At 62.6% G+C, this 110,875-nt stretch carries 113 protein-coding genes and 1 tRNA gene (2 of these 114 running past the window's edge); 66 read left to right on the forward strand and 48 right to left on the reverse strand.

All coding sequences use genetic code 11. From position 1 onward, the window contains the following. The 11 genes from NKJ32_RS05970 to NKJ32_RS06020 form a co-directional block, all read left to right on the forward strand. Window positions 1–1,327, forward strand: the 3' portion of a protein-coding gene (locus NKJ32_RS05970) for an ATP-binding protein (RefSeq protein WP_352827129.1). The gene continues 101 nt to the left of window position 1, outside the view; 1,327 of the gene's 1,428 nt are visible here — the last part of the coding sequence; its start codon lies off the left edge, out of view; its stop codon occupies window positions 1,325–1,327. Between the two features lie 121 nt (window positions 1,328–1,448). Further along, complete coding sequence (locus NKJ32_RS05975; protein ID WP_352827023.1) at window positions 1,449–1,883, forward strand: RT0821/Lpp0805 family surface protein; 435 nt, start codon at window positions 1,449–1,451, stop codon at window positions 1,881–1,883. A gap of 227 nt (window positions 1,884–2,110) precedes the next feature. Further along, complete coding sequence (ccmI, locus tag NKJ32_RS05980; RefSeq protein ID WP_352827025.1) at window positions 2,111–3,247, forward strand: c-type cytochrome biogenesis protein CcmI; 1,137 nt, start codon at window positions 2,111–2,113, stop codon at window positions 3,245–3,247. A 3-nt stretch (window positions 3,248–3,250) separates the two neighbouring features. Continuing rightward, window positions 3,251–3,694 (forward strand): cytochrome c maturation protein CcmE, encoded by a 444-nt coding sequence (ccmE, locus tag NKJ32_RS05985; RefSeq protein WP_352471012.1) that lies wholly within the window; start codon window positions 3,251–3,253, stop codon window positions 3,692–3,694. A 14-nt stretch (window positions 3,695–3,708) separates the two neighbouring features. Then, window positions 3,709–5,697 carry a heme lyase CcmF/NrfE family subunit gene (locus NKJ32_RS05990; protein ID WP_352827026.1) on the forward strand — a complete coding sequence of 663 codons (1,989 nt, stop codon included), beginning with the start codon at window positions 3,709–3,711 and terminating at the stop codon, window positions 5,695–5,697. Beyond that, window positions 5,694–6,158 carry a cytochrome c-type biogenesis protein gene (locus NKJ32_RS05995; RefSeq protein ID WP_352827027.1) on the forward strand — a complete coding sequence of 155 codons (465 nt, stop codon included), beginning with the start codon at window positions 5,694–5,696 and terminating at the stop codon, window positions 6,156–6,158. The genes NKJ32_RS05990 and NKJ32_RS05995 overlap by 4 nt, the downstream gene beginning before the upstream one ends. Before the next feature lie 116 nt (window positions 6,159–6,274). Then, the gene (locus NKJ32_RS06000; protein ID WP_352827029.1) at window positions 6,275–7,831 is read left to right on the forward strand and encodes a Do family serine endopeptidase; all 1,557 of its coding nucleotides are present in this window, start codon (window positions 6,275–6,277) and stop codon (window positions 7,829–7,831) included. Between the two features lie 399 nt (window positions 7,832–8,230). Next, window positions 8,231–8,905, forward strand: coding sequence for a response regulator transcription factor (locus tag NKJ32_RS06005; protein ID WP_254819962.1), 675 nt, complete (start codon window positions 8,231–8,233; stop codon window positions 8,903–8,905). A gap of 6 nt (window positions 8,906–8,911) precedes the next feature. Further along, window positions 8,912–10,381 carry a sensor histidine kinase gene (locus NKJ32_RS06010; protein WP_352827030.1) on the forward strand — a complete coding sequence of 490 codons (1,470 nt, stop codon included), beginning with the start codon at window positions 8,912–8,914 and terminating at the stop codon, window positions 10,379–10,381. Next, window positions 10,381–13,347, forward strand: coding sequence for a bifunctional [glutamine synthetase] adenylyltransferase/[glutamine synthetase]-adenylyl-L-tyrosine phosphorylase (locus NKJ32_RS06015; protein WP_352827031.1), 2,967 nt, complete (start codon window positions 10,381–10,383; stop codon window positions 13,345–13,347). The genes NKJ32_RS06010 and NKJ32_RS06015 overlap by 1 nt, the downstream gene beginning before the upstream one ends. A gap of 63 nt (window positions 13,348–13,410) precedes the next feature. Continuing rightward, entirely contained in the window at window positions 13,411–13,890 is a 480-nt protein-coding gene (locus NKJ32_RS06020; protein WP_352591942.1) for an EF-hand domain-containing protein, read from the forward strand. 51 nt (window positions 13,891–13,941) lie between these two features. Here the strand turns inward: NKJ32_RS06020 and NKJ32_RS06025 are convergent, their stop codons facing one another. Both NKJ32_RS06025 and pepN read right to left on the reverse strand, forming a co-directional pair. Continuing rightward, window positions 13,942–16,266, reverse strand: a complete 2,325-nt coding sequence (locus NKJ32_RS06025) for a PAS domain-containing sensor histidine kinase (RefSeq protein ID WP_352569857.1) — start codon at window positions 16,264–16,266, stop codon at window positions 13,942–13,944. Between the two features lie 189 nt (window positions 16,267–16,455). After that, a complete protein-coding gene (gene pepN, locus NKJ32_RS06030; RefSeq protein ID WP_352827033.1) occupies window positions 16,456–19,101 on the reverse strand; it encodes an aminopeptidase N in 2,646 nt (881 codons plus the stop codon). 153 nt (window positions 19,102–19,254) lie between these two features. On the opposite strand from pepN, the gene NKJ32_RS06035 reads away from it, so the two are divergent. Further along, window positions 19,255–19,464 (forward strand): hypothetical protein, encoded by a 210-nt coding sequence (locus NKJ32_RS06035; RefSeq protein ID WP_352679885.1) that lies wholly within the window; start codon window positions 19,255–19,257, stop codon window positions 19,462–19,464. After that, window positions 19,461–20,438, forward strand: coding sequence for a DMT family transporter (locus NKJ32_RS06040; RefSeq protein WP_502897762.1), 978 nt, complete (start codon window positions 19,461–19,463; stop codon window positions 20,436–20,438). The genes NKJ32_RS06035 and NKJ32_RS06040 overlap by 4 nt, the downstream gene beginning before the upstream one ends. On the opposite strand, the gene NKJ32_RS06045 is transcribed toward NKJ32_RS06040, so the two are convergent. From NKJ32_RS06045 to NKJ32_RS06055, 3 genes are all read right to left on the reverse strand, one after another. Next, on the reverse strand, window positions 20,439–21,254 hold the full coding sequence (locus NKJ32_RS06045; protein ID WP_352471021.1) for a helix-turn-helix domain-containing protein: 816 nt from the start codon (window positions 21,252–21,254) through the stop codon (window positions 20,439–20,441). 105 nt (window positions 21,255–21,359) lie between these two features. Beyond that, the gene (locus NKJ32_RS06050; RefSeq protein WP_352679810.1) at window positions 21,360–22,241 is read right to left on the reverse strand and encodes a uracil-DNA glycosylase; all 882 of its coding nucleotides are present in this window, start codon (window positions 22,239–22,241) and stop codon (window positions 21,360–21,362) included. Window positions 22,242–22,278: 37 nt separating this feature from the next. Further along, window positions 22,279–22,923 carry a hypothetical protein gene (locus NKJ32_RS06055; protein ID WP_023677808.1) on the reverse strand — a complete coding sequence of 215 codons (645 nt, stop codon included), beginning with the start codon at window positions 22,921–22,923 and terminating at the stop codon, window positions 22,279–22,281. On the opposite strand from NKJ32_RS06055, the gene NKJ32_RS06060 reads away from it, so the two are divergent. From NKJ32_RS06060 to NKJ32_RS06070, 3 genes are all read left to right on the forward strand, one after another. Continuing rightward, window positions 22,874–23,056 (forward strand): hypothetical protein, encoded by a 183-nt coding sequence (locus tag NKJ32_RS06060; RefSeq protein WP_198023574.1) that lies wholly within the window; start codon window positions 22,874–22,876, stop codon window positions 23,054–23,056. The genes NKJ32_RS06055 and NKJ32_RS06060 overlap by 50 nt on opposite strands. A gap of 106 nt (window positions 23,057–23,162) precedes the next feature. Beyond that, window positions 23,163–24,842: an electron transfer flavoprotein-ubiquinone oxidoreductase gene (locus tag NKJ32_RS06065; protein ID WP_352679813.1), complete on the forward strand. Its 1,680-nt coding sequence runs from the start codon at window positions 23,163–23,165 to the stop codon at window positions 24,840–24,842. 111 nt (window positions 24,843–24,953) lie between these two features. Further along, window positions 24,954–25,550 (forward strand): DUF922 domain-containing protein, encoded by a 597-nt coding sequence (locus NKJ32_RS06070; protein WP_352645823.1) that lies wholly within the window; start codon window positions 24,954–24,956, stop codon window positions 25,548–25,550. A 30-nt stretch (window positions 25,551–25,580) separates the two neighbouring features. Here NKJ32_RS06070 and NKJ32_RS06075 read toward each other — a convergent pair whose 3' ends face one another. The 5 genes from NKJ32_RS06075 to NKJ32_RS06095 form a co-directional block, all read right to left on the reverse strand. Continuing rightward, the gene (locus NKJ32_RS06075; RefSeq protein WP_352645825.1) at window positions 25,581–26,618 is read right to left on the reverse strand and encodes an endonuclease/exonuclease/phosphatase family protein; all 1,038 of its coding nucleotides are present in this window, start codon (window positions 26,616–26,618) and stop codon (window positions 25,581–25,583) included. 80 nt (window positions 26,619–26,698) lie between these two features. Next, window positions 26,699–28,201 (reverse strand): AMP nucleosidase, encoded by a 1,503-nt coding sequence (locus tag NKJ32_RS06080; RefSeq protein WP_352540756.1) that lies wholly within the window; start codon window positions 28,199–28,201, stop codon window positions 26,699–26,701. 80 nt (window positions 28,202–28,281) lie between these two features. Next, the gene (locus NKJ32_RS06085; RefSeq protein WP_352454349.1) at window positions 28,282–28,476 is read right to left on the reverse strand and encodes a hypothetical protein; all 195 of its coding nucleotides are present in this window, start codon (window positions 28,474–28,476) and stop codon (window positions 28,282–28,284) included. 42 nt (window positions 28,477–28,518) lie between these two features. Beyond that, window positions 28,519–28,671, reverse strand: coding sequence for a hypothetical protein (locus tag NKJ32_RS06090; protein WP_023718367.1), 153 nt, complete (start codon window positions 28,669–28,671; stop codon window positions 28,519–28,521). Window positions 28,672–28,881: 210 nt separating this feature from the next. Further along, complete coding sequence (locus tag NKJ32_RS06095; protein ID WP_352827035.1) at window positions 28,882–29,226, reverse strand: DUF2147 domain-containing protein; 345 nt, start codon at window positions 29,224–29,226, stop codon at window positions 28,882–28,884. 459 nt (window positions 29,227–29,685) lie between these two features. Here NKJ32_RS06095 and NKJ32_RS06100 point away from each other — a divergent pair, with 459 nt between their 5' ends. Further along, window positions 29,686–29,952 (forward strand): SEL1-like repeat protein, encoded by a 267-nt coding sequence (locus NKJ32_RS06100; RefSeq protein ID WP_352569849.1) that lies wholly within the window; start codon window positions 29,686–29,688, stop codon window positions 29,950–29,952. Between the two features lie 379 nt (window positions 29,953–30,331). After that, a complete protein-coding gene (locus NKJ32_RS06105; protein WP_352569848.1) occupies window positions 30,332–31,453 on the forward strand; it encodes a branched-chain amino acid ABC transporter substrate-binding protein in 1,122 nt (373 codons plus the stop codon). A gap of 98 nt (window positions 31,454–31,551) precedes the next feature. On the opposite strand, the gene NKJ32_RS06110 is transcribed toward NKJ32_RS06105, so the two are convergent. From NKJ32_RS06110 to NKJ32_RS06160, 11 genes are all read right to left on the reverse strand, one after another. Then, window positions 31,552–33,540: an acetyl/propionyl/methylcrotonyl-CoA carboxylase subunit alpha gene (locus NKJ32_RS06110; RefSeq protein ID WP_352827037.1), complete on the reverse strand. Its 1,989-nt coding sequence runs from the start codon at window positions 33,538–33,540 to the stop codon at window positions 31,552–31,554. Between the two features lie 111 nt (window positions 33,541–33,651). Next, on the reverse strand, window positions 33,652–34,026 hold the full coding sequence (locus tag NKJ32_RS06115) for a hypothetical protein (protein ID WP_023677798.1): 375 nt from the start codon (window positions 34,024–34,026) through the stop codon (window positions 33,652–33,654). Between the two features lie 43 nt (window positions 34,027–34,069). Further along, window positions 34,070–34,450, reverse strand: a complete 381-nt coding sequence (locus NKJ32_RS06120) for a hypothetical protein (protein ID WP_352827039.1) — start codon at window positions 34,448–34,450, stop codon at window positions 34,070–34,072. A gap of 29 nt (window positions 34,451–34,479) precedes the next feature. After that, entirely contained in the window at window positions 34,480–34,854 is a 375-nt protein-coding gene (locus tag NKJ32_RS06125) for a hypothetical protein (protein WP_352578451.1), read from the reverse strand. A 115-nt stretch (window positions 34,855–34,969) separates the two neighbouring features. Next, complete coding sequence (locus NKJ32_RS06130) at window positions 34,970–35,500, reverse strand: O-acetyl-ADP-ribose deacetylase (protein ID WP_352540759.1); 531 nt, start codon at window positions 35,498–35,500, stop codon at window positions 34,970–34,972. A gap of 1 nt (window position 35,501) precedes the next feature. Continuing rightward, entirely contained in the window at window positions 35,502–37,109 is a 1,608-nt protein-coding gene (locus tag NKJ32_RS06135; protein WP_352827040.1) for a carboxyl transferase domain-containing protein, read from the reverse strand. Between the two features lie 4 nt (window positions 37,110–37,113). Then, window positions 37,114–37,497, reverse strand: coding sequence for a type II toxin-antitoxin system VapC family toxin (locus NKJ32_RS06140; protein ID WP_352827042.1), 384 nt, complete (start codon window positions 37,495–37,497; stop codon window positions 37,114–37,116). After that, window positions 37,494–37,886, reverse strand: coding sequence for an AbrB/MazE/SpoVT family DNA-binding domain-containing protein (locus NKJ32_RS06145; RefSeq protein WP_352449021.1), 393 nt, complete (start codon window positions 37,884–37,886; stop codon window positions 37,494–37,496). Before NKJ32_RS06145 ends, NKJ32_RS06140 begins: the two co-directional genes overlap by 4 nt. Before the next feature lie 82 nt (window positions 37,887–37,968). Continuing rightward, a complete protein-coding gene (locus NKJ32_RS06150) occupies window positions 37,969–39,132 on the reverse strand; it encodes an isovaleryl-CoA dehydrogenase (protein ID WP_352827044.1) in 1,164 nt (387 codons plus the stop codon). A gap of 47 nt (window positions 39,133–39,179) precedes the next feature. Further along, on the reverse strand, window positions 39,180–39,842 hold the full coding sequence (locus tag NKJ32_RS06155) for a TetR/AcrR family transcriptional regulator (protein ID WP_352827046.1): 663 nt from the start codon (window positions 39,840–39,842) through the stop codon (window positions 39,180–39,182). Between the two features lie 147 nt (window positions 39,843–39,989). Then, window positions 39,990–40,268, reverse strand: coding sequence for an acylphosphatase (locus NKJ32_RS06160; RefSeq protein WP_352827048.1), 279 nt, complete (start codon window positions 40,266–40,268; stop codon window positions 39,990–39,992). 199 nt (window positions 40,269–40,467) lie between these two features. Here NKJ32_RS06160 and NKJ32_RS06165 point away from each other — a divergent pair, with 199 nt between their 5' ends. Then, window positions 40,468–40,968, forward strand: a complete 501-nt coding sequence (locus tag NKJ32_RS06165; RefSeq protein WP_352827050.1) for a MarR family winged helix-turn-helix transcriptional regulator — start codon at window positions 40,468–40,470, stop codon at window positions 40,966–40,968. 32 nt (window positions 40,969–41,000) lie between these two features. Here the strand turns inward: NKJ32_RS06165 and NKJ32_RS06170 are convergent, their stop codons facing one another. After that, window positions 41,001–42,113 (reverse strand): pyridoxal phosphate-dependent aminotransferase, encoded by a 1,113-nt coding sequence (locus NKJ32_RS06170; protein ID WP_352827052.1) that lies wholly within the window; start codon window positions 42,111–42,113, stop codon window positions 41,001–41,003. 119 nt (window positions 42,114–42,232) lie between these two features. Here NKJ32_RS06170 and NKJ32_RS06175 point away from each other — a divergent pair, with 119 nt between their 5' ends. Together NKJ32_RS06175 and NKJ32_RS06180 are read left to right on the forward strand one after the other, a co-directional pair. Further along, the gene (locus NKJ32_RS06175; protein WP_352827054.1) at window positions 42,233–43,885 is read left to right on the forward strand and encodes a tetratricopeptide repeat-containing sulfotransferase family protein; all 1,653 of its coding nucleotides are present in this window, start codon (window positions 42,233–42,235) and stop codon (window positions 43,883–43,885) included. Window positions 43,886–43,948: 63 nt separating this feature from the next. Continuing rightward, window positions 43,949–45,601 (forward strand): tetratricopeptide repeat-containing sulfotransferase family protein, encoded by a 1,653-nt coding sequence (locus tag NKJ32_RS06180; protein WP_352827056.1) that lies wholly within the window; start codon window positions 43,949–43,951, stop codon window positions 45,599–45,601. A gap of 174 nt (window positions 45,602–45,775) precedes the next feature. Here the strand turns inward: NKJ32_RS06180 and NKJ32_RS06185 are convergent, their stop codons facing one another. The 3 genes from NKJ32_RS06185 to NKJ32_RS06195 all read right to left on the reverse strand — a co-directional run bounded on the left by NKJ32_RS06185 (window position 45,776) and on the right by NKJ32_RS06195 (window position 47,461). Further along, a complete protein-coding gene (locus NKJ32_RS06185; RefSeq protein WP_352827058.1) occupies window positions 45,776–46,927 on the reverse strand; it encodes a porin in 1,152 nt (383 codons plus the stop codon). A gap of 97 nt (window positions 46,928–47,024) precedes the next feature. Further along, window positions 47,025–47,276, reverse strand: coding sequence for a GIY-YIG nuclease family protein (locus NKJ32_RS06190; RefSeq protein ID WP_352827060.1), 252 nt, complete (start codon window positions 47,274–47,276; stop codon window positions 47,025–47,027). A gap of 94 nt (window positions 47,277–47,370) precedes the next feature. Beyond that, a tRNA-Ser gene (locus tag NKJ32_RS06195) sits at window positions 47,371–47,461 on the reverse strand. A 449-nt stretch (window positions 47,462–47,910) separates the two neighbouring features. Here NKJ32_RS06195 and NKJ32_RS06200 point away from each other — a divergent pair. Beyond that, window positions 47,911–49,104 carry a porin gene (locus NKJ32_RS06200; RefSeq protein ID WP_352827062.1) on the forward strand — a complete coding sequence of 398 codons (1,194 nt, stop codon included), beginning with the start codon at window positions 47,911–47,913 and terminating at the stop codon, window positions 49,102–49,104. Between the two features lie 238 nt (window positions 49,105–49,342). Continuing rightward, window positions 49,343–50,404 (forward strand): tyrosine-type recombinase/integrase, encoded by a 1,062-nt coding sequence (locus tag NKJ32_RS06205; RefSeq protein WP_502901162.1) that lies wholly within the window; start codon window positions 49,343–49,345, stop codon window positions 50,402–50,404. Window positions 50,405–50,668: 264 nt separating this feature from the next. On the opposite strand, the gene NKJ32_RS06210 is transcribed toward NKJ32_RS06205, so the two are convergent. After that, on the reverse strand, window positions 50,669–51,562 hold the full coding sequence (locus tag NKJ32_RS06210; RefSeq protein WP_352827064.1) for an alpha/beta fold hydrolase: 894 nt from the start codon (window positions 51,560–51,562) through the stop codon (window positions 50,669–50,671). A 231-nt stretch (window positions 51,563–51,793) separates the two neighbouring features. After that, window positions 51,794–53,833 carry a lytic transglycosylase domain-containing protein gene (locus NKJ32_RS06215; RefSeq protein WP_352827133.1) on the reverse strand — a complete coding sequence of 680 codons (2,040 nt, stop codon included), beginning with the start codon at window positions 53,831–53,833 and terminating at the stop codon, window positions 51,794–51,796. 327 nt (window positions 53,834–54,160) lie between these two features. Between NKJ32_RS06215 and dapA the strand changes: the two genes are divergently transcribed. The 4 genes from dapA (at window position 54,161) to NKJ32_RS06235 (ending at window position 57,011) form a co-directional block, all read left to right on the forward strand. Further along, window positions 54,161–55,042: a 4-hydroxy-tetrahydrodipicolinate synthase gene (gene dapA / locus NKJ32_RS06220; RefSeq protein WP_352785824.1), complete on the forward strand. Its 882-nt coding sequence runs from the start codon at window positions 54,161–54,163 to the stop codon at window positions 55,040–55,042. Between the two features lie 25 nt (window positions 55,043–55,067). Beyond that, window positions 55,068–55,547, forward strand: coding sequence for an SsrA-binding protein SmpB (smpB, locus tag NKJ32_RS06225; RefSeq protein ID WP_023768487.1), 480 nt, complete (start codon window positions 55,068–55,070; stop codon window positions 55,545–55,547). Window positions 55,548–55,653: 106 nt separating this feature from the next. After that, on the forward strand, window positions 55,654–56,382 hold the full coding sequence (locus NKJ32_RS06230; RefSeq protein ID WP_352827066.1) for a GH25 family lysozyme: 729 nt from the start codon (window positions 55,654–55,656) through the stop codon (window positions 56,380–56,382). 107 nt (window positions 56,383–56,489) lie between these two features. Further along, window positions 56,490–57,011, forward strand: coding sequence for a hypothetical protein (locus NKJ32_RS06235; RefSeq protein WP_352785828.1), 522 nt, complete (start codon window positions 56,490–56,492; stop codon window positions 57,009–57,011). A 30-nt stretch (window positions 57,012–57,041) separates the two neighbouring features. Here NKJ32_RS06235 and NKJ32_RS06240 read toward each other — a convergent pair whose 3' ends face one another. Further along, complete coding sequence (locus tag NKJ32_RS06240; RefSeq protein ID WP_352824961.1) at window positions 57,042–57,719, reverse strand: uracil-DNA glycosylase; 678 nt, start codon at window positions 57,717–57,719, stop codon at window positions 57,042–57,044. Then, window positions 57,716–58,297 carry a LabA-like NYN domain-containing protein gene (locus tag NKJ32_RS06245; protein ID WP_023677774.1) on the reverse strand — a complete coding sequence of 194 codons (582 nt, stop codon included), beginning with the start codon at window positions 58,295–58,297 and terminating at the stop codon, window positions 57,716–57,718. Before NKJ32_RS06245 ends, NKJ32_RS06240 begins: the two co-directional genes overlap by 4 nt. Before the next feature lie 278 nt (window positions 58,298–58,575). Here NKJ32_RS06245 and rpoZ point away from each other — a divergent pair, with 278 nt between their 5' ends. From rpoZ to era, 9 genes are all read left to right on the forward strand, one after another. Then, the gene (gene rpoZ / locus NKJ32_RS06250) at window positions 58,576–58,977 is read left to right on the forward strand and encodes a DNA-directed RNA polymerase subunit omega (protein WP_023677773.1); all 402 of its coding nucleotides are present in this window, start codon (window positions 58,576–58,578) and stop codon (window positions 58,975–58,977) included. Between the two features lie 111 nt (window positions 58,978–59,088). Further along, complete coding sequence (locus NKJ32_RS06255) at window positions 59,089–61,317, forward strand: RelA/SpoT family protein (protein WP_023677772.1); 2,229 nt, start codon at window positions 59,089–59,091, stop codon at window positions 61,315–61,317. A gap of 88 nt (window positions 61,318–61,405) precedes the next feature. After that, the gene (pyrE, locus tag NKJ32_RS06260) at window positions 61,406–61,984 is read left to right on the forward strand and encodes an orotate phosphoribosyltransferase (protein ID WP_352449004.1); all 579 of its coding nucleotides are present in this window, start codon (window positions 61,406–61,408) and stop codon (window positions 61,982–61,984) included. Between the two features lie 13 nt (window positions 61,985–61,997). Next, window positions 61,998–62,378 (forward strand): VOC family protein, encoded by a 381-nt coding sequence (locus NKJ32_RS06265; RefSeq protein ID WP_352592010.1) that lies wholly within the window; start codon window positions 61,998–62,000, stop codon window positions 62,376–62,378. Window positions 62,379–62,609: 231 nt separating this feature from the next. Then, window positions 62,610–63,191 carry a DUF2062 domain-containing protein gene (locus tag NKJ32_RS06270; protein ID WP_023677769.1) on the forward strand — a complete coding sequence of 194 codons (582 nt, stop codon included), beginning with the start codon at window positions 62,610–62,612 and terminating at the stop codon, window positions 63,189–63,191. Next, window positions 63,188–63,601 (forward strand): holo-ACP synthase, encoded by a 414-nt coding sequence (gene acpS, locus NKJ32_RS06275; protein ID WP_023719885.1) that lies wholly within the window; start codon window positions 63,188–63,190, stop codon window positions 63,599–63,601. The genes NKJ32_RS06270 and acpS overlap by 4 nt, the downstream gene beginning before the upstream one ends. A 77-nt stretch (window positions 63,602–63,678) precedes the next feature. Beyond that, the gene (lepB, locus tag NKJ32_RS06280; protein ID WP_352785837.1) at window positions 63,679–64,428 is read left to right on the forward strand and encodes a signal peptidase I; all 750 of its coding nucleotides are present in this window, start codon (window positions 63,679–63,681) and stop codon (window positions 64,426–64,428) included. 4 nt (window positions 64,429–64,432) lie between these two features. Next, entirely contained in the window at window positions 64,433–65,158 is a 726-nt protein-coding gene (rnc, locus tag NKJ32_RS06285) for a ribonuclease III (RefSeq protein ID WP_352785840.1), read from the forward strand. Continuing rightward, window positions 65,155–66,081 (forward strand): GTPase Era, encoded by a 927-nt coding sequence (era, locus tag NKJ32_RS06290; RefSeq protein WP_352592019.1) that lies wholly within the window; start codon window positions 65,155–65,157, stop codon window positions 66,079–66,081. The genes rnc and era overlap by 4 nt, the downstream gene beginning before the upstream one ends. Here era and NKJ32_RS06295 read toward each other — a convergent pair. Continuing rightward, window positions 66,048–66,800 (reverse strand): CPBP family intramembrane glutamic endopeptidase, encoded by a 753-nt coding sequence (locus NKJ32_RS06295; RefSeq protein WP_352827068.1) that lies wholly within the window; start codon window positions 66,798–66,800, stop codon window positions 66,048–66,050. The genes era and NKJ32_RS06295 overlap by 34 nt on opposite strands. 178 nt (window positions 66,801–66,978) lie before the next feature. On the opposite strand from NKJ32_RS06295, the gene NKJ32_RS06300 reads away from it, so the two are divergent. From NKJ32_RS06300 to NKJ32_RS06345, 10 genes are all read left to right on the forward strand, one after another. Next, entirely contained in the window at window positions 66,979–67,683 is a 705-nt protein-coding gene (locus NKJ32_RS06300) for an antitoxin Xre/MbcA/ParS-like domain-containing protein (RefSeq protein ID WP_352827070.1), read from the forward strand. A 362-nt stretch (window positions 67,684–68,045) separates the two neighbouring features. Continuing rightward, complete coding sequence (locus NKJ32_RS06305; protein WP_352698658.1) at window positions 68,046–69,134, forward strand: porin; 1,089 nt, start codon at window positions 68,046–68,048, stop codon at window positions 69,132–69,134. Window positions 69,135–69,251: 117 nt separating this feature from the next. Beyond that, window positions 69,252–70,049, forward strand: a complete 798-nt coding sequence (gene recO / locus NKJ32_RS06310) for a DNA repair protein RecO (protein ID WP_352827073.1) — start codon at window positions 69,252–69,254, stop codon at window positions 70,047–70,049. Continuing rightward, window positions 70,036–70,311 carry a PaaI family thioesterase gene (locus NKJ32_RS06315; protein WP_023677761.1) on the forward strand — a complete coding sequence of 92 codons (276 nt, stop codon included), beginning with the start codon at window positions 70,036–70,038 and terminating at the stop codon, window positions 70,309–70,311. The genes recO and NKJ32_RS06315 overlap by 14 nt, the downstream gene beginning before the upstream one ends. An 84-nt stretch (window positions 70,312–70,395) precedes the next feature. Beyond that, the gene (locus NKJ32_RS06320; protein WP_352827075.1) at window positions 70,396–73,095 is read left to right on the forward strand and encodes a DUF2339 domain-containing protein; all 2,700 of its coding nucleotides are present in this window, start codon (window positions 70,396–70,398) and stop codon (window positions 73,093–73,095) included. A 612-nt stretch (window positions 73,096–73,707) separates the two neighbouring features. Beyond that, window positions 73,708–74,226, forward strand: coding sequence for a sigma-70 family RNA polymerase sigma factor (locus NKJ32_RS06325; RefSeq protein WP_352622556.1), 519 nt, complete (start codon window positions 73,708–73,710; stop codon window positions 74,224–74,226). After that, window positions 74,223–75,017, forward strand: coding sequence for an anti-sigma factor family protein (locus NKJ32_RS06330; protein ID WP_352569633.1), 795 nt, complete (start codon window positions 74,223–74,225; stop codon window positions 75,015–75,017). The genes NKJ32_RS06325 and NKJ32_RS06330 overlap by 4 nt, the downstream gene beginning before the upstream one ends. Window positions 75,018–75,225: 208 nt before the next feature. Further along, entirely contained in the window at window positions 75,226–76,332 is a 1,107-nt protein-coding gene (locus tag NKJ32_RS06335) for a peptidase C39 family protein (protein ID WP_023677756.1), read from the forward strand. Next, entirely contained in the window at window positions 76,329–77,792 is a 1,464-nt protein-coding gene (locus tag NKJ32_RS06340) for a RimK family ATP-grasp domain-containing protein (RefSeq protein WP_023677755.1), read from the forward strand. Before NKJ32_RS06335 ends, NKJ32_RS06340 begins: the two co-directional genes overlap by 4 nt. A gap of 120 nt (window positions 77,793–77,912) precedes the next feature. Continuing rightward, complete coding sequence (locus NKJ32_RS06345) at window positions 77,913–78,086, forward strand: DUF3303 domain-containing protein (protein WP_245274738.1); 174 nt, start codon at window positions 77,913–77,915, stop codon at window positions 78,084–78,086. A gap of 129 nt (window positions 78,087–78,215) precedes the next feature. On the opposite strand, the gene NKJ32_RS06350 is transcribed toward NKJ32_RS06345, so the two are convergent. From NKJ32_RS06350 to ygfZ, 3 genes are all read right to left on the reverse strand, one after another. Further along, the gene (locus NKJ32_RS06350) at window positions 78,216–80,354 is read right to left on the reverse strand and encodes a putative bifunctional diguanylate cyclase/phosphodiesterase (protein ID WP_023677754.1); all 2,139 of its coding nucleotides are present in this window, start codon (window positions 80,352–80,354) and stop codon (window positions 78,216–78,218) included. Window positions 80,355–80,418: 64 nt separating this feature from the next. Next, window positions 80,419–81,051, reverse strand: coding sequence for an HD domain-containing protein (locus tag NKJ32_RS06355; protein WP_023677753.1), 633 nt, complete (start codon window positions 81,049–81,051; stop codon window positions 80,419–80,421). Next, complete coding sequence (ygfZ, locus tag NKJ32_RS06360; protein WP_352827078.1) at window positions 81,051–81,911, reverse strand: CAF17-like 4Fe-4S cluster assembly/insertion protein YgfZ; 861 nt, start codon at window positions 81,909–81,911, stop codon at window positions 81,051–81,053. The genes NKJ32_RS06355 and ygfZ overlap by 1 nt, the downstream gene beginning before the upstream one ends. An 83-nt stretch (window positions 81,912–81,994) precedes the next feature. On the opposite strand from ygfZ, the gene NKJ32_RS06365 reads away from it, so the two are divergent. After that, the gene (locus NKJ32_RS06365) at window positions 81,995–83,326 is read left to right on the forward strand and encodes a dihydroorotase (RefSeq protein WP_352827080.1); all 1,332 of its coding nucleotides are present in this window, start codon (window positions 81,995–81,997) and stop codon (window positions 83,324–83,326) included. A 34-nt stretch (window positions 83,327–83,360) separates the two neighbouring features. Here NKJ32_RS06365 and NKJ32_RS06370 read toward each other — a convergent pair whose 3' ends face one another. The 4 genes from NKJ32_RS06370 to NKJ32_RS06385 form a co-directional block, all read right to left on the reverse strand. Further along, window positions 83,361–84,164: a hypothetical protein gene (locus NKJ32_RS06370; RefSeq protein ID WP_023677750.1), complete on the reverse strand. Its 804-nt coding sequence runs from the start codon at window positions 84,162–84,164 to the stop codon at window positions 83,361–83,363. 82 nt (window positions 84,165–84,246) lie between these two features. Continuing rightward, window positions 84,247–84,504, reverse strand: coding sequence for a hypothetical protein (locus tag NKJ32_RS06375; RefSeq protein WP_023677749.1), 258 nt, complete (start codon window positions 84,502–84,504; stop codon window positions 84,247–84,249). 374 nt (window positions 84,505–84,878) lie between these two features. Then, entirely contained in the window at window positions 84,879–85,256 is a 378-nt protein-coding gene (locus tag NKJ32_RS06380) for a TIGR02301 family protein (RefSeq protein ID WP_023677748.1), read from the reverse strand. A 48-nt stretch (window positions 85,257–85,304) separates the two neighbouring features. Then, entirely contained in the window at window positions 85,305–85,730 is a 426-nt protein-coding gene (locus tag NKJ32_RS06385; protein ID WP_352448986.1) for an NUDIX hydrolase, read from the reverse strand. A 123-nt stretch (window positions 85,731–85,853) separates the two neighbouring features. On the opposite strand from NKJ32_RS06385, the gene NKJ32_RS06390 reads away from it, so the two are divergent. Beyond that, window positions 85,854–86,615: an SOS response-associated peptidase gene (locus NKJ32_RS06390; protein ID WP_352827082.1), complete on the forward strand. Its 762-nt coding sequence runs from the start codon at window positions 85,854–85,856 to the stop codon at window positions 86,613–86,615. 55 nt (window positions 86,616–86,670) lie between these two features. On the opposite strand, the gene NKJ32_RS06395 is transcribed toward NKJ32_RS06390, so the two are convergent. Next, on the reverse strand, window positions 86,671–86,820 hold the full coding sequence (locus NKJ32_RS06395) for a hypothetical protein (protein WP_023677745.1): 150 nt from the start codon (window positions 86,818–86,820) through the stop codon (window positions 86,671–86,673). A gap of 414 nt (window positions 86,821–87,234) precedes the next feature. On the opposite strand from NKJ32_RS06395, the gene cysS reads away from it, so the two are divergent. From cysS to rarD, 8 genes are all read left to right on the forward strand, one after another. Then, window positions 87,235–88,704, forward strand: coding sequence for a cysteine--tRNA ligase (gene cysS, locus NKJ32_RS06400; protein ID WP_352637875.1), 1,470 nt, complete (start codon window positions 87,235–87,237; stop codon window positions 88,702–88,704). Then, the gene (locus tag NKJ32_RS06405) at window positions 88,701–89,087 is read left to right on the forward strand and encodes a VOC family protein (RefSeq protein WP_352827084.1); all 387 of its coding nucleotides are present in this window, start codon (window positions 88,701–88,703) and stop codon (window positions 89,085–89,087) included. Before cysS ends, NKJ32_RS06405 begins: the two co-directional genes overlap by 4 nt. Window positions 89,088–89,093: 6 nt before the next feature. Beyond that, a complete protein-coding gene (locus NKJ32_RS06410) occupies window positions 89,094–89,585 on the forward strand; it encodes a GFA family protein (protein ID WP_023677742.1) in 492 nt (163 codons plus the stop codon). Further along, a complete protein-coding gene (locus NKJ32_RS06415; RefSeq protein ID WP_352827086.1) occupies window positions 89,582–90,058 on the forward strand; it encodes a GFA family protein in 477 nt (158 codons plus the stop codon). Before NKJ32_RS06410 ends, NKJ32_RS06415 begins: the two co-directional genes overlap by 4 nt. Continuing rightward, window positions 90,055–91,011, forward strand: coding sequence for a prolyl aminopeptidase (pip, locus tag NKJ32_RS06420; protein WP_352827088.1), 957 nt, complete (start codon window positions 90,055–90,057; stop codon window positions 91,009–91,011). Before NKJ32_RS06415 ends, pip begins: the two co-directional genes overlap by 4 nt. Continuing rightward, on the forward strand, window positions 91,008–92,630 hold the full coding sequence (gene cimA / locus NKJ32_RS06425; RefSeq protein WP_352827090.1) for a citramalate synthase: 1,623 nt from the start codon (window positions 91,008–91,010) through the stop codon (window positions 92,628–92,630). The genes pip and cimA overlap by 4 nt, the downstream gene beginning before the upstream one ends. Window positions 92,631–92,633: 3 nt before the next feature. After that, on the forward strand, window positions 92,634–93,173 hold the full coding sequence (locus NKJ32_RS06430; protein WP_352501831.1) for a hypothetical protein: 540 nt from the start codon (window positions 92,634–92,636) through the stop codon (window positions 93,171–93,173). Window positions 93,174–93,323: 150 nt separating this feature from the next. Next, window positions 93,324–94,256, forward strand: coding sequence for an EamA family transporter RarD (rarD, locus tag NKJ32_RS06435; RefSeq protein ID WP_023677738.1), 933 nt, complete (start codon window positions 93,324–93,326; stop codon window positions 94,254–94,256). Between the two features lie 55 nt (window positions 94,257–94,311). Here the strand turns inward: rarD and NKJ32_RS06440 are convergent, their stop codons facing one another. After that, window positions 94,312–94,602, reverse strand: coding sequence for a muconolactone Delta-isomerase family protein (locus tag NKJ32_RS06440; RefSeq protein WP_352569658.1), 291 nt, complete (start codon window positions 94,600–94,602; stop codon window positions 94,312–94,314). Window positions 94,603–94,702: 100 nt separating this feature from the next. On the opposite strand from NKJ32_RS06440, the gene NKJ32_RS06445 reads away from it, so the two are divergent. Beyond that, window positions 94,703–95,608: a LysR family transcriptional regulator gene (locus NKJ32_RS06445; protein ID WP_352827092.1), complete on the forward strand. Its 906-nt coding sequence runs from the start codon at window positions 94,703–94,705 to the stop codon at window positions 95,606–95,608. A gap of 73 nt (window positions 95,609–95,681) precedes the next feature. Here NKJ32_RS06445 and NKJ32_RS06450 read toward each other — a convergent pair whose 3' ends face one another. Beyond that, window positions 95,682–96,293, reverse strand: a complete 612-nt coding sequence (locus NKJ32_RS06450; protein ID WP_352827094.1) for an LOG family protein — start codon at window positions 96,291–96,293, stop codon at window positions 95,682–95,684. A gap of 114 nt (window positions 96,294–96,407) precedes the next feature. Here NKJ32_RS06450 and NKJ32_RS06455 point away from each other — a divergent pair, with 114 nt between their 5' ends. From NKJ32_RS06455 to NKJ32_RS06470, 4 genes are all read left to right on the forward strand, one after another. After that, window positions 96,408–97,913 (forward strand): LysM peptidoglycan-binding domain-containing protein, encoded by a 1,506-nt coding sequence (locus NKJ32_RS06455; protein WP_352827096.1) that lies wholly within the window; start codon window positions 96,408–96,410, stop codon window positions 97,911–97,913. Between the two features lie 60 nt (window positions 97,914–97,973). Next, a complete protein-coding gene (locus NKJ32_RS06460) occupies window positions 97,974–98,348 on the forward strand; it encodes an ArsR/SmtB family transcription factor (RefSeq protein WP_352827098.1) in 375 nt (124 codons plus the stop codon). 20 nt (window positions 98,349–98,368) lie between these two features. Then, complete coding sequence (locus NKJ32_RS06465; RefSeq protein ID WP_023677732.1) at window positions 98,369–100,255, forward strand: ABCB family ABC transporter ATP-binding protein/permease; 1,887 nt, start codon at window positions 98,369–98,371, stop codon at window positions 100,253–100,255. Window positions 100,256–100,343: 88 nt separating this feature from the next. Next, the gene (locus tag NKJ32_RS06470) at window positions 100,344–100,691 is read left to right on the forward strand and encodes an antibiotic biosynthesis monooxygenase (protein ID WP_352827100.1); all 348 of its coding nucleotides are present in this window, start codon (window positions 100,344–100,346) and stop codon (window positions 100,689–100,691) included. Between the two features lie 5 nt (window positions 100,692–100,696). Here NKJ32_RS06470 and NKJ32_RS06475 read toward each other — a convergent pair whose 3' ends face one another. Continuing rightward, complete coding sequence (locus tag NKJ32_RS06475) at window positions 100,697–101,374, reverse strand: SMP-30/gluconolactonase/LRE family protein (RefSeq protein WP_352827135.1); 678 nt, start codon at window positions 101,372–101,374, stop codon at window positions 100,697–100,699. After that, window positions 101,278–101,562 (reverse strand): SMP-30/gluconolactonase/LRE family protein, encoded by a 285-nt coding sequence (locus NKJ32_RS06480; RefSeq protein WP_352827102.1) that lies wholly within the window; start codon window positions 101,560–101,562, stop codon window positions 101,278–101,280. Before NKJ32_RS06480 ends, NKJ32_RS06475 begins: the two co-directional genes overlap by 97 nt. A gap of 263 nt (window positions 101,563–101,825) precedes the next feature. Here NKJ32_RS06480 and NKJ32_RS06485 point away from each other — a divergent pair, with 263 nt between their 5' ends. The 3 genes from NKJ32_RS06485 (at window position 101,826) to NKJ32_RS06495 (ending at window position 103,848) form a co-directional block, all read left to right on the forward strand. Then, window positions 101,826–102,524 (forward strand): phosphatidylserine decarboxylase, encoded by a 699-nt coding sequence (locus NKJ32_RS06485; RefSeq protein WP_352827104.1) that lies wholly within the window; start codon window positions 101,826–101,828, stop codon window positions 102,522–102,524. A 3-nt stretch (window positions 102,525–102,527) separates the two neighbouring features. Then, window positions 102,528–103,343 carry a CDP-alcohol phosphatidyltransferase family protein gene (locus tag NKJ32_RS06490; protein WP_023677728.1) on the forward strand — a complete coding sequence of 272 codons (816 nt, stop codon included), beginning with the start codon at window positions 102,528–102,530 and terminating at the stop codon, window positions 103,341–103,343. 241 nt (window positions 103,344–103,584) lie between these two features. Beyond that, window positions 103,585–103,848 carry a hypothetical protein gene (locus NKJ32_RS06495; RefSeq protein ID WP_352592069.1) on the forward strand — a complete coding sequence of 88 codons (264 nt, stop codon included), beginning with the start codon at window positions 103,585–103,587 and terminating at the stop codon, window positions 103,846–103,848. 121 nt (window positions 103,849–103,969) lie between these two features. Here NKJ32_RS06495 and NKJ32_RS06500 read toward each other — a convergent pair whose 3' ends face one another. Together NKJ32_RS06500 and NKJ32_RS06505 are read right to left on the reverse strand one after the other, a co-directional pair. Beyond that, complete coding sequence (locus NKJ32_RS06500) at window positions 103,970–106,192, reverse strand: AMP-binding protein (protein ID WP_352827106.1); 2,223 nt, start codon at window positions 106,190–106,192, stop codon at window positions 103,970–103,972. 141 nt (window positions 106,193–106,333) lie between these two features. Further along, entirely contained in the window at window positions 106,334–106,741 is a 408-nt protein-coding gene (locus tag NKJ32_RS06505) for a tautomerase family protein (RefSeq protein WP_352827108.1), read from the reverse strand. Between the two features lie 114 nt (window positions 106,742–106,855). Between NKJ32_RS06505 and NKJ32_RS06510 the strand changes: the two genes are divergently transcribed. Then, window positions 106,856–107,749 carry a LysR substrate-binding domain-containing protein gene (locus NKJ32_RS06510; RefSeq protein ID WP_352569670.1) on the forward strand — a complete coding sequence of 298 codons (894 nt, stop codon included), beginning with the start codon at window positions 106,856–106,858 and terminating at the stop codon, window positions 107,747–107,749. A gap of 157 nt (window positions 107,750–107,906) precedes the next feature. On the opposite strand, the gene NKJ32_RS06515 is transcribed toward NKJ32_RS06510, so the two are convergent. Continuing rightward, window positions 107,907–108,815: a DMT family transporter gene (locus tag NKJ32_RS06515; protein ID WP_502897422.1), complete on the reverse strand. Its 909-nt coding sequence runs from the start codon at window positions 108,813–108,815 to the stop codon at window positions 107,907–107,909. Window positions 108,816–109,136: 321 nt separating this feature from the next. Here NKJ32_RS06515 and NKJ32_RS06520 point away from each other — a divergent pair, with 321 nt between their 5' ends. Continuing rightward, window positions 109,137–109,643 carry an OsmC family protein gene (locus NKJ32_RS06520; RefSeq protein ID WP_352448969.1) on the forward strand — a complete coding sequence of 169 codons (507 nt, stop codon included), beginning with the start codon at window positions 109,137–109,139 and terminating at the stop codon, window positions 109,641–109,643. Between the two features lie 152 nt (window positions 109,644–109,795). Here the strand turns inward: NKJ32_RS06520 and NKJ32_RS06525 are convergent, their stop codons facing one another. From NKJ32_RS06525 to NKJ32_RS06535, 3 genes are all read right to left on the reverse strand, one after another. Further along, window positions 109,796–110,017 (reverse strand): hypothetical protein, encoded by a 222-nt coding sequence (locus tag NKJ32_RS06525; protein WP_352795737.1) that lies wholly within the window; start codon window positions 110,015–110,017, stop codon window positions 109,796–109,798. A 129-nt stretch (window positions 110,018–110,146) separates the two neighbouring features. After that, the gene (locus NKJ32_RS06530; protein ID WP_352782778.1) at window positions 110,147–110,776 is read right to left on the reverse strand and encodes a hypothetical protein; all 630 of its coding nucleotides are present in this window, start codon (window positions 110,774–110,776) and stop codon (window positions 110,147–110,149) included. 80 nt (window positions 110,777–110,856) lie between these two features. Beyond that, window positions 110,857–110,875, reverse strand: the 3' portion of a protein-coding gene (locus NKJ32_RS06535; protein WP_352827111.1) for an SDR family NAD(P)-dependent oxidoreductase. Its footprint extends 728 nt past the window's final position; the window shows 19 of its 747 coding nt (coding positions 729–747); its start codon lies beyond the right edge, outside the window — the gene reads right to left on this strand; it ends in the stop codon at window positions 110,857–110,859.

Consider the following 110,875-nt stretch of genomic DNA (forward strand, 5'->3'; position numbering starts at 1 on the left):
CACTCTGGTCGTCATCTTCACCTTGATCACCACGCTCTATCGCCAGGCCAGCGAGCGCGGTTTCGACAGCCTGCTTTCGGCGCATCTGTTCAACCTGATCGGCTCGGTCGGCGTTTCTGAAAGCGGCCAATTGACCGGCGCCCCCGACCTTGGTGATTTGAGGTTCTCGGAACCGAATTCCGGCTGGTACTGGTCGGTCGAGCCTGCCTCGGAAGGCGTGCACGGCGATCTCCATTCGTCGTCGATGACCAAGGCGATCCCGTCGCCAAGCGTTGCCGAGGTGCCCTTCAATGCCAGCTTCCAGCGCAGCTATTCAGCGGACGGCATCGAAGGCGAGCAGTTGGAGGTGTTCGAGAGCGAGTTCGTGCTCGATGCGAAAAACCGCGCCGCGCGCTTCCGCGTCATGGGCAACCAGACCGAGCTCGAGCAGGAAATCGCCACCTTCCAGCGGCGCCTTTTGACCTATCTGTCGCTGTTCGGCGTCGGCATGATCGCCATCAATGCGATTGCCATCCTGCTCGGCCTGCAGCCGCTGCGCCGGGTCAGGAATGCGCTTGCCATGGTGCGCGAAGGAACCGCGCAGCGCCTAGACGGCCGTTTCCCGGCCGAGATCGAGCCGCTCGCCAACGAGACCAATGCGCTGATCGAGAACAACAGGCGTATCGTCGAGCGGTCGCGCACGCAGGTCGGCAACCTGGCTCACTCGCTGAAGACGCCGCTTGCCGTGCTGCTCAACGAGGGACGGGCGCTGGGTGGCGCCAAGGGCCAGCTGATCGCCGAGCAGGCCGCTTCCATGCAAAAGCAAGTGGACCACTATCTGCAACGTGCCCGCGTCGCCGCGCAGCGCGACAGCGTCGTCTACCGTACGCCGGTGGCGCCGCTGGTCCAGCGCATGGTTCGGGTGCTGCAGAAGCTCAACCCGCAGACGGCGCTGTCGCTCTCACTGCCGGCCACCGACATCGTCTTTGCCGGCGAACGCGAGGACCTGGAGGAGCTGCTCGGTAATCTGCTCGACAATGCGACGAAATGGGCGAGGAGCGCGGTCGCCGTTTCGGTCAAGCCAATCTCCAGCAAAGGTGGCGCTGGCACGGAAGGCGCAGCCAACCTGTTCGAGATCAGCATCGAGGATGACGGCCCCGGCATTCCCGACGACAAGGCGCGCGAGGTGTTGCAGCGCGGCCGGCGTCTCGACGAGACAAAACCGGGCAGCGGGCTCGGACTTGCCATTGTCGCCGACCTTGTCAACGAGTATGGAGGCTCTCTGGCGCTGGAACGATCCGTCATGGGTGGATTGAAGGCGATGGTTCGATTGCGGAGCCTTCAGTAATGCTTTTCCAGATTGCTTTTCCAGGTGGCCGGCTGCGGCCAAATTTCCGACAAACATCGACATTATGGCCGCGCCAGCTGCTGACAGCGCGGCGGTCCAGCTCAAGAAAGCCGGTATTGGCATGAAGATTCGCGTCGCGCTCTTTTCCGCCCTGCTCGCCGTCTCCGGCTGCACGACGCTCGGCAAGGGCCCGGCCGTTACGGTGACGCCGGCCGCGACGCCCCCCAGCGGCGCCAAGGTGGCGACGACGATCATCTCCGCCATGGGCGGCGGCCTCGTCGGCGGCTCTATCGGCGCCGGCCTGAGCGAGACCGAGAAGCGCAGCGCGCTCGAGGCGGAATACAAGGCGCTTGAATACACGGCGAGCGGCCAGAAAGTGGCTTGGAAGAGCGACAGTTCGGCCCATCGCGGCGAAGTGGTCGCCGCCCAGCCCTATCGCGTCGGCTCGCAGGACTGCCGGCAATACACCCATACGGTGTTTACCGGCACCGCCGGCGCCACCGCGCGCGGAACCGCCTGCCGCAATGCCGACGGCAGCTGGACGCCGCTGACGTAGCCGGCCGGCCGTCGATCCGCCGATTCCGGTCCGGCACTAAAGCGCGTCGCGTTCGACCGGCCTCGTGCGACGCGCTTTAGGTTCTTTTTTTGATGCATGGTCGTTATCGCAAAACCGCTGCACACTTCACTTTTGCGCGACATGCATTATCGATCGGAGCGGCCCCGCCAAAGCGTCGCAGCACGCTTGTGTTGGCAGGGCAAGGGTCTCGTTCTATTGGAAGAGCCATGCTGTTCTGGGTCATAGCCGCAATCCTGACGCTGGGCGCAAGCCTGGCGGTGCTGCTGCCGTTGGCCGGCGAATCGAAGAACGCGTCCGCTGCCGGCGATCACGACCTTGAAGTCTATCGCGACCAGCTGGCCGAGCTTGACCGCGATATGGCGCGTGGCCTGATCCAGCCAATGGAGGCCGAAGAGGCACGCGCCGAAATCGCCCGCCGCATCCTTCGCCTGAGCAATGCCGGCCACGCCGACGACACGGCGACGCAGCCGTCGCGGTCGACAAGGCTGGTGGCGACGGCGGCCGTGCTGCTGGTTCCGCTGGTCAGCTGGGGCCTCTATGGCCAGCTCGGCTCACCCGACCTGCCGTCGCAGCCGCTCAGCGAACGCCTGGCCAAGAACCCCGCCGACAGCTCGGTCGACGAGCTGATAGCCCGCGCCGAGGCGCACCTGGCGGCCAACCCGTCCGATGGCCGCGGCTGGGACGTGCTGGCGCCGGTCTATCTGCGCATGCAGCGATACGCCGATGCGGTGACCGCCTATCGCAACGCCATCCGCCTCGACGGCGACAGCGCCGCCCGCCAGGCGGGTCTTGGCGAGGCGATCGCCAATGCGGCCGGCGGCATTGTCTCCGCCGAAGCGCAGGCGGCTTTCGAGGCGGCGTTGAAGCTCGATCCGGCCAATCCGAAGGCCTCGTTCTATCTTGCCATGGGCATGGCACAGGAAGGCCGCATAGCTGAAGCCACGGCGGCCTGGCAAAAGATGCTTGCCGCCTTGCCGCAGGGCTCGCCGTGGCGCGGCGCCGTCGAGCAGGCGCTGGCCGAATCCGCCGCGCGCAGCGTCGCTTCGGAGGCGCCCGCGAAAGGGCCGACCGCCGAGGATATCGATGCTGCTTCCTCGATGTCGCCGCAGGACCGGCAAGCCATGATCAGCACCATGGTTGCCGGCCTCGACGAAAAGCTTCGGCAAAATCCGCGCGACGAGGAAGGGTGGATGCAGCTCGTTCGTTCCTATGCCGTGCTGGGCAAGACAGATCAGGCGCGTGACGCGCTCAATCGCGGTATCGCCGTCTTTGGCGCGGACAGTGACCAGGCCAGGAAATTCACCGCCTTTGCCGCCTCGCTCGGCGTGACGGCGACGGAGTAGACGATGACGCGCAAGCAGAAACGACTGTCGGTGATCGCAGCGGGGCTGGGGTTTCTCGGTGTTGCCACGGGGCTGACCTTCTATGCGCTTGGCCAGAAGGCCTCCTATTTCTACATGCCGGCCGATCTGGCCACCGCCAGCCTTCAGCCGGGCCAGCGCATCAGGCTCGGCGGTCTCGTCGAAAAAGGCACGGTCGAGCGTGGCCAAGGCGCCACCGTCGCCTTTTCGGTGACCGACAACCAGAAGGACGTCAAGGTCACCTATACCGGCATTCTTCCCGACCTCTTCCGGGAAGGACAGGGCGTGATCACCGAAGGCTCGTTTGGCCCTGACGGAATCTTTGTCGCCGACAGCGTGCTGGCCAAGCATGACGAGACCTATATGCCCAAGGAAGTGGCCGATGGCCTCAAGGCCAAGGGCGTATGGCAGGAGAGCAAGAGTGACTAGCGGGTGCGGTGACAATGGTTGAAACCGGACATTTCGCCCTGATCCTGGCGTTTGCGCTGGCCCTGGTGCAGACGATGGTGCCGCTGTTCGGTGCGCGCACCGGCAACCACAAGATGATGGCCGTCGGCGCACCGGCCGCGCTGACCGGCTTTGCCTTGACGGCGCTGTCTTTCGCGGCGCTGGCAACCGCCTACGCCGGCTCGGACTTCTCGGTTGAGAGCGTCTGGGAGAACTCGCATTCGCTGCAGCCGCTGATCTACAAGATCACCGGAACCTGGGGCAATCACGAAGGTTCGATGCTGCTCTGGGTGCTGATCCTGACCTTCTTCGGCGCGCTCGTCGCCGTCTTCGGCGGCAATCTTCCGACGACGCTCCGGGCCAATGTGCTTGCCGTGCAGGGAGCGATCGGCGCCACTTTCTTCCTGTTCATCCTGACGACGTCGAACCCGTTCGTCAGGCTCAATCCGGCGCCTATCGAGGGCCGCGATCTCAACCCGATCCTGCAGGACCTCGGCCTCGCCATCCATCCGCCGCTGCTTTATCTCGGCTATGTCGGTTTCTCGATCTGCTTTTCCTTCTCTGTCGCTGCCCTCATCGAGGGCCGCATTGACGCTTCGTGGGCGCGCTGGGTAAGGCCGTGGACATTGGTTGCCTGGATGTTCCTCACCGGCGGCATCGCCATGGGCTCCTACTGGGCCTATTACGAGCTCGGCTGGGGCGGCTTCTGGTTCTGGGATCCGGTCGAGAACGCATCCTTCATGCCGTGGCTGGCGGGCACGGCGCTGCTGCATTCGGCGATCGTCATGGAAAAGCGCTCGGCGCTGAAGATCTGGACGCTGCTTCTGGCGATCCTGACCTTCTCGCTGTCGCTGCTCGGCACCTTCCTGGTGCGCTCCGGCGTGCTGACCTCGGTGCACGCATTCGCCACCGATCCGACGCGCGGCGTGTTCATCCTCTGCATCCTGACGCTGTTCATCGGCGGCTCGCTGGCGCTGTTTGCCTTGCGCGCCTCCCGGCTGACGGCCGGCGGCCTGTTTCACCCGATCTCGCGTGAAGGCGCGCTGGTCCTGAACAATCTGTTCCTGACCACCGCCACCGCCACCGTGCTGGTCGGCACGCTCTACCCGCTCGTCGTCGAAGCCCTGTCTGCCGACAAGATTTCGGTCGGCGCGCCGTTCTTCAACCTGACATTCGGCCCGCTGATGGTGCCGCTGCTGGTCGTCGTGCCGTTCGGGCCGCTGCTCGCCTGGAAGCGCGGTGACATTTTCGCGGTCGCCCAGCGCCTGATGGCGGCTTTCGCGGCGGCGCTGCTCGCCGTGCTGGTGACGGCCCTGTTCATCGATGGCGCTTCGGTGTTGGCGGCACTCGGTGTCGGCCTTGCCTTCTGGCTGATCTGCGGCGCGCTCACCGATCTCGCCGTCAAATCCGGCTTCGGCACCGTCGCGCCCGCCACCATGCTCAGGCGCTTCGCCGGCCTGCCGCGCTCGGTCTTCGGCACAGCGCTTGCGCATCTCGGCCTCGGGCTGACAACGCTCGGCATTGTCGGCACGCTTTGCTTCGGCACCGAAAAAATCCTGACGATGCATGCCGGCGAGACCGTCGAACTGTCCGGCCACAAGCTGCGCTTCGAGGGGCTCTATCCGGCCCAGGGGCCTAACTACAGTGAGGATCGCGGCCGCTTCGCCCTGCTTGGCGCCGACGGCAGCGTCGCAGGCGAGATCACCTCGGCCAAGCGCTCATATCCGGTGCGCCAGATGACCACAACCGAATCCGGCATCAGGACGATCGGCTTCAGCCAGCTCTATCTTTCGCTTGGCGACGAGGGCAGCGATGGCTCTGTGGTCGTTCGTCTGTGGTGGAAGCCGCTGGTGACGCTGATCTGGGGCGGCGGACTGGTGATGATGGCGGGCGCGGCGATGTCGCTGCTCGACCGCCGCCTGCGCGTCGGCGCACCGTCGCGCCGCAAGGCTGCGGCCGGCGTGCCATCGGCGAGCCCGCAATGAAAAGGGTCACGCTGGCCTCGCTGGTCCTGCTGCTGGCGCTGTTGTTCGCCAGCGCCGCGCAGGCAGTCAAGCCCGACGAGGTGCTCGCCGACCCGGCACTCGAGGCGAGGGCGCGCGCTTTGTCGGAAGGCCTGCGCTGCATGGTCTGCCAGAACCAGTCGATCGACGAGTCCGATGCCGACCTCGCCCGCGACCTGCGCATCCTTGTGCGCCGGCGCCTGGTCGCCGGCGATACCGACCGGCAGGTGATGGACTATGTCGTTTCGCGCTACGGCGAATTCGTGCTGCTGAAGCCACGCTTCAATCTGCGCAATGTCTTGCTCTGGGGGACGCCAGTTCTTCTGCTGCTCGTTGGCGGGACATTCATCCTGCTGGCCGCCCGCTCGCGTCGTTCGACGGTGACCGCTGCATTAACTGCCGAGGAACAGACGGCGCTGGACAAGATGCTCCGCCGCGATTGATCGATACATTACGAAAGTTTCATGTACCGGAAATGGCGCCGTAATGTGCGGCTCTCTATTTCCTTTGTCGAGGATGCCAATCAAGGGGCGTCCCTTGAAAAGAGGATACGAGAACCATGAATGTTGCCCCCAATTCATATCTGCGCACCCGCAAACGCCTGCTGGCCGCAGCCGCATCCCTGGCCATTGCCGGCGCGATCGGCTTTGGTGCTGTTGCCACCGGGACAGCCCCGGTTCTGGCCGACGCCGTGCGTGTCGAGGCACCGCAGGTCCCGAGCTTCGCCGATGTGGTCGAGCGCGTTTCGCCGGCGGTCGTCAGCGTGCGCGTCAAGGCCAAGATCCAGCCGACGGCCGATGACGGTTCCGGCCAGATGGACGACGAGGACGGCTTAGGCAATCTTCCCGACAACCCGCAGCTGAAGCGTTTCTTCCGCGAATTCCGCGGCTTTGGCGACCAGGGCGGCGATCAGGGTCCGAACGGAATGCGCCGTTTTGGACACCGTGACCGCAACAACGACCAGCCGCGGCCGGTGGCGCAAGGGTCCGGCTTCTTCATCTCCGATGACGGCTATCTCGTCACCAACAACCATGTCGTCGAGGAGGGCACCGCCTTCACCGTGGTGACCAATGACGGCAAGGAACTCGACGCCAAGCTGATCGGCACCGATCCGCGCACCGATCTTGCCGTGCTCAAGGTCGATGACGGCAGCAAGTTCACCTATGTCGACTTCGCCGATGATTCCAAGATTCGCGTCGGCGACTGGGTGGTGGCTGTCGGCAATCCGTTCGGCCTCGGCGGCACGGTTACCGCAGGCATCGTTTCGGCCCGTGGCCGCGATATCGGCGCCGGCCCCTATGACGACTTCATCCAGATCGACGCCTCGGTGAACCGCGGCAATTCGGGCGGCCCGACCTTCAACCTCAACGGCCAGGTTGTCGGCATCAACACCGCGATCTTCTCGCCCTCGGGCGGCAGCGTCGGCATTGCCTTCGATATTCCCGCTTCGACCGCCAAGCAGGTCGTGCAGGATCTGATGAAGAACGGCACCGTGCAGCGCGGCTGGCTCGGTGTCGAGATCCAGCCGGTCACCCCCGAAATCGCCGAGTCGCTTGGCCTTGGGTCCGGCAAGGGCGCGCTCGTTGCCAGCGCGCAGGACAACGGTCCCGGCAAGAAGGCCGGCATCACCGCCGGTGACGTGATCACCCAGGTGGACGGCAAGGACGTTGCTTCGCCGAAGGAACTCGCCCGCCTGATTGGCGCTTACCCGCCCGGCAAATCTGTCGATGTCACGGTGTGGCGCAACGGCAAGAGCGAGGCGGTTAAGGTCGATCTCGGCAAGCTGCCGTCGAGCGACAAGCAGGCCTCGGCCGACCAGCAGCCTGCCCCCGCGCCGAAGACCGACACGCTCGCCGATCTCGGCCTGACCGTCACCAAGTCTGACAATGGCAAGGGCCTTGTGGTGACCGATGTCGACCCCGACAGCGATGCCGCCGATCGCGGCATCCAGCCCGGCGACGTCATCACCTCCGTCAATTCGGCGGAAGTGAACGGCGCCGGCGACGTCGACAAGGCGATGGCCGACGCGGTGAAGTCCGGCCGCAAGGCGGTGCTGATGCAGATCACCCGCGACGACAGCAACCGCTTCGTCGCACTGCCTGTCGCCAAGGGCTGAGCGCATGACCCCGAACACGTATTCCGTTTTCGGAAAGGCTCATGCGCCGATTCAAGGTGCTAGAGCGTCCTTTGCGCGTCCAAGAGGACGCGCGGCGCTCTAGTGGTCGACTTTTCCGGTGCGGCGGTTTTCAACACCCCCGAGCCGCCGCACGGGAAAGCACGGGGCCTGAATACGTTAGTCAGTCATCGTGTTCCGCCCCAGCGGCAGCGGGCTTCCCATCGCCCGCTGCCGCTCGAACATGCCGCTCAAGGCGTGAAGCGGTTTTAGGCTACGACATGCTAAAACAAAGACTTACCGCGTATCCCTGAATCACTTTGTTCGCGATACGCCATGGAGAAGGCCACGATGCATATGCCGGCCACTCAACCTTCCAGCGAAATCGCGTATAACGGTTCTATGAAGATTCTCGTCATAGAAGACGATCGCGAGGCAGCCGACTACCTGCAGAAGGCGTTCGCCGAGGCCGGCCATACCGCCCATGTCGCCGGCGACGGCGAAACCGGCTTCGCGCTCGCTGATTCCGGCGACTATGACGTCATGGTCGTTGATCGCATGATGCCGCGCCGCGACGGCCTGTCCGTCATTGCCGGGCTCAGGTCCCGGGGCAATACGACGCCCGTGCTGATCCTGTCGGCACTCGGCGAAGTCGACGACCGGGTCACCGGTCTGCGCGCCGGCGGCGACGACTATCTGACCAAGCCCTACGCCTTTTCCGAACTGCTCGCCCGCGTCGAGGTGCTGAACCGCCGCGCCAGCGCCAGGGAAGCCGAAACCGTCTACCGGGTCGGTGATCTCGAACTCGACCGGCTGTCGCACTCGGTGCGCCGCGCCGGGCGCGAGATAACGCTGCAGCCGCGCGAGTTCCGCCTGCTCGAATATCTGATGCGCCATGCCGGCCAGGTGGTGACGCGCACCATGCTGCTCGAGAATGTCTGGGACTACCATTTCGATCCGCAGACCAACGTCATCGACGTTCATATCTCGCGGCTGCGGGGCAAGATCGAGAAGGGCTTCGACAAGCCGATCCTGCACACGGTTCGCGGCGCCGGCTACATGCTGAAAAGCGGCTAGAACCCCATGACTCTTTCCGTGCCGGCCATCATGAAGACGACGGCAGCGCGGCTTTCGGCGCTCTACCTCCTGCTGTTCGCCATCTGCGCGGTGCTGCTCGTGTTCTACATGACCTCGCTGTCGGCGCGCATGCTGACCGGCCAGACCCAGGACACGATCAACGACGAGGTGCTCGGCCTCGCCCGCGCCTATCAGCGCGGCGGCTTGCCGCTGCTGGTCCGTGTCGTCGAGCAGCGCTCCCGCCAGCCCGGCGCCAATCTCTATCTGATCGCCGATGCCAACGGCCAGATCCTGACCGGCAACGTGCAGAGCCTGGAGCCGGGCGTGATCGAGGCCGAGGGCTGGACCACCGTACCGTTCTCCTACCGCCGCTTCGGTGAGGGCGAGCTCGAGCGGCAGCGCAACCCGGTCTCCGACCCGAACGAGCCCGCCCAGAGCGAAGTCCAGGCCGAAGGCGAGAAAGGCCACAACGCCATTGCCCTGGTGCTGCGCCTGCCCAACCAGATGATCATGCTGGTCGGCCGCGACCTCGGCGAGCCGGAGCGCTTCCGCGCCGTCATTCGCCGCGCCTTGATGCTGGCGCTCGGCATGATGGGCGTCGGCGGGCTGCTGATCTGGTTTTTTGTCGGGCGCGCGGCGCTGAAGCGCATCGACAGCGTGTCGGAGGCGAGCCGCCGTATCATGGGCGGTGATCTTTCCGGCCGGCTGCCGGTCACCGGCGCCGGCGACGAGTTCGACCGGCTGTCGGAAAACCTCAATTCCATGCTGGCCAGGATCGCCACGCTGAACGAGGGCCTGAAGCAGGTCTCCGACAACATCGCCCACGACCTGAAAACGCCGCTGACCAGGCTGCGCAATCGCGCCGAGGCGACGCTTTCCGGCAAGCACAACACCAGCGACTACCGGCAGGCGCTGGAAGGAACGATCGCCGAATCCGATCAGCTGATAAAGACCTTCAACGCCATCCTGATGATCTCGCGACTGGAAGCCGGCTATTCCTCGGAAAGCACCACCAGGGTTGATCTGGCCGCTGCCGTGCACGACGTCGTCGAACTCTACGAGCCGGTAGCGGAGGAGGCGGGCGTGACGCTCGAAACTTCGGTGCAAGGTTCCTTCGCCGTCAACGGCAATCGCGAGCTCATTGGCCAGGCGCTGTCCAACATCGTCGACAACGCGATCAAATATTCGACCGACTCGACCTCCAGGCCTACGGTTCGCGTGACGCTGGAGCGTGTCGGTAGCGAGATCAGACTCGCCGTCTCCGACAACGGCCAGGGCATTCCCGACGATGTCGACCGCGCCAGGGTGACCGAGCGTTTCGTGCGGCTGGAAAAGAGCCGCTCGCAACCGGGTTCCGGCCTTGGCTTGAGCCTCGCCAAGGCGATCGTGACGTTCCACAATGGACGGCTTGAGCTTCTGCCCGGCAATCCCGGATTGTCCGTCGTCATGAGTTTTCCCGGGCGGGAGGATCGCTGATGGTAGCGAGGATGGCAGTGCGACGCCTCGAAACGGACTGGCTGTTGAAGCCGGCGATAAAGCTCGTTCCGCTGGATGCAAGCCGCGCCAGGCAGGGATTGTCGGAGATCGCCGACGCCGCGCGGCAAAAAGAACTGCCGCGACTGGCGAAATTCTTGGCAGGCAAGGGGGTCGTCCAGGATTTCCTCGCCGCCGTGTTCGACCTGTCGCCGTTCCTGCGCGATACCGCGCGCCGCCGGCCGCGGAGACTCGATGCGCTTTTCGACGAGACCATCGAGGCGCGGCTATCATCGATCGGCGCCGCGGTCGACAAGGCAGCACGCGTACAGGCCGTCTCCGAAAGCAGCCTGATGATGGAGCTGCGCCAATGCAAGGCGGAGGCGCATTTCCTGATCGCCTTGGCCGATCTCGCCGGCGAAGCCGAGACCTCGCTGACGGTGCGGCGACTGAGCGACCTTGCCGACGCCTGCACGCGTGCGGCTGTCGATTTCCTGCTCCGCGACGCGCATGAGCAAGGCAAGCTCCGATTGCCGGATGCCAAAAATCCGGCGCGACGCTCGGGCTGGATTCTGCTCGGCATGGGCAAGCTCGGCGCGCATGAGCTGAACTTTTCCTCCGACATCGACCTCGTCGTCTTCTTCGACCCCGATGCGCCAGCTGTCGTCGATCCGCTCGATGCAACCGAGCTGTTTTCGCGCCTGACCCGCCGGCTGGTCCGCATTCTCCAGGACCGCACCGAGCATGGTTATGTCTTCCGCACCGATCTCAGGCTTCGTCCCGACCCCGGCTCGACGCCGCTGGCGATCCCGGTCGAGGCGGCGCTGCGCTACTATGAGGCGCGCGGCCAGAACTGGGAGCGCGCCGCCATGATCAAGGCGCGCCCGGTGGCCGGCGATGTTGCCGCCGGCGCCGCGTTCCTGAAGGAGCTGCAGCCCTATATCTGGCGCAAATACATGGACTATGCGGCGATTGCCGACGTCCATTCGATCAAGCGCCAGATCCACGCCCACAAGGGCCATGGCGAGGTCGCGGTCAAGGGCCACAACGTCAAGCTCGGCCGCGGCGGCATCCGCGAGATCGAGTTCTTCGTCCAGACCCAGCAGCTCATCGCCGGCGGCCGCTTTCCCGAACTGCGCGGCCGCGAGACCGTGTCGATGCTCGGCGAGCTCTCCGCCCGCGGCTGGATCACCGCCGACGCGCGCGATGCGCTCACCAGGCAATACTGGTTCCTGCGCCGCGTCGAACATGCCATCCAGATGGTTGCCGATCAGCAGACGCATATCCTGCCGGAGGACGAAGAGGGGCTGGAGCGCGTCGCCCGCATGCTGGGCTTTGCCGATGCGGCAGGCTTTGCCGAAACGTTCCGCGCGGCGCTGCACCAGGTCGAGCGCCACTATGCAGCGCTGTTCGAAACCGCGCCGGAGCTTTCGGCCGGCATCGGCAATCTGGTCTTTACCGGCGACGTCGACGATCCCGATACCTTGCAGACCTTGCAGCGGCTCGGCTTACAGCGGCCGAGCGACATCTGCCGGGTTATCCGCGGCTGGCACTTCGGCCGCTACCGCGTCACCAGGTCGGCGGAAGCGCGCGAGCGGCTGACCGAACTGACGCCGGCGCTGCTGCAAGCCTTCGGCCAGACGCGGCGGGCGGACGAGGCAGTGATCCGCTTCGACGAATTCCTTGCCGGCCTGCCTGCCGGCATCCAGCTGTTTTCGCTGCTGCAGTCGAATCCGGCTTTGCTGAAGCTGATGGCGACTATCATGGGCGCGGCACCGCGGCTGGCCGCCATCATCACGCGCCGGCCGCATGTCTTCGATGGGCTGCTCGATCCGGCGCTGCTGAGCGAACTGCCAAACCGCGCCTATCTGTCGGCGCGCCTTGCCGCCTTCCTCGAAGGCGACAGAGCCTATGAAGACGTGCTCGACCGGCTGCGCATCTTTGCTTCGGAGCAAAAATTCCTGATCGGCGTCAGGCTGCTTGCCGGGTCGATCGACCCGCCGCGCGCCGGCCGCGCTTTTTCCGATCTCGCCGACCTGACCATCGAGGCGGCATTGCAGGCGGTGATGGCGGAATTCGCTTTGCGTCATGGCTATATTGCCGGCGGCCGGGTCGCGCTGCTCGGCATGGGCAAGCTCGGCAGCCGCGAACTGACGGCGGGCTCCGACGTCGACCTCATCCTGCTCTACGATCACGACGCCGATGCGGAGGAGTCCGACGGCGACAAGCCGCTTGCCCCGTCGCATTACTACAGCCGGCTGACACAGCGGCTGATCGCCGCCGTTTCCGCGCCGACCGCCGAGGGCGTGCTCTACGAGCTCGACCTTCGCCTGCGGCCGTCCGGCAACAAGGGGCCGGTGGCCACCCATGTCGACGCCTTCAAGAAGTATCAGCGCCAGGACGCCTGGACATGGGAGCACATGGCGCTGGCGCGCGCCCGCGCGATCGGCGGCGATGCCGAGCTCTGCCGCGAGGTCGAGGGAGAGGTTGCCGCAGTGCTCGCTCTGCCGCGCGATCCAGCCAAGGTGATGGCCGAGGCATCCGAGATGCGCGCCATGGTCGACAAGGAGAAGCCGCCGCGCGATCCCTGGGACATCAAGCTGATCCCGGGCGGCCTCATCGATCTCGAATTCATTGCCCAGGTTGCGCTGATCACCGGAAAGATCGAGGCAGGCCGCAGGGCCACCGGCACGGCTGAGGTCCTGTCGCGCCTGGCGCCGGATTTCGCCAGCGCCCAGGTCAGGCAGGAACTGGTGGATGCCTATTCGCTCTATCTGGCGCTGACCCAGATGATACGGCTTTGCCTCACCGGCGCGTTCGAACGCGACGACGTTCCGCCAGGGCTTTCGGATCTGCTTCTGGCCGTCACCGACCTGCCGGATTTCGGGGTGCTTGAAGCGCATCTCGGGGAGACGTCGCAGAAGGTCAGAAAGGATTTCGACCTTCTGCTTCGTGCGAGACAGCCGTGACGGTAACGGGCCGTAGGGTCGTTTCGGAAAGCATCGGGGGTGACGATGCAACAGGAGAAGACCATGAGAAAGACAACCAGACTTGCGCTCGTTTTCGCAGCCCTGGCCGGCGCCGTCGGCACCGCAGCCTATGCCGACGAGCACTCCGGCGCAGGGCCGCGCGACGGCATGATGATGCGCCTCGACAAGGTCATGAAGGACAATGACGGCACCATCACCTTCGACCAGTTCTCCGACGCCATGAACGCGCGGCTGAAGAAGATGGTCGCTGACAATGGCGGCAAGCTGACCGTGGCACAGCTCGCCGACGCGCTGGAGAAAGCACGCTTCGAGCAGATGGCCAGGCGCATCATCGCCCGTTACGACACCAAGGGCGACGGCACGCTGACCGCCGATGACATCACCAGCCGCCAGAAGAAGGTCTTCGCAGTGCTCGACCGTGACAATGACGGGAAAATCGAGAAGAACGAACTGCCGAAGGGTCCCGGCCGTCACCGCCAATGGGACGGCGAGGGCAATGATGGCGCTGACGGCATGCAGTGAGAATTGACAACCGCTCCGGCGGCGCGAGCCGCCGGAGACTTATTTTGTCATTCAGGCAGCGGCCCTGACCGCCTGCGCGGCTTTCTTGATCGGGATGCGTACCGAGACGATCGTGCCGACGCTTTCGGTCGAGCGGATCTTCAACGCGCCACCCTGAAGCTCGGCCAGCGAGCGCGAGATGGCGAGGCCGAGGCCGGAGCCGGCATGGCTCTTGGAGAACTGGTTTTGCACCTGTTCGAATGGCCGCCCGAGCTTGCTCAGCGCCGCCTTCGGGATGCCGCAGCCATTGTCCTCGATCGTCAGGATCAGCGCGCTGGAAATGCTGCGGGCTCTGACCGAGATGTGGCCGCCTTGCCCGGTGAACTTCACCGCATTGGACAGAAGGTTGATGAGGATCTGCTTGATCGCCCTGCGGTCGGCGAACAGCGTCAGCGAATCGGCGATGCGGGTTTCGACGGTGATCGACTTTTCCGCCGCCTGCAGAGAAACGACGCGAACCGTCTCCCTGATGAGCGGGCAGAGATCGATTTCTTCCTGATCCAGGGCGAACTGGCCGGCCTCGATCTTCGACATGTCGAGGATGTCATTGATCACACCGAGAAGATATTTGCCGCTGCCGTTGATGTCGGTGGCATACTCTTCGTAGCGCGGCGAACCCAGCGGCCCGAACAGCCGCCGTTCCATCAGTTCCGAGAAGCCGATGATCGCGTTGAGCGGGGTGCGCAACTCGTGCGACATGTTGGCCAGGAATTCGGATTTGGCCCGGTTTGCCGCTTCGGCGCGCTCGGTTTCCTTCATGTATTTGCGATTGAGTTCGACGAGCTCACGAGCCCGTTCTTCTTCCGCGCGGCGGGCAAGGCTGAGGTCATGGATTGTCGCCATCAGCCGGCGCTCGCTGTCGACCAGCTTCTCCTGGTGCAGCTTGATCTGGGTGATGTCGGAGCCGACGGAGACGGTACCGCCGTCCCTTGTCCGCAACTCGTTCACCTGCAGCCAGCGGCCGTCGGCAAGCTGGCGCTCGAAGGTCACGCCTCCCTGCGGTCCGTTGGTGTTGGCAAGCCGCCGCTCCGAGGCGAAGGCCAGCATGCGTTCCTCCAGAACGGCGCGCGGAGCGCCCGGCATCACGTCGCGATCCAACAGGCCGTTGTCCTGCTGGTATTTGGAATTGCACATGATCAGGCGCTCGGACGAATCCCACAGCACGAAAGATTCGTTGATGTTTTCGATGGCCGTTCTCAGGCGCAGGTCCGCCGCTTCGGAGCGCAGCGCCAGATGCCGCTGCTCGGTGACGTCGACGGCGATGCCGATCAGCTGGATCTCCGGCGCTTCCGGGTCGATAACGTGTGCTCTTGCGCGCATCCAAATCCATTGCCCGTCGGCATGGCGCATCCGGAACACCTGGTCGATATGGTCGATCTCGCGTGCGACGATCCTGTTGGCGAGTTCGAACAAATCGCCGTCCTCGGGATGAATGATTTCATCGACTTCGCCGAACGACAGCATCGTGTCACAAGGCTCGTAGCCCAGCATGTCGTACATCGAGCGCGACCAGTACATCTTGCCGCGCACCATGTCCCAATCCCACAGGCCGCAGCGGCCGCGCACCAGCGCCATGTCGATGCGCTGGTGGGCTTCGAGATAGATGCGATCGGCGGCCTGGGCGCGCGCCGCCTGGCCGAAATAGGCGTAGAGGATGATGATCAGCACGCCGGCCGTCAGCACGAACAGCGTGACGTTGAGCGAGACCGTCTTGCGCCAGGCGTCAAAAACTGCCTCCTGCGGCACGAACGCGGCCGCGGCACCCCTTCGGCCATTCGCCAGGCTCACTGCCGCGTACCAGTCCTGTCCGCCGATGTTGACCTCCATTACCCCGGCGCGGTCGCCGAACATGAACAGCGGCTGCCCGCCCTGCACGACGCCATCGAGCGATCGCCCCTCCCAGTGCATCGACTGCGGCGATACGGCAATGATCTTGAAGGCGCTATCGGTGATCGCCAGTACGTGGCTTCGGCCCATCGCGCCCTGACGACCGGTGCTCTCCAGCAGGTCCTGGATCGCGCCGGGCGCGGAAACCATGGTCGCGTCGGCGATCGAACTGGCCAGTTGGCCGGCGGCCAGCGCAAGGATCGCCTTGGCGTCGCGCTCGATCTCGTCGCGCTCGTTCATCAGCGACAGAAAGCGCAGTACTGCGATGATCAACAGAAACATGATGATGAGGGCCGGGATCGATCGCCGCAACAGCGGCTCGGCTGCCAGCAGCCGTCGGTAGGCAGGTTCGGCGATGAGCCGCGTATTGCCCGCGAGACCGTCGCTTCGCGCCTCGCGACGCTCAAACGCCGTCCCACCGGGCGCGCCCCACGCGTCCGCCTTCGCCATAAATGGCACTCCCCGATTTTCTGTCCCGCTTGACGATCCGGCAACGCCGCACTTCCGAATCGTCACTAAAGAATCAAAGGTGATTCGCCTTGTCCAGAGGCGCGACGAAAAAAGATTAAAAATCGACTAAAATAATGGGGTTTTCGGGTGGTCTTCCCTTTTTCCCACAAGGGGAGAACGGGAGGTCGCTTACGCCAGGGTGCGCTCGACGATGTCTCGCAAATCGGCCGACAGCTTCTCGGTATTGGCGATCGAAAGCAACGCCTCCCTTGCCTTGGCCTGCCGCACCGGTTCGAGCGAGCGCCACGACCTGAGCGCCGTCGCCAGCCTGGCGGCCACCTGCGGGTTGCGTTTTTCGACCTGCAGCACCGTTTCGACGAAAAGCCGGTAGCCTTGGCCGTCGGCGCGATGGAAGCCGGTCTGGTTGGCGCTGGAAAACGTACCGATGAGTGCCCGTACCCGGTTCGGGTTGGCCATCGAGAACGCCGGGTGGCTGGTCAAGGCGCGCACCGCGTCCACGGTTTGCGGGCCGGGCACGCTGGCCTGGGTCTGGAACCATTTGTCCATGACCAGCGGATCGGTTCCATATTTCGCCTCGAAATCGGCCAGTGCCATGGTCGCCTCAGGTGAGCCATGGTGACGGTGCGCAAGAACGGTCAACGCCGCGGCACGATCCGTCATGTTGGTCGCCGATTGGAAGTGCCCGGCAGCGAGTCCCGCACCTCCCGGCAGCAAGGAGAGATAGTCCAGCAGGACATTGCGCAGAGCCCGCCGCCCGGCACTGGCCGCGTCCGGGCTGAACGGGCCATTGTCGGCGAGCCGATCGTAAAGTTTGGAGAATATCTCGCGGTTGGCCTCGGCGATCGCAACTGCCAGCGCCTCGCGCGCCGCGAAAATGGCGTCGGGGTCGATGTTCTTGCCGATGTCGCGGGCGATATCGGCCTCGCCGGGCAGCGCCAGGGCCAGTGCCCGATAGGCGGGTTCGAGTGCTTCGTCGCCGGCTGTCTTGCCGGCAAGCTCGGTCAGCCGGGCGCTGATCTCGGTTGGCCTGTGGTCCAGGATCTGGCGGAAACCGGCAATCAGCGCATCGGTCAAAAGCGTGTTGAACGACTGCCAGCGCGAGAAGGCGTCACTGTCGTGGCCAGCCAGAAAAAACTGGTCGTCGGGCCGCTGCTCGACCGAAAGTGTCACCGGCGCCGAAAAGCCGCGGTTGAGCGACATGGCCGGACGCTCGACAATCCCGGAAAACCTGACGACATGGCGGCGTTTGCGGATATGGATGACACCGTCCTCGACATTCGCCCCTTCGACGCCGCTATGGGCTATCGCCTCGCCACCGGCGCCAACCAGGCCGAAGGCAAGCGGAATGTGCATCAGCCGCTTTCGGCTTTCCGCCGGTGTTGGCGGCACCGACTGCTCGATTTCGAGCGTGAATTCCCGCGCCGCCGGATTATACGCCGAACTGACGGTCAGGTTCGGCGTACCGGCCTGATGATACCACAGCGAAAACTGCGACAGGTCGCGACCTGAGACGTCTTCGAACACTTTGATGAAGTCTTCGATCGTCGCCGCCTGGCCGTCGTGACGTTCGAAGTAGAGGTCCATGCCGGCGCGGAACGTCTCGGCGCCGAGGATGGTATGGATCATGCGCACGACTTCCGAGCCTTTTTCGTAGACCGTCGCCGTGTAGAAATTGTTGATCTCGCGGTAGCGGCGAGGCCGGACCGGATGCGCCAGCGGCCCTTGGTCCTCGGGAAACTGATGGGCGCGCAGCGTACGCACCTCGGCGATGCGCTTGACGGCGCGCGAGCGCTGATCGGCCGAGAATTCGTGGTCGCGGAAAACCGTCAGCCCTTCCTTCAGGCAAAGCTGGAACCAGTCGCGGCAAGTGATTCTGTTACCTGTCCAATTGTGGAAATACTCATGCGCGATGATGGCTTCGATATTGGCGAAATCGGCGTCGGTCGCAGTTTCCTGGTCGGCAAGAACGTACTTGTCGTTGAAGATGTTGAGGCCCTTGTTCTCCATTGCGCCCATATTGAAGTCGGACACGGCGACGATGTTGAAGACATCGAGGTCGTATTCGCGGCCGAATGCCTCCTCGTCCCATTTCATTGACCGTTTCAAAGCGTCCATGGCGTAGCCGGCGAGCCTCTCCTTGCCCGGTTCGACATAGATTCCGAGCTCGACCTTGCGGCCAGACAGGGTGACGAGACTGTCCGAGATCTTGCCGAGGTCGCCCGCCACCAGCGCAAACAAATAGGACGGCTTGGGGAAGGGGTCGTGCCAGACCGCATAGTGCCAGCCGCCGGCAAGCTCGCCGCCATCGGCCGGGTTGCCGTTGGACAAAAGCAGCGGCGCCTCACGGCGCTGAGCTTCGATGCGGACCGTATAGACCGACAGGATGTCGGGACGGTCGAGGAAATAAGTGATGCGGCGAAAGCCTTCGGCCTCGCATTGTGTGCAATAGACGTCGCTCGAGCGATAGAGGCCCATTAGCGCTTCGTTCTGCGCCGGCGCCAACACGGTTTCAATTCTCAGCTGGAAGCACCTTGTCGCAGGGGGGCTGATGATTGTCAGTTGATCGGGCGTGGCGAGAAAATCCGCAGGGCTCGGTTCCTGGCCGTCGATGGCGATGCTGCGGAGCGTCAGCCCGTCGCCATCCAGCACCAGTGGCACCGACGCCGCAATCCCGTCGCGGCGTTCGACCGTCAGCACGGCGGTCACATGCGTTGCTTCAGGCGAAAGGCGGAAAGTCAGGCTGGTTTCCGGAATGAGATAATCACTGGGGCGATAGTCTTCGAGCTTGAAGACCTGGCCGGTATCTGTGCGCATTCCTTGATTTTTCCTGTCGATCCGGGAGCGGCGGGCGGTCCGCTGGTCCAAATAATTTGAAGTCTGCGCTCTTTACACGAAACGTTCCCTCGACAAAACTGCAGCGACGTCTATTTCAGGCGATCATTTCCCAAGCATCATCGCGAGGCTTCCATGACCGTCGTCACGCCGAAATTCGGAACGAGCGCCTCTGTGTTGCGTCGCGAGGATGTGGCCTTCATCAAGGGCGCGCGGGAGGCGGGTACGATCGGGTCGACGCCTGCCGCGCTCAATGCGGTGACCGACGCGCACTACCGCACCTACGGCATCAGGCATATCGACATGCCGGCAACGCCGGCGATCGAGGAAGCAAAAGGGGCGTGACAGCCAGACCGGATTTGCCAGTGCTTGCAGTTGGCGACCTTGCCGGCGAGCACAGCACGCTGACCGGGATCTTGCTCAAGATCGTATCGGTGGCGGTCTTCGTCGGCATGTCGTCCTGCATCAAGGCGGCAGGCACCGTCCCGGCGGGCCAGATCGTCTTCTTCCGCTCCTTCTTTGCCATTTTTCCGATCATCGCCTTCCTCGCCTTCCAGGGAAAACTCGGAACCGCCTTTTCGACAAAGCGCCCGCTCAACCACATTGCGCGCGGCGTCGTCGGTGTCTGTGCCATGGGGCTCGGCTTCTTCGCGCTGACGCGGCTGCCGCTGCCGGAGGCGATCACACTGAACTACGCGCAGCCGCTGCTGGTCGTGGTGTTCAGTTCGATCTTCCTCGGCGAAGCCATCCGCATCTATCGCTGGAGTGCGGTTGCCGTCGGCCTGGTCGGGGTGCTGATCATCTCGTGGCCGGAACTGACGCTGCTCAGTTCGGGCGCTGCCCTTGGCGATCAGGAGGTGCTTGGCGTCATCGCCGCCCTGATAGCCGCGGCGATCTCGGCCATCGCCATGCTCCTGGTTCGCAACCTCGTCCAGAGCGAGCGGACGGCGACCATCGTGCTGTGGTTTTCGGTAACCGCGAGCGTCATGGCGCTGCTTTCGCTGCCATTCGGCTGGCAGGCGCTGACGCCAGCACAGGCGGGGCTTCTGATTGCCGCGGGTTTTTGCGGCGGGCTCGGCCAGATCCTGATGACCTCGGCCTATCGCCATGCCGAGGCTTCCGTCGTAGCACCGTTCGAATACACTTCGATGATCCTCGGCGTCGTCGTCGGCTATCTGGTCTTTGGCGATATCGCCACGATCAACATGCTGGTCGGCGGCATGATCGTGGTTGCGGCGGGGATTTTCATCATCTGGCGCGAGCGCCAGCTGGGTCTCGAACGCACCCGCACCCGCAAGGCCGTCGCGCCGGAAGGGTGATCAGCCCGCTGCGTCGGTCCGCTCTTTCGCCAGCCGCATCAGCACCGCCCGCGTCTGCTCGTCGGCGGGGAAAAAAGATTCGATCGCCAGCTCCGCCAGCGTCACGTCGAGCGGCGTGCCGAACACGGTGATGGTGCTGATGAACGACAGCACCGCGTCGCCATGGGCAAGCTTGAGCGGATGGACAATCGCGTTCGGCTCGACCGGCGCCGGCCGGCTGCTTTTAAGGCCGGACGGATAGGCCCGAAGCTCGCGCTCGAGCTCGACCAGAACCGGATCGGCGGCAGCGTCGTTCTGCCGCTTCAGCCGCTCCAGAAGATGCGTCCGCCATTCCGCAAGGTTGACGATGCGCGGCGCGATGCCGCCGGGATGCAGGCTGAGGCGCAAAACGTTGACCGGCGGCTTCAGCAGTGAGGCGTCGGCGACATTGGCGAGGAACGGGCCGATGGCGGCGTTCGCCGACACCAGGTTCCAATGCCGGTCGACGGCAAGCGCCGGGAACGGCTCGTGCGCCTTGAGCACGGTCTCGACCGCCGCCATCGCCGGTGCCATCGAGGCATCGTCAAGTGGTCGTTCGCTGAAGCTCGGGGCAAAGCCGGCGGCCAGCAGCAGCTGGTTGCGCTGCCTGAGCGGGATCGAAAGCTGCTCCGCCAGATGCAGCACCATGTCACGCGAGGGTGCGGCGCGGCCGCTTTCAACGAAACTCAGATGCCGCTGCGAGATCTCGGCCTCCATGGCGAGGTCGAGCTGGCTCATGCGCCGGCGTGTACGCCATTCGCGAATGAGACTGCCGGCGGAAATCTGGGCTGCTGTCATAACGAGATGACTAGGCCGGCAGTGGGCGCATTTCAATTACCTGCGAGGTCATGATGCCGCCCTTCCTTCCTCGCAAGGGGAGGACGGAAGACGCGTTCTGCACCGTTACCCAAGTGCCCGCAACTTCGCCTTCACTTCGAGGAAATCCCGCCACGCCAGCTTCTTATGCGCCGGCGTTCTCAACAAATAGGCCGGATGCAGGGTCGGCATGGCGGGAATGGCGACGCCAGACGGGGTCGTGTGGACGCGCCAGTTGCCGCGCAGCCGCAATATGCCTTCGGAGGTGTTGAGCAGGGTCTTTGCCGACGGGCCGCCGAGATTGACCAGCACCTTCGGATTGACCAGTTCGATCTGCCGCTCGATGAACGGCCGGCAGATCTCGGTCTCGTGCGGCGTCGGCGTGCGGTTGCCCGGCGGGCGCCAGGGAATCACGTTGGCGATGTAGGCAGATGTCCGGTCAAGACCGATCGCGGCCAGCATGCGGTCGAGCAGCCGGCCCGAGCGGCCGACGAACGGCAAGCCCTCTATATCCTCGTCGCGGCCCGGTGCTTCGCCGACCAGCATCACCGCGGCAGTCGGATTGCCGTCGGCGAACACCAGGTTCTTGGCGGTGAATTTAAGATTGCAGCCGTTGAATGCCGCCATGTGCTGGCGAAGCTCGTCGAGGTTTGCCGCCGATCTCGCCAGTTGCCGCGCCAATGCCGCCTGCGCCTCGTCGGGCACCGTTGACATGGCCGGGGACGTTCGCACTGCCGGTGCCGTATTCGGTCTCTCGCCCATTTCGGCGCGCGACACGCTCGTCGAGCGATGAGGCGATGCATTTTCACCGGCCGGCAGAGCGGCCGCCGCAGGCACCCGCTCGGGCGGCCTGGCTTCTGCAAACCTGTTTACCGGCTGTTCTTCAAGTGCCTCGTCGACGCCGGCGCTGGCGTAGAAGGCCAGCAGCTCGGCGAGATCGGCTCGGCTAGTGTGGGGGGCGGCAGTCATGGTTTCACATTCGGACGCGGAGCTTGAATTTGCAAGTTCAGCTCGACGGTATGCGCGGATCCTGCACCAGATAGAACGTCCAGCGCGGCGTGTAGTCGGTGATCAGGAAATAGAAGCTGGCGGTCTTCAGCGGGTCGATCTTGCCGTTCTTGAACAGCAGGCGGTCATACGGTTCGAAATTGCGGTCGAAATCGGCGTAGCTGCTCGACCAGATATTTTCGGGCGTTTTGTTGCGCTGGTCGAACGACAGGCCGTCGCCGAACACGCTCGGCTGGTCGAGGATCTCCTGGAGTTCGAACTGGAACTCGACCCAGGCTTGGCCGCTATTGTTGAGCACGTCGATGCGCATATACATCAGACCATTGGCGAAGTCTCCCGCCTTGCCGAACGGCTGGATCGGCCTTGTCGTGCGAATGGCCAGCGTTACCGGCGTCGCTGAATTCAGCTCTTCGGTGATGACCAGCGGATCCTCTTTCGTGCCGATGCCGGAAGCCCCGGTGATGCGGAAACCGCCGCGCTCGTCGGAAAAGGAATAGGCGCCGGTCGCCCAGACCAGTTGCTGCTCGGCACGGGCATCGAGGGCCGTCAGTGGCAGAAGCGCCAAGAGCGCCGCACGGCAAAACCGGCCGGGCGTGAAAAAAAAGCGCGTCGATGAAAAGCCAGCCGGCCCGAATATGCGCATGGCGGGAAGTATGGCCGATAAGCAAGCCGTCGAACAATTAAAAACATCAGTGCGACATATCTGTGCAAACGGAATAGGATTGAAGATTGATGCTCGTCACCGCGAATCTGTGCGGCAGGACGCGACTTTTTGACGAAATCGGTATTGTCACGTCCGCGCCGGTTTCCCGTCGCTATTTGATGCGCTATGCAGCGCGTGAGCCAGCAAGATGCCGGGAATAGCGAGCCAGTGAGGGATCGATGAGCGATATCGAACGCGAAAGCATGGAATTCGACGTGGTCATCGTCGGCGCCGGCCCGGCCGGCCTCGCCGCCGCGATCCGTCTCAAGCAGGTCAATCCCGAGCTTTCCGTCGTCGTGCTGGAAAAGGGCGGCGAAGTCGGCGCGCACATCCTGTCCGGCGCCGTCGTCGATCCGATCGGCATCGACCGGCTGCTGCCCGGCTGGCGCGAAGAGGAGGGTCATCCCTTCAGGACACCGGTCACCGACGACCATTTCCTGGTTCTCGGCCCCGCCGGTTCGTTCCGTCTGCCCAATATCCTGATGCCGCCGCTGATGAATAATCACGGCAACTATATCGTCTCGCTCGGCAATGTCTGCCGCTGGCTGGCGACCAAGGCCGAGGCGCTGGGCGTCGAGATCTATCCGGGCTTTGCCGCGGTCGGCCTGCTCTACAATGAGGCCGGTGCGGTCACCGGCGTCGTCACCGGCGACATGGGCGTCGAGAAGGACGGCACGCACGGTCCGGGCTTTGCGCCGGGCATGGCGCTGATGGGCAAATATGTCTTGATCGGCGAGGGCGCGCGCGGCTCGCTGGCCAAGCAACTGATCGCCAAATACCACCTTTCCGACGGCCGCGAGCCCGGAAAATACGGCATCGGCCTCAAGGAACTCTGGCAGGTCAAACCGGAAAACCACCGGCCGGGCCTTGTCCAGCATTCCTTCGGCTGGCCGCTCGATATGAAGACCGGCGGCGGCTCCTTCCTCTACCATCTCGAGGACAACCAGGTGGCAGTCGGCTTCGTCGTTCACCTGAACTACAAGAACCCCTATCTGTCGCCCTTTGACGAGTTTCAGCGCTTCAAGACCCATCCGGCGATCCGCGGCACCTTCGAGGGTGCCAAGCGGCTGGGCTATGGTGCCCGCGCCATCACCGAAGGCGGCTGGCAGTCGGTGCCGAAACTGTCCTTCCCCGGCGGTGCGCTGATCGGCTGCGCGGCCGGCTTCGTCAACGTGCCGCGCATCAAGGGCTCGCACAATGCCGTGCTCTCCGGAATGCTGGCGGCCGAGCATGTCTGTGATGCGATAGCCGCCGGCCGCACCAATGACGAGCTGGCCTCCTACGAGGCCGCCTGGCGCGCCACCGATATCGGCAAGGACCTGAAGAAAGTGCGCAACGTCAAGCCGCTATGGTCGCGCTTCGGCACCATTGTCGGCGTCGGCCTTGGCGGCCTCGACATGTGGCTGAACACGCTGTTCGGCTTCTCGCCCTTCGGCACGATGAAGCACAGCAGGGCCGACTATGCCACGTTGGAACCGGCCGCCGCGCACCAGAAGATCGCCTATCCGAAGCCGGACGGGGTACTGACCTTCGACCGGCTGTCGTCGGTGTTCCTGTCCAACACCAACCACGAGGAGAACGAGCCGGTGCATCTGCTCGTCGCCGACATGGACCTGCAGAAGCGCTCTGAGCATGACGTCTATGCGGGACCCTCGACGCGTTACTGCCCGGCCAGCGTCTACGAATGGGTCGACAAGGATGGCAATGCCGCCGCCGATGCTGCGGCCAAGGATGTGCGCTTCGTCATCAACGCGCAGAACTGCGTGCACTGCAAGACTTGCGATATCAAGGACCCGAACCAGAACATAAATTGGGTGCCGCCACAGGGCGGCGAGGGCCCGGTCTACCAGAACATGTAAGTCACAAGATTTGCTCCGGACTAAACAAGATGAGGAGCAGCGCAACCGTAGGATTGTTGAATAAACCGCCTGCCTGTGTTTCCTTTCTGCGGCGACAGGGAGGAAGGAAAAATGCGCCTGGCAGTTCTGACGAGCGTTGTGGCGATCGGGGCATTGTGCGCCCCTGCAGCCTTGGCCGGCACTAAGGTGCTGGTCAAGACACGAACTTACAACATTGCCGGAACCACCGGCGCGGCCCTGATCGAGGCCATGGATCGCAGTGGGCCGAAGCACGGCTTCATGACCCACGCCATCGCGCAGACCGGCTACAGCGTCGATGATTGGACCTTCGACGCCCATCGGGAAAACGGCGTCTGCCGCCTGCGCCAGGCCAACGGGACGCTCAATCTCTTCTATACCTATCCCAAACTGGTCTCAGCCACGTCGCCTGCGCTGCAGAAGCGCTGGAAGCGGTTCTTCGCTGGCGTCCGCGCCCATGAAGAGACCCATGGCCGCATCGCCAGACAGATGATGCGGGCCACCGAAAAGTCGGTTCGAGGGCTGACAGTCGGTGATGACCCGCACTGTTTCGAGGCACGTCGCGAGGCAAAGCGCCGGATCAATGCCATCTATGCCGAATACGAGGCAAAGCAGATCGGCTTCGATGCGCACGAGCATCGCGACGGCGGCCCTGTCGAGCACCTCATCCGCGCTTTTGTGGGCCAGTAATAAGCCAGGTCGAGATTGGACTGCGGATTTTCAGCTTCGCGTCCCGCCAGGCAGCGCCGCAAGCGCGGTCGCCGTCTGGTGCTCGTCGAGCGGCTTTTGTTCATCCGACCGAAGCGAAAACTCCACCAGCACCGGCAGATGGTCTGAGCCGGTGTCCTCAAGGGTCGACGCCGAATGGATAACAATGGCGCCCTTGCTGAAAACCTGGTCGATCGGCAGTCCGGCGAAGCGCAGGAAATCCGGCAGCCTTCTGTAGAGCCAGGTCGGCCCGACCGACGGCATTACAGTCAGCTTGCCAAGCGATGCGACGCGCCGGACAGCGGCGCTCCATGGCGCTGCGTTGCAGTCGCCTGCCAGGATCGACGTCTCGCCAAGTGAGGCGATTTCGTCAGACAACCCTCCAATCTGCCGTGATTGGTTGTGCGGCCATGGCCAGGTGAGGTGGATGGCGGCGACATCGACGTCGGTTCCGCCGAAATCGACCGTGGCGATCGCCATCGCGCCGCGGCTGTCGCAGTGCGGCTCCGTGCCTATGGCAAACGGTCGTCTGGACAGCAGCGCAACGCCGAACACGCCATTGGGATATGGGCAGAGGATCCGGTGGGGATAGGCGCCTGATAGCAGCCCAAGCTTTGCCTTCCACATCTCGGACACCTCGTCGAGGGTGATCACATCAGGCTGGGTCCGGCCGATCAGCGACAGCACCTTCTCAGGCGTTGGATTGTTGAACCTGAGGTTCATCTGCAGCAGGCGGTAGACTGGCTCGTCACCGGGTTTGGCTTCGTAGGCGGCCTGCACCTGCCATAGCCGCGAAAGCGGCAAGGCATTCGGCGTGGTGGCAAAGGAGGCTATCGCAAACAGCAATGCGGCCGCGGCCTGCAGGCGAAACGAGGTGGCGAGCAGCGGCAGCGCGCAAAGCGCCATCAGCACCGAAAAATGGACGCGGAAATGAGCAAAGGAATCGAGGGCCGGATGCAGCGATCCGAAGAACCCGGCCACCAGCGCGGCCGAGAGTGCAAGCATTGCGACGAATGCCAGCGCAACCGTCATGTCCCGAACACGTGCCATCGCCTTGTCTATCGGCAGAAGTGCGGCTCAATCAAGATGACGAAATGTCCTGACCTGGACAGACACATGCGATTCGGCATTTACTGGAAGGCAGTTTCCGAAAAGCTCCTGAGTTTGCGCGAATGCAGTCGGTCCATCGGCATTTCAGCCAGCTTCTCCATCGCCCTGATGCCGATGGTCAGGTGCTGCGCTACTTGCCGCTTGTAGAACTCGGTCGCCATGCCCGGCAACTTCAATTCGCCATGCAGCGGCTTGTCGGATACGCAAAGCAGCGTGCCATAGGGCACCCGGAAGCGGAAGCCGTTGGCGGCGATCGTCGCCGATTCCATGTCGAGCGCGATCGCCCGTGACTGCGACAGCCGCTGGACCGGCCCGCGCTGGTCGCGCAGCTCCCAATTGCGGTTGTCGATAGTGGCGACGGTGCCAGTGCGCATGATGCGCTTGAGATCATATCCGGAAAGCCCGGTGACCTCGGCGACCGCTTCCTGCAGAGCCACCTGGATTTCGGCTAGCGGCGGGATCGGCACCCAGACCGGAAGATCGTCGTCGAGGACATGATCTTCTCGTACATAGGCATGGGCCAGCACATAATCCCCGAGCGCCTGCGTGTTGCGCAGGCCGGCGCAATGGCCGAGCATCACCCAGGCATGCGGCCGGAGCACCGCAATATGGTCGGTGATCGTCTTGGCGTTGGAAGGCCCAACGCCGATATTGACCATGGTGATGCCGCCATGATTCGGCTTCTTCAGATGATAGGCCGGCATCTGCGGCAGGCGAGGCGGCGCAGCACCCTCACCGGGCGCGCCGTCCCCTGCTTTGGTCACGATGTTGCCCGGCTCGACGAACTCGACATATCCGTCACCGCCATTGGCCATCAATTCGCGTGCACGGGCGACGAATTCGTCGATGTAGAACTGGTAGTTGGTGAACAGCACGAAGTTCTGGAAATGCTGGGGACTAGTCGCCGTATAATGCGACATCCGGTGCAGCGAATAGTCGATCCGTTGCGCGGTGAACGGCGCCAGCGGCCGTGCCTCGCCCAATGCCACTTCGAACGTGCCGTTGGCGATCTGGTCGTCGGTGCCGTCGAGATCCGGCACGTCGAACAGGTCACGGATCGGCCGTTTGATGCGCTCGGCAGCAGTGCCGTCGACATGCGTGCCTTCGAGGAAGGCGAAATGCAGCGGGATGGGAGTGGTCGATTCCGAAACCGTGACGGGAACGCCGTGATTGCGCATGATCAGCCGAAGCTGTTCGGTGAGGTAGCTTTCGAAAAGAGCAGGCTGGGTGACGGTGGTTGAGAAATGCCCCGGCGTCGGCATGTGGCCATAGGCCTGCCGCGAGTCGATTTGCGTGAAGGAACTCGTGGTGACGCCGATCTCCGGATAGAAGGCCCGGTAGCGCTTGTTGTTGTCACCGCCAGCGGCGAGCGCGGTAAATGAATCGCGCAGGAACTTGGTATTGCGGTCGTAAAGCACCTGCAAGGCGGCGACCGCCTTCTTGGCGTCGTTGAAGCTCTGCCGGCCAAACGGCTCCGGCGTGACCACCGATTCAATGGCTTGGGGATAGATTCGCTTTTCCATGACCCAATATAGAGAGTTGGACGCGCGGTTGGGAGGGGGTAAGGCGGCCTCAATACGCGCTGTCGGCGTTTTTCGGTCTGCTAACCGCGCTGAAGGCTAACCAGCAGCACAAAGCCGAGGCCTGACTTCCTCAACGCAGGCGCCTCGATCGTCGAGCCGGCATTGGTGCGCATCGTCGGCACTGCCAGTACCGGTACCGAAAGAACAGTCAGGATGAGCGCCGCGCGCGGCAGCAGCCGAAGCGTCTTGAGGGTGTTGGCGGCGAGGCGGTTCATTGGCGTTTTGCTTTTCTCTAAAGGTTCAGCTCTTTGTCGGGTTCAGTGGCGAAGCTGGTTCGGGCAACCGAGCCGGCAGGAAATGGCGACGTCCCAGGCGCGGGCCGGGCGGCCGGCTTCGGCGACAAGGACGGCGAACAACATGCCGAACAGGCTCATCAGCAGGCAGACGATGGTGAAGCGGCGGGCAAGCATTGCGCGGTGTCTCCTTCAACACGCATGACAATGCCTTGCCCAGGGTGAACCGGCTCTGATCCCGGCGTTCATCTGGGGTTCAAAAATGGTTGATGATCTCTGAGAGGGTCCGCCTTGAGTGCAGCGACCCATGGCGACGCCATGGCTGCGAGGCCGATAACATGAAAACGGGGCCGACTGGCCCCGCTCACCCCGGCAGGAAGGGCACGATCAGAGCTTGTGCCAGGTCTGGCTCTTGCAGATCAGCCCGCCGAGCACGCAGCCGCTCATCTTGAGCGAACTGCCGGAAAGCGAAGCCTTGCCCGAATAGGTCTTGTCGGTTTCCGGGTCGGTTATGGTGCCGGCATATTTGTTGTCGCCGGCAACCTTCAGTGAACCGATGTTCTTGCCGGCAAATTTGCCGGATTTGAGCATAATCGAAAATGCCCCGCCGCCACCCGAAATGGCGGCAGTCGATCCGGCTTGCGTTTTCCAATTGCCTTCGATCGGATCGGCCCATGCCGCGCCGGTCATCATTATTGCGGCCGCGAGCGCCAGGCTCACTTGTCGAAACATGTCTTTCCTCCCTCAGGTAAGTCCAATCGGGCTCCGTCCCGGGTGTCTGCCCCTTACGCAAACGTAAGCTAGTCCAGCTCCCGGAAAAACAAAAGCGGTGCCGCGACGGAAGGGTTGCGGGTTTTTGCCCGCTCCCGAACGGCCGCGCCGGCGAAAAATGAAACGGGCCGCACACGTCTTTGTCTTCTGTGGTTAGCGGAGTCTTGATCCGCGCCTCGCAAGTTTTCTTCAAATCTTGTGCAAACCGGCGCGATTGCTGGCTTTGTATCCTTAACGAATTTTCGCGTTTACCTCTTGTTTTAGCTTTGTTTTCCTCAAATTAAGCACGCCATTTAACGACGGATTCAAGCCTCCGGGGCATTCTCGAAAGCATCGAAAGAGCGGCCGCCCCCGACGGTAATCAAGGACACCGAGGGACAGACGGAGACAGCTCTCGGGAGCCAGAACAGGGGATTTGAAATGGCACGTTTTGAAATGCTTGAAGCCGGCTTCGGCGCCACGGGGGCAACTGCCCAGGCCGATATTCTTTTCGAGTTGGGCATGATGTATGCGACTGGCCGCGATTGCGAGACCGATGTTGTCGCCGCCCACAAATGGTTCAACATCGCCGCGATCAAGGGTTCGGCCCGCGCCGCGGAACTGCGCTCCGAATTGTCTGCCGCCATGTCGAAGGTCGAGATCGCCAAGGCGCTGCGCGAAGCTCGCGAATGGATGACGATGCACTGAATTCGCCGGCATCGACTTCACAAGGGTACTGACCTCACAACAGGGACGCTTCGGGTCAAGGCCGCGCAGAGGGCCGGGCTCGAAAAATCAAGGCCGCGCAAGACGGCTGAGCCAACAAGATCAAGAACACGGCGGCAAGCTGTGCAATAGACAGAGAAGGCGAGCGGGTCCTGGCGCCGATGCGTTGGGAAGCTCATGGCAAAAGCCGCGACCGGCCGGAACAAGGCTGGCGCGGCTTTGTCTTTGGGACTGCGTGTTGCAGGCCCAATCGAGTGCCGACGATGCGTCTAGACAGCCCCGGTGAAGGATGAAATTCTCCCGCCACTCTGGAAGAGGCGCGGCCGGGATGGTCGCGCGAGAATGGAGGAGTTGTGTCACCATGAAGAAATTCAGTATTTTGAGCGCCGCCATATTTGGCCTGATGATGACCGCGCCGGTCGCCTTCGCCGACGACATCACCTTTTCGGTGGTCGGACCGATGACCGGTCAGCTTGCCACCATCGGCGATCAGTTCAAGCAGGGCGCGCAAGCCGCCGCCGACGCGATCAACGCGGCGGGCGGCGTCGACGGCCGCCAGGTCAAGCTCGACATCGAGGATGACCAGTGCGATCCGAAGCAGGCGGTTTCGGTCGCCAACCGCATCATCGCCAACGGTGTCAAGTTCATCGATGGCCACGCCTGCTCAGGCTCCAGCATCCCGGCCTCCGCTGTCTACGCCGAAGCCGGTGCGCTGATGATGAGTCCGGCTTCCTCGAACCCGGTGTTGACCGACGCAGCGGCGAAAGCCGGCTGGCCGACGATCATGCGCCTCTATACGCGCGACGATGCGCAGGGCGCTTTCATCGGTCCCTGGATCGCCAAGAAATATGCCGGCAAGAATGTCGTCATCCTGCACGACAAGAGCGCCTATGGGCAGGGCGTGGCCGATGCCGTGAAGGCAACGATGAACCAGAACGGTCTCAATGAAATCCTCTACGAGGGCATCAACGCTGGCGAGAAGGACTATTCCGCTCTTGTTACCAAGCTCAAGGAGCTGAAAGCCGACGTCGTCTATTTCGGCGGCTATCACCCCGAAGCCGGCCTGATCCTGCGTCAGTCGGCGGAGCAGAACCTCAAATTCCAGTTGATCATGCCGGACTCGATCGCTTCGCCGGAATTCTGGCAGGTTGCCGGTCCGGCCGGCGAAGGCACCATGTTCGTCTTCCCGTCGGATCCGCAGGCGAAGCCCGAAGCCAAGGAAGCCATCGCCAAGATCAAGGCCGGCGGCTTCGTGCCGGAGGGCTTCACGCTGTTTTCCTATGCGGTGATCCAGGCCTTCGCCGAAGGCATCAAACGCGCCGGCAGCGACGATCCGGCAAAAGTCGCCGAAGCGTTGAAGAACGGCCAGCCGATCAGCACGGTTGTCGGGTCAGTCACCTTCGACGAGAAGGGCGACCTCAAGAACGCCAGCTACGACATCAACCAGTGGCACGACGGCAAATACGCGCCGATCCAGCCGTGATGGCCGCGGCGCCGCAAGACGCGCTGCTGTAATTGAACATGGCCGGGGTCAAACCCGGCCATGTTGTTTTTGGCGACGCCTTTGTCACGCGTTCGAGATCACTTCGTGGATAGGGAAACAGCAGTCAACTGAGGTTCCTCGGCAAAGCGAACCAGCACGGTGCCGTCGGTTACCTGCGCGCCTTCGGCAGCAATCTCGGCGATAACCCCGTCATGGGGCGCGGCAATGGTGTGCTCCATCTTCATCGCCTCCAGGATCAGCAGCGGCTGGCCCTTGATCACGGACTCGCCTCTGGCTGCACGCACCAATTTGACCAGGCCGGGCATTGGCGCGCGCAGGCTGCCGGAAGCGGCGGCGGCTTCGTCGGCTCGCGCCAGCGGATCCGGCACAGCAAAACCGTAGCCGATTGCACCATCGAAGACCGTGACGTGGCCCGGCCAGCGGGCGAGGCGAGGCGCCGCGCGGAGATCACGCGAATTGGCGCTGTCATAGGGCGCATCCAGCGCCACCTCGAACCGTCCGTCCGGCCGCACCGACACGCGCGCGCCGATCTCCTGCTCGCCAAACTTCAGCAGCATGCGCCGCACTACAGCGTGGAAATGCGCATAGCCGGCCAGCGACAACCAGGGATCGTCCGAGGACGGCAAGTCGCGCGCACCGGACGCGGCAAGTGCCGCGGCGGCAATCGTCTCACCGCTCGGCGGCGGAACCGCCGTCAACGCCTGCTGATGCCTGGCGATCAGGCCGGTATCGACATCGCCCGCCGCAAAATCCGCATCAGCGGCCAGCGCGGCAAGAAAGCCAGTGTTGACCGTTGAGCCGGCGATTTCGGTCTGCGACAGCGCTGCGCCAAGCGCTGTGAGCGCTGCCCGTCTGTCCTTGCCGTGGATGATCAGCTTGGCGATCATCGGGTCGTAAAACGGCGAAATCGCATCGCCGGCGCGCACACCGGTTTCGACGCGCATGGTCGCACCCTCCGGTGCCGGCTGCGGAAATTTCAGATGGTGCAAGGTGCCGGTCGCCGGCAAAAACCCTCTTGCCGCGTCCTCGGCATAGATGCGCGCCTCGAAGGCGTGGCCGGAGAGCGCGATCTCGCTCTGGGTCTTCGGCAGTTTTTCGCCGGAGGCTACCCGCAACTGCCACTCGACCAGGTCGATGCCGGTGACCATTTCGGTGACGGGGTGCTCGACCTGCAGGCGGGTGTTCATTTCCATGAACCAGAAACGGTCGGCCTTCAGACCTTGCGAGGCATCGACGATGAACTCGATGGTACCGGCGCCGGAATAGTGGATTGCCTTGGCGGCTTTCACCGCCGCCTCGGTCATCGCCTTGCGCAGTGCCGGCGTCATGCCCGGGGCAGGCGCCTCCTCGATCACCTTCTGGTGGCGGCGCTGTGCCGAGCAGTCACGTTCGTGAAGATGCACGGCGTTGCCGAAATTGTCACCAAACACCTGCACTTCGATGTGGCGAGGCTTGTCGACATATTTTTCCACCAAGACGCGGTCGTCACCGAACGCGGCTTTCGCCTCGCGCCGCGCGCCCGACAGTGCTTCCGAAAAATCATCGGGATGCTCGACGCGCCGCATGCCTTTGCCGCCGCCGCCGGCGCGCGCCTTGATCAGTACGGGGTAGCCTATCTCGCGCGCCTTGGAGGCGAGCAACACGATCTCCTGCGCTTCGCCATGGTAGCCCGGAACGACAGGCACGCCGGCCTTTTCCATCAGCCGCTTGGCCGCGTCCTTCAGTCCCATGGCGCGGATCGAGGCCGCCGACGGGCCAATGAAGATCAGCCCAGCCGCCGCGACCTGGTCGACGAATTCGGGGTTTTCCGAAAGAAAGCCGTAGCCCGGATGGATGGCCTCGGCACCTGTGGCCAAGGCCGCCGCAATGATCTTGTCGCCGCGCAGATAGCTTTCGTTGGCGGGAGAGGCGCCGATATGCACCGCTTCGTCGGCCATTTCGACATGCAAGGCGCGATCGTCGGCGTCGGAATAGACGGCGACGCTGCGCACACCCATCCTGCGTGCCGTGCGGATCACCCGGCAGGCGATCTCGCCACGGTTGGCGATCAGGATCTTGGCGAACATCGGGCCTCCACAGGCAGAGCTGCCGCCAACGGCGCGAATTCTCGTCACGCGAACTGCGGCAATGCCCTGCTTTGTAGTCTGGCGGTCAAAGGGTAGGCAAGCGAGGCCTGCCTACTTTGAGGCCGCGATTTCGCAAGCTCCCCCGGTCGTGACCCTGTAACGGTCGCGGGTGACCTGGCAGGATTTCATCGCCATATCCTCGGCAGCCTTTTGCGAGGGCGCATTCAAGCGCGAGCCGCACAGGATGTACAACGAACGCACCCGGGAATACGGAGTGGTCGCATAAGCTGAATGGCCGCTGGCCGCCACATAGGCCTTATATGCCTTGGTGCATGGCCGATCCGCGGTCGCCGGAAAATACGGGTAGAAGCGGACGTCGCCCTTGCTTCCAGCCAGCGATTCCGCCGCGCCGACATTGGGGCTCGAGATTAGAAGCAACCCGGTTATCAGCGAGAAGACTGCTTGTTTGACGCTTATAGATTTCATCTTTCCCACCCATTGAATACGTCGAAGGCCGACGAGTGTCGGTCTATTTGGAGGCAGCTATGGCGCAGGCCCCTGCAGTCGTGACCTTGTACTTGCTGCGCGCGGACTGGCAGGATTTCAACGCCAGCGCCTCCGCAGCCTTCTGGGATGTTGCATTCAGATAAGCACCGCAAATAGTGAATTCGGTTGCCCAGTTGAATGGCGTCATCGCATAGGCCGAGTGACCGCCAGCCGCCACATAGTCCTTGTAATTCTTGCCGCAGCCTCCGATTGTACCCGGTGCAAAATAGACCGGAAAGCGGCTGTCGCCCTTGCTTCCCGCCAGCGATTCGGCGGCGCCGGCATTCGGTGCAGAGGCCACAAGCAGTGCAAGTACCGACATGGTTGCTCGCTTGATTGATAAAGATTTCATTGCCAAACCCATTTGAACCCCAAACACGGAAATATATTCGCCTACTTGGAGGCAGCGATTTCGCAGCCGCCGCCTGTTGTAACTCTGTAACTGTTGCGGGCGGCCTGACAGGATTTCAACGCCAATTCTTCGGCAGCTTGCTGTGACGGTGCATTCAAGCGCGAGCCGCAGATTATGTACAGAAAACGCACCCGGGAATACGGAGTGGTTGCATAGGCTGAATGGCCGCCGGCCGCTACATAGGCCTTATAGGCCCTGGTACACGGATCCTTCGGGCTCTGCGGCAAATAGGGATAGAAACGGGTCTCGCCCTTGCTTCCCGCCAGCGACTCCGCTGCGCCGATGCCAGGGGTCACTAATATAAGCAACCCTGCAAGTAAATGCACAGTTGTTCTCTGAAAAACCCGCCGCCTCATCTTCGCCCAATCCCCATTGGTATTTGCGATGATCAATAGCCGTGATTCTTTCGTCTGGCCAGATCGAGAAGCAAAAAATAGTCTGGAGATGTGGTGGGTTGTCTCCCGCGCAGGGTCACACCCTGCCGAGTGCAGCGACGACCCGCTGATACAATTCGGCCGTCGGCTCGTCGAAGCAGCAGAAAATGACGGTTTCCGGAACGATGTTCTGGCCGATGAAGGCGCTCACGGTCCCGACAGCAATTTGCGTCGCCTGATCCTTCGGATAGCGGTAGGCCCCGGTCGAGATCGCAGGAAACGCCACCGTCCGGCAGTCCTTTGCGGCGGCGATTTCGAGCGACCGGCGATAGCAGGAGGCGAGCAGTTCGGCTTCTCCTTTGCTGCCGCCTTGCCAGACCGGCCCGACCGTATGAATGACGTAGCGCGCGGGCAGCCTGTAGCCCTTGGTGATTTTTGCGTCTCCGACCTTGCAGCCATGCAAGGTCCGGCATTCTGCCACAAGCTCGGGGCCGGCCGCGCGGTGGATAGCGCCGTCGACGCCGCCGCCTCCGAGAAGAGAGGTATTGGCGGCGTTGACGATGGCATCGACCGCCAGCTTCGTGATGTCGCCGGTTTGAATGCGAATCCTCTGGCCGATTTCGCTCATCTCACATCCTGAACACGCCGAATTTTGTCTCCTCGATCTCGGCGTTGAGCGCGGCCGAAAGGCTGAGCGCCAGCACCTCGCGGGTCTTGGCCGGGTCGATGATGCCGTCGTCCCAGAGCCTTGCCGACGAATAGAGCGGGTGTCCCTCGTGCTCGTACTTCATCAGGATCGGCTTCTTGAATTTCGCTTCCTCCTCAGCGCTCCATTCCCCGCCCTTGCGCTCGATGCCTTCGCGCTTGACCACGGCCAGCACCGTTGCCGCCTGCTCGCCGCCCATCACCGAAATGCGGGCATTCGGCCACATCCACAGGAAGCGTGGCGAATAGGCGCGTCCGCACATGCCGTAATTGCCGGCACCGAACGAGCCGCCGATGATCACGGTCACCTTCGGCACCTTGGCCGTTGCGACCGCCATGACCAGCTTGGCGCCGTCCTTGGCGATGCCGCCGGCCTCGTATTTTCGCCCGACCATGAAGCCGGTGATGTTCTGCAGGAAAATCAGCGGGATCTTGCGCTGGCAGCACAGCTCGATGAAGTGCGCGCCCTTCAGCGCGCTTTCCGAAAACAGCACGCCATTGTTGGCGACGATGCCGACCGGCATGCCGCTGAGATGGGCGAAACCGGTGACCAGCGTGGTGCCATAATTCTGCTTGAACTCATCGAACTCGGAACCGTCGACGGTGCGGGCGATTACCTCGCGCACGTCGTAGGGCTGGCGCAGATCCGTCGGCACGATGCCGTAGAGTTCATGTGGATCGTGAAGCGGCGGAATCGATTTCTGTAAGGCAAGGCTTACAGTCTTGTTCCGATTCAGGTTTTTGACGATACGCCGGCATATGGCCAGCGCATGCTCGTCGTCGAGCGCATAGTGGTCGGCAACGCCGGAAAGCCTTGTGTGCACGTCGGCGCCACCGAGGTCCTCGGCGGTGACGTCCTCGCCGGTGGCCGCCTTCACCAGCGGCGGCCCGCCGAGAAAGATGGTCGCCTGGTTGCGCACCATGATTGTCTCGTCCGACATCGCAGGCACATAGGCGCCGCCGGCCGTGCACGAACCCATGACGCAGGCGATCTGCGGAATGCCGGCGGCCGACATGTTGGCCTGGTTGTAGAAGATGCGGCCGAAATGATCGCGGTCGGGAAACACCTCGTCCTGATTGGGCAGATTGGCGCCGCCGCTGTCGACCAGATAGACGCAAGGCAGATTGTTCTGGAATGCGATCTCCTGTGCACGCAGATGCTTCTTCACCGTCAGCGGATAATAGGTGCCGCCCTTCACCGTGGCGTCGTTGACGACGACCATCACTTCGGTGCCTTCGACGCGGCCGATGCCGGCGATGAGGCCGGCCGAAGGGATGTCCTCGCCATACATCGACCATGCCGCGAACTGGCCGATTTCGAGGAAGGGCGAGCCTGTGTCGAGCAATTGGGCTAGGCGTTGCCGCGGCAGGAGCTTGCCGCGGGAGACGTGCCGCTCACGCGCCTCTTCCGAGCCACCGCGCTCGATGGCGGCGGCTTTTTCAGCAATATCGGCGACCAGCGCCCGCATGCGCCCGGCATTGGCGCGGAAGGCATCGGAGGCGGACGACATCTGAGAGGCGAGGGGGGCCATGGCGCTACCGGATCAGCTCAATCTTGCAGCCGACATCGAGGTCGCCCCAATCGCGATCAGCGGTGACGGCAATGGCATTCTCGCGAATTGCCAGCGCCAGGCAAGCCCGATCGCCCAGCGACAAGCCGCGATGCCGCGTCAATTGGCGAAGCTGCCCGGCGGCGATGCCCATCGCGTCGTCGAAAACGGCGATCGGCATGCCGAGACTGGCGAGGTCGTCCGCGGCCTGTTCCATGCTGCGTCCCTTGTCGATCAGCTTGGCGATGATTTCGGCCGCATTGACTGAACTGCATTGTGCGTCCGGCGCGAACCCCAAAGCATTGTCAGTGCCTTTCTCGTTGAGCAGGATTGCGAGCGCCGCCGAACTGTCCATGACGTAGGGCTTCATTTCGTCCGCTTTCCCGTCGTCCCTTCGGCGTGAAGACGGTCGAGACGCTTGTCGCTTCGACGCTGCTCTTCCCGTCGCTCTTTCAGAAATTCGTCGACGACGCTTTCACCGGGCTGTTTCAACGCTGACAATTCGGCCTGGACGCGTCGCAGATTCTGCAGCCACGATCTTACCCGCAGCTCGCCATTTTCGACATGCAGGATCATGTCCTCGCCAGGCTTCACGCCCATCTCCTCGCGCATCGCGGCAGGAATGACAAAGCGCCCGCCCTCGCCAAGCTTGACACGCTCGCGTTTCGCCGGAGCACGAAGCTGTGGTTGGCGAGCGCCGGCATCGAACCGTGCTTGCGGGTCTTCGTCAAATCCGGACTTTCCCGTTTTGCCAGCCATGGTCCGTCTCGCCTGTGTTGTGGCACATACTCCGAAGTGTGCCACATCGTGCGGCTTCTGGCAAAATCTCAAAAAGGCGCCATCAGGCGCCCTCCACCATGATTTCCCGCCCGATCAGCCAGCGACGGATTTCGCTGGTGCCGGCACCGATCTCGTAGAGCTTGGCGTCGCGCAAAAGCCGGCCGGTCGGGTAGTCGTTGATGTAGCCGTTGCCGCCCAAAAGCTGGATGGCGTCGAGCGCCATCAGCGTTGCCTTTTCGGCGGCGAAGAGAATACAGCCGGCAGCATCCTTGCGGGCCGTCTCACCGCGATCGCAAGCGGCGGCCACGGCATAGACGTAGGCGCGCGCCGCGTTCATCGTCGCATACATGTCGGCAAGCTTGCCTTGCACCAGCTGGAATTCGCCGATCGGCTGACCGAACTGCCTGCGTTCATGCACGTAAGGGATCGCCACGTCGAGGCACGCTGCCATCAGCCCGACCGGCCCGCCGGCCAGCACGGCGCGTTCGTAGTCGAGGCCCGACATCAGCACCTCGACGCCGCGCCCTTCCTCGTGCAGCACATTGTCGAACGGCACTTCGACATCCTCGAACACCAGCTCGCCGGTGTTCGAGCCGCGCATGCCGAGCTTGTCGAGCTTTTGCGCCACGGAAAAACCGGCAAAAGCCTTTTCGACGATGAAAGCGGTGATGCCGCGCGAATTGAGTTCCGGATCGGTCTTGGCGTAGACGACCAGCGTCTCGGCGTCCGGCCCGTTGGTGATCCACATTTTGGTGCCGTTGAGCACATACCGATCGTTGCGCTTTTCGGCGCGCAGGCGAAGCGACACCACATCAGAGCCGGCACCCGATTCCGACATCGCCAGTGCGCCGACTTTTTCGCCGCTGCAGAGCGAAGGCAGATACCTTTCCTTCTGCGCCTGCGTCGCCCAGCGGTTGATCTGGTTGACGCAGAGGTTGGAATGGGCGCCGTAGGAGAGGCCGACCGAGGCCGAGGCGCGCGAAATCTCCTCCATCGCCACGACATGGGCGAGGTAGCCCATGCCGCTGCCGCCGAAATCGGGATCGGCGGTGATGCCGAGCAGGCCGAGCCCGCCGAGCTCCGCCCACAGATGTGCCGGGAATTCGTTCGAGCGGTCGATCTCGGCGGCGATCGGTGCGATCTTTTCCTGGGCGAAGCGCCGCACCAGGTCGCGCAGCGCCTCGATGTCTTCGTCAAGCCCGAAGTTGAGCGTATGCGTGTACATGCCGTTCCTCCCGGCGCACGATCCCGAAATCGGGATCATGCGCGAAATCAAGTTGCTAGAGCGTCCTTTGCGCGCCCGAATAGAGGCGCGGCGTTGTAGCTCGTTGACGCGCCATCGCTCTTTGCTCCAACAAGGCGCATTGTCATTGCTAGATATGTAGCGGTGACTTCGGCGATCGACAGCCGTTCGCCCGGCCGGAACCAGACGATGACGCCGGTCATCATCTGGATCAGCGCCATGGCGGTGAGCCCGGTGTCTTCGATGCTGAATAACCCCGCTTCGACGCCGTCGCGCAGGATGGCGCGCAGCTCCTTCTCGTAGGCCGTGCGCATGCGCAGGATCTGCGTGAGTTTTTCATGCGACAGGCTGCGCAGCTCCATGTTCGAGACATGGGTGGAGTGGCGGCGTTCGATATGGAAAGCGATGTGGTTTTCGACATAAGCGGCAAGCCGCGCTGCCGGATCGGCGCCGATAGGGCGTGTTGCGCGCCACGCCTCGATCAAGCCTTCCATATGCTCACGCATCAGCATGAACAGAAGGTCCTGCTTGGTCGGGAAGTAGCGGTACAGCGCCGCTGCCTGGACGCCGACCTCGGCCGCCAGCTGGCGCATCGACATCGCCTCGTAGCCGAGACGCGCAATCAGGCTGACCGCCGCCTCGCGGACCGCAGCTTCGGTCTTCTCTCCGTCGGAACCGGTCGTACGCGCCATGACAAGCCGCCTTTTCGCGGACAATAAAACAAACGTTCAATTAATTCAAGGACCGAGGCATGTCCGGGAGGGCAATGGCTTCAGGTTTGCTCTATCTGCACCCTGGAGATTTGTGCGATGGAAGCGAATGAGCAGGATCATGCCTTGCTAGGCAACAATCCTGAAACCCGCGGACATGTTGCGTGACTCGATCTCCTCGACATCGACCTTCGAAACCGCTGCCCCCGGCGGTCCTTGCCAAAACCGTTCGATCATTGTCGAGACCGCCGCACCGGTCCCTGCGATCAAGGCTGTCACCGAGCCGTCAACTTCGTTGCGCACCCACCCGGCAAGGCCAAGCGCCGACGCCTCGCGCCGCACCCAAACCCGGTAGCTGACGCCTTGCACCTTGCCGTATATGCGTACCTGCACCGTACGATCGGTCATCGCGCTCTCCATCCTTTGAGTCGAGTCTGGCGCATCGCCGCGCAAATTCAACCGCGCAACGTGCATCGAAGGTTTCTCTCCGGTCGCTATCCGCCAGATTTCGCATTGCGAGATGGGTGGCGCCTCCACCGATGATTGACTAAGTCAAATAATAGGCGATCATGGCCCTGACGGAGCGGTCCGTCCGAAGGAGGTCGACATGCCGGCCGATCGGAATGCCCTTGTCGCGGAGATACGTGGCTTCAATCGCTTCTACACGCGCCTGATCGGGCTGCTCGACCTGACCTTGACGCACAGCGTCTATACGCTGGGCGAGGCGCGGCTGCTGTTCGAATTGGGCGGCCGATCCCGCGCTGTCGCCAATAGCGGCGGTGAGGCAGGGTTTCTTGCACGGGCGTTCCACCTCGATCTCCGGCCGGCGGCCTCCGAAATCGCTGCCGAACTCCGGCTCGATCCGGCCTATGTCACACGCGTCCTGAGGAGGTTCGCCGCCGCTGGCCTGACCGAGACACGCTCTAACCCAGCCGATCGGCGCAGACGTATCCTGTCGCTGACCGCTCGCGGAAGTGCTGAGCTCGCCAGGCTTCAGGCTGCGGCGGATCGCGACCTCGCCCGGCTGACGGCCGGCCTCGCCGATGACGCGGCTGCCGAATTATCGGACGCCTTGAAGCGCGTCATGCGCCTGCTCGGGGAGAAATAGCGGGCAGCACTGGAATCCCGGCGTTGCGCTCTTCAGTTCCCCCGCGCTGCCGCCAGTGCGCCAGGCAGTTCCTCGGCAAAGATGTCGAGTTCGTGGTCGAGGCCGACACTGACCCGGATGCAGCGGTCGAGAACCGGCACCATCGGCTTGCGGATGAAGACGTCGCGTGACAACAGCGCCTGCAGCACTTTCAGTGCGAAAGCGCCGTCGCGGCCGCAGTCGATGGTGACGAAATTGGTCGCCGAAGCCAGCGGCTTCAGCCCGTTCGCTTCGGCTATTGCGGCGATACGCCGGCGGCCGGCGGCGACCCGTGCCACCACGCTATCCAGCCAGGCCTGATCGGCAAGCGCCTCGACACCGGCGATCTGCGCCATGCGGCTGACGCCATAGTGGTTGCGGATCTTCTCGAAATCCCGAATCACCTGGGCCTCGGCCACCGCATAGCCGCAGCGTATGCCGGCCAGCCCATAGGCCTTGGAGAAGGTGCGCATGCGGATGACGTTCGGCGGCGCCACATCGATCGGCGGCAGCGCTGAGGCTGGCCCTAATTCGCCATAGGCTTCGTCGAGCACCAGCATGGTGGTTTCCGGCAAGGCTTCGATGAAGCGGCTGAGCTCAGACGCTTCCCACCAACTGCCCATCGGATTGTCCGGATTGGACAGGTAGACCAGTGGCGCCTTTTCCCTGGCCACTGCCGCCAGCAGGCCGTCGAGGTTTTCCCGATCGTTCTCGTAGGGCACTGCGACCAGCCGGCCGCCGACGCCGGCAACATGAAAGTTGAAGGTCGGATAGGCGCCGAGCGAGGTCACCACCGCATCGCCCGGCGCCACATACATGCGCGCAACCAGGCTGAGCAGCCCGTCTATGCCTTCGCCGACGACGACGTTTTCGGCGCCGACACCGAGATGCCGGGCCACGGCTACCTTCAAATCGTGATTGTCAGGGTCGCAGTACATCCACATGTCGCCGGCAATCTCGGCCATACGGGCAACGACGCGCGGCGAAGGGCCAAAGCTGCTCTCATTGGCGCCGATACGGGCGCGAAAGGCGCGGCCGCGGTCGCGCTCCTGCGCCTCCGGGCCGACAAACGGCACCGTCGAGGGAAGCGCGTCGATGAGCGGCGTAAGGGGAGGGCGCAGGCGCATGATAGGGCTCGTTCGAAAGGGGGCCTTCTTGCTAGCCTGCCAGCTTGGCCTGCGCAAGTTCCGCGGCAGGCGGGAACGTCAGGCTGGATTCTCCCGGATCATTTTGCTAGCGAGACATGATGAGCAACCGACTGCCGCCCGCCTGGTCCAAACACATAAAATCCCGCTCGGCGCCGAAAGGGGAACCGCCGAAAGCCAAACCATTGTCGCGGGCGCAGGCTGATGACATGCTGCTGAAACAGGCGTATGACTTTCAGCAGGCCAAGCGGTTGGCCGAGGCCGAGGAACTGTGCCGTCGCGTGCTGGAGCGCACGCCCAACCATCCCTTGGCATTGTATATCATGGGCACGCTGTTCATCGCGCTCGACGATGAAATTGCATTGCGATATTTGGCGCGAGCCGTCGGCGAGGAACCTCGAAACCCCTATTACCACCTAAGTCTGGGTGAAACCTATCTGAAGGTCAGCGAATATTCGCCCGCAATCACGCATATCCAGCAGGCCTTGAAGTTGAAGCCAGATTTGCTGGAAGCGCTTTGCGCGTTGGGACGCGCTTACGTCGAATTCGACAAGGCTGACATGGCTGTCCCGGTTTACGAGAAAGCGCTCAAGATCAACCGCGATCATCCTCGCGTTCGGACAGGACTGGCCAGCGCACTCACCGGTCTCGGTCGCGTGGACGAAGCCGAAGTCTACCTGAAAGAAGCGATCGAACGTCGCATCGCGATGCCCGCTGCCTATAACGAGCTTGTGCATACGCGCAAATTCACCGAAGAGCCGGCCGAACTTAAGTCCATCCTGCGCGAACTGGGCTACCCAAAGCTTGACCCCGAAAGTGCGATGAGACTTCATCACGCAGCCGGCAAGGTGCTGAACGACCTTGGGCGCTACGAAGACGCGATAGATCATTTCAAGAAAGGCAAGCAGGCCGCAGGCTATAAGTTTGATCTGGAAGCCTATCGCCGCTGGGTCGACTCTACGATCGAGCTCTTCAACCCGGACATGGTGGCTGCCAAGGCGGGTCATGGAAGCCCATCGGAAGTGCCCGTGTTTGTATTGGGAATGCCCCGGTCGGGGACCACCTTGACCGAGCAGATTTGCGCGAGCCACCCGGATGTTCACGGCGCAGGAGAACTTAAAAAGCTAAGGCGAGCCGCAAATGCTACCGGCCTCACCAGGCTTTCGGCACGGGCTTTGGGCCAATCGATAGTGCCGATCACCCCTGACCTGTCCAAAATCCTGGCCGAGGAGCACCTGTCCTACCTTCGTGAGCGTGCGCCGACCGCACGTCGCATAGTCGACAAGATGCCCCGGAATTTCGAACTGATAGGCCTCATAGGCCTTCTCTTTCCCAACGCACGGATTATTCACTGTCGCCGCGACGCCATCGACAATTGCCTCTCGTGTTTTTTCCAGAATTTCTCCAAGGGACACAGCTACATCGCCGACCTGCAGACCCTCGGGCTGTACTACCGTGAATACGATCGCCTGATGCGACATTGGGACAAGGTTTTTCCGGGACGCATCTTCGAAAGTCGCTACGAGACGCTGGTTGCGGATCAGGAGGCACAATCGCGCCGTCTGATCGATTATCTTGGATTGCCCTGGGACGATGCCTGCCTGCGCTTCTTCGAGAAGGGCGGATCGGTCAACACGGCCAGTCGCTGGCAAGTCCGGCAGCCGATCTACAGTTCATCTGTCAAGCGCTGGAAAAACTATGAGAGCGCAATCCAGCCGCTGATCCAATCGCTCGGCGATCTCGCCGGTGCCTAAGTTCCACGGCCGGCGGCAACGGCCAGGCTGGATTCTCCCGGATCATTTTGCTAGCGAGACATGATGAGCAACCGACTGCCGCCCGTTTGGTCCAAACACATAAAGTCCCGTTCGGCGCCGAAAGTGCAGCCGTCGAAAGTGAAATCGCCCTCGCGCGCGCAAGCTGACGACATGCTGCTGCGACAGGCGCTCGAACTTCAGCAAGCCAAGCGGCTCCCAGAGGCGGAGGAATTATGCCATCGCGTTCTCGCCCGCACGCCCAACCACCCGCTTTCGCTCTACATCCTCGGCACGCTGGGGCTCGGTGTCGACGACGAGTTGGCTCTCAAATATTTTGCGCGAGCGGCAAGCCAGGCACCTGAAAATCCATATTTCCACCTCAGCCTGGGAGAGGCCTGCCTGAAGCTTGGCGACAGCTTGCTTGCGATCAAGCACCTGCAGCGTGCCTGCGAATTGAAGTCCGATCTGGTGGAAGCGCTTTGCGGACTGGCGCGTGCTTACGTTAACTTCGATAAAGCCGAGATGGCTTTGCCTCTCTACGAGAAGGCGCTAACGATCAATGGCGACCATCCCATGGTCCGGATTGGTCTGGCTGGTGCGCTCACCAGCCTCGGTCGCATGGACGAAGCCGGAGCGTATCTGAAGCAGGCAATCGATCGTCGCGTCGATGTTGGAGAGGCCTACAATAATCTGGTCGACACGCAAAAGTTCACCGAAAAACCTGCCGAGCTCGACTGTATCCTGAGCGAACTCTCCAATCCCAAGCTCGACCCGGATGTTGCATCTCAACTCCATTATGCCGCAGGCAAAGTGCTGAACGACCTTCAGCATTATGAAGAGGCGATGGATCACTTCAAGAGGGCGAAAAAGGCCGCTGGCCGTGGCTTCGACCTGGCGTCCTTCCGCCGCTATGTCGATTCCATGATCGAGATATTCAGCCCGTCATTGCTGGAAGCCAAGGCTGGCCACGGCCGTCCGTCCGAAGTGCCTGTGTTTGTGCTGGGCATGCCCCGGTCCGGGACGACGCTTACCGAGCAAATATGTGCGAGCCATCCGGATGTCCATGGCGCCGGAGAGCTTACGAAGCTACGCCGAATGGCAGGCTTGATGGGTTTCAGAATGCAGTCGGATGAGGCCTTGCGCAGTTCGATCATGTCGATGACCAGGAATGAATCGAGAGCGCTAGCCGAAGAATATTTGTCCTATCTGCGTCAACACGCGCCAGGCGCGCTCCGCATCGTCGACAAGATGCCTCATAATTTCGAAGTTATCGGCTTGATCGGAATTCTCTTTCCCAACGCGCGCATCATTCATTGCCGCCGCGATGCCATCGACAATTGCGTCTCGTGCTTCGTCTTGAAGTTCACCAAGGAGCATGGTTACAACGCCGACCTTGAGACACTCGGGTTGTACTACCGCGAATATGATCGCTTGATGCGGCACTGGGACAAGGTCTTTCCCGGACGTATTTTCGAAAGCCGCTATGAGACGCTGGTTGCGGATCAGGAGACGCAATCGCGCCGTCTCATCGATCATCTCGGCTTGCCCTGGGACGATGCCTGCCTGCGCTTTTTCGAGAGGAGCGGGTCGGTCAATACCCCCAGCCGCTGGCAGGTCCGGCAGCCGATCTATAGTTCATCCATCAAGCGCTGGAAAAAGTATGAGAGCACGATCCAGCCGCTGATCCGGTCGCTTGGCGACCTCGCCGAGATTTGATTTGGAGCTGGGGTCCACATTGCGTGGATCGTGATATCTGAACCGCGCAGGCTTATGGCTGATTTCCAGCGTGCCGCCAGATAGCCATGCTCACGCGGCTGGTAGTGGAGTCGCCTCGATACGAAAACCCGGCGGTCGGCCCGCCGGGTTCGATCTCAAATCAGGCTGGGACTGTTAGAATGAGCGCTGGAAGCGGAGCATCCCGCCGACGCTGTCCTTGTCGTCGGCATTGGTCCAGTTGCGATCGTAGGCTTTGTCAAACTGGCCGTCGCGGGCCCAATCGACTTCGGCAGTGATCGTGAGACCGGGAACGATATCGTAGGCAATGTTCGCAGCGACGCCGTAGTTTTTGTCATCGTCAGCCGAGGCCTGGAGATTGAACGAGGTCTTCTCGTTAATGGTGTAGGTGCCACCACCCCAGACTGCCCAGTTGCCGCCCCACTGCTTGTAGAAGTTGCGGTCGATGTTGTCGTCAGAGCCGTAGCCGGCCATGATGAACAGTGTCAGGTTCTGTATCGGCGTAACGTCGACGCGAACCTTGCCGGCCCACTCTTCCCAGGTGCTGTCATAGGCGGCGACACCGGTGATCGAGCCCCAGCCCTGCGTGTATTTGATACCGCCGACGACATACGGGACATAGCTGTCGATGGAATCATTGCCGCTGTTGCTGTCTTGGAGAATGCCAGGATCCGCAGCGGCACTGCCCGAACCGGTTTCCAACGAAGCCACGGCCGAGAAGCCGTTTCCGGCATCGAAGTAATACTGGACGACGTTGGTGTCGAAGCCGCCGTAGGGGACCAGCGTATCCTGGATGACGTTGCCGGCGTAGCCGATAAAGGTATCGAAGGCCGATTCGTCCTTACCGACGCGCAGACCACCGAGCTGGACCCAGGCGAAGTTCAGCGAAACGCTCGTACCGCCATTGAAGTTGTCATCAAGGTAATCGTTGTGGTTACCCCAGTTGAAGCGGGTCTCGGTGTAGGTCTTCAAGGTACCGAGCTCGGTTTCCTGGCCGGTCCAGGTCTTCAGCGTGAAGCGGGCGTGCTTGTAGTAGGTATCCTGCGAGTCGCCGTCCTGCTGATCGGTGGTCTTTGCACCGTCGAATGAGCCGACGTCGCCGATGCCGATGTCGTAGCGAACATAGCCGCCGATGCGCAGGCAGGTTTCGGTGCCGGGGATGTAGAAGTAGCCAGCGCCGTAGACGTCGCAGATCTTGACGTATTCAGCGGGTTCCGGCTCGGCGACGACGACGGCGTCGGCGGCGCGCGCACCGGAAACTGCGATCAGTGCCGCAGCGGAGCCGAGAAGAAGGCTCTTGATGTTCATTTTCTGACCTCCAGTCAGAATCGGGACGGAGGTCGGCGAAAAGCAGCTCGTTGGGTTAGTTTTTATTTATATTTCAAATAGATAGGTCCTAAGGCCGTCAGCGACGCTCTGTCGGCCAAAAACGTTTACTCGCAAAGGCCTTGCCCGAACCGGTCTTGAAATATCGCTCGAGTTGCCGTGCGTTGGCCTCGGTTTCAACCCCGATGTAGGCCTTCAAGATTACAGGCAGATAAGCCTTAGTCGAAGTCACATAGCCTGATCGGTGCGAATCAAAACGGCGTCGAAGATCGTTGGTCGATCCGACATAGACATCGCAGGTACGGAGTTGCAGAAAATAGACGTACCACATGGTCCCCCTACGCTACTTCGTAGCTTCGGGCGACACCCTACGCCCAAAATGCGGCTTCGGGTGGCCTGCCACCCGAAGCCCGCAGGGCGTAGGGTGGCGGAGAGGATGGGATTCGAACCCACGAGAAGCTTTTGACCTCTACTCCCTTAGCAGGGGAGCGCCTTCGACCACTCGGCCACCTCTCCGTTGCGCCGGTGGATAAAGAAAAGCGCCGGCACAATCAACAAGCTGGCGCTATTATCCTTGAAAAATCGACCCTTCGCCAAAGCGCCGCCCAGCGATGTGGCGATTCTACGGTAATTCCCTGGTTCGCGACTCGGGCCATGGTCACATTTTGGGCCGACCATCGCCGGAATCCGCCGTTTGCAACGGCTTGCGAAGGGCTGTTGGTTAACGGGAGCTTTCGGAGTGAGGCCAAATCGTGTCATTTGTGCAACAACGCTGGGGGATAGCGCCGACACAAACCTTTTGCCGGTACGATCGTGGTTGAACGCCGCCGTCTCATGGGTAATGTCGGGTCTGAAGGAGCGGCGCGGTGCGCATCTTTTTCGGTAGTGGGGATGGGGCAGGGAACGCTGTCCTTCAGCAAAGAATACCCAGACCCGTTTTTTAACTTTTGACTGGAGGTCAGAAAATGAACATCAAGAGCCTTCTTCTCGGCTCCGCTGCGGCACTGATCGCAGTTTCCGGTGCGCGCGCCGCCGACGCCGTCGTCGTCGCCGAGCCGGAACCCGCTGAATACGTCAAGATCTGCGACGTCTACGGCGCTGGCTACTATTACATCCCCGGCACCGAAATCTGCCTGCGCATCGGCGGCTATGTCCGCTATGACATCTCCGTGGGCCAGGCTGGCTCGTTCGACGGCGCCAGGTACACTGACAGCAAGGATCTTTTGGACGGCGAGCTCAACGAAAATGACGGCTACTACAAGCAGGCCCGCTTCACCCTGAGGACCTACACCGGTCAGGAAACCGAGATGGGCACCTTGAAGACCTACACCGAGACCCGGTTCAACTGGGGAACCGGTTATCATGACTTCGCGGGGTACAACTTTTCTAACTTTGGTAGCAGGGGCGTTTCGCTGAACTTCGCCTGGATCCAGCTCGGTGGTCTTCGCGTCGGTAAGGACGAAACAGCCTTCAATACGTTCACCGGTTACGCCGGCAACGTCATCCAGGATACGATCGTTCCCTACGGCGGCTTCGACACCAATGTCGTTCAGTACTACTTCGATGCCGGCAACGGCTTCTCGGCCGTGGCTTCATTGGAAACCGGTGAAGGTTTTTGGATTAACGACGACAATACTGCCTTCAATTTCGGTCACGACTCGGTTGATAGCTATGTTCCTTACGTGGTCGGCGGCGTGAAGTACACGCAGGGCTGGGGCTCCATCAGCGGTGTTGCTGCCTATGACAGCAGCCTGGAAGAATGGTCTGCCAAGGTTCGCCTCGACGTGACCCCGATGCAGAACCTGTCGCTGTTCTTGATGGCCGGCTACGGCTCTGACGACAACGTTCCGCGCAATTTCTACAAGCAGTGGGGCGGCAACTGGGCAGTATGGGGCGGTGGCACCTACACCATCAACGAGAAGACCTCGTTCAACCTCCAGGCGTCGTATGACGAAGCCAAGGAAGCCGGTGTCGCGGCCAATATCGCCTACGACATCGTTCCCGGCTTCACGATCACGGCCGAAGTGGATTATGCTCATAACAGCCATAAGGTCGAAAACTTCGGCGTCATCGGCAACTATGAATACAACTGGACCGGCATCCCGGCGGACAAGAAAAACGCCGTTGGCGGCTTCCTCCGCTTCCAGCGCTCGTTCTAAGGGCTGGACTTAAAGCAAGTGAAATCCAGCCCGGGCGCTTTAACGCCCGGGCTGTTTTTGTTTTCGCGACTGGTAGCAAACAGAAGGAAAAGGGGGTTCGGCAGCTGAACAGGGTTGTGGAACGATGTCGTTGGGATCCGCCGCTGGTGGATGAAATCGGCCGCAACGCTTAAAACTCTTGAAAGGGCACCGCCAAGCAGGTAGGTCTAGGCCTATCCACTCGGGGGTGTGGCGAATAATGACGAACGATGCGATTCAAGAGGGAGGAACCTCTGATCATTTTTCGATGTTTTCTTCTCAAACTGCCAAGATAAAATACAGTTATAACAAGATACGAGAAGTAAAGTCGCACAGGGTCGGAGAACTGTTTTCAGCATACCGGGACATACTTTGGGATGACGGGCGGCACAAATACAATGTCAGCTCCTTCATCGGCGAAATAGACGAGATCCTCCTAGGGGAGCGTTTCAGCGCCTTTGACCAAAGCACCCTCGACAATCTTATCGGCACCTTGCGCCAGCGCGGCAACAGCAACGCAACCATCAACCGGAAGATGGCTGCCCTCAGCAAACTGCTGCGCAAGGCTCACAAGATGGGAGATATCCACAGCCTGCCCGAGTTCCGCCGCCAGAAGGAGCGGGCGGGACGGATTCGTTTCCTCGAAAGGGACGAGGAAGCCAGGCTGTTCGCCGCCATCAAGAGCCGCAGCGAGGACGCTTATCGGCTTTCCGTCTTTCTCGTCGACACCGGTTGCCGCCTCGGCGAAGCGCTGGGCTTGATCTGGAACGATATCCAGGAGCACCGCGTCAGTTTCTGGATCACCAAATCCGGCCGCAGCCGCACCATCCCGATGACCGAGCGGGTAAAAGAGGTGATCAAGCTGCCGGCCACCGAGGGCCGCCGGCCCAAAGGTCCGTTCACCAAGCTCAGTCAGGCGCAGTTTCGTGCCATCTGGAACGATGCCAAGGCCGAGGTCGGGCTTGGCGCCGACGATCAGGTCGTGCCGCACATATTGCGCCATACTTGTGCCTCGCGTCTCGTCCAGGGCGGCATCGACATCAGGCGCGTGCAGATGTGGCTCGGTCACCAGACGCTGTCGATGACCATGCGCTACGCCCATCTGGCCACCAACGATCTCGACGGCTGCGTCACCGTGCTGGAAACGCCTCGGTCCGGTGGCTCGGACATCGGCGGTGCAAGCGCTTTGTCTTCTCATTCAGCGATGGATGAGCAGAAGAATAAGCCGGCTAAGAGCGAAAAGTCTCCGAAAACCGTGGTGAAAAGGGCAAAATCCCGGTAGTGTCGCTCATCTGGCTCGCGTACGGCTCTCCCTTCTCCCCTTGTGGGAGAAGGTGGCCGAGTGCAGCTCGGTCGGATGAGGGGTGTTCCAGGGAACGCCAACGCCTCATTTCTTCCAACACCCCTCAACCGTCTTGGCGCTACGCGCCAATCCACCTTCTCCCACAGAGGGAGAAGGGAAGAAACGTGGGCACCGACTTCGACGATCTGTCACCACTAAATAGGTCCGTGTAAAGCTTTCAAGGTGGTTATTTGATCTTGAGTTTTACTTCCCACCACCCCGCCGCTCCGCCCGATCGAAAAAACCAGCGATCCTGCCCGGCAGGATCCCGGACTCCAAAAACGGTGCATGCCCCTGGCCGTCGGCGGTGATCGTCTCGATATCGGTATGGCGCGTCCGCATCTGCTCGAGCGTTTCGGCGGACAGCAGCTTCGAGTTGGCGCCGCGTATGACGAGCATCGGGATGGCCGCCAGCGCGTCGAACTGTGGCCAAAGATCGGGCAGCGGCCGGCTGGGATCGAGCCCCGTCAGCGTGTCGACCAGTCTCGGATCGAAATCGGGCAAAAATCCCTCTTCGGTCTCGCGGTAGAGGGCTGACGCCATCCGCTCCCAATCCGCATCGGTCAGCGCCGAAAAATCCCCGCCATGGGTGCTGCGCAGGCCGCAGACCACCTCCTCGTACGTCTTCGGCCTTGGCGCGAGGTCGAGATAGGAGCGGATATGGGCGAGACCTTGCGACTCGATCACCGGGCCGATGTCGTTGAAGACGATGGCCTTCAGCACGGGCGGCCGCATCGCCCCGAGCACATGGATGATCAGTCCACCGCGCGAGGTGCCGATGAAGGCAGCCTCGTCGACGCCAAGTGCAGCCAGCCCGGCGAGAATATCCCCCGCTTCGATGCCGATATTGTAATGGCCGATATCGGCATCGTAGGCGGACTGCCCGCGCCCGCGATAATCGAAGGCGACAACCCTGCGCTTCGCCTGCGTCGACAGATAAAGCGCCAGCTCGTGAAAGTCACGGCAATTGCGGGTCAGGCCGGGCAGGCAAACGACTGGCCAGCTGCCGGAATTCGCTTCGCCGTAGATGCGGGCGTGCAGGGACAGCCCGTCCGGCGCGGCGTAGAAGAAATGGGAGAAGCCTTCGTCGTTTGGCATGTACACTCGATTCCGTGCTGCTGTCAGATCGTTTGCGACTGCTACAGGCGAGGGCAGGGGCGGTCAAATCGGGGGCTCTTCCTTCCCTCCTTGTGGGAGAAGGTGGATCGGCGCGTTAGCGCCGAGACGGTTGGGGGTGTTGGACGGAGCGCTGTCGGAGCCAAGCTGGAGCACCCCTCATCCGACCGAGCGTGGCTCGGCCACCTTCTCCCACAAGGGGAGAAGGAAAGGCTAACCTCGGCCGTTCGACAGATCCCCGACAATGTCGTATTTGCCGGAAATGCGCATCTTGTAGACCTCGTAGTTCTCCATCACGCGCTGGACGTAACTTCTTGTTTCCGTATAGGGAATCCGCTCGATCCAGTCGACGACGGCGTCGACGTCCTTGCCGCGCGGGTCGCCGTATTTCGCCACCCACTGGGCGGCGCGGGTGGGGCCGGCATTGTAGCCGGCGAAGGTCAGCACGTAGGAGCCGTCGAAGCGGCCGAGCTGCTCGCCGAGAAAGGCAGCGCCCAGCGTCGCATTGTAGCCGGCATCGGTGGTCAGCCGGGCCTGAGAAAATGTCATGCCGGCCTTCTTCGCCAATTGCTTGGCCGTGCCCGGCATCAGTTGCAGCAGCCCGCGTGCGCCGGCGCTGGAGACGGCGCCGATGTTGAACTCGCTTTCCTGGCGGGCAATCGCATAGGCCAGCGCCTTGCCCGAGCCGGAAATGTTGGCGGTGTCGGGAATGACGCCGAGCGGATGCGACAGCGCGCCGACGTCGATGCCACGTGCGCCGGCGATCTTGCCGACCTTCAGCGCCATGAAATGGTTGCCTTGTCTTTCCGCCAGCATCGCAAGCAGCGCCAGTTCGCCGGGGCTGCTCAACTGCCCGGCAAGGTCGCGGTAGAGGGTTTCGGCATAGCGGTCATAGCCTGCCTGCTGCAGCCGCTCGATGGCGCTGACCGCCTCGCGGGTGGCAAAATTCCGGCGGTCGGCGGCACTTGGCTGGGGGTAGACGATGTTGAGGGTCTGCCGGCCGACGCGCTCGCCGGCGAGCTGGCCGTAAAAGGTCGTGCCGTAGCTGGCGGCGCGGCTGAAATAATCCTTGGCACTGCCGGGACCGCCGACCTCGGCGGCACGGCCGAGCCAGTAATAGGCGCGCGACAGCGACATCGGCCCTTGGGCGAGCTCCGCGATTTGCGCAAAATGCTTGGCGGCGGTGCTCGGGTCGTTGAGGCCGCGCAGCGCGTACCAGCCTGCATGGAATTCCGCCTCGGCAGCATTGGCGGGACTTTCGGCGGCATGCGCGGCGACTATTCTGTAGGCGGTCTTCATGTCGCCCTGGTCGACCAGCTCGCGCGACAGCACCCGGCGTTCGACCCACCAGGCGTCCGGATCGACCTGAGCGTCGCGGTCGCCCGGCGCCTTCAGCACCAGCGCGGCGGCATCGGAAAATTTCTGTTGCTTGCGCAGATATTCGGCTTCGGCAAACAGATAGCCGGCCGCCCGCTGCGCTGCCGGCACCGCCTTCAGCAGCTTGGCCGCGTTCTTGTCGCCTTTGGTGACTGCCGCCCAGGCATCGGCCAATTGCTGGGCGCCGGCGAGACCGGCGACGCGCAGCGCCGAAGCGACCCGATCGGCATAAAACATGCGCTCCATGCGGAAGCGATGGTCGGCGGCCGGGATCAGCGCGCCGAACTCGCGGATGACCGCCGCCTCGTCCGTGGCTTCGAGCTTTTCGGTGCGCCAGAATGGCGACAGCACCGAGCGCGCCGCCTTCGTATCGCCCAGCGCTACATAGGAGCGGGCAAGGATCACCACGCCCTCGAAGGTCAGCGGCTGGCTGCCGTCGAACGCCCGCACCACGACCTGTGGCGCGGGGTTCTCGCGATAGAGCGCGCGCTCGCTGTTCTTGCGCAAGGCCATCGTGCCCGGCCAGTTCGGCAGCATCTTCGCGGCATCGGCGATTTCGCCGCTCGGCACCTGGTCGCCGCCATAGAGCGCAATCGCCCAGGCAAGGATGTGCCGATCGAGCGATTTGGCCGGCAGCGTTTCGCGCACTTGGCGCGCGCGCTGAATGTCGTTTGCCGCCAGCGCATCGAGACCGCTCTTCAGCGCCGCGACGCTGGCGGATGGCGAAGGGGACTGCTGCAGTGCATCGTTCTGCGGCTCCGTCATCGGGATCGCCGACGTGACCTGCCCATCGACGCTGCCGCCGATCGCCGCGCCGGGGATCAGCACAACGATCGCGCCGAGAAGCGCGAAAAGATGAAGCCGCCTGGTCGGCATGGATTTGGTCATTTCCTATTCTTCGATGCTACCACGGGCACAGATGAACTGCAGTCTATTCGTATGTGATGAAGGGCCCGTAAAGAAAACCTTATCGAGGTCGTTCGAATTGCAATTGCTGGCGCAATGCTTGCCGCGCAACAATGTCGAGACTATGGTGCGCCGCTTCGCTTTCGGCTAGAAGGCGCGCACGACAAACACCTACAGCGCCGCGCGTCTTCTCAGACGCGCAAGGGACGCTGTAGCAATTTAAATTTGGCGCATGATCCTTTCCGAAATCGACTGCGATTTTCGGGGTCATGCGCTAGTCCCAAGGAGTTGGACGACATGCTAAGAGGCTCGCTGACCGCGCTCGTCACACCGTTCGAAAAGAGCGGCCGTTTCGACGAGAAAGCCTTTCGCGCGTTCATCGCCTGGCAGATCGCCGAAGGCACGACGGGCGTGGTCCCGGTCGGCACCACCGGCGAGTCGCCGACGCTGTCGCATGACGAGCACCGCCAAGTCGTCAAGGTTTGCATCGAGGTCGCCAAGGGCCGGGTTCCGGTCGTCGCCGGCGCCGGCTCCAACAACACCGACGAGGCGGTCGGCCTGGTCCAGTATGCCGAGAAGGCGGGCGCCGACGCGGCCCTTGTCGTCACGCCTTATTACAACAGACCGACGCAGCGCGGCCTCTATGCGCATTTCGCCGCCGTCGCCAAGGCGACCAGCCTGCCGATCATCATCTACAACATTCCACCGCGCTCGGTGGTCGACATGAGCCCGGAGACAATGGGGCAATTGGTGCACGACTTCAAGAACATCGTCGGCGTCAAGGATGCCACCGGCAAGGTCGAGCGGGTTTCGGAGCAGCGCGCCACCTGCGGCAAGGATTTCATCCAGCTCTCCGGCGAAGACGCCTCGGCGCTCGGCTTCAACGCGCATGGCGGCGTCGGCTGTATTTCGGTGACGGCAAATGTCGCACCCAGGCTTTGCGCTGAATTCCAGGAGGCAACGCTTTCCGGCGACAGCGCCAAGGCGCTCGACCTGCAGGACCGTCTGTTGCCGCTGCACAAGGCGATTTTCATGGAGCCCGGCGTTTCCGGCGCGAAATATGCGCTGTCGAAACTGGGCAAGGTCGAGAATCTGCTGCGCTCGCCGCTAATGACGGTCGAGCCGTCGACCGCCGAGAAGATCGACGCGGCGATGAAGCACGCCGGCTTGATAAACTAAGGATGAGGCGCCACCTCTCCGCATCATGAATCAAGTCAGAAAAGCCGATCCCAACAACAAGACCGTTGCGGAAAACCGCAAGGCGCGGTTTTCCTATGAGGTGCTCGACACGATCGAGGCCGGCCTGGTGCTGACCGGTACGGAAGTGAAATCGCTGCGCCAGGGCCAGGCCAATATCCAGGACAGCTACGCCTCGGTCGAGGGCGGCGAGATCTGGCTGATCAACTCCTATTTGCCGGAGTATCTGCAGGCCAACCGCTTCAACCATGAGCCGCGCCGCCGCCGCAAACTGCTGCTCAACAAGCGCGAGATGGCCAAGCTGGCGCAAAGCGTCGACCGCGAAGGCATGACGCTGGTGCCGCTGAAGATCTACTTCAATGACCAAGGCCGTGCCAAGCTGCTGCTCGCCGTTGGCCGCGGCAAGAAGCTGCACGACAAGCGCGAGACCGAAAAGCAGCGCGACTGGTCGCGCGAGAAGGGCCGGCTGCTGAAGGAGAGAGGGTGAGGAGCGGTCCGCGAAGCGGAGGAAAAGCCAGCGATTTGGCTTTTCGAGCGACGAACGCCCGGAGCCGTAGCGGCGGGCAGGGCGGACCAAAAGGGATAGGTCTCGTTTGAAAAACCGGATCGTCTTATGGGGCGCGGCCGGTCTGCTCGTGGCGGGCCTCGTTCTGGCCGGCGGCTATACCTACTTCCAGACGTTTTCTCCGGACCGCGGCAAATATCCGGTCAGGGGCATCGACGTCTCCCATCATCAGCGGCAGATCGACTGGCGGCGTGTTGCCGCCGACGATGTCGCCTTCGCCGTGATCAAGGCGACGGAAGGCGGCGATCATGTCGACGATGCCTTCGCCGCCAATTTGCGCGCGGCCCGCGCCGCCGCTCTTGCCGTCGGTGCCTATCATTTCTTCACCTTCTGCAGACCGGGTGCGGATCAGGCACGCAACTTCATCTCGGTGGTGCCGCACGATCAGCCTTTGCTGCCGCCGGTGGTAGACATCGAGTTCGGCGGCAATTGCCCGCAGCGGCCAACTCCCGAACAGCTGAGCGCCGAACTCTCCGCCTTCCTCGGCCCGGTCGAGGCGGCGTTCGGCAAGACGGCGATCCTCTATGTGACCGACGAGGCGGCGCAAGCCTATGCGGGGCAGCTAGCCAGCCGCCCGCGCTGGCTGCGTTCGCTGGCGCTGCGGCCGGGCCATGACAACTGGATCTACTGGCAGTATCACAACCGGGGCCGCGTCGACGGCATCAGCGGCGACGTCGACCTGAATGTTCTCCAGGGCGGACCTGCGACGCTGGCCGCATTGTTTGCCGCAGCGCCTGAAGCGACAGCGTCGGATTGATGCTATTCCCGTCCACCGAAACACCCTCGATGGCACGAAGACAAAGCGACGAAGCGTTCCCCATGTGGCTATTCATATCGCAGGCGGCGCCGTGCTAAGTACATTTGATGCCGGAGCGCCCTTCATCAACCAATGACAGCAACGCCCCGCCTGCTGCGACGGACGGCGGCGACCCCCGCCTGGCATTTGTCTATGCGGAGGCGGTGCGTGGCCTCCAGCACCAGCAGGGCGTGGTTGAAAGTCTCAATACGCGCGCCGGCAATCTGATCTTCGCAACCGCGTTCGCGAGTTCTCTCCTCGGAGGCAGGGCGCTCCTGGATGGCGTGGGGCCTTGGGACTGGCTGGCGCTGACATTGCTTTTTCTTATCGGGCTGCTGGTCGCGATTATGGTGTGGCCGTATTATAACTATACGTTCCGTTTCGATCCAGAGAAGCTGCTCCAGGACTTCGTCGATCAGCACCCTCCCGCAACCCTGGACGGGATGCACCGAGTGCTTGCGCTGCGCATCAAATCCGACATGGCCAGCAATTGGCGGATCATCCAACGCCTGCGCGTCGCACTGCAGCTTGCACTATTTCTGTGGTTGCTGGATCTCCTGGCCTGGTTGTTCGCGATCGCCCGAATCTAGGGCTCGTGCCCTGGCGGGCGTCGTCCGACTCTATGTCTTCAGAAAAGCTTCTATCTGACTGAAGACGTTGACGAACATCGCTTCCGTCAACACGCCGGTATTGGTGTTGTAGCGCGAGCAATGATAGCTGGAAAACAGCGTGATGCCATTGGCCTGCCGCTGCCCACCATGCCGGAACGGATAGGCGGCAACGCGTTGGCCGAGCGCCCGCACGGTCGACTGGTGCGCGATCGAGCCAAGTGCCAGCACAGAGCGCAGATTTGGAAATCGCGCGATCGTCGGCACCAGGAACGTCCGGCAGGTCGCTATCTCGGCGCCAACCGGCTTGTTCTCCGGCGGCACGCAGCGCACCGCATTGGTGATCGCCGTACCGACAAGCTCCAGCCCGTCATCCGGTCGCGCTTTGAATTCGCCGCGCGCAAAGCCGTGCGCGATCAGCGTGTTGTAGAGCAGGTCGCCGGCAAAATCGCCGGTGAAGGGGCGCCCCGTCCGGTTCGCCCCGCGCAGTCCAGGCGCCAGCCCGACGATCAGCAGACGCACTGCATCCTCGCCTTCCGGCGGCAAAAAGGTCGGCACCGGCGCGTTGAACCAGGACGGCTCGCGCCGTCGCCACTCGGCGATGAAGTCGTGCAACCGCGGGCAGAGCGGGCAATCGCGATCGGGTTCGGGGGAGACGACCAGGGGCGCGGTCAAGGCAACGACCGTCAATAGTCTTCCTCGTCGACTTCGGCCGGTTCGGGCCGGCGCACCGGCCGCTCCGACGGATCGCGGCCGACTTCATTCTTAAGCGTCATCAAGTCGATGAAATGGTCGGCCTGGCGGCGCAGATCGTCGGAGATCATCGGCGGCTGCGAAGCCATGGTCGAGACGATCGACACCTTGCGCCCGCGCCGCTGCAGCGCCTCGACCAGCGTGCGGAAATCGCCGTCGCCCGAAAAGATGACATAATGGTCGACGACATCGGCAAGCTCGAGCGCATCGACGGTCAGCTCGATATCCATATTGCCCTTAATCTTGCGCCGGCCGGTCGAGTCGGTGAATTCCTTGGCCGGTTTGGTCACCACCTTGAAGCCGTTATAGTCGAGCCAGTCGATCAGCGGCCGTATCGAGGAGTATTCCTGATCCTCGACCAGCGCGGTGTAGTAATAAGCGCGCAGCAGATAGCCGCGTTTCTGGAAGCTCGCCAGAAGTTTGCGGTAATCGATGTCAAAGCCCAGCGCGCGCGAGGTGGCGTAGAGATTGGCACCGTCGATAAAGAGAGCGATTTTTTCACGAGGATCGAACATGGAAAATGTCCTTTTTCGAAATAAGCGGTCGTCTAAATGCGTGGCGACTATCGGCCGGTCTGATAATAGACCTGTTGGCCTTCATCGTTCGAGATAACGCCAGTTTTACGGCAATCCAAGGCACCATGCCGCACCGCAAGCAATTGTGATCGGCGCTGTGTCGTCGCAGGCGGCCCGCGTCAGAGCTGCGCACCGCCATAAAAGCTTGTATTTTGGCAGCGTTCAGGTTATGGACCGCGCCTGTTTTCCATCAAATCCAGGCATGAAAGGGGCAACTCATGGCCCGCGTAACCGTTGAAGATTGCATCGACAAGGTCGACAACCGCTTCGAGCTGGTGCTCTTGGCCGGCCACCGCGCCCGTCAGATCAGCCAGGGCGCGCAGATCACCGTACCGCGCGACAACGACAAGAACCCGGTCGTTGCGCTCCGCGAAATCGCCGAAGAGACGCTGTCGCCGGACGACCTCAAGGAAGATCTCATCCATTCGCTGCAGAAGCATGTCGAGGTCGATGAGCCGGAAGCCGATGGCGAGGCGATTGCCGACCAGACCGGCAGCGCCGTTGCAGCCACCGATGCCGACGACGCCGAGGACAACGTCACCTTCGATCGCATGACCGAAGAAGACCTGTTGGCCGGCATCGAAGGCCTGGTGCCGCCGGAAAAAAGCGACGATTATTGATCTTAGCGACAACTGCCGACACTTTCGCGTCGGCAGTTTCGTGGCTATCTATGACATGCGCCGTACGCCAGTGCGGCGCATGATTCATTTCAGCATTGCGAGATCCCGGCCATGATGCGTCAGTATGAGCTTGTCGAGCGCGTGCAGCGCTACAAGCCTGACGTCAACGAGGCGCTGCTCAACAAGGCCTATGTTTACGCCATGCAGAAGCATGGCCACCAGAAACGCGCCTCCGGCGACCCGTATTTCTCGCATCCGCTCGAAGTCGCCGCCATCCTCACCGAAATGCACATGGACGAGGCGACGATCGCCGTTGCCTTGCTGCACGACACGATCGAGGACACCACGGCGACCAGGGCCGAGATCGACGAATTGTTCGGCCCGGAAATGGGCAAGCTGGTCGAGGGCCTGACCAAGCTGAAGAAGCTCGACCTCGTCTCGAAGAAGGCCGAGCAGGCGGAGAACCTGCGCAAGCTGTTGCTGGCGATCTCGGAAGACGTGCGCGTGCTTCTGGTCAAGCTCGCCGACCGCCTGCACAATATGCGCACGCTCGACCATGTGCCGGAAGCCAAGCGCCTGCGCATCGCCGAAGAGACGATGGACATCTACGCGCCGCTGGCTGGTCGCATGGGCATGCAAGGCATGCGCGAGGAGCTGGAGGAGATTGCCTTCCGCTTCATCAATCCGGAAGCCTACCGCGCCGTCACCGCACGGCTGGCCGAAATCTTCGAGCGCAACAAGGGCGTGCTGTCGGAGATCGAGAAGGCGCTCTCCACGCTGTTCGACAAATATTCGATCAAGGCCGAGGTCAAGAGCCGGCAGAAGAAGCCGTGGTCGGTATTCCGCAAGATGGAGGCCAAGGCGCTGTCGTTCGAGCAGCTGTCCGACATTTTCGGCTTCCGCGTCGTTGTCGAGACGGTCGAGGACTGTTACCGCGCGCTCGGCGCCATCCACACCACCTGGTCGATGGTGCCCGGCCGCTTCAAGGATTACATCTCGACGCCGAAGCAGAACGACTACCGCTCGATCCACACCACCATCGTCGGCCCGTCGCGCCAGCGCGTCGAATTGCAGATCCGCACCTATCAAATGAACAAGATCGCCGAATACGGCGTCGCGGCTCATTCGATCTATAAGGATACCGGTGGCAAGATGAATGGTGCCGCCCATGCGATCTCGAAGGAAACCAATGCCTATGCCTGGCTGCGGCGCACCATCGAGCAGCTTGCCGAAGGCGACAATCCCGAGGACTTCCTCGAAAACACCAAGCTGGAACTGTTTCAGGACCAGGTATTCTGCTTCACGCCGAAGGGCATGCTGATCGCGCTGCCGCGCGGCGCCACGCCGATCGACTTTGCCTATGCCGTCCACACCGACGTCGGCGACACTTGCGTCGGCGCCAAGGTCAATGGCCGCATCATGCCGCTGATGACGGAGCTGAAGAACGGCGACGAGGTCGAGATCATCCGCTCGAAGGCGCAGGTCCCGCCGGCGGCGTGGGAATCGGTGGTCGTTACCGGCAAGGCACGCTCGGCCATCCGCCGCGCCACCAAGAACGCCATTCGCAAGCAATATTCGGGTCTCGGTATCCGCATTCTGGAGCGCGCCTTCGAACGCTCTGGCAAGACCTTCACCAAAGAAAGCCTGAAGCCGGTGCTGCACCGGCTGGCGCGCAAGGACATCGAGGATGTACTGGCCGCGGTCGGCCGAGGCGAACTTGCCTCCACCGATGTCATGAAGGCGGTGTTTCCCGACTACAAGGACGAGCGTGTCACGCTGGTCGCGCCCAAGCAGCGCGAGGAGGGCTGGTCGAAGATCCGCAACGCCGCCGGCATGCTGTTCCAGATTCCGGGCCGCGCCGCACGCAAGGACAAGAACCAGCCGCGAGACGATGCGGTGCCGATCCGCGGCGTGCGCGGCGATCTGCCGGTGCGCTTCGCGCCGGAGGGGGCAGTGCCAGGCGATCGCATCGTCGGCATCGTGCAGCCGGGAACCGGTATCACCATCTATCCGATCCAGTCGCCGGCGCTGCAGGCCTTTGACGACCAGCCCGAGCGCTGGATCGACGTGCGCTGGGATATTGACGAGCGCACCAAGGAGCGGTTCCCGGCGCGCGTCTCGGTCACCGCCATCAACGCGCCGGGTTCGCTGGCCGACATTGCACAGGTCGTCGCATCCAACGACGCCAACATCCACACTCTGTCGATGGTGCGCACCGCGCCCGATTTCACCGAAATGCTGATCGATCTTGAAGTGTGGGACCTCAAGCACTTGAACCGGCTGCTGTCGCAGCTAAAGGACAATTCGAGCGTCAGCGATGCAAGGCGCGTGAATGGGTGAATAGTGAATAGTGAATAGTGAATAGTGAAAGAGGGTGCTCTCACTACCCTACTACCATTCACCATTCACCATGGACATGGAGTGAACGATGAACACCGATGAAGTGCTGGGCATTTTCCGCGAGGCCGGCGCCGTTCTCGAAGGGCATTTCATCCTGACGTCGGGCCTGCGCAGCCCGGTCTTCCTGCAGAAGGCGCGCGTTTTCATGCATGCCGACAAGACCGAGCGCTTGTGCAAGGCGCTCGCCGAAAAGATCCGCACTGGCGTGCCCGGCAGGATCGACTACGTCGTCGGCCCGGCGATCGGCGGGCTGATCCCGGCCTATGAGACCTCGCGCCATCTTGGTGCGCCGGCGATCTGGGTCGAGCGGGAAGGGGGCGAATTCAGGCTGCGCCGCTTCGAGATCGCCAAGGGATCGCGCGTCGTCATTGTCGAGGACATCGTCACCACCGGCCTGTCGATCCGCGAGACCATCGACTGCCTGCGCGGCCTTGGCGCCGAAGTCGTTGCCGCCGCATGCATCATCGACCGCTCGGCCGGCAAGACCGATGTCGGCGTGCCGCTGATCGCGCTCGCCGAATATGAAGTTCCGGCCTATCCAGCCGACATGCTGCCGCCCGAGCTCGCCGCCATACCGGCGATCAAGCCGGGCAGCCGCAATATATGACTGAGACGCTGCCGTGATTGCCGGCATCGATCATTTCGTGCTGACAGTTCGTTCGGTGGACGATACCTGCGCCTTCTATCAGCGCGTGCTTGGCTTCGAGCGCCTCGACGAGCCGGATCGACCAACGGCGCTGCTGTTTGGAACGCAAAAGATCAATGTGCATGAGGTCGGGCGTACCTTCGAGCCGAAGGCCAAGGCGCCGACGCCGGGCTCCGGAGATTTCTGCTTGATTGCTGCCCGGCCGCTCGCCGAGATATGTGCCAACCTCGCCGCCAATGGTGTGGTGATAGAGGTCGGCCCGGTCGAGCGTGCCGGCGCTCGTGGCGCGATAATGTCGGTCTATTTTCGTGACCCGGACGGCAACCTCGTCGAGGTCAGCGAATATCGATCCTAAGCGACGCTCCTTAAATTCGCCGCGATCATAACCCTGTTCAGAACGGCGATACCCAAGGCTGGCGCGACCGGCCACCGAGCGGATGCCTCGGCCTCGTTGTTCTTCGGCCAGCGCATCGCTATATCAAAGTCGTAGTTGCTTTTCGGCGACCGCAGAGCGCAGCATAGGGCTGTCGCGCCCGGCTGGAGAAGCCGGCGTGAAGCTATTGACGGAACTAGGAACAGGAACAGAGTGCTTTTTCGACGGCGCAAGCCTGATGGTTTTTTCGAGCGGGTGCGTACTTATTTGTGGCCGCGCCGCTCGTTCTCGCGCTCGCTGCGGTATTTTTCCAAGCGCATCCTGCGGCTTAGGGCCACGCCGCATGCCGTGGCCGCCGGTGTTGCGGCGGGCGTATTCGCGTCGTTTTTCCCGCTTGGCTTTCACTTCATCATTGCTGCCATCCTGTGCTGGCTGATCGCCGGCAATCTTGTCGCGGCAGCACTCGGCACGGTCTTCGGCAACCCCCTGACCTTTCCGCTGCTATGGGCCGCCTCCTGGGAGGTCGGCAAGCTGATCCTGCATGAACACCTGCCGGCGCATGGCCCGCCCGCGCATCTCGGCGACATGCTGCATAATCTTTCCTTTGCGCAATTGTGGGGACCGGTGCTGAAGCCGATGACGATCGGCGCAATACCGCTCGGCCTGGTTTTCGGCCTGCTGTTTTACGGCATCACCCGCTGGGGCATGGTCACTTTCCACGAGCAGCGCCGCAAGCGGCTGGCCGAAAGAGCGGCAAAGGCTGGAAAAACCGGGCCGGAAGTTCCTGCCGAATGATTATCGGTATCGGCAGCGACCTCATCGACATCAGACGCATCGAGAAGTCGCTGGAACGCCATGGCCAGCGCTTCATCCAGCGCATCTACACCGAGATCGAACAGGCGCGCTCCGAAAACCGCGCGGCGCGTGCGGCCTCCTACGCCAAGCGTTTCGCTGCCAAGGAAGCCTGCGCCAAGGCATTGGGTACCGGTCTGGCGCAGGGTGTGTTCTGGCGCGACATGGGGGTCGTCAACCTGGCCAGCGGCAAGCCGACCATGGCGCTGACCAATGGGGCGGCAGCGCGGCTGGACGAAATTCTGCCTGAAGGGCACCGCGCGGTGATCCACCTCACCATCACCGATGATTTTCCGCTCGCTCAAGCCTTTGTGATCATTGAAGCGTTGCCGGTCGAAGAAGCGCCACATTGATTGCATCTGACCACCGGCATGACGTTGCCCAGCGCGCGCCGAGACTCTATACCATCCAACGCACAATCGAGGACGACATGAGCGTGGCTGAAAAAACCCAGAAGAAATCCGGCGGACTTGGCGAAACCGTCAGCGTCATAGTCCAGGCCCTGCTGCTTGCGCTGGTCATCCGCACGCTCCTGTTCCAGCCGTTCTCGATCCCGTCCGGGTCGATGCGGCCGACTTTGCTCGAAGGCGACTATCTCTTCGTCACCAAGTGGTCCTACGGCTTCTCCCGCTATTCACTGCCGTTCGGGCCGAACATCTTTTCGGGCCGCATCTGGGGCTCAGAGCCGAAGCGCGGCGACGTGGTGGTGTTCAAGTTTCCGCCGGATCCTTCTGTCGATTATATCAAGCGCGTCGTCGGCCTGCCGGGCGACAAGATCCAGGTCAAGGATGGCCAGCTCTTCATCAACGACGTGGGCGTGCCGCGCGTCAAGGTCGGGCAGATCGACAACCGCGACATCACCGAGGAGATCCGGCCGGTCGATGTCTATCGCGAGACGCTGCCGAACGGCGTCAGCTACGACACGCTCGACCTGACGCAGGCTTCGATCGGCGACAATACCAAAGAGTTCAAGGTGCCGCCCGGTCACTATTTCATGATGGGCGACAATCGCGACAACTCGTCGGACAGCCGCTTCACCGTCGGCTTCGTGCCGGACGAGAATTTGGTCGGCCGCGCCAACCTCATTTTCTTCTCGATCGGCGGCAGCGCCAGCCCGCTCGAAATCTGGAAATGGCCGTCACTGATGCGCGCCTCGCGCCTGTTCCATTTCGTCAATTAGAGCCATGGCGGCGACGAAACGGCTGACCGCCGATGCGCTCGCCGAGGCGCTCAGGGAGCGCACCGGCCACAGTTTTGGCGACCATCAGCGCCTGCAGCGGGCGCTGACCCATGCCAGCGCTCGCGGCAGTCACGCCGGCATCGACTACGAACGTTTCGAATTCCTGGGCGACCGCGTTCTCGGCCTTGTCGTTGCCGATATGCTGCTGGCGGCATTTCCCGACGCCGCCGAGGGTGAGCTGTCGCTGAGATTGAACGCTCTGGTCAACGCTGAAGCCCTGGCGGAAATTGCCGAGGAGATCGGCCTGCCGGAACTTATTCGCGCCGGTTCGGACGTACGCGGCCTCGACGGGCGCAAGCGCGTCAATCTGCGCGCCGATGCATTGGAATCGCTGATCGCCGTGCTCTATCTCGACGGAGGGTTGGAAGCGGCCCGTGCCTTCATCCACAAATACTGGCAGCCGCGCTCGCAAGCCATTGACGCCGCCCGTCGCGATGCGAAAACCGAACTCCAGGAATGGGCGCATCAGGCGGCAGGCGCAGTGCCGGTTTACATAATCGACAGCCGCGAGGGACCGGACCACGATCCGCTGTTCACCGTCAGTGTCAAGGTCGGCGCCTATCCGCCGGCGACCGGCAGCGGGCGCTCCAAGCGCGAGGCAGAGCAGACTGCAGCCGCGGCACTTCTGCAGCGGGAGGGCGTCTGGCTCGATCAAGGGAGTGCCGCATGACCGCCACCGAAGCTCCGGCAACAGAAGCTCCCGCTACCCGCTCCGGCTTCGTCGCGCTGATCGGCGCGCCCAATGCGGGGAAATCGACGCTGGTCAACCAATTGGTCGGCGCCAAGGTGTCGATCGTGACGCACAAGGTGCAGACCACGCGCGCTATCGTGCGCGGCATTGCCACCCACAACAACGCGCAGATCGTCTTCGTCGACACGCCGGGCATATTCAAGCCGAGGCGCCGGCTGGACACCGCGATGGTGACCACAGCGTGGGGCGGTGCCAAGGACGCCGATATCGTGCTGCTCTTGATCGATGCCGAGCGCGGCATCCGGGGCGATGCCGACGCCATCCTCGAGCGGCTGAAGGATGTCCGGCAGCCGATGGTGTTGATCCTCAACAAGGTCGATCGGGTCAAGCACGAGACGTTGCTGGCATTGTCGGCGGCAGCCAACGAAAGGGTGCCGTTCAAGCGCACCTTCATGGTTTCGGCGCTGACCGGGTCCGGCTGCAAGGACCTGCTCGACTATCTCGCCGAGACCTTGCCGGCCGGCCCCTGGTACTATCCGGAGGACCAGATCTCTGACCTGCCGATGCGCCAGCTCGCGGCCGAGATCACCCGCGAAAAGCTCTATCTCAGGCTGCATCAGGAACTGCCTTATTCCTCCCACATCGAGACCGAGAAATGGGAAGAGAAGAAGGACGGCTCGGTGCGCATCGACCAGACAATCTATGTCGAGCGTGACAGCCAGAAGAAGATCGTGCTCGGCCATAAGGGCGAGACGATCCGCGCCATCGGCCAGGCCGCGCGCATGGAAATCGCAGGCATACTCGAGCAGAAGGTGCACCTCTTCCTGTTCGTCAAGGTGCGCGAGAACTGGGGCGACGATCCCGAGCGCTACCGTGAAATGGGGCTCGAATTTCCGCACTGAGCCTGTTTGGGCGATCCGCAGAGCGGCCTGTTGGCCGCCTCAGGATTGCCCAAGTGCCAGCGACACGCCGTCGGCAAGATGTTCTGCGTGAGAGGCGCCGTGATTAAACAGCGCCAGCAAGCTGCGTTGCCGACCCGCGGGCGAAGCTCTCGATGCCGTAGACGGCAACGATGGCGACCGCAGCCACCGCCCAGATCGCAACACCGATCCATTGCTGCTGCACATGGTCGGCGTCGATGAACGCCCAGGAAGCGTACGCTGTTCTGATGGGTGACATGCATCAGAATGGCGAGAAGCACGCTACCGGTGTTCTGATAGAGCCAGGTAAATACCACTGCCGCCAGCACAACGTTGACTGTGCTATAGACGCTGAGATCGCCGACCAGGCCGAGCGGAAAATGCCAGATCGCCCAGATCGCGCCGAGGATCAGGCTTCCGGCCAGCGCCGAATGCTTGGCTAGCAGGCGCGGTGTCGCAAAGCCGCGCCATCCCGGCTCTTCGCCAAGCGGGCCGCTGAAGACCGCATAAAGCGCGATGATCGGCAGTATCTCAATGACAGCTGGAATGTTGCTCCAGGCCGAGAGGTCGCCGGGGTGCCCGATCGGTCGACTTGCATCTTGAACAGCCGCCGAATCATTCCGGGAGGCTATGCGTCGACCACGTCGGTCGACCCGTTCCTTATTGGTACCGGCGCGACGGGAAATCCTGAGCGGGTTCAAAGAAATTTCCGATATTTCATGCAAAATCGGCCAGTAGACCGAATGGAACTCCTGCCGATACTGCGACCGTGCGTGGTTCCCGTTTGTCGTCTCTCCGTCATACACCCTGCCTATAGGCTGTGTGAAAGACCCGCTTCCGAGCAAACCGGAACCGGCAGGCAAACAGCCAGATCAGGACATGACCGGGACTTGGAATCGCATCGACCCCATCCGTCAGATCGAGTTTGCAAACGCCGTCGCTGTTGAGATCGAGCGCGTGCTGGCGCGGCAAGGCAAGGTGACGAACACCGATGCGGTCGTTGCAGCGGGCAGGGTCGCCGGCGCCGTTGCCGCCGCCGTCGCTTTGCTTGCGCCGACCGACATCAGTGCGATCGACACCATGCAGGAAAGATTACCCGGCATGGCGTCGCGTTTCGTGCGGATATTGGCAGCCGAAGCTGCGGAACGCCGTGCCCGGACGCATCTGTCGACGCCGCACGAAGGCCAAGGGGCAGACATCCAACGCCTGGCCGGAACGGGCGACCTCGACTCGATGCGGGTCGAGGACTGGGCCGGTCGGGTCGCCGGGTCGACGTTCCTGCAGCAAAATCTCGGCATATCGCGCTCGACCCTGCATCGCTGGCAGCGGAGCGGCACGGTCGTTGCGTTGCGCTCCGGTGGCCGCAAACATGTATTTCCCCTGGCCCAGTTCATCGACGGCAGGCCGGCGCCGGGTATCAAGGAAGTGTTATCCGCGATGCCCGATCCACGGCATGCCTGGTCGTGGCTGATCGGCCCCGCGCCCGGCCTCGCCGGACGTATTCCCATTGAAATGCTCAAACGGGATCTGGTGGCGGAAGTCGTTCTTGCCGCACAGAACGCAGCGATGGCGAAGTCGGCTTGATCTCGCTGCCAACTCTAGAAGTCTATTCCAAAAAAATAACATGTAGAAGGAATGTATGTCGGATTCCGATAGGTTTGCCGGCTAATGGCATAAGTATATTTTTGTACAATTGTGACAGTGTCTCGTTTGTTCCGGCGGTAAATGTGAAGAAAATATGAAGTGATATTTGTGCAACATGGATTTATTCTGTTATGCAAACATTGATTATTTTTGGAATCATCATTGAGACTGGAATGCGGAAGAGTATGTTCGCCGCCTGAAGAGGGGGTGCGGTGCGCGCCTTTTTCGACGTGGGTGAGGCGTTCAGCCGTTCAACCCATGAATCCAAAGCCATTTTTAACTTTGACTGGAGAGGTCAGAAAATGAATATCAAGAGCCTTCTTCTCGGCTCAGCCGCGGCATTCGTCGCGGTCTCCGGTGCGCGCGCCGCCGACGCTGTTGTGGTCGCCGAGCCGGAACCCGCCGAATACGTCAAGATCTGCGACGTCTACGGCGCTGGCTACTACTACGTCCCCGGCACCGAAATCTGCCTGCGCATCGGCGGCTATGTCCGCTATGACGCCAGCTTCGGCGACGCCGGCCGCGTTTTCGATGGCGCGACGACACATGACCTTATGGACGGTGACGAGCAGCAGACCTGGAACAAGAATGCCCGCTTCAATCTGAAGACGTGGACCGGCCAGGAGACCGAGCTCGGCACGTTGAAGACCTATACCGAGACCCGTTTCAACTTCGGCAACACCAAACACACCGTGAGCGGTGTTGATTTCAGCGTGCAGGACAACAAGGCGGTTACCCTGAACTTCGCCTGGATCCAGCTTGGAGGTTTCCGCGTCGGTAAGGATGAAACTGTCTATGATTCGTTCATCGGTTACGCCGGCAACGTCGTCCAGGACACTATCATTCCTTACGGCACCAAGGACACCAACCTGATCAGTTACTATTTCGATGGCGGTAATGGCTTTACGGCAGTCGCCTCGGTCGAAACGGGCTCCGGCGCTGACCAGTCGATCGACAGCTACGTTCCGTTTGTCGTCGGCGGCGTGAAATACAAGGGCGACTGGGGTGCGATCACTGCGGTCGGCGCCTATAACAGCACGTCGGAAGAATGGGCCGGCAAAGCTCGCCTCGACGTCAAGCCGATTACTGACCTGACCCTGTTCGTGATGGCGGGCTACGGCAGCGACGACAACGTCGCGAAGAACTTCTACAAGCCGTGGACTGGCAACTTTGCCGTCTGGGGCGGCGGCAGCTATGCCGTCAACAAGAAGACGTCTTTGAACGCCCAGGTCTCCTATACCGACGACCAAGACTTCGCCGTTGCGGCCAACGTCGCCTACACCATCGTTCCTGGTTACACGATCACCGCCGAAGTCGATTATTACGACAATTTCGATGCCGACGATGCCGACACAATCGGCGGCATCTTCCGCTTCCAGCGCTCGTTCTGATCAAACGACGATCTCGCAAAAAACGGCCCATAGCGATACGCTACGGGCCGTTTTGGTTTGGCGGCGGATACGTCGCACATCTTGATTTCGCCATCCAACCGGTGACAAGCTCTCGTCATGGAATGGCGCGACGAGGGAATCATTCTCGGCACCCGCAAGCATGGCGAAACCAGCGCCATTCTCGAGGTGATGACGTGCGCGCATGGCCGCCATCTCGGTCTCGTGCGCGGCGGCCGTTCGCGCAAACAGCAGCCTGTCTTGCAGCCCGGCAATCGCGTCGACCTGTTGTGGCGGGCGCGGCTCGACGAGCATCTCGGCACCTTCCAAGTCGAGGCTATCGAGATGAACGCCGCCCGGCTGATGGACAGCGCCGTTGCCGTCTACGGCCTGCAGACGATGGCCGCGCATTTGCGTCTTCTGCCTGAGCGTGACGCCCATGGCGGCCTTTACGAGACGCTTGCGGTGATGATCGCTCATCTCGACGATGCCGATGCCGCCGGCGAGCTGGTGGCCCGCTTCGAGCTGCTGGTACTCGACGAACTCGGTTTCGGCCTCGATCTCAGCCAGTGTGCGGCGACCGGCACCAGGCAGGACCTTGCCTATGTCTCGCCGAAATCCGGCCGCGCCGTGTCGCGGGCGGCGGGCGCGCCGTGGCGCGACAAGCTGCTGGCGCTGCCTGCCTTCCTGCAGCGCGGCTCCGGGCTGCGCGCCGATCCGGCGGCGATCGAGGACGCCTTCCGGCTGACCGGCTTCTTTTTGACCCGCCATGTCTACGAACCGCGCGGCATCGAGCCTCCCGGCGCCCGCGCCGGGTTTCTCGCCGCCTTGCGCAGGCATCATTCACCCGGCCATGAATCCGGCAAGGCAAGCGCCGGGGAAACCGCCACGGGGAAACCACCAGATGAGCGAAGTTGAACCTGATCCCGAAAACGTTTCGCCGCTCGGCCTTGGCACCATTTCGCAGGTGGGCGAGGCCTATGCGACGGCCGAGTTCAAAGTGAATTTGACGCGGCCGATCACGCCAAGGACGGGCGAGGTGGTGTGCGAGGGCAAAGTGGTGCACAAGGGCCGCACGCTGACGGTTTCGGAAGCGGCGCTGAAGGACGCCAACGGCAAGCTGCTGGCTTTCGGCACCGAAACATGCTCGATCTTTCCGGCCAATCTGGCGGCACGTTGAATGGACCGGCCGTTTGGCCGCCGCATTTGAATGTCACTGAACATTGAATGTCAGTGACAACTGGCCTGGTTTGGGGGAACCGCCATGTTTGAAAGCCTGATTGGCCTCGTCGCCATCATCGCGCTGTTCGTCATCATTTCACGCCAGCAGAGCCGCATCGGCCTGATCGAGCGCGAGCTTGGCGCCTTGCGCAGCCTTGTGCTTTCGGGCACGCCTGCGCTGCCGCCGCAAGCCAAGGAACCGGCTGCAAACGACAGCAAACCGGCGGATGCCGCAATCCCGCTTGCGGCCGCAGCCGACATGGCCGTATCGCCACGGACCGCAGCGGTCGTGTCAGCTACAGAGGCCGATGCCGATACAACGGCGCCGTCCGCGCCGGAGTCGGCGCAACCGGCGGCGGCGGCGAAGGCAGCTCGCCAGTCCGACGTCGAAACGGCGCTCGGTACCCGCTGGGCGGTCTGGGTCGGCGGCATCGCGCTGGCGCTGGGTGGCTTGTTTCTGATCCGCTACACCATCGAGGCCGGCATTTTCGGGCCACGCGTGCGGCTTGTCATGGCGGCGGCACTCGGGCTGGTGCTGGTCGCCGGCGGCGAGTTCATCCGGCGCACCGGCTTCAGGGTGCCGGTGCAAGGTGCCGCCGGTGCCTATATCCCGGCGATCCTGACGGCGGCCGGCGCTTTCATCCTGTTCGGTACCGTCTACGCCGCGTACAGCATTTACGGCTTCATCGGCCCGACGCTCGCTTTCACGCTGCTCGGCGCCATCGGGGTGGCGACGATCGCGGCAAGCCTGGTCCACGGTCAGGCGCTGGCCGGCGTCGGCCTGCTCGGTGCCATGGTGACGCCGCTGCTGGTCGCCTCGCAGGCGCCCAATCCGTGGGCGCTGTTCGGCTATCTGGCGATCGTGCTCGCCGCCACCTGCGTCATTGCCCGCATCCGCGACTGGAGGCTTTTGATGGCCGCAGCCTTCGTCGCCACGGGCATCTGGACCATCTTCTACATGACCGACGCGCCGGGGGCGAACCTTGCCGTCATCCTCTTTATCGACGGGGTGACACTGGCCGTGCTCGCCTTCGTCTGGCTTGGCCGCCGCGACGAAGCGGTCGCCGGCAGCGGCTTCGACTGGCCGTCGATCGCGCCGGGCTTCTTCGTCGGCCTTTCGGCGCTGGCCCTGTTTGTCGATCCGGCCTTCGCCGCCATCCGCGGTGCATTGCCGGGGGCCGCCCTTGTCGCAGCCCTGGTGGCGGTGGCGCTCTACCGGCCGCGGGCGCTTGCACTGCTGCACGCCGCCGGGCTGGCGACGGTACTGGTCTATCTCGGCATCATTCCGCCGACCACGATCGCTTCCGATTTTTCGGGTGGCGCTCTCGGCGTCGACGGCATGCCGGTTGTGGGGTCCGATGCCTTGATGCTCAGGGTCGGCATCGCGCTCGGCCTGGTCTTCATCGGAGCCGGCTTTTGGACGGCGCGCCGTTTTGCGTCCGCTGGCTGGCTGCGCGCCGCCGCATGGGCGGGCTGGAGCGCTGTCGCGCCGCTGGTCATCCTGCTGGCGCTCTGGTCTGCCTTCGGCAATCTCGACCGTGACCTTGCTTATGCGGGGGTCGCAGCCGTTTTGGTCGGCGTCTTCGTCGCCGGCGGCGAATGGATAGCGCGCGGCGAAGCGCCGCCGCTAACCGGCGGCGCTGCTGTCTCCTTCGCGCTCGGCGGGGCGGCGATTGCCGGCCTGCTGATGCTGCACATGGCCTTTGGTTCCGGCTGGACAACCATCCTGCTCGGAGCAGCCGCCGTCGTGCCGGCGCTGGCGACGCGCTGGCGCAGTTATCCGGTGCTTGGCTGGATTTCCGTTGGTGCGGTGATTGCAGTGCTCGGCCGCGCTGCCTTCGACCCGACCATCGTCGGTGCCGAGTTCCTGTCGAAGACGCCGGTGTTCAACTGGCTGCTGCTTGGATATGGCGTGCCGGCGCTCGCTTTCGGTTTTGCCGCCTGGCAGCTTGCCCGAACCACCAACGGCCGACCGCGCCTCGCAATGGAGGCCGGCGCCGCGCTGTTCGCCCTGCTCACCGTCGCCATGCTGGTGCGCCATGCCATGCATGGCGGCGTCATCGATACCGCTGCTGCGACGCTTGCCGAACAGGCGATCTACACGCTGATCGCGATCGGTGGCGGTGCCATCCTGGTCGCCATCGACATGCGCTCGCCAAGTTCGGTGCTGCGCTACGGCTCGATTGCAGCGGGCGTGGTCTCGGTCGCGTTCATCGTCCTCCAGCATTTTCTGGCGCTGAACCCGTTGCTGACGGATGAATCGACCGGCAGCATTCCGGTGTTCAACCTTCTGTTGCTCGCCTACCTCTTGCCGGCAGTCGCGACAGGCGCACTGGCGCTCTATGCCCGCGACAAGCGGCCGAAATGGTATGCGGCCATGCTGGCGGTTATGGCGGCGGTGCTCGCCTTCGCCTATGCGACGCTGTCGGTCAGGAGGCTGTTCAAGGGTGAGTTCATCGGCCTGTGGAGCGGCCTCGGCCAGCTCGAGACCTATACCTATTCGGCGCTCTGGCTGGTCATCGGCGTGGTGCTGCTCACCGCCGGTGTCTGGCTGAGGTCGCAGGTGCTGCGCATTGCGTCGGCGGCGCTGATCTCGGTCGCCGTGCTCAAGGTCTTCGTCTTCGACATGTCTGAGCTGGAAGGCGTGTTGCGGGCGCTGTCCTTCATCGGCCTCGGCGCGGTGCTCATCGGCATCGGCTTGTTTTATCAGCGGCTGCTGACAAGAGCGGCGAGGGAGGCCTAAGGGATCAGGGGAGATCGCTGGAGTCACGGCCTTCCTCAATTTTCCAAGGATGCAGAAAAGGCGCTGTCGCCGAAGCTGCCAATCTCCCACTTGTGGCGGAGATGCCCGGCAGGGCAGAGGGGGGCGCGAAGGAACGCGGCCTCAAAGGCGAACAGGGCGAAGCGAATTCGCATTTTTTGCCGGTCGCAACGTATTTTGTTCTTGCTTTGTGCCGGCAGCTATGGTACTAATTTCGCTATGGTGCCAATTGGCTCCAACGACCCGCCCGCCGAGGCGGGTTTTTTGTGTGTGCCGAGCATGATCGACCAGCTCGGAGGTGCAAGTCCTCTACCCAGCCTGATGGCGGCGAAGGGTTATCGAAGCACAAGGGCTCGATTCTGGATCGCTGCGCCTTCCGGCACGTGCCAAGGCGGGATATCGGGTCTTTGTCGCGTCGCTCGCGATGGGAGGGACTCTGTTTGCCTCTCAATCCTGCCGGGAATAAACCTGCCGCTGGCAGCGTTATTCAGATGCTTGGGTGACCGGGGCGGCGGACCGCTTCGCGCTGGCCGCTTGCGCCGCGCCGCGAAGGCGCGTTCAATCACCACGGACAGGGCTCCAGAACCAGCGGTCATGGACGAAAAGAAGGCAGCAATCCTTGGTGAAATACCGCGTCTGCGCCGCTATGCACGCTCGCTGTTGCGCGACCGCGATTCCGCCGACGATCTCGTCCAGGATTGTCTCGAGCGGGCACTTGTGCGGCTCGACAACTGGCAGACAGGAGAAAGCCCCAGGAGGTGGCTGTTTACGATCATGCATCATTTGTTCATCGACCAGATGCGCAAGGTGAACCGGCGCGGCGAGGCAGCGATGCTGCCGCTCGAGGCGAGCGAGGCGCAGGCAGCACCCGCCGAGCAGGTCGAGAGCATCGCCTCGCGCGAGATCGTCGAGGCTCTGCAGGCGATCAGCCCAGACCGGCGCGCGGCCCTTGTGATGGTCGCCATCGAAGGGTTTTCCTATGCCGAAGCCGCCAACATCCTTGGAGTCCCCGCCGGCACTTTGATGTCGCGCATCGCGCGCGGGCGTGAGGAACTGCGCGCGCTACTGGATGATACCGCGCGCCGCCGATCGATAAGGATCGTCGAGAAATGAGCCGGCGCGATTTCTCCGAACGCGACATTCACATGGCGCTCGATGGCGAGTTGCCGGGCGACGAGCGGACGGCCTATGAGGCATGGCTCGACGCCAATGCCGAGATGAAGGCCAAGAGCGCACGCTACGCCGCCGACCGGGCAGCATTGCGCGCGGCCTTTAACGGCGTGCTGGACGAACCCGTCCCGGTGCGGCTGAATAAGGTGGTGCTCGGCGAGGCGCCGGTGGTCAGGGCGGCGGCGTCGCGCTCGCGTTGGTGGCTTGCGGCCGCCGCTGCCGCCATGCTGGTGATTGGCGGTGCTGGCGGCTATCTTGCCGGCATCGGCGGCCTCGGCCTGGAAAATACGGCCGAGGACCAGCTTGCCGAAGAGGCGATTGCCGCCCACGTCATCTATGCCGCTGAAAAGCGGCATGCTGTGGAAGTGCCGGCAAGCGACAAGGATCATTTGCAGAACTGGCTGTCTAACCAGGTGGGTTTGAAGCTGGTGGCGCCAGATCTGGCGGCGCAGGGATTCCAACTGGTCGGTGGCCGGCTGCTGCCTGCCGGCCAGGGCAAGGCCGCGATGCTGCTTTACGAGGACGACAAGGGCGAGCGCATATCGCTCTTCGTAATCGCCGAATCGGCGGCCAAGGCCAAGGGCACCTATGGGTCCGAGGAAAATGGTCCTGAGGCCGTCTACTGGCTGGACAAGGGTTATGGCTGCGCCGTCGTCGGATCGCTGCCGCGCGAGCAGCTGGCTGCGGTGGCCAAGAGCGCCTATGGCCAGCTTCTGGCGGGCTTGAAAAGCTGAGCAGGATCTCGTTTTTCCGGGGCCGCGCCGATGCCGAAACACGAAGGTCGTTTCAAAGCCTTTGCGCGACCTGCCTGCCTTAAAAACTGTCACAATTCGGCCCTAATCGAGGTGCGATAGCGCTTGCTGAATGCTGGCGCTTCGGCTGGTGTGACCGATGTTTAGACTAGGGCGTTTCCACAACCCAATCGAGGTTTTCTGAGCCCGCATGCCTGCCGAGATTCGCAAGGCCCGCGCGTCCGACGTCGATGACCTCGCCGCCATCGAAAAAGCTGTTTTCTCGAGCGACCGCATTTCTCGCCGCTCCTTTCGCCAACTGATCGAACGCGACACCGCCGAACTGCTGGTTGGCGAGAACGATGGTCACGTCGCCGGCTATGCGGTCGTGCTGTTTCGCAAGGGCAGCGGCGTCGCGCGGCTCTATTCGATCGCCGTCGGTCCATTTTTCGGCGGCCGTGGCGTTGGCCGCCTGCTGCTGGAAGAGGCTGAAGCCGCCGCTTTCGAGCACGGCCGCATGATGCTTCGTTTGGAAGTCCGCGAAGACAATCCGCGCGCCATCCAGATTTACGAGCAGAGCGGCTACCGCAAGATCGGCCGTGAACCGGACTATTACGAGGACGGCGCCACGGCGCTGCGCTATGAGAAGACCTTGCGCGGCGACATTCCGGTCGCCACCGAAGTGCCGTTTTATCAGCAGACTTGCGAATTCACCTGCGGACCATGCTGCCTGATGATGGCGATGGCTAACTTCGACCCCGGATTCGTGCCGGATCCGGTGATGGAAATCCGGCTGTGGCGTGAGGCGACGACCGTTTTCATGATGTCGGGGCCGGGCGGCTGCGAGCCGTTCGGGCTTGCCGTCGCCGGCTATGAGAGCGGGCTTGCTGCTGAGATCTATGTGTCCTTCTACGGCGCGCTGTTCCTGCAGTCGGTGCGCAGCGAGGACAAGCGCCGGGTCATGGAGCTGGCGCAGGTCGACTTTCGCCGCCGCGCGGAACTTTACGGCATCCCGGTGAATTACCGTTCATTCGGGCTTGACGACATTCGCACCGCGATCGCAGAGGGAAAACTGGTGCTGGTCCTGATCAGCGGCTTCCTGATGTTCGGCAAGAAGGTTCCGCACTGGGTATTGGCCATCGGTGACGATGGCGATCATATCCTGATCCACGACCCCTGGGTCGAGGACGAGCGGCAGGAGACGATCCTCGATGCTGCCAATATTCCCGTGCCTTACGGCATCTTCATGAACATGGCGCAATTCGGCCGCGACGGATTGCGCGCCGCCATCACTCTCGGAAAGCGCGACAGCCAATGACCTGGGTCATCCTTACCGGCCGGCAGAACGATCTCGACCAGGTGGCGACGCCGCACAAGATCATCACCAATCGCGACTACCTTGCCCATCCGGCACTGTTTCGCGGTCAGCGGCCGAAGGTCATCAACCTGTCGAACAATTATGGCTACCAGAGCCGCGGCTATTACGCGTCGCTGCTTGCTGGTTCGCGCGGCCATAAGGTCATCCCGACGGTCGAAACGATGATCGACCTGTCAGAACGCAAGCTCTATGAGCACGCGTTGCCGGAACTCGAACTCGCACTCAACAAGTGCCGCAAGGACCTGGGTGGCGCTTTTCCGCAGAAGGTCTGCATCTTCTTCGGCATCGGACCATCCAGGATATGGGACCGCTTCGCAAAACTTCTGTTCGACTGGTTCCGTGCCCCGGCGCTCGAGCTCCACATCAGGGACAGCGCCGAATGGGCCTCGATCCGCAAGATTGGCTTCCATCCCCTGGCCAGGATGACCGAGGACGAGGAAACGCACTTTCTCCAGTGCCTGGAGACCTACACTAACCGCGAGTGGCGCGACACCAAGGGCCGCACGCCGGCGCGCTACACTTTCGCAACGCTGGTCGATCCGCATGAGGAACTGCCGCCGTCGGAGATTTCGTCGCTGCGCCACTGGGCCAAGATCGCTGAAAAGATGGGTGTCGAAATCGAGCCGATCACCAAGCGGGATCTGGCCAAGCTCGCCAACTACGACGCGCTGTTCATCCGCGAGACCACTTCGATCTCCAACCACACCTACCGCTTTGCCCGCCGCGCCCAGCAGGAAGGCATGCCGGTCATCGACGATCCGCTGTCGATGATCCGCTGCACCAACAAGGTCTATCTCAACGAGCTGATGACCTACAACAAGGTACCGGTGCCGCCGACGGTGATGATTGCCGGCACCTCGGACCTGGACGTTGCGGCACAGACGCTGGGCTTCCCGCTGGTGCTGAAGATCCCGGACTCCTCGTTTTCGCGCGGCGTCAAGAAATGCGGCACCTTTGAAGAGTTGAAGACGCTCGCAACCGAATGGCTGGAGGATTCCGACCTCCTGATCGCGCAAAAATTCATTCCGACGGAATATGACTGGCGTGTCGGTGTCCTCGGCGGCCAGCCCTTGTTTGCCGTTCATTATCTGATGGCCAAGAAACATTGGCAGATCGTCAATCATAAGGCCAACGGCAAGCCCGACCAGGGCGGCATCAAGACCTTCACCCTGAAGGAAGCACCGGCCCATGTCGTCGAGACGGCGGTGAGCGCGGCGCGCTGCATTGGCGACGGCCTCTACGGCGTCGACCTCAAGGAAACCAGGGACGGCGTCTTCGTCATCGAGGTCAACGACAACCCCAACCTCGACCACGGCTGGGAAGACTCCGGCGAAAAAGACGAGGTCTGGGTGCGGCTGACGCAGTGGTTCCTGGAGCGGCTGGACCGGCCGGGGCGATAATATCCGAACTGAGGGGAAAAAGATGCTGTTCTTTGTAACCGAGGATTTTCGCGGCTGCGACCGCAAGGAGATCTACCGCCGTTTCGCGACCAGGGCCGCCTGAAGCCGGACGCGCTTCTCGTGCACCACAGCTGGATCGCAGCGGATATGAGCCGCTGCTTCCTGCTGGTGGAGGCCGATGACGTCACGCTCCTGCAGCGGTGGGTCATCGAATGGGCGGATCTGGTCGAATTCGAGATTGTTCCCGTGGCGACGAACAAGGATATGGTGGAGGCATTGAGCGGACATCTCTGACCCGTTGGGAACCTCCTGGTTCGCCACACCTGAATGCCGCCTTCTCCTATCAAGGAATTAACACGCGGATCGAGCGTCATCTCAAGGAGATCTAAGGCGGTTGCCCGCGCTTCCGCGAGACTGTCGCACTTAGCCGGACTGCCGGATCGTCGCGCTCGACTTCAGCAGCCGATTAATGTCCGACGCCTTTGACGGCACCCCGATCAAATAGCCCTGGGCCTCGACACAACCCTCCTTTTGCAGGAATTCAAGCTGCGCTTCGGTCTCGACACCTTCGGCGGTGACGGTGATGCCCAGCTGTGCGCCAAGCCCGATGATGGTGCGCACGATCGCCGCGGTATCGCGACTGTCGATGTCACGGGTGAAAGAGCGATCGATCTTGATCTTGTCGACGGGAAAGCGCCTGAGGTAGCCCAGCGACGAATAGCCGGTGCCGAAATCGTCCAGCGCGATGCGGACGCCCAGATCGCGTAGCTGCCTGAGTGTCTTGAGCACCAGATCGCTCTCGTCCATCAGCACGGTTTCGGTGATTTCCAGTTCAAGCCGGTTGGCCGGCACGCCCGAGAACGCCAGTGCCGAGATAACGCTGCGGGCAAAGGTACCGCTTTTGATCTGCACAGCGGAGACATTGACTGCGATCCGCCAAGCCGCCCAGCCTGCCGCGGTCGTGCAGGCTTTTCGCAGCGCCCATTCTCCAAGCGGCACGATCAGCCCGGTCTCCTCGGCGGCCGGAATGAAGTCGTCCGGCCGTACCAGGCCGCGCACCGGCGAACGCCAGCGCATCAAGGCTTCGGCACCGACGATTTCGCCGGAGGCGATGTTCATGATCGGCTGGAAATCCAGCTCGAATTCCCGGCGCGACAGCGCTGCCCTGAGATCGATTTCGAGCGCCCGGCGTGCCCGCACCATCGCGTCCATGGCTGGTTCGAAGAAGCGGTACAGGTTGCGCCCTTCGCTCTTTGCCCGATAGAGCGCCATATCGGCATTTTTCAGCAAAGTGTCGGCGTCCTTGCCGTCATTCGGAAACAGCGCGATGCCGAGACTGATGCCGACACGCATGTCGTGTCTTTTGTCGCGAAACGGCTTTCCGATGATCTCGACGATGCGTTTGGCCAGCTTTTCCGCGTCGCCCGGGCTTTTGAGATTGAACTGGATGATGACGAATTCGTCGCCGCCGAAGCGGGAGACAACGTCCGTTTCATTGCGCAGGCACCGTTGCAGCCGTTCGGCCACGCATTTCAGCAGCCAGTCGCCGGAAGGATGGCCCCAAGTGTCGTTGACCGCCTTGAAGTGATCGAGGTCGAGCGAGAATATCGCCAGCGATCCGTCTCTCGTCTCACTCAGGGCTTGGTCGAGCCTTTCGCGAAGCATCGAGCGATTGGGCAGGTTCGTCAGTGTGTCGTGGTGCGCAAGATGGGTCATGCGCTCTTCCACACGCCTGCGCTCGGTGACGTCGTCGAACGTCGCGACCCAGCCGCCGCCGCTCATCGGCCGGCGCGCAACCAGCAGCGTCCTGCCGTCAGCGAGATGGCGATGCGTTACGTGTGTTTTCCCCGCCCGCAGGCAGGCTTCGATTTGCGAGATTTCGCTGTCGGGGTCGAGCTTTGTATAAATGCCCAGTTCCAGCAGCCGCTTGAACGCATCATGGTGACTCATGCCAAGCGGGAAGTCGGCCGGCCTGACATGATAAAGTTCCAGGAAACGTTCGTTGCGGACGATCAGCTTGCCATCCGCATCGTACATCAAAAGGCCTTGCGACATGTTGGCAAGTGCCGCGTCGAAACGGCGGTGCTGCTCCTTCAACTCCTGCTCGGCGCGCCGTTGCTCGGTGATGTCCTCGTAGATCGATACCCAACCGCCTGACGCCAGCGGCCGGTGCGAAATGTTGACGATACGCCCGTCTGCAAGCGTTTCCTCATAGGTGGAAGGTTTTGCCTGGTCGATATAGGGCTTGCGGATGGCATAGAGTTGCTCAGCGCTTTGCGAGGCGATGCCGATATCCACGCTGTGCTGGAGGATGTCGAAAAACCGGATGCCGGGCCGCACCACTTCGGCGTCGAGGCGAAAGATGCTGATGTAGTTCCTGTTGCAGATGATCATCCGTTCATCGGCATCGAACATGCACAGGCCATGCGACATGTTCTCGACCGCTGCCGAAAAACGCTCGTTCTGTTCGCGCAGCTCGTCTTCAATAGGTTGCGGCTGACCAACGCCTTTGGCCCTCCGTCGGCGGACGGACGAACCAGCCTTGATACCGGCAACGGGCATGAGGCAAGCCTATGGACCATGGTTAACCATGGCACTGTTGTCCCTGCCGGTTAATTTACCGTTTTCAGCCGGCTGGAACGGCAGTCTGGCGTCGAGACTTTTCGATCGCCGCAAAGCGTTTGAGAAAGGCATTCTGCGCCCAAGTCACCGAGCGCGGCGTGACGTCGAAGCGCTCGGCATTGAAGCCGCGCGGCCTGCCGAAGAACTCCGTCGCCTCTGCCGTCGAAAAACCCGCAAGCAGCGTTGCTTCGAAATAAGCGGCGATCTGATCCGCTCGCTTGATCTCCTTGCGCAGTCCCGCGTCGAGTTCGGCCGGCAGTGAAAAGCGCAGATGGATGGCGCGCTGCAGCCTGATCTCGCAATCCCTGTAGCTGCCGCCCATCACGGATTTGAACGGCGAGATCATGTCGCCGATGACATATTCCGGCGCGTCGTGCAGCAGCGCCGCCAACCGCGCGTCGGCGTCGGCATCCGGCATCAGCTCGCCGACAAGCGTTTCGACCAGCAGCGAATGCTGGGCGACCGAAAAGGCGTGATCGCCTCTGGTCTGGCCGTTCCAGCGTGCGACGCGGGCAAGGCCATGGGCAATATCGGAGATCTCGATGTCGAGCGGCGAGGGATCGAGCAGATCGAGCCGTCGGCCGGACAGCATGCGCTGCCAGGCGCGCGGCGGCGCCCCGGCGCGATCTGCAGCCATCAGGCGTCCTCCGCGCCGATGGCTTCCTGCGGAAAGCTGAATTTCGCCCAGGACGGGATAGCGAGCGACACGGCGACATCCTCCGCCAGGACCGGCAGGCCGGCGTCGAGCGCTGCCTTGACCCGGTCGATGCGGGCAATGGCAAGGCCTGTCCTGGCCGCGGTCGAGCCAAGCGTGCCGACCGGTCGCCCCTCCACGGTCAACTCTGCGCGCGAAGTGGGCAGGGTGCGTTCGGCCGAGACAATCAACACCCGACGCCTGGCAGTGCCGCGATGCTGCATGCGCGAGACGACCTCCTGGCCGACGTAGCAGCCTTTCTTGAAGCCGACACCGCCGATCTCGTCGAGCAGCACGTCATGCGGAAAAGCGTCGCCGAGTTGGTAGTCCGCACCGCTTTCGGCAATGCCATGGGCGATGCGAAAGGCTTGCCATGCGGCAAGGTCGCCGCCATCTGCGGTGTCATCATAGAAGCGCTTGACGGCAGTATCGACAAACCGCGCATCAGCAAACGGTGCTGATTCAAATTGCGAAATGGTTGAATCGCTTCCCCATGCGATGGCCACAACCGGCTGATCCAGCTTGGCAATTTCGACTTTGGCGCGCAATTTGTAGAGCGTCAGCCGTCGCATGAAATCATCGGCGGTCTCGGTACGGCATTCAAGTCGGAAAGCATTTTCGCCGGCGCGCGAGATCAGGAAGTCGAAAAGGATCTTGCCTTGCGGCGTTAGCAGCGCACCGGGCTTTGCTTCGCTGCTGCCGAGCACGTCGAGGTCGGTGGTCAGGATGTTCTGTAAAAAGTGCTCGGCATCCGGCCCGGACACGGAAACGAGTGCGCGATCTCTGAGCGAGGCAAAGGGCATGGTGGGAAAACGAGCCTGATCTTGCAAAACTATTGGTCATTACGTAAGCCGCTGGCACTTCCCCCGCAAGAGACCGGATCCGTATGGCCCCCATCTACGATCTCATCCTGACAGGCGGCACCGTGGTCAATCACGACGGCCAGGGTTTTCGCGACGTCGGCATCAATGGTGGGCGCATCGCTGCCATCAGCGACCTCCGCGAGGCGTCGGCCGGTGAGACGATCGACTGCCGTGGGCTGCACATCCTGCCGGGCGTCGTCGACAGCCAGGTGCATTTCCGCGAGCCGGGCCTGGAGCACAAGGAAGATCTGGAGACGGGCTCGCGGGCAGCGGTGCTCGGCGGCGTCACCGCCGTCTTCGAGATGCCGAACACCAATCCGCTGACCACCAGTGAGGCAACCCTTGCCGACAAGGTGCGGCGTGCCACCGGCCGCATGCATTGCGACTTTGCCTTCTGGGTCGGCGGGACCCGCGACAATGCAAAAGACGCTGGCGATCTCGAGCGGCTGCCAGGTGCGGCCGGCATAAAAGTTTTCATGGGCTCGTCCACCGGCGACCTGCTGGTCGAGGACGACGAAGGCGTTGCCTCGATCCTGAGGAACACACGCCGCCGCGCCGCCTTTCACTCCGAGGACGAGTTCCGGCTGCGCGAGCGGCTTGGCGAGCGCATCGCGGGCGATCCGTCCTCACATCCGGTGTGGCGCGACGAGATCGCTGCGTTGCGCTGCACCGAGCGCCTTGTGCGAATCGCGCGCCAGGTCCGCGCCCGGATCCATGTGCTGCACATCTCGACCGCCGAGGAGATAGGCTTCCTCGAACAGCACAAGGATGTCGCGACCTGCGAGGCGACGCCGCATCATCTGACGCTGAGCGCCGATGATTATGCGCAGTTGGGCACCCTGATCCAGATGAACCCGCCGGTGCGCGCCACGCGCCATCGCGACGGGGTCTGGTACGGCGTTGCGCAAGGCATCGTTGATGTGCTCGGCTCCGACCATGCGCCGCACACGCTGGCCGAGAAGGCAAAGCCTTATCCGGCGTCGCCGTCCGGCATGACCGGGGTGCAGACTTTGGTGCCGATCATGTTGGATCATGTCAACGCCGGCCGGCTGACGTTGCAGCGCTTTGTCGACCTGACCAGCCACGGCCCGCAGCGTATTTTCGGCATCGCCAGGAAAGGCCGTATTGCCGCCGGCTACGATGCCGATCTGACCATCGTCGATCTGAAGCGCCGCGAGACCATCGCCAACGCCCAGCAAGGCTCCAAGGTCGGCTGGACGCCTTATGACGGCACGCAGGTGACCGGCTGGCCGGTCGGCACCATCGTTCGCGGCCGGCGCGTGATGTGGGAAGGCGAGATCGTCGCGCCGGGCCAGGGTAGGGCGGTGGAGTTTTCCGAGGCGTTGGCGGGCTAAGCTCCCTGCCTCCATAGGGGCCAGGCTAAATCACTCAATCCCCAGCGACGAAGAACGTCCATTGTCCGGTCGGCGTGATGCCGACTCGGTAGAAGATGTACGCACCGAACTGCTTCATATCGTCATAGTCGCTGGCGGTGACGATCTTGAACAGCTCGACCCGCTGCCTGGCATCGAGCTTGTCCAGCGGCAGGGCGAAGAAATAGGGCCAGACATAGAGATCCTGCGGCGTGCCGGCATCGACATGGACAAAACCGGCATTGAGCACCTCTTCCAGGATGGCGAGGATCTCCTGGCCTTCCGTGTCGCCGGAAAGGCCTTTCAGGAAGGCGATCGGGTCGCCCTCCATGTCGCCCAGCGACAATTGGGTCATCATGTCTCCCGTGCCGATCAGCGGCCGAAGCTTTTCGATGTCGCCGCTTTTGCACGCCTCGACGATCAGATCGTGCATGCGCCTGACCGGTTCCGGCAACTTGGCGAGGTCGTAGACGACTTCGGGCACAGGCGCGTCGGGATCGACATGCGGATTGGCCACGCCGCCATCATTGGCCGGCCCTATCGGTTCGGTTTGTTCCGGCTCGTCGGACGGAGTCGGCTGGCTGGCTGCAGGTGGCGTCGTGCCGAGCGGGCCGGGCATCGGCACGGTACTTCCACGCGGCGACACGTCGCCGTCGGGCGGCGGCGTGACCGGCGAGGGCAGGTCTTCGCGCTTGATCTCGCTGAGGGCGTGAGCGGGACTGCTCGCAAGAAACAGTGCAGAAGGAATCATGGCGCAGGAAGCGGTGAGCCAAATGCTGAGGACCAGGCCGTGCGGCTTGCCTGATATCGAAAAATTCACCGCCTGCTACTCCCTGGTTCCAGGCCCGTCCATGTGCCCGGATATGATGTCCGGGCGGCGCGCCGTCGTCAAAGAACCGGGGTCAGTGCCGCAGTCTTTCGGGCTCGAAGGCCCCGGCAATCACCTTTTCACGCATGCGATCGAGCAGGGCAAGCGCCGAGGTCTCGCCATTGGTGCGCAGCATTTCGCCGAATGCCGTTTCGAGGGCTGCCTCGGCGATGATTTCCGGCTCGATCCCGGCCGACAATCCTTCTGCCCAGGCTTCGCTGTGGCTTTCCACGGCGGTCAGGCGCTTTTCTTCCCTGACCAGCGCGTCGATGTCGTTGACGCCATGTTCCATTGCGATTTCCACCCTTTCAAGCGGTGATCCGTTGGACAGGGATCAAGCTTGAGTTGTCCCTTTTACACGCAGGCGCAGTAAGTATTTGTAAATACGACATTTTTTTGGTCGTCTTCTACAAATTCCGTCGCGTCCAGCAAACCTGCGTCCGATCCGATTCAAACTTAGCCGATTAGGCCGGCCAAGGGGACGGAAACCTTCAGTTTGAGTTAATTTCACATTCGCGCGCTAACGTTTCGTTAACATAGTTGCAAAAGTGCAACATCAGGTTTGCACCAAGACCTCACCCGAGGCAAGCGGAGAAGTGTCGAACGCGTCCGCCGCCCACAGCGCCGGCGGTTGATGCCGGTTTGCCGGAACGGCAGCTGCCGTCGTCAGTTTCCGTAGCGCGAAGCGATGTCGCGAGACAGCGTCTCGCCTTCCTTCATGTAGCGGCTGATGGCTTCCGTCGCCGAGGCGGTGCATTGCGTATAAGTACCGCCGAACGACCGGTAGCCGCGGTTGAAGCTGGCGATGAAGCGGGCGCGCCGCTCCGGGTTCGGATTTTCCGATGCGATCAGTTTTTCCATCTCGGCTCGCCACCGATCGCCCTTCTCGCCACACAGATTACGCAGGAAATGCAGCGAGCCGAGCACTTCCGCCAGCCGCATCAGCCCGGGCTCGAACGGTGCTTCGGCGGCAATCGCCGGGCGCGCACCGACAACCACACTGACGGCGAGGCATGCGGCGAGAAACGAAGACGTGCGGCTCATGAGTCCTTGTGCTGAAACAATTTGTCGCCTGCAAGGCGATTCTCTGGCTCAGGTCTCGCCGTCTTTGTTGGGACCGAGTAGATCGTCCGCAATTTCAAACACCGCATCGGCGAGCGGCATCGCTGTCATTTCGGCCAGCGTATAGAAAGCCGCGGTTTCGGCGTCGTCGCTGGCCACCGCCTCGCCGCCAGCATAATCGGCCCCAAACACCGTCAGCCAGTAGTCGACCGGATGCCCGTCGCCGCTGCCGTCGATGTGGATTTCCCGCAGCGGCCGGTAGCTACGCGCCTGCAATCCGGTCTCTTCCAGCAATTCGCGCCGTGCTGCCTGTTCCAGCGTTTCGCCGGCTTCGACCTTGCCGCCGGGAAAGGCATGGAGGCCTTGCGAGGGCGGCCTGGCCCGCTTGACCAGCAGCACCGTGTTCTCGCGCACGACGCAGACCGAGACTGCCGGAATGATCTTGCGTGCTTCCATGGGCTTCGGATCGCTCGATTGGCATAGCCCGTTGTGGACCGGCCGTCGGCGAACAGCTTTAGCGGTTGCGAAAGGCGGGTTCCATGGCCACTTTCACATGCCACCAATTCGAGAGCTGAATTCATGTGCGGACGCTTTGCCTTGACCGCCACTCCGGACCAGACCGCCGCCTTTCTCAGCCTGGCGGAACTTGAGGAGTTTCCGGCCCGCTACAACATCGCGCCGACGCAGCCGGTGCTGATGGCGCTCGCCGGACTGCCGCAGGCGCCGGGCTCGAACCTGCCCGACCGCCGCTCGATGCTGGTGCGCTGGGGCCTGATCCCGGCCTGGGTCAAGGATACGCGCAACTTCCCGCTGCTGTTCAACGCGCGTTCTGAGGGGGCTTCGGAAAAGGCGTCGTTTCGCGCTGCCATGCGCCATCGCCGCGCCCTGGTACCGGCTTCGGGATTCTACGAATGGCACCACACCGGTGGCAGAAGAGGGCAGCCCTATTGGGTGCGGCCAAGGCGTGGCGGGCTTGTCGCCTTCGCCGGGCTGATTGAGACCTATGCCGAGCCGGGCGGCTCGGAAATGGACACCGGCGCCATTCTGACCGCCCACGCCAATGCCGATACTGCCCATATCCACGACCGCATGCCGGTGGTGATCCATCCCGAAGATTTCGCGCGCTGGCTGGATTGCCGCACGCTCGAGCCGCGCGATGTGGCCCATCTGCTGAGACCCGCCCAGCCCGATTTCTTCGAAGCGATCCCGGTTTCCGACCTCGTCAACAAGGTCGCCAATACCGGGCCGGAGATTCAGGAGAAGGGCGTCGTCGAGCCTGAGCCCGAGAAGGTCAGGCGCCAGAAGTCCGGCGCGAACGACAGTCAGATGAATTTATTTTAGCAAAAGCTACTATTGCTGGTGTGCCGTGAGCGCCTCAATCTTCCCGACGGCATTCTCAGGCAGCGCGCGGCGAAACGATCTTCTGCGCTGGCTTCTTCTTCTTCGCGGTGTGCAGAAGAGCTGCGACGATTGCTGCCGGGCCGATCGCCCGGTAGTGGCTGGCGAGCGCCGGTTGCTTGGCGCGGTTGGATTCTTGCTTAGGCATTGTTCTCTTCCCTGGTAACGTCTTCATGTCTGCGTTTGCTGGCCGAATCCGACCAAATCGTGACGCTTGCTGATCTAGCCGGCGAATGTTTCATCACAGTGCCGACCTGTTTAATAAAATGTTTCAGTGGCTCAATTCCTGTGAGCCAACGATATTTTTGGCGAAGGTAGCGACTTGACGGCAACACCGGGCAAGGCGATAAAGCCGGCCATGAAAACGTCTTTCGCCATTTGTGGCATTTGCATTATCGGCTAGCCTCGCGCTGGTCCTGGACGTTTTCGCCTCATCTCCTCCCAGATTGGACAAACGCCCCGGCCAGCAGGCTGGACCCCGATTTGCGCCTCGGCGTAACCGACTCCATCCAGAGCACGATCCCAAAAGATCATGCCAAAGTAACGCACCGGGAACGCACGTATGTCTGACGCATCGAAGAGCCTGCGCCTCTACAATACGCTAACGCGGAGCAAGGACGATTTCTTCCCGATCGATCCGCGCAACGTGCGCATGTATGTCTGCGGCCCGACGGTCTACGACTTCGCCCATATCGGCAATGCGCGGCCGGTGATCGTCTTCGACGTGCTGTTCCGTTTGCTGCGCCATCTCTACGGGCAAGCGCACGTCACTTACGTCCGCAACATTACGGACGTCGACGACAAGATCAACGCCCGCGCACTGCGCGATTTCGGCGGCGAGATTGCCTCTGGCAAACTGTCGCTGAACGAAGCGATCAGGCGGGTCACCGAAAAGACCGCCGGTCAGTTCCACAAGGACGTCGCGGCGCTCGGTTGCCTGGAACCGACGGTCGAGCCGCGCGCCACCGAGTTCGTCGAGCCCAGGCCCGACGGCAAGGTCGACATGATCTTCTTGATTCAACGCTTGATCGAACGCGGCCATGCCTATGTCGCGGCTGGAGAAGTCTTGTTCGACACCGCTTCCATGCCGGATTATGGGCAGTTGTCGAAGCGCAATCTCGATGAGCAGCAGGCCGGCGCCCGCGTCGCCGTCGATGAGCACAAGAAGAACCCGCAGGATTTCGTGCTGTGGAAATTGTCTTCGCCCGAGGAGCCAGGCTGGGACAGCCCGTGGGGCAGGGGTCGGCCGGGCTGGCACATCGAGTGCTCGGCGATGTCGGCCGCCTATCTCGGCGAGGTGTTCGACATCCATGGCGGTGGTCTCGACCTGATCTTTCCGCACCACGAGAACGAGATCGCGCAATCGCGGTGCGCCCACGGCACCGAAACGATGGCCAAGATTTGGATGCACAACGGTTTCCTGCAGGTCGAAGGGCAGAAGATGTCCAAGAGTCTGGGCAATTTCTATTCGATCACCGAATTGCTGGAGACGGATACCTTTGGCGGCCGCAAATGGCCGGGCGAGGTGCTCAGGCTGGCGATGCTGATGACGCACTATCGCGAGCCGATCGACTTTTCCGTGCGCAAGCTGGAAGAGGCGGAGAATACGCTGCGCAAATGGAAGCGGGCGGCCGATCTGGCGCCGCCGACGGCAAAGCCGGTGCCGGCGGATGTGATCGAAGCGCTGTCGGATGACCTTGCCACCTATGCCGCATTCCAGTTGCTGACGCAGTTGGCTGGTGATGCTGTTGATTTCAACGCAGGTAGCGGCAACGCAGCCGCCGAAGACAACGATGCTGCCGCTTCACTGAAGGCATCGCTTCTGTTCCTCGGCTTCGACATCGCAACAGCCAAGGTGGATGAAGACGCCATTGCCAAGGCGATCGCCAAACGCCTCGCGCTGATCGCCGCCAAGAACTGGGCCGAGGCCGACCGCATCCGCGACGAGTTGCTGACGCAAGGCATCCAGTTGAAGGACGGCAAGGACCCCGTCACCGGCGAACGCATCACCACCTGGGAGGTAAAAAGATGATCGATCATCTCGGCATCACCGTTTCGGATTTCGACGCGTCGAAGGCTTTTTACGACAGGGCGATGGCGCCGCTCGGCGCCTCGCTGCTTTACATGGTGCCGCAGGAATATACCGGCGGCGCCAAGGTCGGCGGCTACGGCCGCGACCGGCCGGTGTTTTGGCTGCACGCCGGCAAGGACAAGCCGAAGGATCATCAGCATGTCGCTTTCACCGCGCGCAGCCGCGCCGAGGTCGATGCCTTTCACGCCGCGGCGATCGCCGCCGGCGGCAAGGACAATGGCGGGCCTGGCCTGCGCCCGCACTACCATCCGAACTATTATGGCGCCTTTGTCTTCGATCCCGACGGCAACAATGTCGAGGCGGTCTGCCATGCCCCGGAGTAGTGCGCGATGAGCCTCGACAACAGACCGGTCTATACAGGCGGCTGCCAGTGCGGCGCGGTGCGCTTCCGCGTCGAAGGAGCTCTCGGCGATGCTTCCGTATGCCATTGCCGCATGTGCCAGAAGGCGAGCGGCAATTTCTACCTGCCGCTGGTCTCGGTGCGCGGCGCAAGGCTGGACTGGACGCGCGGTGAGCCCAAACGCTTCCGCTCGTCCAACGCGGCTTTGCGCGGTTTCTGCGCCGAATGCGGCACGCCGCTGACCTTCGAAGCGCCCGACGGGGTGGCCCTCGCCATCGCCACATTCGACCACCCCGAGGAGATCGCCCCGACCATCCAATGGGGTGTCGAAGCCAAGCTCCCGTACGTGGATCACGTCCACGAATTGCCAGGTGAGGAAACGATGGCCGACGTCTCGTCGGCCTCCTATCTCGCCGATCTCGTCTCCTACCAACATCCCGACCACGACACCGAACAATGGCCGCCGGAGGAAAAATCATGACCGAAACCGTTCGTACCGGCGGCTGCCAGTGCGGCGCCGTGCGCTTCCGCATCCACGGGGCGCTCGGCCGTCCGTCCATTTGTCATTGCCGCATGTGCCAGAAACAGTTCGGGTCGTTTTTCGGCGCGCTGGTGACAGTGCCGAGCGACGGCGTCGAATGGGTGCGCGAGGAGCCGAGTTACTTTCAGTCGTCGGTCAACATCGATCGCGGCTTCTGCGCCCGCTGCGGCACACCGCTGACCTACCGCCAGCCCGGCGCGCTGGAGATCGCCATCGGCGCCTTCGACGACCGTTCCGATCTGGCGCCGCAGATCCAGGTTAACTACGCCGCCAGGCTGCCTTGGGTCGAGACGATCTTCGACGCGTCGATCCATGACGACCCGGATTTCTACGCGCGACAGGAATCCATCATCTCCTTCCAGCATCCCGATCACGAGACGGCCAACTGGCCGCAGCAGGGCCTGAAATTATGAGCAGCGAATTCCGTACCCTCTATCCCGAGATCGAGGCTTTCGAGTCCGGCATGCTCGACGTTGGCGATGGCCATCAGGTCTATTGGGAGCGCTCCGGCACCAGAGGGGCCAAGCCGGCTGTCTTCCTGCATGGCGGGCCGGGCGGCACCATTTCGCCAAAGCACCGGCGGCTGTTCGATCCGAAGCTGTACGATGTCATCCTGTTCGACCAGCGCGGCTGCGGAAAATCGACGCCCAATGCCTCGCTTGAAGCCAACACCACCTGGCACCTGGTCGCCGACATCGAGCGCCTGCGAAAAATGTGCGGCTTCGACAAATGGCTGGTGTTCGGCGGTTCGTGGGGTTCGACGATGGCGCTGGCCTATGCCGAGACCCACCCCGAGCGGGTCAGCGAACTGGTCGTGCGCGGCATCTACACGCTGACCCGCGCCGAACTCGAATGGTACTACCAGTTCGGCGTGTCGGAGATGTTCCCCGACAAGTGGGAGCGGTTTCTGGCGCCGATCCCGGAGGCCGAGCGCGGCGACATGATGGCCGCCTACCGCAAACGGCTGGTCGGCAGCGATCCTGTGGCGCAGGTCGAGGCCGCCCGCGCCTGGAGCCTGTGGGAGGGCGAGACGATCACGCTGCTGCCGGAACCGGAAACCAGCGGTCCCTTCGGCCAGGATGATTATGCCCTGGCTTTCGCCCGCATCGAGAACCACTATTTCGTCCATGCCGGCTGGCTGGAAGAGGGACAGCTGCTGCGCGATGCATGGAAGCTTAAGGATATCCCGGGTACCATCGTTCACGGCCGCTACGACATGCCGTGCCCGGCGCGCTACGCCTGGGCGCTGCACAAGGCGTGGCCGAAAGCGGATTTCCATCTGATCGAAGGCGCCGGCCACGCCTATTCGGAGCCGGGCATCCTCGACAGGCTGATCCGCGCAACGGACATGTTTGCCGGGAAATGACCATGGCTCGCGAGCGCCTTTATCTGTTCGACACCACGCTGCGCGATGGTCAGCAGACGCCGGGTGTCGACTTCTCCGTCGAGGACAAGATCGCCATCGCCAAGCTGCTCGACGAGTTCGGCATCGACTACGTCGAGGGTGGCTACCCCGGCGCCAATCCAACCGACACCGCCTTCTTTGCCGAGCGTCGCACGGCCGATGCCAAGTTCGTTGCCTTTGGCATGACCAAACGGGCAGGAGTGTCGATCTCGAACGATCCTGGGCTTGCCGCGCTGGTCCAGTCGAAGTCGGACGCCATCTGTTTCGTCGCCAAGAGTTGGGACTACCATGTCCGCGTCGCGCTCGGCTGCACCAATGAGGAGAACCTCGAGGCGATCAAGGCCTCGGTCGAGGCGGCGCTCACTGCCGGCAAGGAGGCGATGGTCGACTGCGAGCATTTCTTCGACGGCTTCAAGGCCAACCCCGATTATGCGCTGGCCTGCGCCAGGACGGCCTGCGATGCCGGCGCGCGCTGGGTGGTGCTGTGCGACACCAATGGCGGCACGCAGCCCTCCGAGGTGCGTTCCATCGTCGAAAAGGTGATCGCCGCCGGCATACCGGGCGACCATCTCGGCATCCACGCCCATGACGACACCGGCCAGGCGGTGGCGAATTCGCTTGCCGCCGTGGAGGCCGGCGTGCGCCAGATCCAGGGCACGCTGAACGGCATCGGCGAGCGCTGCGGCAACGCCAACCTGATCTCGATCGTGCCGACACTGGCGTTGAAGCCGGCCTTTTCCCGCCGCTTTGCTACAGGCATTTCGGCAGAGGCGTTGACCGGTATATCGCGCCTGTCCCGCGCCTTCGACGAGTTGCTGAACCGTGCGCCCGAAGCGCAGGCGCCCTATGTCGGCGCCTCCGCTTTTGCTACCAAGGCCGGCATCCATGCCTCGGCGCTGGCCAAGGAGCCGGCGACCTACGAGCATGTGCCGCCAGAGACCGTCGGCAACCGCCGCCGCGTCATGGTTTCGGACCAGGGCGGCAAGGCCAATTTCCTGGCCGAGCTGAAACGGCGTGGCATCGACATGCCCCGGGACGACCATCGCCTCGACGCGCTGATCGCCGTGGTCAAGGAGCGCGAGGCCGAGGGCTATGCCTACGAAGGTGCCGACGCCAGCTTTGAGCTTTTGGCGCGCAAGATGCTGCACGGCCTGCCGGAATTCTTCCGCGTCACTTCGTTCCGCTGCATGGTCGAGCGCCGCTTCGACGCCAACGGCCAGCTGAAGACGGTCTCGGAGGCGATCGTGAAAGTGCTGGTGGAGGGCGACGAGAAGATGTCGGTGGCCGAAGGCCACGGCCCGGTCAACGCGCTCGACATTGCGCTGCGCAAGGATCTCGGCAAATTCCAGAGCGAGATCGCCGATCTCGAACTGGCCGACTTCAAGGTGCGTATCCTCAACGGCGGCACCGAGGCGATCACCCGCGTGCTGATTGAATCACATGACGGCACCGGTGCGCGCTGGTGGACGGTCGGCGTCTCCGAAAACATCATCGATGCTTCCTTCCAGGCGCTGATGGATTCGATCGTCTATAAGCTGATGAAGAACCGCGACATGGCGGGCTTGGCGGCGGCGGAGTAAGAAATGGGCTTTTCGATAAGCTGGCTGGGCTTTCGCGGTTACGGGATAAAGGAAGCTGCGGCGTTGTTCGGGCGCGAGATTGGCGATCCATCGGAGATTTTCGAAGCGCCTGTGAACGCCTATGCCAGCGAAAAGAACTGGGCGATCATCATCCTCGATCCCTGCAGCTTTCCGAACCCGCCTCAGCAATATCTGGCCGCGATTTCGCAAGAGCGGGAAATCGTGATCGCGCACATAGAAGAGCATGTAATGTTCGCGCGCGCCGAGCTCTGGCGCGACGGAAGGAACATCTGGAAAGTCTGGCACAGCGGCGACAAGACCGTGCGGGACTTGCATGTCACGGGTGATCTCCCCGCGTCTTTCGAAGCGCTGAAGCAACAGTGTTTTTCAAAGCAGGATGAAGAAGATAGCAAAGGTACAGAGGTCGATCTTGTTTTTGACCTTCCCCTCGATCTTGCGGCGGAACTGACGGGCTTTAGGCACGATGAAGGTTCGCCCGACAACGTCTTTTTCGAACTCAAGGAGAAGCCTGCTCCGCCTTGAGACCGTGTCGTGCCGGGCCTGCAATCACTCTCGCAGACAGCGGCAATTGTTCGACGTTTAGCGGTCGTGTTGAACCATCAGCAAGACTCCATTGATCCATCAGCAATTTGCGATGGTTTTGGGCAAGCCGCTGGCGCATAGCCTTGGGCCATGACTACCCAAGCACTTCACATCGAGGCCGACACCAAAGCTCGTCGCGGCTTCCTGCTGGCGCTCGGCGCCTACCTGCTTTGGGGGCTGCTGCCCTTCTACATGAAGGCTGTCGCGCATCTGCCGCTGGCCGAAGTTATCGCCCACCGCATCGTCTGGTCGGTGCCGATCGCGGCCGCTGTCCTGGTCTGGGCCGGTCGCACTGCCGATTTCAAAGCGGCAGTTCGTTCGCCGCGCATCATTTCGATGGCGGTGCTGACGGCGGCGCTGATCTCGGTCAACTGGGGCATCTATGTCTGGGCGATCGCGGTCGACCGCACCATCGAGACCGCGCTCGGCTACTACATCAACCCGCTGGTCAGCGTCGTTGTCGGCGCGCTGCTCCTCGGCGAGCGGCTCGACCGCCTGCAGATCGCGGCGGTGGTGCTGGCGGCAATCGCGGTCGCGGTGCTGACCATCGACGCCGGCAAACTGCCCTGGGTGTCGCTGGTGCTAGCCTTTTCCTTTGCCGCCTATGGCTTCTTCCGCAAGACGCTGCCAATCGGCCCGAGCCAGGGCTTCCTGCTTGAAGTGCTGCTGCTGTCGGTGCCGGCACTCGGCTACATCATCTTCCTGATCGCCACAGGACAGGATCATTTCGTCTCCAGCTCGCTGAACGACACCGCCTTGCTGATCGGCTGCGGTCCGGTCACCGCCGTGCCTCTGCTGTTGTTTGCGTTCGGCGCCAGGCTGCTGCGCCTCTCCACCATCGGCATCATGCAATATATCGCGCCGACGATCGTCTTTTTGATCGCGGTGCTGATTTTCGGTGAACCCTTCGGCAGTGTTCAGGCCATAGCCTTCGGGCTGATCTGGGCGGCACTGGCGATGTACTCCTGGTCGATGTTTTCTTCGGCGCGCAAGACCGTTTCCGCATCAGCTCGAGCCGCGTAACGAAGAAAGGCGGCTGGCCGGTCTTAATGCCGGCAGCCGCGTCTTTCACGAGCGCTCAGCGCTTCGGCCCGAAGCCGGGATATGGCTGCAGCGGCACGACGGCGGCAATATCCATCATGCCGGCCTTGACCAGCGGTAAAGTTGCAAGATGGTGGCGCACATCGACATCGCTGCCGGCTTCGAACATCATGCCGCTGCCGGGAATGTCGCCCCGATTCCACACCTGACGCACGGCGCCTTCGGCATAGAGCGTGCGGCGCTGCTCGGCCTCGCCAGGCAGCAGCGGCGCGAAATCGGCGTCGGTGAACTTTTCGGTGTTGCGCGCAAGAAGGGCAAAGAACTGCATCGGAATCTCCTGATGTTGGCCGTTGGAATGGCGGAAATATTCGCTTCTGCTGGCCAGACAGTCCAAGACTGATTAGGCTAAATTTGAGACCTCACGGGACTTGAGCATCGAAGCAACAATGTTCGACCTGCGCCAGCTCCGCTATTTCATCACGGTGGCCGAAACCGGCAACGTCGGGCGTGCCGCCGAATTGCTGCACATCTCGCAGTCGCCGCTCAGCCGTCAGATCATTCAGCTGGAGGAGCAGCTGGGCGTCGCACTGTTCGAGAGGGCGAGGCAGCGTGTTCATCTCAATGCCGAGGGCCGCGCTTTTCTTGCCGAGGCGCGTGCGCTGCTGGCCCATGCAAGACGGCTGGAGGAACTCGGCCGCAATCTCGCCAGCGGTACGGTCGGCCGTCTCGCCATCGGTTATGTGGAAGGTGCGGTCCATGCCGGGCTTGTCGCTCGGATGCTGCGCCAGTTTCGCCGCGACCGGCCCGAATTTCATCTTCAACTGAAGGGTCAGCGTTCCGCCGCCCAGATCGAAGCGCTGCGCGAACGATCGCTCGATCTGGGCCTTGTCAACACGCCTCCTTCTGCCGATGATCCCGACATCGTCGCCATGCTCATCATGCGCGAGCCGCTGGTTCTGGCGATGCCGGAAGGCGATCCATTGGCAGAAATCGCGGAGATACTGCCGCAGCAACTGGACGGCCGTACCTGGATCACGGTGGTGCGCCAGCCTGACGACACCAACCGCAGCCAATTTCTCGCCGCCTGTGCGAAGGCCGGTTTCCTGCCCGACATAGCCTATGAGACGACCGATCCGTTGACGTCGTTGGGCTTGGTCAGCGCCGGGCTTGGGCTGGCGACGGTGCAGGCCAGCCCGCGGAGTGCCGCCCCGCTTCAGATCGTGTTTCGCGATCTGCCGTGGTTCGAACGCACCGTCTCGATCCATCTCGCCTGGCGGCGTCAGGACAAGCGTGCGGTCATCGGAGACTTGAGGAAGGCAGTAGGGAAGGAGTGAATAGTGAATAGTGAATAGACAGGCGCCGGTTTGGAAAGTCTTCTACTTCACCATTCACCATTCACCATTCACTCTACATCTTATCAATCACCGACTGCACGCCCTCCGTCGGTGCATCGACGGAGGATCCCGCCACCATGATAGCGGCGACGATTGCTTCCGGATCCTCGACCACCAGCGGCTTGACCCGTTGCGCCGTGTGGATGAAGCCCTCCGCTGCCATGTGGTCGAGCAACGCCAGCATCGGATCCCAGAAGCCTCCGACGTTGCCGAAGACCATCGGCTTGCGGTGATGGCCGAGCTGTGCCCAAGTCATGATCTCGACGATCTCCTCGACGGTGCCGATGCCGCCGGGCAACGCCACAAAGGCGTCGGATTTCTCAAACATCCTGTGCTTGCGCTGGTGCATGTTGTCGGTGATGACGAGCTCGTCGAGCCGGTTAAGCGCGGTTTCGGTCGCCTCCCTGTTGATCAGAAAACGCGGAATTATGCCGGTTACCTTGCCACCGGCCTTTAATGCCCCTTCAGCGACGGCACCCATGATACCTTTAGTGCCGCCGCCATAAATCAGACGCAGGCCGGACTTGGCGATCGAGCGGCCAAGCAGGTGTCCGGCCTTGATATAGGTCTCATCTCGGCCCGGGGACGAGCCGCAATAGACGCAGACAGATCGAATCGTGTTCATGTTATGATTGGTGATAGGGACTATTGGCATGGTCAAGCCCTGGGGCGGGCTTTTTCTTGTCGGCTTTGGTAAAACAGGCTAGACCGAAATTAGGTGGCTAAGGGGCAGGGAAACATGGCAATTAATCCATTGAAGGCGTTTTTGTTCGCGGCTGGCGGCTCTGTCGCCGCGGCGGGAACCGCCTATGTATCGGGCGCGCTCGACCCGTATCTCAATTCTACCCGGCCTGCGGAGGTCGCGGCGCTGACGCCGCCGGCTTCGAAACCGGCCGCTCCGGCGACCGAGGGCCGGCTGCCGCCTGCGCCCGCCGCGTCCACCGATGCCGCAGCGCCCGCCGCGCCGGCCGCAGCAGGTGCAATCGTGCCGACCTTCGACATCGTGCGTGTCGAAAGCAACGGCTCGATCGTCGTCGCCGGCAATGCGGCGCCCAACGCCAAGGTCGAGATTCTCAACGGTTCGGCTGTGCTCGGCTCGACGGTCGCCGGTCCCGACGGCGCCTTTGCCATTATTCTCGACGATCCGTTGAAGCCCGGCGACTACACGATCACACTGCGCTCGACGGCTGGCAATGTCGTGACCGCCTCGGCGCAGACCGCCGTCGTTTCGATCCCCCAGAATTCCACCGGCCAAGTGCTGGCAATGGTCGAGGAGCCGGGCAAGCCGTCCGAACTGCTCACTGTTCCTGCCCCTCAGGCGAAATCTGACGCCTCGCCGCCTGTCGGCGAACAGGCGGCCGTTCAGCCACCCGCCACCGGCACCGAATTGCCGGCTGCCGCAGCGCCGGCGCCAGCCGCCCCGGCGGCTGATGTTCCAGCAGCGCCTGCTCCTGCCGCGCCGGCCGCTGTTGAAGCCGCGCCGGCTCCGGCAGCACCCGCCACACCGGCAGCGCCCGCTACTCCCGCGGTGGAGCCGAAGATCGTCGTCGAAGCTGTCGAAATCGACGGCAACAAGATTTTCGTTGCCGGCCTCGCCGATCCCGGCCGCAAGGTGCGTGCCTATGCCAACGATATCCTGCTCGGTGACGCGAAGACCTCGCCCGACCGCCACTTCCTGGTCGAAGCGACACGCGACATCCCGGTCGGCACCTACACCATCCACGTCGATGCGCTCGACGCCGACGGCGTGACGGTGGTGGCCCGTGCGGCTGTGCCGTTCGAGCGCGAGCCTGGTGAGGCGGTTGCGGCCGTGGCGCCGGCCGAGCAGAAGCCTGCCGGGGTAAAACAAGCCGAGCCGAATGCTCCGGCGACCGAAGCCGCACCGGCAACGGCCGCCGAAACGCCCGCAACTGCCCCCACTCCTGCAACCGAGGCCCCGGCCGAAATGGCTGTCGCAACGCCTCCGGGCGAAACTCCCGAGACCGTGGCGCCAAAGCTCGAACATGCCGATGGCGCAGTCATCATCCGCCGCCATGACACGCTGTGGCGGATTTCGCGGCGGGTCTATGGCCAGGGCATGCGCTACTCGACCATCTATCTCGCCAACCAGGACCAGATCAGCAATCCGAACCGCATCTGGCCGGGGCAGGTGTTCAAGGTGCCGGAGAAATCGAAGGAAGGCGAGCCCGCCGATCTCAAAGCAATGGGCGACCAGATGACGACGGCGCCAGTCAAGACCGAGTAGCCGTTCTGCCCATCAGGATAGCTTGCGGCAGGGCCAGTCATCGTTTATCGCCGATGGACGATGACCGAATCCCCCCTCGTAACGGACCGAAGCCGCGCGGCAGATGAACGCGCGCCGGCCAACTGCACGCCGGCCAACTGCACGCCGGATAGCCGCGTTGTCGCTGTCCGGCTCGCGGCCCTTTCGCATCCAGCGCGGATCGAAATTCTCAAACACCTTTCCGCAAGCCGTTCCTGCTGCTGTCGCGAGGTCGTCGAGCATCTCGACCTGGCGCAGTCCACCGTTTCCCAGCATTTGAAGATCCTGGTCGAGGCCGGGCTGATCCGCTTCGAGCCTGACCGCCAGCGCTCGCGCTATGAGCTCGACCGCGCCGCGCTCGCCGATGTTTCGGCATCGCTGGCCGCGCTGGTCGATTCCTGCTGCTCCGGCCGCTAAAATCATAAAGGTAAACAAGAATGGCCGAGAAAACCGTTTCCGCAGATTCCGGCTCGACCTTCAGAACGTTGCGCAATCTCTGGCCCTATATGTGGCCGGCCGACCGCGCCGACCTGAGGGCGCGCGTGGTGTGGGCAACCGTACTGCTGGTTGTCGCCAAGCTGACCCTGGTGGCCGGACCCTATTTCTTCAAATGGGCGACCGACGCACTGGCCGGCGATAGCAAATCGCCGCCGCCGCTGCCGGCCCTGCTGCTGGCGCCGGTCATGCTGGTCGTCGCCTACAATGCCGTGCGGCTGGTGCAGCTCGGCTTCAACCAGTTGCGCGACGCCCTGTTTGCACGGGTCGGCCAGCATGCGGTGCGCCGGCTCGCCTTCCGCACCTTCGTGCACATGCACGAACTGTCGCTGCGCTTCCACCTCGAACGGCGCACCGGCGGACTGTCGCGCGTCATCGAGCGCGGCACCAAGGGCATCGAGACGATCGTCCGCTTCACCATGCTGGCGACGGCGCCGACAATCGTCGAATTCGCGCTCACCGCCGGCATCTTCGCCGTCACCTATGGCTGGCTATACGTCTTGGTGATCGCGGTCACGGTCTGGCTCTATGTCTGGTTCACCGTCAGGGCGAGCGATTGGCGTATTTCGATCCGCCGTGAGATGAACGAAAGCGACAATGAAGCCAGCACGAAGGCGATCGACTCGCTGCTCAACTACGAAACAGTCAAATATTTCAATAACGAAGCCATGGAGGCCGAGCGGTTCGACCGGTCCACGGCGCGCTATGAGTTGGCGGCGACCAGGACCTGGACCTCGCTTGGCTGGCTGAACTTCGGCCAAGGTGTGATCTTCGGTATCGGCATGACCGTCGTCATGGTGATGTCGGCGCTCGAGGTGAAGGCGGGCACACAGAGCGTCGGCGATTTCGTCTTCGTCAACGCCATGCTCATGCAGCTTTCGGTGCCGCTGAATTTCATCGGCATGATCTACCGCGAAATTCGCCAGGGCCTGACCGACATCGAAAATATGTTCGATCTGCTCGACGTCAAGCGTGAGATCGTCGATCGGCCGGGCGCCAAGCCGCTGGTCGTCGATGCCGGCAGGGTCGAGTTCCGCGACGTACATTTTTCCTACGACCCCAACCGCAAGATCCTGAAGGGCATCAGCTTCGAGGTGCCAGCCGGCAAGACGGTGGCCATCGTCGGCCCCTCCGGAGCCGGCAAGTCGACCATTTCGCGGCTTTTGTTTCGCTTCTACGACATCCAGCGCGGCAAGATTCTGATCGACGGCCAGGACATTCGCGACGTGACGCAGGAGAGCTTGCGCGCTGCCATCGGCATGGTGCCGCAGGACACGGTGCTGTTTAACGACACCATCGCCTACAACATCCGCTACGGCCGCGTCGGCGCCAGCGAGGAGGATGTGCGCAAGGCGGCAGAACTGGCCCAGATCGGACCATTCATCGAGCGGCTGCCCGACGGCTATCGCTCAATGGTCGGCGAGCGCGGATTAAAACTGTCCGGCGGCGAGAAGCAGCGGGTGGCGATTGCCCGCACCATTTTGAAGGCACCGCCGATCCTGATGCTCGACGAGGCGACCTCGGCGCTGGACAGCCACACCGAGCAGGAGATCCAGGCGGCACTCGACCTGGTCAGCCAGGGCCGCACCACCCTCGTCATCGCCCATCGGCTGTCCACAGTGATTTCGGCCGACGAGATCATCGTCCTGCAGGATGGCCAGATCGCCGAGCGCGGCACCCATGTCGCCTTGATAGCCAAGCGCGGCCTTTATGCATCGATGTGGGACCGCCAGCGCGAGGCAAGCGAGGCCGAGGAGCGGCTGCGCATCGCCCGCGAAAGCGACGAGTTCGGCGTCGTCGTCCGCCGTCGCACCTCGGAGGTGAGCTGAAAATTCGTGCTTGACCTCAACTTAAGTTGGGATCGTAGACCGTTTTGGATCGCAGCAAGATGCGTGCTTCAAAACGGAGACAATCGATATGAGCGAGATAAATCAGGCAATTAATGGCGGCAGCGTATTCCGGGTGGACAAGTTTGTCGTTCCGACCTCCGCTCGCGAGGAGATTCTTGCCAAGGTCCGGATGACGCATGATTTGCTGCGCCAGCAGCAAGGGTTCGTCCAGGATTTCCTGCTTGAGCAATTCTCGGGGCCGGGCGAGTTCAACCTCGTGACCATTGTCGAATGGGAAGGGCAGGCCGCCGTCGACAAGGTCGTGCCGATCATCAAGGCCGCGCATGAGCGCAGCGGCTTCAATCCTCAGGAGACCATCGCGCGACTTGGCGTCAAGGCCGATATTGCCAACTATCAGCGGATTCCCCGGATGTAAGCTCCCTACGGCCAGCCGGCGCCCGGCGCAGTAGCGTCGACGCTGAGCACTTGGCCGGTACGGGCATCGCTGATCATATGTTCGAAGCCGCGCCATTCGGCGGCGACGATGAACAGCGTTTTTCCCTCGCTGCCGCCGAGCATGCAGGCAAAGCAGCCGCGGTCGACGTCGACGCTTTCGAGCATCGCGCCGCCCTCGCGCACCCGCACGCAATGCCGGTTCGGAACGTCGGCATACCAGGCCGCACCTTCGGCATCGAGGCAGATCCCATCGGGAAAACCGTTGCCGAGATTGGCCCAGACCCTGCGGTTGGAAAGGCCACCATCGGCAGCGATGTCGAAGGCGGTCAGCCGGTTGGCGTGGGACTCGGCAACGATAAGCGTCTTGTTGTCAGGCGTCACCGCCATGCCATTGGCGAAGGCGAGGTTCTCAGCCACCTGCTGAACCGAGCCGTCAGGCGCGACCAGCACGATGGCGCCGGGGCCGAAATGCTGGCCGGGACCCGGAGCAGGCCCACCGCCATTGACATAGATGTTGCCGCGTCCATCGACGACGATCTCGTTCCACGGGCTCTTCGACAGGTGTCTCAGATCGGCATGGGTGACCAGCCTCCCGTCTGCCTCCTGCTGAGGACCAGCCCCTCGCAGCCGGAGACGACAAGCAGGCGCCCGTCCGGCAGCCAGTCAATGGAATAGGGCAGGGTGGCCGGCACGGTGAGCGCGATCTCGCTGTTGCCTAGGGCGTCAACGGCGATGATCTGGCCTGTGCCCCAGTTGCAGAACCACAGCCGGCCATCGTGCCAGCGCGGTGACTCGCCGAAGGCCAAGCCGTTCATCACCACTTGCACTTGCCTAGCTGCTGATTTCTGCATGGGCCGAGAACCTCCGGGTTTGCGCAAATCGTCATGGCCGAAAGGCCGATGAGAGGCGCTGTCTTGCCAAGGACGGGCGAGAGTGCTGCGTTCCGACAATCGCAATGAACATTTCCGGTTGATCACTTCGGCAGTCCGGATTCTGCTAACGGCATCCTGAAACGGCGGCGACCGCCACCCCCGAGCGCTCTCATTGTCGCGTTGCGACCGCGGGGTGTTTCCGCTATTGAGGCCGGACTTGGAACCAAGGTTGCCCTCATCCCATGAGCATCGTTGACACGATCAAGAATGCGTTCGTTCCGATCCATCGCGAGGGTTATCCCTTTATCGCTGCGTTCGGCGCGGCGACGCTCTTTCTTGGCTACTTCTCCTCGACCCTGTTCTGGATCGGTCTCATCCTGACGGCCTGGTGCGCCTATTTCTTCCGCGATCCCGAGCGTGTCACGCCGATCGATGACCGGCTGGTTGTCAGCCCGGCCGACGGCATCGTCTCGGCGGTTGGCCCGGCCGTGCCGCCGCGCGAGCTTGGCCTCGGCGGCGGTGAAATGACCCGCATCTCGGTGTTCATGAACGTCTTTTCCTGCCACGTGAACCGCTCCCCGGTGCGCGGCCGCATTTCCAGGATCGAGCATCGGCCAGGAAAATTCCTCAACGCCGAACTCGACAAGGCAAGCACCGAGAACGAGCGCAACGGGCTGGTCATCGAAAGCCCCAATGGAACGGTCGCCGCGGTACAGATTGCCGGCTTGGTGGCGCGGCGCATCGTCTGCTGGGCCGAGCCCGGCGGCGCCATCGGCACCGGCGAGCGCTTCGGGCTGATCCGCTTTGGCTCGCGCGTCGATGTATTCCTGCCCTCGACCGCGACGCCGCGTGTCGCCGTCGGCCAGACCGCAGTTGGCGGTGAGACGGTGCTGGCGGAATTCGGCGGCGTTGCCGCAACGCCGCTCGTGCGGATCTCCTGACCGGTGGCCCCGCCGTTCAAGAAATTCGAGGCGCATGGCGGCGGTGGCCCGCGCATTCGCGAAATCCCGATGCGCATGGTGCTGCCCAATCTGGTCACGGTGCTCGCCATCTGCGCCGGCCTGTCAGGTATTCGCTTCGGCTTCGAGGGCCGCTTCGAGCCAGCGGTGGTAATGGTGCTGCTCGCGGCCTTCCTCGATGGTATCGACGGCCGTCTGGCGCGAATGCTGAAGGCGACTTCCAAATTCGGCGCCCAGATGGATTCGCTGGCCGATATCGTCAATTTCGGCGTGGCACCGGCGCTGGTGCTCTATGCCTTTCTGCTCGACAGGGCAGGTTCGCCGGGCTGGATCGCCGCGCTGCTGTTCACCATCGCCTGTGGGATGAGGCTTGCCCGTTTCAACGTGCTCGACGAAGAGCTCGACCGTCCGCAGTGGCAGACCGAATATTTCGTCGGCGTGCCGGCGCCGGCGGGTGCGGTGCTGGTGATGCTGCCGCTCTATCTGTTCTTCCTCAGGCTTGGGCTTGAACCCAGCCGCCTGGCAGCCTTCATTGCCACCGGCTTTACAATATTGGTGGCGTTCCTGCTGGTCAGCAGACTGCCCGTCTATTCCGGCAAGAGCGTCAGGATACCGGGCGACAGGGTGCTGCCGATCATCCTCGCAGTCGTTCTCTACGTCCTGCTTTTGATGACCTATCCCTGGTATACGCTGACGGCCTCGGTTGCCGGCTATCTGGTCTTCTTGCCGTTCAGCGTGCGCGCCTATTCGAGACGCGCCAAGCGCGAAGGCGAGAAGGTGCCGTCCTCGGATATTGGTTGACAGATTTGGTGCCAGTTCGCGTTGCGCCTGGCAGTGCATGATTCCGAAAAGGGTCGTCCGTTTAGACTCAGGATCGGCTCACACAGCGCGCCGCTGTGGAATGCACCTCAAAAACCCCGTTTTCGGAACTTGCTGGGCGGCTAGACCGTTTGTGTTTGGTAGGTCCGTCTGAGCGGCTGCTCGTGGTACGTCGTCTACGTCGCGCAAGCTGCCGCATCGGCACCATCGGAAACGAGGAGAAATGGCTGTCATCCTCATCGGCGTGTTACTGACTGTCGCCGGCCTCGTCTATATGGCGGTAGCAGCCATCATGCGCGGGCGGCTTAGTGAACCGACCGCTGTCTCCACCGCGCCGGACAGTCCGACGCCCAATCTCGCAACACCAGGTCCAACCCTGGAGCCGCGGCGGCGCGGGCTCCGTTTTCTCGGCCTGTCGCAGAACTGGCCGGGCCTGCTGATGATGGCCGTCGGCGCCATTCTGCTGTTGTCGGTGGTGGTCTTCTAATGCATTCGCGCAAAAGTGTGCAGCGGTTTTGCGATAACGGCATGCATAAAAGCAAGAATCTAAAGCGTGTCGCACAAGGCCGGTCGAACGCGACGCGCTTTAGAGTTCTCGACAGCAAACCTCAGGCGGGTGCGCTCAGTCCCAGCCTCTCGAGTGCCAGCTTTCTAGTCGAGACATAGTCGGTCTTGCCGGAGCCCAGTACAGGGATCTCCTCGACCTTGACGATGTCGTTCGGCACCATCAGTTCGGCCGCGCCGGCTTTTTTGCCGAATTCGCGCAATTCGTGGGGATCGGCATTGTCGGCGGTGGTGACCAGAACGAGGCGCTCGCCGCGCCGCTTGTCCGGCACCGCTACCACGGCGTGATGCTCTTCCGGCCACAGCGACTGCACCAGCATCTCGACCGCACCAAGCGATACCATCTCGCCGGCTATCTTCGCGAAGCGCTTGGCGCGGCCGCGAATGGTGATGAAGCCTTCGCGATCGACCGAAACGATATCGCCGGTGTCGTGCCAGCCTTCGAGCGGCTGCAGCTCGCCAGGCCGGTCGCCGGTCATGTAGCCCATCATCAGGTTCGGCCCGTCGAGCCACAGCCGGCCGGCGTCGCTGATGCCTTCGACCGGTTCGAGTTTCATGCGCATGGCCGGCAGCAGCCGCCCGACCGTTCCATCGCGGCCGTGGATGGCGGTGTTGACGGCAACCACTGGTGCGGCCTCGGTCAAGCCAAAACCTTCGATGATCTCGGCCTGGAAGCGCTCGCGGTAAACCCGGCGCGTCTCCGGCTTCACCGCCTCGGCACCGGCCACGACGAAGCGCAGGCTGGAAAAATCGCCGTCCTTGGCGGTGCGGGCATAGTTGGCGAGGAACGTGTCGGTGCCGAACATCACCGTCGGCCGGACCTTGCGCGCCACCTCCGGAATAAGTTTGTAGTGGAGCGGTGACGGGTAGAGGAACAGCTTTACTCCGGTGACCAGCGGCAGGATGGTGCCGCCGGTCAGCCCGAACGAGTGGAACACCGGCAGCACGTTGAGCAGGATATCGGCCGGCGAGATGGTGATGCGAGCTTCCGCCTGCATCGTATTGGCAAGAAGGTTCCGGTGCGACAGCACCACGGCCTTGGGCGTGCCTTCCGAGCCGGAGGTGAACAGGATCACCGCCGGCTTGGCTGCATCCTGGCGCTGCAACGGCCAGCGCCACAGCAAGCCGGCTGCGGCCTTGTCCAGCACGGTCACGCTTGCGCGGACATCCTCCAGCCACAGCAGTTTCGCCCCGCCCTTTTCCACCGCCTCGACGATGTCGGCGAGGTTGGCCTTTTCGACAAAGGCGCGTGAGGAGACCACGGTTCGGATCATCGCCGTGCGGACGGCGGCGGTGACGCTGGCCGGGCCGGCAGTATAGTTGATCATTGCTGCCACCCGCGCAGCCGACAAAAGTCCGACGAACGACAGCACGACGCCATTGGCGTTGGGCAGGAGCAGCCCAACCGCTTCGCCCGGCGCTGTTATTGCCTCGAACCGTCGGCCCAAAACCCTGGCGCCGATGAACACTTTCCGGTAGCTCAGGGCACCGCCAATGACGTCCTCGATTATTGGGTGCGAAGCGCCAACACGGTCGGCCGCATCGCGCATGGCGAGGAACAGCCCTCGGTCGAGATCACTGCCGAAAAGCCTGGCCTCGGCGAAGCGATCAAACAGCGCATTGGTGTTGGAGGCCTGATCTGGGTTCCGCGCCACCAGCTCGGCGATGGTCATCGGCTCCCGCGCGCTGATCGACAGCTGCGGAAACCAATGGCGCGGCGCCTTGTCCGCCGGCGTCAGCGAGGCCGGCAGGCTGCGTGCGCCGGCAACGAATACCGGCACGATACGGGCGTCGGCCTGCATGGCGATACGAGTGATGGCGCGAAACAACCGAAACGACTTGACGTCTGGCTCGACCGCATCCGGCAGGTAAACGGCGAGCCGGCCCTTGCCCTTCAGCACCCGCACCAATCTGCGGCTGACGAAGACATGCTCGGCGTTGAAGGCGATGGTGCGGCCGAGCTCGCGCCACGGCTCCAGCCACGGCGATCTGGCCGAAGCCTGGTCGAGGATGTGCAGCGTGTCCTCCGGCAGCAGCGACAGCATCAGCGCCGGCTCGATGCGTGACTGATGCCAGATGACATAGATGACCGGGGCCACCGACCTGCGCGCAATCTTGATGCGCTCGTCGCTGATCCGGTAGGCGAGCTTGAACGGCACGTAGAGCAGCGCCTGGCTCAAACGCAGGCCGAGGCGGAACTTCTCCACCACGCCGATCAGCAGCCAGGCCGCGACAAGACCCGCAAGCAGCGCCAGTGTCAGGATCATCGCCGCATCTCCCAACGATCTCACGTCACGGCTCTTCAGTGGCCGCTTCGGGTGAGAACCTAGCCGAAGTTGGATCAACGTCAATGCGGCTCCATTTTTCCTTCTCTTCTATGTTTGATTCGGCTCGGCTGCCTATCGCAGCTACGCCGCTTTCATCCTTCCGCTGATGAACCGGAATTCCTGCGTCTTGCCGCCAAAGCCATAGGCGGCTGCAGGCACTTCATGCACGAGGGCGTAGCTTTCCTCATGCACCTTACCCAGCAGCCGGCCGAATGCCGCGAAAATTGCCTGCAGATACGTCTCCAGTTCGAGCTTGGTGTTGGTGCCGTCGACAACCTTGATGTCGAGCCAGGCCGTGTTGGTGCCATGCTCGGCCAGCGACTTGGCGCCGGCGAACCAGTGCTCGGGGTCGTGATAGGAAATGGCAACAGCTGTGATCGTCGCGTCCTTGCGCAGATGCGTGGCCGTCAGTTCGGTCACTTCCTTGGCAATGGCGGCGGACAAAGCGGCATCGGGCTTGCCGGTAACGCTGACATTGATGATCGGCATATTTCTTCTCCTCGGTTTCAAGCGGCGCCTCTTCGCCGTCGAGAAAATCATGCCATCGTCCTTTGATCAAAAAAATCGAATTGTTTTTGATAAACACTTTGATAGCATCGAACTATGCAGATGTTCGATCCCGACCTCCTCAAGACTTTCCTCGCTTTCGTCGATGGCGGTTCCCTGGCGCGGGCCGCGTCGATCGTCGGTCGCTCGCCGTCCGCAGTGACCGCGCAGATGCAGCGGCTGGAGGATGTTGTCGGCGAACCGCTGCTGGTGCCGCAGGGGCGAGGGCGCGGCCTGACGTCGGCAGGCGAGGATCTGATCGTTCACGCGCGTCGCATCCTTGCCGCGCACCGCGAGGCGTGGCTGGCCCTCAAAGGCGCGCACGCCGACGGGCGCGTCGCCATCGGCACCACGCAGGATTTCGCCGACAGCGGCTTGCCGCAGCTTCTCAGGGCTTTTGCTGTCAGCCATCCGCGCGTCAGGATCGAACTGCGCGTCGGCCGTTCCGCCGAACTGGCGCAGGCTTTGCAGGCCGGCACCCTTGATCTGGCCATTGCCATGCGGCAGGTGCCGACACGGGACGAAGTCGGTGTGCTCAAGGAACCAATGATCTGGCTTTGCTCACAGAACGGGTTGGCCACCCGCCACGACGAACTGCCCTTGGCGCTGCTCGATCCCCATTGCGGGTTTCGCGAAGCGGCGACCAGTGCACTCGATGCGGCCGGCCGTCGCTACCGCATTGCTGCCGGCAGTGCCAGCCTTGCCGGCCTGCGCACGGCGGTGCACGCCGGCATCGCCTTGACGTTGAGGACGGCGCGCTTCGCTCATTCCGGCATCGTCGAGGCGCCGCGCGATCTTGATCTGCCGCCGGTGCCGGTCGCCGAATTCGCCGTCCGCTTGCGTGAGGATGCCGACCGGCCGGCGCAGGATCTGGCCGCGTTGTTCAGCGGCAACCTGGCCTTGGCCAATCGAGCCAGCAAAGAAAAAGCCGACCTTGCGGTCGGCTTCTAAGTAGGACGGGCCGAGGGGTTTGGGGGGACTTGGGGTGGCCCGTCGCAGCCATAATGCCTGAGCCCTATGATGGTTCCATGACTTTTCAAATTAATTTTCAGGACCGGATTTCTCGTGATCGGACCACCAACTCGCGCTCGGACGCGGCGAGGATTGGTCATGCATCCGCTGCGCGCTGCCTAGCCATCAGCCAGTCGCGGCCGGCGTGAGCGAACACCGCGCAAAGCACGATGGCGCCACCGACCATGCTGGCTGCCGGCGGGATCTCCGCCAGGAACAGGAAGGCAAACAGGATCGCGAATGGCACTTCAGCTGAACCCAGCAATCCGGACTCGGCCGCCGGAATAAGCCGGGTGCCCTCCGTCCACAGGATCGAAGCCAGCGCGAACGAGGCGCCGAAGGTGACTAGAAGCACAGCGTCCCTGGCCGAGACAGCCAGCGGATCGGCGACGAACCAGCCGAGCACGAACAGAAGGAATGCCGACACCGCACCCGCCCACACCACCGGCGTGTCGCGGAAGGCGCGCACCATGATCATGTAGAGCGCGCTGCCGATCGTCATCAGCAGCGCCAGCCCGTCGCCGAACAAATGGCCGGTGCCGAAGCCGGACCAGACCATGATTGCCACACCGCATAGTGACACAGCAGCGGCGGCAAGCGTCTGCAGCCGGAACGGCTCGCGGACTAACAGGAGGGCCAGCAGCGCGGTGACGAACGGGGCCGTGGCATAGATGATCGCGACATTGGCGACAAACGTGAACTTGAACGCCGAGATAAAGGCGATGCTCGCGAGCGCGCCCTCGATCGCCAGCAGCCAGCCTCGCCAGCCGAGCCGCAAGCTGTCGCGACCGCCGGAGCGCTGGCGGCGCCATAGGACATAGAGGCTGATCAGGATCGAGCCGACGAAGCCGCGCCAGCAGGTAATGGTCAGCGGGTCGGCATGGATCGATTTGGTCAGCACGCCGGTGAGGCCGAAAACGGCCGCCGATGCCGAGACCAGGATGATGCCGAGGGTACGCTCGCGGGCGCTTTCCACTGTGCATGGCATGTCCAGCGATCCCGTCATCTCACCAGCCTACGCTGCCCCTTCCTGACACCATAGTGTCAGCTTGAGGCGTCCTGCATCGAAAACAGCAGGTAGGCAGCCCCGGTGAACAGGATTCCGGCAAGAACCCGTTCGCGGGTTTCCACGATGGCGATATCGGCCATATGTCCGGCGGCCTTACGAATGTGTTGCGAGAGACGGTGTGAAGGCGTTGGATGCTCCCCGTATCGTCAGGCTATACGGGCGAAACCCTGCCAAGCGCTACGCCAGTGGAGACTTGCGTTTGGGCAGGCGGCATCGCCGTTAGGCAGCGAAGCCAGGCAACTATGGGAGAGAAACGAAATGGACGCGATTGCATTGAAGGCCATGCAGGCGCCGCTGAAGGTGGCCTATCGCGACGACGCCTCGCGCGCGCTGATTACTCTCCGCGCCAAAGGCTCGATCGACGACCAATCGATCGCCTGCAAGGTCGAGACAGGCAGGGCGATCGCCATTGCCGGGCTGCACCCGGCGACCGGCGGCACCGGGCTCGAACTCTGCTCCGGCGACATGCTGCTGGAGGCACTGGTGGCTTGCGCCGGCGTCACGCTGAAGGCTGTAGCGACGGCGCTGGAATTCAAGCTTGGGGCCGCCACGGTGGAAGCCGAAGGCGACCTAGACTTTCGCGGCACGCTTGGCGTGGCAAAGGATGCGCCGGTTGGCTTCCGCGCCATCCGGCTGACATTTGGCCTCGACACCGACGAGCCGCAGGAGCGCATCGATGCGCTGCTCAAGCTGACCGAGCGCTACTGCGTCGTGTTCCAGACCATCAGCCAGAAGCCGGAGCTGACGGTAAGCGCGCGACGCTGACGATCTCCCCCCTTGAGGGGGAGATGTCGCCGAAGGCGACAGAGGGGTTGTCTCGCGTGAAGCGCCAACCGCTGCAGCAGGCCGAGCCCGGTCGGACCAACCCCCGCTGGCCTGTCGGCCATCTCCCCCTCAAGGGGGGAGATCACGCTGTCCTACTGCGCCGACGGCTCCTCGGCGTCGCCCTCGTCGGCGAAGGGCGAGGCGCTCGGCACGCACTGCACCGACCAGCCGGCCGGCGTCGGTTGCTTCTGGTATTCGGCTATGGCGAAGGCGCACTGTTCGCGGGTGTCGAATGTGCTGGGCAGCACGACCATTCCGCCTTGCGGGCCGGCGATCACCAGATACCAGACTAACGCTACGCTCGGTGCCGCCATGAGTATTTCCTCGCTCTGCTTGTTTTGGGAGTCGCACGATCCTAGCAACTCCGGCCCAGCGGCGAAAGCTGGGCCAAAGCGCGGCGTTAAGCCACGGCATCACAGCCACGTGATGTCGGGTCGTTTGGTTCAGTTCACCGCAAAACAATAGAACAGGCCGTCGCCGCCGGTGCCCTTCAGCGCTTCCTGGCTGCAGCCACCGCGTGACGCATGCGAGGAATTCCACGATTTGGCGGCTGCCGAATCATCGAGGCCGGTACGATCGTGATGACCCATCATCGCCACACCTTCTGCTCCGCTCAGCGTCCAGTCGCCGCAGGTCTGGTCGGCTATTTTCGTGCCATCCGGCTTGGAGCCGGTCAACACGTCGTGCCGGTTGGGCGTGTCGCCGCGGCCGTTGACCATTTGGCCCTTTTCGTCGAGTGCCGTCTGTTTGGTGATGGCGTTGGCATCGCTATGCAGGGAAGCGACATCATCGGCGATCTTGACGCCCTTGGCGTTGAACCACGGGCCTTTGCCGATACGGTCGCGTGCATCGGTATCGCTGGTCGAGAGATAGGCGCGCCATGTCTTGCCGGTAACGCCCGCGGCTTCGGCCAGTGAACTACAATGGGCGTCGGCGCCGGCGAGACCGCCGAGATCGGCGCCTTTGCCGGAGCCGACGCTGGTGACGAAAAAGCTCATCGTTGCCTCCTGCGACGACGCGGCGCCGATCACTGCAAGCAGCGCGGTGGCAGTCAAGAGAAGCAGTCTCCGCATATGGTCCTCCGTTTCTCGAATTGTGGCACCCGAACAACGTTGGTGCCGGCGCAATTCTTCCGGCAAAATGCGATGTGTGGCTATTCCGGCTGCCGGTAG

Origin of the sequence: Mesorhizobium sp. M0159 (assembly GCF_040322295.1) — a bacterium.
Classification (GTDB): domain Bacteria; phylum Pseudomonadota; class Alphaproteobacteria; order Rhizobiales; family Rhizobiaceae; genus Mesorhizobium.

Excerpts from the sequence above, each read along its gene's own strand:
- NKJ32_RS06350 (WP_023677754.1), bottom strand. The coding sequence starts at position 80,354 with ATGCCCGTTGCCGGTATCAAGGCTGGTTCGTCCGTCCGCCGACGGAGG.
- NKJ32_RS06485 (WP_352827104.1), top strand. The coding sequence starts at position 101,826 with ATGAGCATCGTTGACACGATCAAGAATGCGTTCGTTCCGATCCATCGC.
- NKJ32_RS06130 (WP_352540759.1), bottom strand. The coding sequence starts at position 35,500 with ATGAGCGAAATCGGCCAGAGGATTCGCATTCAAACCGGCGACATCACG.
- NKJ32_RS06070 (WP_352645823.1), top strand. The coding sequence starts at position 24,954 with ATGCGCCTGGCAGTTCTGACGAGCGTTGTGGCGATCGGGGCATTGTGC.
- NKJ32_RS06140 (WP_352827042.1), bottom strand. The coding sequence starts at position 37,497 with ATGAAGCCCTACGTCATGGACAGTTCGGCGGCGCTCGCAATCCTGCTC.
- NKJ32_RS06020 (WP_352591942.1), top strand. The coding sequence starts at position 13,411 with ATGAGAAAGACAACCAGACTTGCGCTCGTTTTCGCAGCCCTGGCCGGC.
- NKJ32_RS06245 (WP_023677774.1), bottom strand. The coding sequence starts at position 58,297 with ATGTTCGATCCTCGTGAAAAAATCGCTCTCTTTATCGACGGTGCCAAT.
- cysS (WP_352637875.1), top strand. The coding sequence starts at position 87,235 with ATGTCTGACGCATCGAAGAGCCTGCGCCTCTACAATACGCTAACGCGG.
- lepB (WP_352785837.1), top strand. The coding sequence starts at position 63,679 with ATGAGCGTGGCTGAAAAAACCCAGAAGAAATCCGGCGGACTTGGCGAA.
- NKJ32_RS06440 (WP_352569658.1), bottom strand. The coding sequence starts at position 94,602 with ATGCAGTTCTTTGCCCTTCTTGCGCGCAACACCGAAAAGTTCACCGAC.
- NKJ32_RS06075 (WP_352645825.1), bottom strand. The coding sequence starts at position 26,618 with ATGGCACGTGTTCGGGACATGACGGTTGCGCTGGCATTCGTCGCAATG.
- NKJ32_RS06180 (WP_352827056.1), top strand. The coding sequence starts at position 43,949 with ATGAGCAACCGACTGCCGCCCGTTTGGTCCAAACACATAAAGTCCCGT.
- NKJ32_RS06235 (WP_352785828.1), top strand. The coding sequence starts at position 56,490 with ATGCCGGAGCGCCCTTCATCAACCAATGACAGCAACGCCCCGCCTGCT.
- NKJ32_RS06190 (WP_352827060.1), bottom strand. The coding sequence starts at position 47,276 with ATGTGGTACGTCTATTTTCTGCAACTCCGTACCTGCGATGTCTATGTC.
- NKJ32_RS06010 (WP_352827030.1), top strand. The coding sequence starts at position 8,912 with ATGACTCTTTCCGTGCCGGCCATCATGAAGACGACGGCAGCGCGGCTT.
- NKJ32_RS06090 (WP_023718367.1), bottom strand. The coding sequence starts at position 28,671 with ATGCTTGCCCGCCGCTTCACCATCGTCTGCCTGCTGATGAGCCTGTTC.
- NKJ32_RS06205 (WP_502901162.1), top strand. The coding sequence starts at position 49,343 with ATGACGAACGATGCGATTCAAGAGGGAGGAACCTCTGATCATTTTTCG.
- NKJ32_RS06465 (WP_023677732.1), top strand. The coding sequence starts at position 98,369 with ATGGCCGAGAAAACCGTTTCCGCAGATTCCGGCTCGACCTTCAGAACG.
- NKJ32_RS06340 (WP_023677755.1), top strand. The coding sequence starts at position 76,329 with ATGACCTGGGTCATCCTTACCGGCCGGCAGAACGATCTCGACCAGGTG.
- NKJ32_RS06025 (WP_352569857.1), bottom strand. The coding sequence starts at position 16,266 with ATGGCGAAGGCGGACGCGTGGGGCGCGCCCGGTGGGACGGCGTTTGAG.
- NKJ32_RS06375 (WP_023677749.1), bottom strand. The coding sequence starts at position 84,504 with ATGGAACATGGCGTCAACGACATCGACGCGCTGGTCAGGGAAGAAAAG.
- NKJ32_RS06065 (WP_352679813.1), top strand. The coding sequence starts at position 23,163 with ATGAGCGATATCGAACGCGAAAGCATGGAATTCGACGTGGTCATCGTC.
- NKJ32_RS06165 (WP_352827050.1), top strand. The coding sequence starts at position 40,468 with ATGCCGGCCGATCGGAATGCCCTTGTCGCGGAGATACGTGGCTTCAAT.
- smpB (WP_023768487.1), top strand. The coding sequence starts at position 55,068 with ATGAATCAAGTCAGAAAAGCCGATCCCAACAACAAGACCGTTGCGGAA.
- NKJ32_RS06450 (WP_352827094.1), bottom strand. The coding sequence starts at position 96,293 with ATGAACACGATTCGATCTGTCTGCGTCTATTGCGGCTCGTCCCCGGGC.
- NKJ32_RS06455 (WP_352827096.1), top strand. The coding sequence starts at position 96,408 with ATGGCAATTAATCCATTGAAGGCGTTTTTGTTCGCGGCTGGCGGCTCT.
- NKJ32_RS06055 (WP_023677808.1), bottom strand. The coding sequence starts at position 22,923 with ATGCGCATATTCGGGCCGGCTGGCTTTTCATCGACGCGCTTTTTTTTC.
- NKJ32_RS06500 (WP_352827106.1), bottom strand. The coding sequence starts at position 106,192 with ATGATCCTGACACTGGCGCTGCTTGCGGGTCTTGTCGCGGCCTGGCTG.
- NKJ32_RS06155 (WP_352827046.1), bottom strand. The coding sequence starts at position 39,842 with ATGGCGCGTACGACCGGTTCCGACGGAGAGAAGACCGAAGCTGCGGTC.
- rpoZ (WP_023677773.1), top strand. The coding sequence starts at position 58,576 with ATGGCCCGCGTAACCGTTGAAGATTGCATCGACAAGGTCGACAACCGC.
- ygfZ (WP_352827078.1), bottom strand. The coding sequence starts at position 81,911 with ATGCCCTTTGCCTCGCTCAGAGATCGCGCACTCGTTTCCGTGTCCGGG.
- NKJ32_RS05990 (WP_352827026.1), top strand. The coding sequence starts at position 3,709 with ATGGTTGAAACCGGACATTTCGCCCTGATCCTGGCGTTTGCGCTGGCC.
- NKJ32_RS06200 (WP_352827062.1), top strand. The coding sequence starts at position 47,911 with ATGAACATCAAGAGCCTTCTTCTCGGCTCCGCTGCGGCACTGATCGCA.
- ccmI (WP_352827025.1), top strand. The coding sequence starts at position 2,111 with ATGCTGTTCTGGGTCATAGCCGCAATCCTGACGCTGGGCGCAAGCCTG.
- NKJ32_RS06170 (WP_352827052.1), bottom strand. The coding sequence starts at position 42,113 with ATGCGCCTGCGCCCTCCCCTTACGCCGCTCATCGACGCGCTTCCCTCG.
- rarD (WP_023677738.1), top strand. The coding sequence starts at position 93,324 with ATGACTACCCAAGCACTTCACATCGAGGCCGACACCAAAGCTCGTCGC.
- NKJ32_RS06080 (WP_352540756.1), bottom strand. The coding sequence starts at position 28,201 with ATGGAAAAGCGAATCTATCCCCAAGCCATTGAATCGGTGGTCACGCCG.
- NKJ32_RS06395 (WP_023677745.1), bottom strand. The coding sequence starts at position 86,820 with ATGCCTAAGCAAGAATCCAACCGCGCCAAGCAACCGGCGCTCGCCAGC.
- NKJ32_RS06175 (WP_352827054.1), top strand. The coding sequence starts at position 42,233 with ATGAGCAACCGACTGCCGCCCGCCTGGTCCAAACACATAAAATCCCGC.
- NKJ32_RS05995 (WP_352827027.1), top strand. The coding sequence starts at position 5,694 with ATGAAAAGGGTCACGCTGGCCTCGCTGGTCCTGCTGCTGGCGCTGTTG.
- pepN (WP_352827033.1), bottom strand. The coding sequence starts at position 19,101 with ATGCGCACAGATACCGGCCAGGTCTTCAAGCTCGAAGACTATCGCCCC.
- NKJ32_RS06145 (WP_352449021.1), bottom strand. The coding sequence starts at position 37,886 with ATGGCTGGCAAAACGGGAAAGTCCGGATTTGACGAAGACCCGCAAGCA.
- NKJ32_RS06115 (WP_023677798.1), bottom strand. The coding sequence starts at position 34,026 with ATGAAATCTATAAGCGTCAAACAAGCAGTCTTCTCGCTGATAACCGGG.
- NKJ32_RS06530 (WP_352782778.1), bottom strand. The coding sequence starts at position 110,776 with ATGCGGAGACTGCTTCTCTTGACTGCCACCGCGCTGCTTGCAGTGATC.
- NKJ32_RS06035 (WP_352679885.1), top strand. The coding sequence starts at position 19,255 with ATGACCGTCGTCACGCCGAAATTCGGAACGAGCGCCTCTGTGTTGCGT.
- NKJ32_RS06185 (WP_352827058.1), bottom strand. The coding sequence starts at position 46,927 with ATGAACATCAAGAGCCTTCTTCTCGGCTCCGCTGCGGCACTGATCGCA.
- NKJ32_RS06320 (WP_352827075.1), top strand. The coding sequence starts at position 70,396 with ATGTTTGAAAGCCTGATTGGCCTCGTCGCCATCATCGCGCTGTTCGTC.
- NKJ32_RS06330 (WP_352569633.1), top strand. The coding sequence starts at position 74,223 with ATGAGCCGGCGCGATTTCTCCGAACGCGACATTCACATGGCGCTCGAT.
- NKJ32_RS06385 (WP_352448986.1), bottom strand. The coding sequence starts at position 85,730 with ATGGAAGCACGCAAGATCATTCCGGCAGTCTCGGTCTGCGTCGTGCGC.
- NKJ32_RS06255 (WP_023677772.1), top strand. The coding sequence starts at position 59,089 with ATGATGCGTCAGTATGAGCTTGTCGAGCGCGTGCAGCGCTACAAGCCT.
- NKJ32_RS06005 (WP_254819962.1), top strand. The coding sequence starts at position 8,231 with ATGAAGATTCTCGTCATAGAAGACGATCGCGAGGCAGCCGACTACCTG.
- NKJ32_RS06480 (WP_352827102.1), bottom strand. The coding sequence starts at position 101,562 with ATGCAGAAATCAGCAGCTAGGCAAGTGCAAGTGGTGATGAACGGCTTG.
- NKJ32_RS06095 (WP_352827035.1), bottom strand. The coding sequence starts at position 29,226 with ATGTTTCGACAAGTGAGCCTGGCGCTCGCGGCCGCAATAATGATGACC.
- NKJ32_RS06045 (WP_352471021.1), bottom strand. The coding sequence starts at position 21,254 with ATGACAGCAGCCCAGATTTCCGCCGGCAGTCTCATTCGCGAATGGCGT.
- NKJ32_RS06460 (WP_352827098.1), top strand. The coding sequence starts at position 97,974 with ATGACCGAATCCCCCCTCGTAACGGACCGAAGCCGCGCGGCAGATGAA.
- NKJ32_RS06210 (WP_352827064.1), bottom strand. The coding sequence starts at position 51,562 with ATGCCAAACGACGAAGGCTTCTCCCATTTCTTCTACGCCGCGCCGGAC.
- NKJ32_RS06495 (WP_352592069.1), top strand. The coding sequence starts at position 103,585 with ATGGCTGTCATCCTCATCGGCGTGTTACTGACTGTCGCCGGCCTCGTC.
- ccmE (WP_352471012.1), top strand. The coding sequence starts at position 3,251 with ATGACGCGCAAGCAGAAACGACTGTCGGTGATCGCAGCGGGGCTGGGG.
- era (WP_352592019.1), top strand. The coding sequence starts at position 65,155 with ATGACCGCCACCGAAGCTCCGGCAACAGAAGCTCCCGCTACCCGCTCC.
- cimA (WP_352827090.1), top strand. The coding sequence starts at position 91,008 with ATGACCATGGCTCGCGAGCGCCTTTATCTGTTCGACACCACGCTGCGC.
- NKJ32_RS06000 (WP_352827029.1), top strand. The coding sequence starts at position 6,275 with ATGAATGTTGCCCCCAATTCATATCTGCGCACCCGCAAACGCCTGCTG.
- NKJ32_RS06430 (WP_352501831.1), top strand. The coding sequence starts at position 92,634 with ATGGGCTTTTCGATAAGCTGGCTGGGCTTTCGCGGTTACGGGATAAAG.
- NKJ32_RS06415 (WP_352827086.1), top strand. The coding sequence starts at position 89,582 with ATGACCGAAACCGTTCGTACCGGCGGCTGCCAGTGCGGCGCCGTGCGC.
- NKJ32_RS06300 (WP_352827070.1), top strand. The coding sequence starts at position 66,979 with ATGACCGGGACTTGGAATCGCATCGACCCCATCCGTCAGATCGAGTTT.
- NKJ32_RS06105 (WP_352569848.1), top strand. The coding sequence starts at position 30,332 with ATGAAGAAATTCAGTATTTTGAGCGCCGCCATATTTGGCCTGATGATG.
- NKJ32_RS06365 (WP_352827080.1), top strand. The coding sequence starts at position 81,995 with ATGGCCCCCATCTACGATCTCATCCTGACAGGCGGCACCGTGGTCAAT.
- NKJ32_RS06515 (WP_502897422.1), bottom strand. The coding sequence starts at position 108,815 with ATGACGGGATCGCTGGACATGCCATGCACAGTGGAAAGCGCCCGCGAG.
- recO (WP_352827073.1), top strand. The coding sequence starts at position 69,252 with ATGGAATGGCGCGACGAGGGAATCATTCTCGGCACCCGCAAGCATGGC.
- NKJ32_RS06085 (WP_352454349.1), bottom strand. The coding sequence starts at position 28,476 with ATGAACCGCCTCGCCGCCAACACCCTCAAGACGCTTCGGCTGCTGCCG.
- rnc (WP_352785840.1), top strand. The coding sequence starts at position 64,433 with ATGGCGGCGACGAAACGGCTGACCGCCGATGCGCTCGCCGAGGCGCTC.
- NKJ32_RS06120 (WP_352827039.1), bottom strand. The coding sequence starts at position 34,450 with ATGGGTTTGGCAATGAAATCTTTATCAATCAAGCGAGCAACCATGTCG.
- NKJ32_RS06160 (WP_352827048.1), bottom strand. The coding sequence starts at position 40,268 with ATGACCGATCGTACGGTGCAGGTACGCATATACGGCAAGGTGCAAGGC.
- NKJ32_RS06505 (WP_352827108.1), bottom strand. The coding sequence starts at position 106,741 with ATGCCGATCATCAATGTCAGCGTTACCGGCAAGCCCGATGCCGCTTTG.
- NKJ32_RS06405 (WP_352827084.1), top strand. The coding sequence starts at position 88,701 with ATGATCGATCATCTCGGCATCACCGTTTCGGATTTCGACGCGTCGAAG.
- NKJ32_RS06520 (WP_352448969.1), top strand. The coding sequence starts at position 109,137 with ATGGACGCGATTGCATTGAAGGCCATGCAGGCGCCGCTGAAGGTGGCC.
- NKJ32_RS06215 (WP_352827133.1), bottom strand. The coding sequence starts at position 53,833 with ATGCCGACCAGGCGGCTTCATCTTTTCGCGCTTCTCGGCGCGATCGTT.
- NKJ32_RS06525 (WP_352795737.1), bottom strand. The coding sequence starts at position 110,017 with ATGGCGGCACCGAGCGTAGCGTTAGTCTGGTATCTGGTGATCGCCGGC.
- NKJ32_RS06390 (WP_352827082.1), top strand. The coding sequence starts at position 85,854 with ATGTGCGGACGCTTTGCCTTGACCGCCACTCCGGACCAGACCGCCGCC.
- NKJ32_RS06015 (WP_352827031.1), top strand. The coding sequence starts at position 10,381 with ATGGTAGCGAGGATGGCAGTGCGACGCCTCGAAACGGACTGGCTGTTG.
- NKJ32_RS06335 (WP_023677756.1), top strand. The coding sequence starts at position 75,226 with ATGCCTGCCGAGATTCGCAAGGCCCGCGCGTCCGACGTCGATGACCTC.
- NKJ32_RS06510 (WP_352569670.1), top strand. The coding sequence starts at position 106,856 with ATGCAGATGTTCGATCCCGACCTCCTCAAGACTTTCCTCGCTTTCGTC.
- pip (WP_352827088.1), top strand. The coding sequence starts at position 90,055 with ATGAGCAGCGAATTCCGTACCCTCTATCCCGAGATCGAGGCTTTCGAG.
- NKJ32_RS06410 (WP_023677742.1), top strand. The coding sequence starts at position 89,094 with ATGAGCCTCGACAACAGACCGGTCTATACAGGCGGCTGCCAGTGCGGC.
- NKJ32_RS06150 (WP_352827044.1), bottom strand. The coding sequence starts at position 39,132 with ATGTACACGCATACGCTCAACTTCGGGCTTGACGAAGACATCGAGGCG.
- dapA (WP_352785824.1), top strand. The coding sequence starts at position 54,161 with ATGCTAAGAGGCTCGCTGACCGCGCTCGTCACACCGTTCGAAAAGAGC.
- NKJ32_RS06380 (WP_023677748.1), bottom strand. The coding sequence starts at position 85,256 with ATGAGCCGCACGTCTTCGTTTCTCGCCGCATGCCTCGCCGTCAGTGTG.
- NKJ32_RS06315 (WP_023677761.1), top strand. The coding sequence starts at position 70,036 with ATGAGCGAAGTTGAACCTGATCCCGAAAACGTTTCGCCGCTCGGCCTT.
- NKJ32_RS05975 (WP_352827023.1), top strand. The coding sequence starts at position 1,449 with ATGAAGATTCGCGTCGCGCTCTTTTCCGCCCTGCTCGCCGTCTCCGGC.
- NKJ32_RS06100 (WP_352569849.1), top strand. The coding sequence starts at position 29,686 with ATGGCACGTTTTGAAATGCTTGAAGCCGGCTTCGGCGCCACGGGGGCA.
- NKJ32_RS06135 (WP_352827040.1), bottom strand. The coding sequence starts at position 37,109 with ATGGCCCCCCTCGCCTCTCAGATGTCGTCCGCCTCCGATGCCTTCCGC.
- acpS (WP_023719885.1), top strand. The coding sequence starts at position 63,188 with ATGATTATCGGTATCGGCAGCGACCTCATCGACATCAGACGCATCGAG.
- NKJ32_RS06305 (WP_352698658.1), top strand. The coding sequence starts at position 68,046 with ATGAATATCAAGAGCCTTCTTCTCGGCTCAGCCGCGGCATTCGTCGCG.
- NKJ32_RS06125 (WP_352578451.1), bottom strand. The coding sequence starts at position 34,854 with ATGAGGCGGCGGGTTTTTCAGAGAACAACTGTGCATTTACTTGCAGGG.
- NKJ32_RS06050 (WP_352679810.1), bottom strand. The coding sequence starts at position 22,241 with ATGACTGCCGCCCCCCACACTAGCCGAGCCGATCTCGCCGAGCTGCTG.
- pyrE (WP_352449004.1), top strand. The coding sequence starts at position 61,406 with ATGAACACCGATGAAGTGCTGGGCATTTTCCGCGAGGCCGGCGCCGTT.
- NKJ32_RS06355 (WP_023677753.1), bottom strand. The coding sequence starts at position 81,051 with ATGGCTGCAGATCGCGCCGGGGCGCCGCCGCGCGCCTGGCAGCGCATG.
- NKJ32_RS06325 (WP_352622556.1), top strand. The coding sequence starts at position 73,708 with ATGGACGAAAAGAAGGCAGCAATCCTTGGTGAAATACCGCGTCTGCGC.
- NKJ32_RS06470 (WP_352827100.1), top strand. The coding sequence starts at position 100,344 with ATGAGCGAGATAAATCAGGCAATTAATGGCGGCAGCGTATTCCGGGTG.
- NKJ32_RS06110 (WP_352827037.1), bottom strand. The coding sequence starts at position 33,540 with ATGTTCGCCAAGATCCTGATCGCCAACCGTGGCGAGATCGCCTGCCGG.